Annotated in this window: 79 protein-coding genes, 1 pseudogene and 2 riboswitches (1 of these 82 running past the window's edge); of the genes and pseudogenes, 21 read left to right on the forward strand and 59 right to left on the reverse strand. The window is 37.0% G+C overall.

All coding sequences use genetic code 11. The features are described from left to right. Positions 1-391 precede the first annotated feature (391 nt). Together GGQ92_RS07760 and GGQ92_RS07765 are read right to left on the reverse strand one after the other, a co-directional pair. Complete coding sequence (locus GGQ92_RS07760; RefSeq protein ID WP_184246698.1) at positions 392-6,367, reverse strand: pullulanase; 5,976 nt, start codon at positions 6,365-6,367, stop codon at positions 392-394. Positions 6,368-6,593: 226 nt separating this feature from the next. Further along, a complete protein-coding gene (locus tag GGQ92_RS07765) occupies positions 6,594-7,562 on the reverse strand; it encodes an NAD(P)H-quinone oxidoreductase (RefSeq protein ID WP_184246700.1) in 969 nt (322 codons plus the stop codon). Between the two features lie 274 nt (positions 7,563-7,836). Beyond that, a riboswitch (SAM riboswitch) is annotated at positions 7,837-7,944 on the forward strand. A 76-nt stretch (positions 7,945-8,020) separates the two neighbouring features. Then, a riboswitch (SAM riboswitch) is annotated at positions 8,021-8,126 on the forward strand. A gap of 127 nt (positions 8,127-8,253) precedes the next feature. Between GGQ92_RS07765 and GGQ92_RS07770 the strand changes: the two genes are divergently transcribed. The 7 genes and pseudogenes from GGQ92_RS07770 to GGQ92_RS16685 all read left to right on the forward strand — a co-directional run. Then, the gene (locus GGQ92_RS07770; RefSeq protein ID WP_184246703.1) at positions 8,254-9,408 is read left to right on the forward strand and encodes a thiolase family protein; all 1,155 of its coding nucleotides are present in this window, start codon (positions 8,254-8,256) and stop codon (positions 9,406-9,408) included. A gap of 179 nt (positions 9,409-9,587) precedes the next feature. After that, positions 9,588-11,519, forward strand: coding sequence for an acetoacetate--CoA ligase (locus GGQ92_RS07775; RefSeq protein WP_184246706.1), 1,932 nt, complete (start codon positions 9,588-9,590; stop codon positions 11,517-11,519). Continuing rightward, positions 11,520-12,692, forward strand: coding sequence for a thiolase family protein (locus GGQ92_RS07780; protein WP_184246709.1), 1,173 nt, complete (start codon positions 11,520-11,522; stop codon positions 12,690-12,692). Between the two features lie 4 nt (positions 12,693-12,696). Next, on the forward strand, positions 12,697-13,110 hold the full coding sequence (locus GGQ92_RS07785) for a Zn-ribbon domain-containing OB-fold protein (RefSeq protein WP_184246712.1): 414 nt from the start codon (positions 12,697-12,699) through the stop codon (positions 13,108-13,110). A gap of 98 nt (positions 13,111-13,208) precedes the next feature. Then, positions 13,209-14,708, forward strand: a complete 1,500-nt coding sequence (locus tag GGQ92_RS07790; RefSeq protein ID WP_184246715.1) for a sodium:solute symporter family protein — start codon at positions 13,209-13,211, stop codon at positions 14,706-14,708. Positions 14,709-14,887: 179 nt separating this feature from the next. Continuing rightward, positions 14,888-16,258: a LysM peptidoglycan-binding domain-containing protein gene (locus tag GGQ92_RS07795; protein ID WP_184246719.1), complete on the forward strand. Its 1,371-nt coding sequence runs from the start codon at positions 14,888-14,890 to the stop codon at positions 16,256-16,258. A gap of 21 nt (positions 16,259-16,279) precedes the next feature. Then, a pseudogene (locus GGQ92_RS16685) lies at positions 16,280-17,038 on the forward strand (LysM peptidoglycan-binding domain-containing protein); the annotation flags it as partial. Between the two features lie 69 nt (positions 17,039-17,107). Here the strand turns inward: GGQ92_RS16685 and GGQ92_RS07805 are convergent. From GGQ92_RS07805 to GGQ92_RS07820, 4 genes are all read right to left on the reverse strand, one after another. Then, entirely contained in the window at positions 17,108-17,347 is a 240-nt protein-coding gene (locus tag GGQ92_RS07805) for a hypothetical protein (RefSeq protein WP_184246726.1), read from the reverse strand. Positions 17,348-17,749: 402 nt separating this feature from the next. Further along, entirely contained in the window at positions 17,750-20,305 is a 2,556-nt protein-coding gene (locus tag GGQ92_RS07810; RefSeq protein ID WP_184246731.1) for a vitamin B12-dependent ribonucleotide reductase, read from the reverse strand. 166 nt (positions 20,306-20,471) lie between these two features. Next, positions 20,472-21,671, reverse strand: coding sequence for an MFS transporter (locus tag GGQ92_RS07815; RefSeq protein WP_246384211.1), 1,200 nt, complete (start codon positions 21,669-21,671; stop codon positions 20,472-20,474). Between the two features lie 84 nt (positions 21,672-21,755). After that, the gene (locus tag GGQ92_RS07820) at positions 21,756-23,027 is read right to left on the reverse strand and encodes a purine/pyrimidine permease (RefSeq protein WP_184246734.1); all 1,272 of its coding nucleotides are present in this window, start codon (positions 23,025-23,027) and stop codon (positions 21,756-21,758) included. 296 nt (positions 23,028-23,323) lie between these two features. Between GGQ92_RS07820 and GGQ92_RS16520 the strand changes: the two genes are divergently transcribed. Then, a complete protein-coding gene (locus tag GGQ92_RS16520; RefSeq protein WP_184246737.1) occupies positions 23,324-26,248 on the forward strand; it encodes a rhamnogalacturonan lyase family protein in 2,925 nt (974 codons plus the stop codon). A 69-nt stretch (positions 26,249-26,317) separates the two neighbouring features. Here the strand turns inward: GGQ92_RS16520 and GGQ92_RS07830 are convergent, their stop codons facing one another. The 4 genes from GGQ92_RS07830 to GGQ92_RS07845 all read right to left on the reverse strand — a co-directional run bounded on the left by GGQ92_RS07830 (position 26,318) and on the right by GGQ92_RS07845 (position 29,515). Beyond that, entirely contained in the window at positions 26,318-26,554 is a 237-nt protein-coding gene (locus tag GGQ92_RS07830; RefSeq protein WP_184246740.1) for a TM2 domain-containing protein, read from the reverse strand. Between the two features lie 816 nt (positions 26,555-27,370). After that, a complete protein-coding gene (locus tag GGQ92_RS07835; RefSeq protein WP_184246743.1) occupies positions 27,371-28,189 on the reverse strand; it encodes an AAC(3) family N-acetyltransferase in 819 nt (272 codons plus the stop codon). Positions 28,190-28,398: 209 nt separating this feature from the next. After that, positions 28,399-28,557, reverse strand: a complete 159-nt coding sequence (locus tag GGQ92_RS07840) for an aspartyl-phosphate phosphatase Spo0E family protein (RefSeq protein WP_184246745.1) — start codon at positions 28,555-28,557, stop codon at positions 28,399-28,401. Positions 28,558-28,831: 274 nt separating this feature from the next. Continuing rightward, positions 28,832-29,515 carry a copper homeostasis protein CutC gene (locus tag GGQ92_RS07845; protein WP_184246748.1) on the reverse strand — a complete coding sequence of 228 codons (684 nt, stop codon included), beginning with the start codon at positions 29,513-29,515 and terminating at the stop codon, positions 28,832-28,834. A 207-nt stretch (positions 29,516-29,722) separates the two neighbouring features. Between GGQ92_RS07845 and GGQ92_RS07850 the strand changes: the two genes are divergently transcribed. Then, on the forward strand, positions 29,723-30,454 hold the full coding sequence (locus tag GGQ92_RS07850) for a glucose 1-dehydrogenase (protein ID WP_184246752.1): 732 nt from the start codon (positions 29,723-29,725) through the stop codon (positions 30,452-30,454). Positions 30,455-30,535: 81 nt separating this feature from the next. Here the strand turns inward: GGQ92_RS07850 and GGQ92_RS07855 are convergent, their stop codons facing one another. From GGQ92_RS07855 to GGQ92_RS07895, 9 genes are all read right to left on the reverse strand, one after another. Further along, positions 30,536-31,363: a carbohydrate ABC transporter permease gene (locus tag GGQ92_RS07855; RefSeq protein ID WP_184246754.1), complete on the reverse strand. Its 828-nt coding sequence runs from the start codon at positions 31,361-31,363 to the stop codon at positions 30,536-30,538. Then, positions 31,360-32,238 carry a carbohydrate ABC transporter permease gene (locus GGQ92_RS07860; protein ID WP_246384244.1) on the reverse strand — a complete coding sequence of 293 codons (879 nt, stop codon included), beginning with the start codon at positions 32,236-32,238 and terminating at the stop codon, positions 31,360-31,362. The genes GGQ92_RS07855 and GGQ92_RS07860 overlap by 4 nt, the downstream gene beginning before the upstream one ends. Positions 32,239-32,370: 132 nt before the next feature. Further along, positions 32,371-33,666: an extracellular solute-binding protein gene (locus tag GGQ92_RS07865; protein WP_184246760.1), complete on the reverse strand. Its 1,296-nt coding sequence runs from the start codon at positions 33,664-33,666 to the stop codon at positions 32,371-32,373. Positions 33,667-33,846: 180 nt separating this feature from the next. After that, entirely contained in the window at positions 33,847-35,610 is a 1,764-nt protein-coding gene (locus tag GGQ92_RS07870) for a sensor histidine kinase (protein ID WP_184246764.1), read from the reverse strand. Further along, on the reverse strand, positions 35,607-37,115 hold the full coding sequence (locus tag GGQ92_RS07875; RefSeq protein WP_184246766.1) for a response regulator transcription factor: 1,509 nt from the start codon (positions 37,113-37,115) through the stop codon (positions 35,607-35,609). The genes GGQ92_RS07870 and GGQ92_RS07875 overlap by 4 nt, the downstream gene beginning before the upstream one ends. A gap of 771 nt (positions 37,116-37,886) precedes the next feature. Beyond that, on the reverse strand, positions 37,887-38,579 hold the full coding sequence (locus GGQ92_RS07880; protein ID WP_184246769.1) for an SDR family NAD(P)-dependent oxidoreductase: 693 nt from the start codon (positions 38,577-38,579) through the stop codon (positions 37,887-37,889). A 71-nt stretch (positions 38,580-38,650) separates the two neighbouring features. Continuing rightward, positions 38,651-39,106, reverse strand: coding sequence for a VOC family protein (locus tag GGQ92_RS07885; RefSeq protein ID WP_184246772.1), 456 nt, complete (start codon positions 39,104-39,106; stop codon positions 38,651-38,653). Between the two features lie 132 nt (positions 39,107-39,238). Beyond that, on the reverse strand, positions 39,239-40,252 hold the full coding sequence (locus tag GGQ92_RS07890; RefSeq protein ID WP_184246777.1) for a hypothetical protein: 1,014 nt from the start codon (positions 40,250-40,252) through the stop codon (positions 39,239-39,241). A gap of 88 nt (positions 40,253-40,340) precedes the next feature. Then, positions 40,341-42,191, reverse strand: coding sequence for a TcaA NTF2-like domain-containing protein (locus GGQ92_RS07895; RefSeq protein WP_184246780.1), 1,851 nt, complete (start codon positions 42,189-42,191; stop codon positions 40,341-40,343). A 309-nt stretch (positions 42,192-42,500) separates the two neighbouring features. On the opposite strand from GGQ92_RS07895, the gene GGQ92_RS07900 reads away from it, so the two are divergent. Then, positions 42,501-43,358: a zinc ribbon domain-containing protein gene (locus tag GGQ92_RS07900; protein ID WP_184246782.1), complete on the forward strand. Its 858-nt coding sequence runs from the start codon at positions 42,501-42,503 to the stop codon at positions 43,356-43,358. A gap of 72 nt (positions 43,359-43,430) precedes the next feature. Here the strand turns inward: GGQ92_RS07900 and GGQ92_RS07905 are convergent, their stop codons facing one another. From GGQ92_RS07905 to srtB, 8 genes are all read right to left on the reverse strand, one after another. Then, positions 43,431-44,276: an MBL fold metallo-hydrolase gene (locus GGQ92_RS07905; RefSeq protein ID WP_184246785.1), complete on the reverse strand. Its 846-nt coding sequence runs from the start codon at positions 44,274-44,276 to the stop codon at positions 43,431-43,433. A 69-nt stretch (positions 44,277-44,345) separates the two neighbouring features. Further along, positions 44,346-44,855 carry an RDD family protein gene (locus GGQ92_RS07910; protein ID WP_184246788.1) on the reverse strand — a complete coding sequence of 170 codons (510 nt, stop codon included), beginning with the start codon at positions 44,853-44,855 and terminating at the stop codon, positions 44,346-44,348. Positions 44,856-44,902: 47 nt separating this feature from the next. Then, complete coding sequence (locus GGQ92_RS07915; protein ID WP_343068791.1) at positions 44,903-45,520, reverse strand: DUF998 domain-containing protein; 618 nt, start codon at positions 45,518-45,520, stop codon at positions 44,903-44,905. 157 nt (positions 45,521-45,677) lie between these two features. After that, positions 45,678-46,238 (reverse strand): AAA family ATPase, encoded by a 561-nt coding sequence (locus GGQ92_RS07920; RefSeq protein ID WP_184246791.1) that lies wholly within the window; start codon positions 46,236-46,238, stop codon positions 45,678-45,680. Between the two features lie 140 nt (positions 46,239-46,378). After that, a complete protein-coding gene (locus GGQ92_RS07925; RefSeq protein WP_184246794.1) occupies positions 46,379-46,948 on the reverse strand; it encodes a hypothetical protein in 570 nt (189 codons plus the stop codon). A 133-nt stretch (positions 46,949-47,081) separates the two neighbouring features. Next, complete coding sequence (locus GGQ92_RS07930) at positions 47,082-47,780, reverse strand: hypothetical protein (protein ID WP_184246798.1); 699 nt, start codon at positions 47,778-47,780, stop codon at positions 47,082-47,084. Positions 47,781-47,940: 160 nt separating this feature from the next. Then, positions 47,941-51,822: a VWA domain-containing protein gene (locus GGQ92_RS07935; RefSeq protein WP_184246801.1), complete on the reverse strand. Its 3,882-nt coding sequence runs from the start codon at positions 51,820-51,822 to the stop codon at positions 47,941-47,943. A gap of 4 nt (positions 51,823-51,826) precedes the next feature. After that, positions 51,827-52,531: a class B sortase gene (srtB, locus tag GGQ92_RS07940; protein ID WP_184246805.1), complete on the reverse strand. Its 705-nt coding sequence runs from the start codon at positions 52,529-52,531 to the stop codon at positions 51,827-51,829. Between the two features lie 356 nt (positions 52,532-52,887). Here srtB and GGQ92_RS07945 point away from each other — a divergent pair, with 356 nt between their 5' ends. Beyond that, positions 52,888-53,412 (forward strand): CueP family metal-binding protein, encoded by a 525-nt coding sequence (locus GGQ92_RS07945; protein WP_184246808.1) that lies wholly within the window; start codon positions 52,888-52,890, stop codon positions 53,410-53,412. A gap of 901 nt (positions 53,413-54,313) precedes the next feature. Here the strand turns inward: GGQ92_RS07945 and GGQ92_RS07950 are convergent. The 19 genes from GGQ92_RS07950 to GGQ92_RS08040 form a co-directional block, all read right to left on the reverse strand. Further along, positions 54,314-55,882 (reverse strand): alpha-L-rhamnosidase-related protein, encoded by a 1,569-nt coding sequence (locus GGQ92_RS07950; RefSeq protein WP_184246811.1) that lies wholly within the window; start codon positions 55,880-55,882, stop codon positions 54,314-54,316. 7 nt (positions 55,883-55,889) lie between these two features. After that, entirely contained in the window at positions 55,890-57,920 is a 2,031-nt protein-coding gene (locus GGQ92_RS07955; RefSeq protein ID WP_184246814.1) for an alpha-L-rhamnosidase-related protein, read from the reverse strand. 88 nt (positions 57,921-58,008) lie between these two features. Further along, a complete protein-coding gene (locus tag GGQ92_RS07960) occupies positions 58,009-60,654 on the reverse strand; it encodes a glycoside hydrolase family 78 protein (RefSeq protein ID WP_184246817.1) in 2,646 nt (881 codons plus the stop codon). A 17-nt stretch (positions 60,655-60,671) separates the two neighbouring features. Next, a complete protein-coding gene (locus tag GGQ92_RS07965; RefSeq protein WP_246384216.1) occupies positions 60,672-61,556 on the reverse strand; it encodes a carbohydrate ABC transporter permease in 885 nt (294 codons plus the stop codon). Continuing rightward, entirely contained in the window at positions 61,553-62,413 is an 861-nt protein-coding gene (locus GGQ92_RS07970) for a carbohydrate ABC transporter permease (protein WP_184246820.1), read from the reverse strand. The genes GGQ92_RS07965 and GGQ92_RS07970 overlap by 4 nt, the downstream gene beginning before the upstream one ends. Positions 62,414-62,500: 87 nt before the next feature. Beyond that, on the reverse strand, positions 62,501-63,823 hold the full coding sequence (locus tag GGQ92_RS07975; protein ID WP_184246823.1) for an ABC transporter substrate-binding protein: 1,323 nt from the start codon (positions 63,821-63,823) through the stop codon (positions 62,501-62,503). Between the two features lie 117 nt (positions 63,824-63,940). Then, entirely contained in the window at positions 63,941-65,440 is a 1,500-nt protein-coding gene (locus GGQ92_RS07980) for a response regulator transcription factor (protein ID WP_184246826.1), read from the reverse strand. A gap of 16 nt (positions 65,441-65,456) precedes the next feature. Further along, positions 65,457-67,229 carry a sensor histidine kinase gene (locus GGQ92_RS07985; RefSeq protein WP_184246829.1) on the reverse strand — a complete coding sequence of 591 codons (1,773 nt, stop codon included), beginning with the start codon at positions 67,227-67,229 and terminating at the stop codon, positions 65,457-65,459. A gap of 576 nt (positions 67,230-67,805) precedes the next feature. Next, positions 67,806-68,201 carry a cupin domain-containing protein gene (locus GGQ92_RS07990; protein WP_184246832.1) on the reverse strand — a complete coding sequence of 132 codons (396 nt, stop codon included), beginning with the start codon at positions 68,199-68,201 and terminating at the stop codon, positions 67,806-67,808. Positions 68,202-68,247: 46 nt separating this feature from the next. Further along, positions 68,248-69,081: a carbohydrate ABC transporter permease gene (locus GGQ92_RS07995; protein ID WP_184246835.1), complete on the reverse strand. Its 834-nt coding sequence runs from the start codon at positions 69,079-69,081 to the stop codon at positions 68,248-68,250. 1 nt (position 69,082) lies between these two features. Then, a complete protein-coding gene (locus GGQ92_RS08000) occupies positions 69,083-69,958 on the reverse strand; it encodes a carbohydrate ABC transporter permease (RefSeq protein ID WP_184246838.1) in 876 nt (291 codons plus the stop codon). A 77-nt stretch (positions 69,959-70,035) separates the two neighbouring features. Then, positions 70,036-71,343 (reverse strand): ABC transporter substrate-binding protein, encoded by a 1,308-nt coding sequence (locus GGQ92_RS08005; protein WP_221437269.1) that lies wholly within the window; start codon positions 71,341-71,343, stop codon positions 70,036-70,038. 59 nt (positions 71,344-71,402) lie between these two features. Further along, complete coding sequence (locus tag GGQ92_RS08010) at positions 71,403-72,365, reverse strand: transketolase family protein (protein ID WP_184246844.1); 963 nt, start codon at positions 72,363-72,365, stop codon at positions 71,403-71,405. 68 nt (positions 72,366-72,433) lie between these two features. Beyond that, positions 72,434-73,276 carry a transketolase gene (locus GGQ92_RS08015; protein WP_184246847.1) on the reverse strand — a complete coding sequence of 281 codons (843 nt, stop codon included), beginning with the start codon at positions 73,274-73,276 and terminating at the stop codon, positions 72,434-72,436. A gap of 36 nt (positions 73,277-73,312) precedes the next feature. After that, complete coding sequence (locus tag GGQ92_RS08020) at positions 73,313-73,990, reverse strand: FadR/GntR family transcriptional regulator (RefSeq protein WP_184246850.1); 678 nt, start codon at positions 73,988-73,990, stop codon at positions 73,313-73,315. A gap of 1,179 nt (positions 73,991-75,169) precedes the next feature. Beyond that, a complete protein-coding gene (locus GGQ92_RS08025) occupies positions 75,170-75,841 on the reverse strand; it encodes a hypothetical protein (protein WP_184246853.1) in 672 nt (223 codons plus the stop codon). 38 nt (positions 75,842-75,879) lie between these two features. Continuing rightward, on the reverse strand, positions 75,880-76,866 hold the full coding sequence (locus tag GGQ92_RS08030; RefSeq protein ID WP_184246856.1) for a protein phosphatase 2C domain-containing protein: 987 nt from the start codon (positions 76,864-76,866) through the stop codon (positions 75,880-75,882). 1 nt (position 76,867) lies between these two features. Next, positions 76,868-77,635 (reverse strand): vWA domain-containing protein, encoded by a 768-nt coding sequence (locus GGQ92_RS08035; protein WP_184246859.1) that lies wholly within the window; start codon positions 77,633-77,635, stop codon positions 76,868-76,870. Positions 77,636-77,639: 4 nt separating this feature from the next. Further along, complete coding sequence (locus GGQ92_RS08040) at positions 77,640-80,207, reverse strand: CFI-box-CTERM domain-containing protein (RefSeq protein WP_184246862.1); 2,568 nt, start codon at positions 80,205-80,207, stop codon at positions 77,640-77,642. Between the two features lie 297 nt (positions 80,208-80,504). On the opposite strand from GGQ92_RS08040, the gene GGQ92_RS08045 reads away from it, so the two are divergent. Continuing rightward, positions 80,505-82,535, forward strand: coding sequence for a bifunctional diguanylate cyclase/phosphodiesterase (locus tag GGQ92_RS08045; protein ID WP_343068792.1), 2,031 nt, complete (start codon positions 80,505-80,507; stop codon positions 82,533-82,535). Between the two features lie 21 nt (positions 82,536-82,556). On the opposite strand, the gene GGQ92_RS08050 is transcribed toward GGQ92_RS08045, so the two are convergent. From GGQ92_RS08050 to GGQ92_RS08060, 3 genes are all read right to left on the reverse strand, one after another. Beyond that, positions 82,557-83,060, reverse strand: coding sequence for a sigma-70 family RNA polymerase sigma factor (locus GGQ92_RS08050; RefSeq protein WP_184246865.1), 504 nt, complete (start codon positions 83,058-83,060; stop codon positions 82,557-82,559). Positions 83,061-83,468: 408 nt separating this feature from the next. Then, on the reverse strand, positions 83,469-85,712 hold the full coding sequence (locus GGQ92_RS08055; protein WP_184246868.1) for an endo-1,4-beta-xylanase: 2,244 nt from the start codon (positions 85,710-85,712) through the stop codon (positions 83,469-83,471). Between the two features lie 275 nt (positions 85,713-85,987). Continuing rightward, positions 85,988-87,442: an OmpA family protein gene (locus GGQ92_RS08060; RefSeq protein ID WP_184246871.1), complete on the reverse strand. Its 1,455-nt coding sequence runs from the start codon at positions 87,440-87,442 to the stop codon at positions 85,988-85,990. A gap of 310 nt (positions 87,443-87,752) precedes the next feature. On the opposite strand from GGQ92_RS08060, the gene GGQ92_RS08065 reads away from it, so the two are divergent. Next, positions 87,753-88,388 (forward strand): hypothetical protein, encoded by a 636-nt coding sequence (locus tag GGQ92_RS08065; RefSeq protein ID WP_184246874.1) that lies wholly within the window; start codon positions 87,753-87,755, stop codon positions 88,386-88,388. 177 nt (positions 88,389-88,565) lie between these two features. After that, positions 88,566-91,688, forward strand: a complete 3,123-nt coding sequence (locus GGQ92_RS08070; RefSeq protein WP_246384219.1) for a hybrid sensor histidine kinase/response regulator — start codon at positions 88,566-88,568, stop codon at positions 91,686-91,688. Between the two features lie 187 nt (positions 91,689-91,875). Here GGQ92_RS08070 and GGQ92_RS08075 read toward each other — a convergent pair whose 3' ends face one another. From GGQ92_RS08075 to GGQ92_RS16405, 4 genes are all read right to left on the reverse strand, one after another. After that, positions 91,876-93,021 (reverse strand): response regulator, encoded by a 1,146-nt coding sequence (locus tag GGQ92_RS08075; RefSeq protein WP_184246880.1) that lies wholly within the window; start codon positions 93,019-93,021, stop codon positions 91,876-91,878. A gap of 290 nt (positions 93,022-93,311) precedes the next feature. Further along, a complete protein-coding gene (locus GGQ92_RS08080; RefSeq protein ID WP_184246883.1) occupies positions 93,312-101,066 on the reverse strand; it encodes a SpaA isopeptide-forming pilin-related protein in 7,755 nt (2,584 codons plus the stop codon). Between the two features lie 477 nt (positions 101,067-101,543). Continuing rightward, positions 101,544-101,924, reverse strand: coding sequence for a hypothetical protein (locus GGQ92_RS08085; RefSeq protein WP_246384222.1), 381 nt, complete (start codon positions 101,922-101,924; stop codon positions 101,544-101,546). Continuing rightward, on the reverse strand, positions 101,866-102,051 hold the full coding sequence (locus GGQ92_RS16405) for a hypothetical protein (protein ID WP_246384234.1): 186 nt from the start codon (positions 102,049-102,051) through the stop codon (positions 101,866-101,868). The genes GGQ92_RS08085 and GGQ92_RS16405 overlap by 59 nt, the downstream gene beginning before the upstream one ends. 455 nt (positions 102,052-102,506) lie before the next feature. Here GGQ92_RS16405 and GGQ92_RS08090 point away from each other — a divergent pair, with 455 nt between their 5' ends. The 6 genes from GGQ92_RS08090 to GGQ92_RS08115 all read left to right on the forward strand — a co-directional run bounded on the left by GGQ92_RS08090 (position 102,507) and on the right by GGQ92_RS08115 (position 110,306). Beyond that, positions 102,507-103,595, forward strand: coding sequence for a glycosyl hydrolase family 8 (locus GGQ92_RS08090; RefSeq protein WP_184246886.1), 1,089 nt, complete (start codon positions 102,507-102,509; stop codon positions 103,593-103,595). Then, positions 103,576-104,442 carry a diguanylate cyclase domain-containing protein gene (locus GGQ92_RS08095; RefSeq protein ID WP_184246889.1) on the forward strand — a complete coding sequence of 289 codons (867 nt, stop codon included), beginning with the start codon at positions 103,576-103,578 and terminating at the stop codon, positions 104,440-104,442. Before GGQ92_RS08090 ends, GGQ92_RS08095 begins: the two co-directional genes overlap by 20 nt. After that, positions 104,432-106,153 (forward strand): DUF2334 domain-containing protein, encoded by a 1,722-nt coding sequence (locus tag GGQ92_RS08100; protein WP_184246892.1) that lies wholly within the window; start codon positions 104,432-104,434, stop codon positions 106,151-106,153. Before GGQ92_RS08095 ends, GGQ92_RS08100 begins: the two co-directional genes overlap by 11 nt. Beyond that, positions 106,153-107,433, forward strand: a complete 1,281-nt coding sequence (locus GGQ92_RS08105; protein ID WP_184246895.1) for a glycosyltransferase family 2 protein — start codon at positions 106,153-106,155, stop codon at positions 107,431-107,433. Before GGQ92_RS08100 ends, GGQ92_RS08105 begins: the two co-directional genes overlap by 1 nt. Further along, entirely contained in the window at positions 107,430-109,514 is a 2,085-nt protein-coding gene (locus GGQ92_RS08110) for a cellulose biosynthesis cyclic di-GMP-binding regulatory protein BcsB (protein ID WP_184246897.1), read from the forward strand. Before GGQ92_RS08105 ends, GGQ92_RS08110 begins: the two co-directional genes overlap by 4 nt. A gap of 273 nt (positions 109,515-109,787) precedes the next feature. Then, positions 109,788-110,306 (forward strand): GGDEF domain-containing protein, encoded by a 519-nt coding sequence (locus GGQ92_RS08115; RefSeq protein WP_184246900.1) that lies wholly within the window; start codon positions 109,788-109,790, stop codon positions 110,304-110,306. 81 nt (positions 110,307-110,387) lie between these two features. Here the strand turns inward: GGQ92_RS08115 and GGQ92_RS08120 are convergent, their stop codons facing one another. Continuing rightward, entirely contained in the window at positions 110,388-111,128 is a 741-nt protein-coding gene (locus GGQ92_RS08120; protein ID WP_184246903.1) for a nucleotidyltransferase family protein, read from the reverse strand. Between the two features lie 68 nt (positions 111,129-111,196). On the opposite strand from GGQ92_RS08120, the gene GGQ92_RS08125 reads away from it, so the two are divergent. Continuing rightward, positions 111,197-111,511: an LPXTG cell wall anchor domain-containing protein gene (locus GGQ92_RS08125; RefSeq protein ID WP_184246907.1), complete on the forward strand. Its 315-nt coding sequence runs from the start codon at positions 111,197-111,199 to the stop codon at positions 111,509-111,511. Here GGQ92_RS08125 and GGQ92_RS08130 read toward each other — a convergent pair. The 5 genes from GGQ92_RS08130 to rfbD all read right to left on the reverse strand — a co-directional run. Continuing rightward, positions 111,498-111,659, reverse strand: coding sequence for a hypothetical protein (locus GGQ92_RS08130; protein WP_184246910.1), 162 nt, complete (start codon positions 111,657-111,659; stop codon positions 111,498-111,500). The genes GGQ92_RS08125 and GGQ92_RS08130 overlap by 14 nt on opposite strands. Further along, the gene (locus GGQ92_RS08135) at positions 111,659-112,825 is read right to left on the reverse strand and encodes a nucleotide sugar dehydrogenase (RefSeq protein ID WP_184246913.1); all 1,167 of its coding nucleotides are present in this window, start codon (positions 112,823-112,825) and stop codon (positions 111,659-111,661) included. Before GGQ92_RS08135 ends, GGQ92_RS08130 begins: the two co-directional genes overlap by 1 nt. A gap of 22 nt (positions 112,826-112,847) precedes the next feature. Then, positions 112,848-113,882: a GDP-mannose 4,6-dehydratase gene (locus tag GGQ92_RS08140; protein WP_184246916.1), complete on the reverse strand. Its 1,035-nt coding sequence runs from the start codon at positions 113,880-113,882 to the stop codon at positions 112,848-112,850. A gap of 79 nt (positions 113,883-113,961) precedes the next feature. Further along, on the reverse strand, positions 113,962-114,996 hold the full coding sequence (gene rfbB / locus GGQ92_RS08145; RefSeq protein WP_184246919.1) for a dTDP-glucose 4,6-dehydratase: 1,035 nt from the start codon (positions 114,994-114,996) through the stop codon (positions 113,962-113,964). Position 114,997: 1 nt separating this feature from the next. Next, positions 114,998-115,343, reverse strand: partial view of a dTDP-4-dehydrorhamnose reductase gene (gene rfbD, locus GGQ92_RS08150; RefSeq protein ID WP_184246922.1) — the 3' end only. Its footprint extends 506 nt past the window's final position; the window shows 346 of its 852 coding nt (coding positions 507-852); its start codon lies beyond the right edge, outside the window — the gene reads right to left on this strand; it ends in the stop codon at positions 114,998-115,000.

Below are 115,343 nucleotides of genomic sequence, written 5' to 3' on the forward strand. Positions count from 1 at the left end.
TTTCTCTTTTGGCCATAATTAATTCTCTCCCGACTTTTTATGAATCAAGTTTATATGACCTTAACGAATCTGTCCAATCAAGTGTAACCTATCCATAAAGGTGTTCTCTTCTAGTAAAAGAGCACAATCTTAATGTTTTTCAGTTACCTCATATTCATTCGAGTTATCTGATTTTGAGCTCCAGCTATCTAATGTTCGCTCGACTTATCTAATTTTGAATTCCAGTTATCTAATGTTCGCTCAACTTATCTGATTTTGAGCTTCAGTTATCTAATGTTCGCTCGACTTATCCGATTTTCCCCATCATGAATCTAATTTTAAACCCGCTCTAAAAAATAGAAAGCGTGAGTTCTCCATGTAAATAGAGAATCTCACGCTTTTTTAGTTCCTTTTACACAACTTTCTTTCTAAATGCGAATAGGATACCTGCGAAGGCTAGAGATAGACATCCTAATAATAGGAGAAGGAAAGTATTCGTTGCTGTTTTCGGTAATTTGTTTTCTTCCGCGTCCTCCGTTTCTGACTCTTCATTTGACTTTTGATTACTATCTGGTTGACCTTCTTCATTTTGCTCATTTTGATTACTATCTGGTTGATTTTCTTCGTTTTGTTCATTTTTTTCACTGTCTGCTTCATTAGAAGGATTAGATGGAACATCCTCATTTGGTGACGAGTCATTATCTTCTCTATCTGATCCGGTTCCACCATCATCCTTATCCACCTCTTCGTTGCCCGAAACTCGAACCACAACAGAAGATAAGGCAGCTATTTCTATAGATGATGAGGTAAGTGTTACTCCATTAGGTTCATCGATTTTCTCAATACCCGCTTGGTCGCCAGCAACGATAATATCCCCATCATAAATATCATCTGATAATGATAAATTCCTTGCTTTATTATCGGCGTTGACGAATACATAATAGTGATCCTCTGTATCTGGATCGGTAGCCTGATAAGCAACAACCAAATCTTCTTCTTCAATTTCAGGTATGTTTAATCTTTTAACATACTGATCAATTTCTTCTCTCGTATCTAAACTGAAAGCACTCGTAGATCGGCGTAACTCAATCAAACCTTTTGTAAAAGCTCTTGTTGTCGTATGAATTGGATATTGCTCACTGTTTGTTGCTTTCTCCCACTCAAATTTATTAATTGCATCCGTGGAATCATATGAATCATGGATAAAGTAAGGATATTCAAAGGGATTACCATCTGCATCTGTCATATAAGTAGATTTGTAAGGAGCCTCAGCTACTGGTCCCTTATAATCTTCATGGCGGAATTGCTTTGTTCTACCGTACTCTTGGCCCGCATGAATAAAAGGTGTCCCTTGAGCAGTCAACACAATTAGGTTTCCTAATCTAATTCGTTGATGAATCTCTTGCGAATGGTCTTTCGGATCTTTTTTGATCGATTGCGCAATAACATCGTGTAAAGTTAAATTGTCGTGAGCTGCAATATATTGTACAACATCTCCTGGATCGTCCGCTTTAAAATTACCAGGATTCGCAATAATATTTTGATAGATATTTTCTACGTTTCTAGCTCCTCCTGTAAGAAAACGAGGTTGACCTTCACTGCCAAATCCTGATTTTAGTTCGTTTCGAATTTCATCAGAAAATACTCCTACAGTATCTGTATGTTGCATCCAACTTTGATCGGCTGGCTGTACATTCGGGTAATTTTCATCTCCTGCATAGGTTACCCATCCTTCACCGATCATAAGGATGTTCGGATTCAGCTCTTTAGCTTTGTTAAATGCAATTTCAATAGTTTCTGCATCATGATCTCCCATCATATCGAAACGGAAACCATCTACTTTAAATTCTTCTGTCCAATACGTGATTGAATCTACTAAAATACGCTGAGCCATTTTATGTGTTGTACCTAGACGTCCCCCACCAAAGCTTTCTCTAGGAGTACCATCTGCATTCATGAAATGATAATAATTCGGCTCTAAGTCTTCGAAAATATGAACTCTTGCCGTATGATTGTAGACAACATCTAGAATGACACCCATATCACGCTTGTGAATTTCATCAATTAGAAGCTTTAATTCTTCAATCCGTTTTTCCGGATTCATAGGATTTTCTGAATACATACCTGTTATCGAGAAATAACTATGTGGATCATATCCCCAATTATAATTATTACCTGTCGATGAGTAGTCTAACAATCTTTGATCATTCTCAAATTCATTTGAAAAATAGTAACTCATTATCGGTAACAGTTGAATATGTGTAACACCTAAATCTTGAATATAATCCAATCTCTCTACAAAAGCAGCAAACGTTCCGAAGCGAGCAGTTAACTCCTCATCAATCGATGGATCAGAAGTCATATCGCGTACATGCGCTTCATAAATAATCGCGTCTTCTCGTTTTTCAAAGCCATCTATTTTTGCATAATCTAGTTCAGGACCAATCTCACTTGGATTCACGATAGCAGCTTTTCCTACATAACTATCATCTGCTTCACTATTCCATGCAGCCATTGATTTAGCATACGGATCTAGGGCAATAACTTCCTCACCATCACGTTCAATGTTGTAATGATAGAAATAGCCAGTTACATCTGTTAACCCCGTATTATCTTTGTTGAGTTGAACACTCCATACACCTTTATTAGAACGAGACATAGCTATTCCATCTTTTACTATACTTTCTGGATTATCTTTATCATATAAAATTATCGATACTTGATCTGCACTTGGGGACCATACTTTAATATCCGCGGTTCCATCCGCATGCAACATCGCTCCTAGGTCTCCGTCGTAACCGTACATCTCATCTTTTAATCGCCAACCTACCATCGCTGTTGCCTCTCTTCCGTTATGTGTAATTGTATAAGGTGCTTTTGATAGCTCAATGTTTCCTATTATTTCGACAACACCGTTTTCTTCATTAATGACTACATCTTCTATTACGAATCTATCACCATTTTTATCTGTTACGTCCAATTCATTTAGAAGATCTTCTACAACTAAGCCTTCTATAGAATCGTACGTAAGTTCAATTTTGTCAGAAAGTACTTCTGCGAAGAGCAATCCTTCTTCTTTAACAAAATATGGGTTCGTATACACCTGGTCTTCTCCCATTCGTATAAAAATCTGGGAATGTTCGTCTAAATCTTGGAAACTCATATCTGCTGTCTGCCATTCTGTATTTTTATTTAGTACTAAGAAATTAATAGATTGTGCGTCCGATTTTAATTCTAAATCTACATATGAACCTTTCAATCCGATTTGATCATCAGAGAAGAAATGCGCTCCATTCGGCCAGTCTTCTGTAGGATTTAATACATCTCCCCAAGTCCATAGACCAAAATTCTCGTAAGAGTCTTCTTTTTGTAAGAAATTAACTCGAATCTTGTTATCTTCAGATGGAAGTGGCTCATATAAATAAACATTGTAATCTTCTGTTAACCAAATTTCATTCATTTCAGGAGAAACAATGTCGACAAATTTATCTCCTGACAAGTTTGCTCCCTGGCTATCATTGATAAGAAATCCTATTTTCTTCGCGTTTTTGGCCAATTTAATATCGACATAAGGCCCATAATCAGTTCGCTTATCGTTTGTAATAGTTGTGGCACCATTTGGCCATGAGCCATTTTGTTCCGATGGTGTTTCGACATCTTCCCAAATCCATAATCCTAAATCGGTAAAATTGTCGTTATTTCCCGGGAAATGAACTCGTAAATATCCATCTTGAATAGCTGGGGTCTCTTCTTCCTCTACACCACTTTCATTACTGGACTCTCCTAAAATGCTCCCATTAGCAGCCGACAACAATACTGTCCCACCATTATCCATACTTGGTATTTCAACAGTAATTGTTACAGATCCGTCTTCTTGCTTTGTCGTATCGAACTGTCGATTTGCGTACTCATCGGTAACAATTGTTTCTTCATCACTAACCGTTAAAGTGACTATTTTCTCCTTGTTCGATGTATTCAATCCTACATATACCTTTTCGTTATCGAAGCTTCGTTCAAATAGCAGATATTCGTCTTCATTTGAACCTGCAATTTTCGCGCGGTTACCTTTCGCCAAAATATCCGAATGATTATTTCGGAATTGTAATAACTTCTGATAATGCTCCAAGATATCATTATTTTCAACATTATCCCACGCCAAGTCATAACGATTATCGTACTCTGGCCAATTATTTTTCCCTGTTTGACCTAATTCTTCACCATAATAGATGACTGGTTGACCCTTTGCTGTAATTTGTAATGAAGCAGCAAGTTTCAACTTACCTTCATCTCCATTCAAACTATATAAAAATCCGTCTTCGTCATGACTTCCTAAAAACTGTCCTAGTAGTGCTTGATTCGATATTTTCCCATTTCGAGCTATTAATGATTCGTTAGCTTGTTCTAATTGCCCATTCACAAAGTTTCTAGCGATGGTTTTAAATTCAAAGTCTAATAAGGAGTCCATTGTTCCTGTTTCCAAGTAACCTTGATTATTGTTAGCACCTGCTCCCCACGCTTCACCGATTAATTGAAATGCTGGATCCTTTTTCGTTAGTTCATTACGAAAATGCTGCCATGTCGTTCTATCAACATGCTTAACGGTATCTACACGGAAGTATGATATCGAATTCCCATTAGCTGTCGTGGATTTATCTAGCCAAGCAGTTTGCCAATCAACAATTTGATTTCTTACTGCTTCATCCTCAGTTTTAAAATCAGGCAATCCGGATAACTCCATCTTTTCATCCCCAGAACCTGATTTTTCTCGAATCATATCTTTGAATCGTTCTCTCTCTTCATTTGTTGGATAACCCGCTGGAGGTTCACCCTCAATGGAAGCATCTGATTCTTTTAATCCATAGCCTGTATGATTCAATACAACATCCACCATAATATGTATGTCTCTCTTTGCTGCTTCATCAATTAATTGGTGGAACTCTTCTAATGTACCGAAATGAGGATTTAATGCTTCAAAGTTATTTGCCCAATATCCATGATAAGCAAAATAAGCACCCTCTTCAGCGTTATAATTTACATCATATCCTACATTTTCTACAATAGGTGAAATCCATATTGTATTAATTCCTAACTCATCCAGATAATCTAATTTTTTAATAATCCCTTTAAAGTCTCCACCTTGATAGACGCCTCTTTGATTTTCGTAGCTATCATAACCAATACCATAAGGATCATTATTGGCCTGATTTCCATCATAGAATCGATCCGTAAGCATAAAGTATATAATCGACTCATCCCAATCCATATTTTCTGCTGATATATCTCTCGCCTCTACAATAGCAGTAGCTTCTGCATGGTAGGCGCCGTTGTCCGCATCTACTACTGTAATTGGAATTGTCTTTTCTCCTGCTACAATATCATGGGTAACAGACAATGTTACTTGTTGTAATTCAGGGGATATTTCTAATTTACTACTCCCTCCTAAAGAAGAAGTATCTGCGTAAATGGATGTTATTTCTATATCTGAAGGGTTACTTATATTAACTGTGAGCAGAGAATGCTCATTATAGGTGAAGGTATCACTGACTTCTGCAGTTACTTCGATATCATGCTCTCCTTCTCCCACTTCGACAGGCGCTTCTTCCTTTTCCTCTGTTGAAACATAATAAGGATTGGTGAATAATTCATCCGTACCTTCCTTGATAAATAGCTGACGATGAGTGGACAAATCTTCAAAGGTCATATCCCCTGTTTTATTTGCTGCCTCATCTCTTGTTACAAGTAATAAGCCTAATGATTCTGCAGACTCTTTCAACGGAATATCAACATATGCTCCATAAGGTCCCATTTGCTCGTTGGAAAACGGGACAGCATCCATCGACCATGCTTGTGAAGGATTTAGAACATCTCCCCATGTCCACACTCCCCATGGCTCATATTCTTGATTGTCTTTCCAGTAATGAATGCGCACCATATTTTCATCGATTTCAGATGGATTATAATAATAGACATTTCCTTCTTTCGTAATCCATACTTCCTCTATTTGAGATGAGATCATTTCCACCGTAATATCATCTGTTATCTCTTCACCAACTCGATTGTTTATTTTTAAGCCGATATTTTTTGCTTCTTCTTTTAATTCTACGTCAACATATGGACCATAGTTGGTTACCTGTTCATCTGTAAACCAGGTTCCATTTGGCCATTCCCCCTGTTCCTCTGATGGAGCTGCAACATCTCCCCATAACCACACACCTAAATCTGTAACGTTTTCTACATCCGTTTCATAATGGATGCGTAGTGTTTGATTATTCATTTTCTCTTCAGCTTTGATAATAGGCATGTTTGAATGTGAAAATGTACTAATAAGTAAAAGAATTATTAGTGCAATCGACCATGCTTTCTGAAAGTGCTTTTTCCTTCGTTTCATTTTATACCTCCTTTTTATGCAAACGTTTGCATTATTGAGTAAAAAAATAGAAAGAGATCATCATGAGCAAACGCTTTCTTTGGAAATTATACAATATCCGTTTTGAAAACGCAATCATTTTTTATAACTATGAACCTATTTCCCTATAAATTAGTTATAAAAACAGAAAAACACTCCATATTAGTGCAATCGATACCCTATTGAATGAAGTGTTTTAACTTTTTATTTATTTTACTTTTAAAATGATTTTACCTGTATTTTTATTTGCCTCCATATACTGATGAGAAGCATCAGCTTCTTCTATCGGAAACACAGTGTCCACTACAGGTTTTAACATTCCAGATTTAAATAAATCGAATGTTCGTTCAATAAATGCCTTCGAAAGTTGCGACTTGTAAACGTCACTTCTTTGCGTTAGCAATGTACCGGTTAATTGAATACGCTTCTGCATTAGCTTCATTAAGTTTATATTTTCTACCGTCATGCCACCTAATACACCAATGAGCACCCATCTACCATCTATAGCCATACTATCGTAATTCTTTTCCCAGTAGCTTGCACCAACAAAGTCCAAGATGACATTCACACCAGTTTTATTCGTAATTCGATGAACTTCATTTGCAAAGTTTTCGGTTTTATAATTAATCAAATGATCCGCACCCAAGTCTTTACATACAGATAGTTTTTCTTGCGTTCCTGCCGTAACAAAAATTTCCGCATCGCTTAATTGCCTAGCCAATTGAATTGCTGCTGTACCAACACCACTTCCCCCAGCATGAACGAGAACTTTTTCCTTTTGTTGAAGTTCACCAATCCAATAAAGAGTTTGATATGCAGTCAAAAATACTTCTGGTATAGCTGCAGCTTGTTCAAAGGATAAATTTTCAGGTATTTTCATTACTCTGTCCGCAGGCATAGCCACCCTCTCTGCATAACCTCCGCCATTTACAAGACCCATTACACGAGCGCCTTTGTTAAGATGCGGATGTCCATTAGGGTCTTTTATCACACCTGCCACTTCCACTCCTAATACAGGGTTTTCTACATACGAGCTGTGATTCTTCCGTTGAATTAAATCCAGTCGATTCACGGCAGAAGCATATACGTCAATTAACACTTCCTGGTCACTCAGCCTTACATCTTCTACATCTGTATAAATAAGTTCACCACTTTGATTTGTTGTGACACCTTTCAATTACATATCTCCTTTCTTCACTCAAAACGTTTCTACTCCTATTGTATAAGTAAACTATTTTCCTCTAAAGGAATTTGTTTGATAATAGCAAGTGGATGAATGATTTGAAACTTTATTAGAAAAAGTAATTATCTTGACTGTCTTCTTATTAACAGACATAGATTTTAGATTAAAGAGAGACTGTTAGTGATGATCACAGGAACTTCCTCCTATTAATCTATTGACAGTAGTTATATACCATGCTAAAGTAAGAATTATCTAAATAATTAAACACATCTTATCAAGAGTGGTGGAGGGACTGGCCCTATGAAACCCGGCAACCTTTAAGCAACAGCTTAAGTTGGTGCCAATTCCAGCCTGATTGTATCAGGGGAGATAAGAGAGCATAGGAATATCCTCCCTCTCTATCTCAAGATAGAGAGGTTTTTCATTTTAATAAACAATTGAATACATATTTTTTCTTATCTAGAGTGGTGGAGGGACTGGCCCTATGAAACCCGGCAACCTTTAAGTAAATACTTAAGAGGTGCTAATTCCAGCAGGTAACATCCTGACAGATAAGAAGGGCACTATAACTACAGTTCTCTTCTATCCAAGGGAACTGTTTTTTATGTTTCATAGCTAACTAATCTAATAACTACTTATATATAAAATACTTATTTTAATCAGACAGCTAAGGGAGAAATGCAAAATGACGATTGTAATTTTAGACGGGACACGAACACCATTCGCTAAATGGAAAAGCAACTTAGCATCTTACTCTTCTAAGCAGCTTGGTGCTCATGCATTAAAAAGCTTAGTAGAGAAACACCCTGACATAAAACATGCAGATGGAGTCCTATTAGCTCAAGTCATTCAAGGTGGTGCAGGACAAAATGTTGCTAGACAGGTAGCAATCGAGGCCGGTATATCTCCTAGCACTCCTGCTATTACGTTGAACAATGTTTGTCTCGGTGGAATTGCTTCTATTGCCGACGCAACTAGAAGAATTTTACTAGAGGAAGGTGAGCTTTACATCGTTGGTGGAATGGATTCTATGACCAACGCACCATTCACCCTAAATATACGAGCAGGTCATTCGTATGGGAATGCAACACTCGTCGATTCGCTTGAAACGGATGGTTTATCTTGTGCTATAAGCGAACAATCAATGGGAGCCATTACAGATACGTATAATGACAAATTTTCTATTAGTAGACGCGAACAAGATGAGTGGGCTTACGTCTCCCACCAACGTGCGAAGGCTGCACAGGACGCTGGTCGATTACAGAGTGAGATTACTCCAATTCCTGGCGTATTAAATGAAGATAATGGTATTCGTCCAAATACAAGCATCGAAAAATTAGCATCACTAAAAACTGTCTTTCGTCCAGATGGAACGATTACTGCAGGAAACGCTTCTCAAATGACAGATGGAGCAAGTATCGGAATTATCACAACAGCGGAAAAAGCAAAACAGTTGAATGTACAACCTTTAGCAACTGTTATCGATTGGGCTGAAACTGCCGGACCAGATTTAAGCTTACAGACTAAACCGGCTGATGCCATTAAAAAAATCCTTAAAAAACAACAACTGTCAGTAGAAGACATCGACCTCTTCGAAATCAACGAAGCTTTCGCTAGTGTTGTTATCGCTAGTATAAACGATCTTCAACTTGATCCGGAAAAAGTAAATGTGAACGGTGGTGCTATTGCGCTTGGACACCCGCTTGGCGGAACAGGATTTCGTTTAGTTCTTACCTTAGCACATGAATTAAAACGTCGAGGCGGTGGCAAGGGAATCGCTACACTCTGTGGTGGTGGCGGACAAGGAATGGCCATATTAATAGAAGTGCCAAAACAATAAGACAACACAAGCTAATCACCACGGGGTCTAAGTATTAAGCTTTAATGTATCGCCAGGTGCCTTAGACCTCGTTGGAAACAGCTCGAAAACTTGTCAATACATCGATTAAAAATAACACGAAACGAGTATATAGATAAAAATTATCATCGGTACGAATTACGAGAGGGGAAACGACAATAATGAGTATCCAATTACAATCAAATCAATCACCCTATTTATGGGAACCGTCAGACGAGACAATTAAACAATCACATCTTCAAAAATTTTCAGAATTTTCTAATCAAGAACTATTTCCATATGACAGATTGCATCGCTGGTCTATTTCCAATATTGATGAATTTTGGTCAAATGTTTGGGATTATGCCAACATTATTGGAGAAAAAGGCAACATCATTCTCAAGGAAAATAACTCGATGATCGATGCAGAATTTTTCCCAGAAGCTAAGCTAAACTTCACAGAAAATCTACTTAAAGGTTCCAGCGACCGTATTGCTGCTTATGAGGCTGGCGAGAATGGAACAACTCGCAAAATATCTATCGCAGAATTACGTGAGCTTGTCGCTAAATTGCAATATAGCTTAAAGAAGGTTGGAGTTCGCAAAGGCGATCGAGTAGCAGGTGTTACAACCAACTCGATTGAAACGCTGGCCGCTTTACTTGCTACTGCATCTATTGGAGCAGTTTGGACGTCTTGTTCCCCCGACTTTGGAACAAAAGGAATCACGGACAGAATCGGTCAAGTAAAGCCTAAGGTATTATTTACCACGATAAATTATCAATATAAGTTGAAGCAATTCGATATAACTGATAAAATTGTCGAGGTCGTAAATTCTATCCCTAGCATTTCTACCTTAATTACTATCGATGGGGAAATTCCAGGACATTCTACATGGGAGCAATTTATCACGAATAATGAAACAGAACCAGTTTATGAATATGCATCTTTTCGTGATCCGCTCTACATTTTATATACATCAGGAACTACAGGTTTGCCAAAAGCAATCGTTCATTCTGCAGGTGGAACACTTCTGCAACACGTAAAAGAACATCAATTACATGCTGATTTAAAAGAAAATGACGTGTTGTTTTGGTATTCCAATACAGCTTGGATGATGTATCCATGGCTTGTATCTGGTCTCGCTAGTGGCGCAAGTCTACTATTGTACGACGGCGCTCCTTTGTTAGCAGATAATCCAACTCTATTATGGGACATCGCAGAGGAAACAGGCGTTACTCATTTTGGTACAAGTCCAAAATATTTAGATACTCTTATGAAAGAAAAAGTTGTATTAAGCGAGACACACAATCTTTCTAATTTGAGATCGATTCTATCTTGCGGTGCGCCTTTAGTTGCTGAGCAATATGATTGGGTGTATCAAACAATAAAGAAAGACCTTATTCTACAATCTATTTCTGGTGGTACAGAAATCATTGGTTGCTTTGTGATGGGCTCTCCTATCCATCCTGTAAAAAGAGGCGAAATTAGCTGTAAAGCATTAGGTATGGCTGTTGATGTATTTGATGAAAGAGGCGCTTCGACTTATGGAAGAAAAGGAGATCTCGTTTGTACTGCACCTTTCCCAAGTATGCCTATTACTTTTTATGGTGATAACGGCGATCAACGCTATTATGATAATTACTTTAGTGTTCGTTCTGACATTTGGACACATGGTGATTTCGCAGAACAGACGATTGATAATACATTGATTATCTATGGTCGAGCAGATACGGTTTTAAACCCTGGTGGTGTCCGTATAGGTACGGCAGAAATTTATCGTGTTGTCGAACAAATTCAAGAAATAGAAGATTCCATTGTATTTGGTCTTCCTTGTGGGAATGACGAAGAAATTGTTTTATGTGTCGTAACAGAGGATTTAACCGATGAGCTTGCTGCGTCTATACGTAAAGAAATCCGCTCAAAGGCTTCACCAAGACACGTACCAAGAAGAATTTATCAAGTTGATCATATTCCATATACAAATAATGGAAAAAAGGTAGAAGGTGCGGTAAAAACACAAGCAATTGGGGAAGAAGTAAAAAACAAAGCCTCTATCCGCAACCCTGAATGTCTGGGAGAATTTACTAACATCAAGGAAAAGGAGTGCTTTTAAATGGGGAAACGTCCTAAAGGAGCTATCATCGGGATCGGCGAGCTCAAGCCGGTACGTTACTCGGAAGGAAAAACTACGTTATCGCTTATAGCTGAAGCAACACAGCTCGCTTTACTAGATGCCGGTTTAACGAAGAACGACATTGACGGCTTATTAGTTGGCCCCCAAGTTGGAGAAACTCCACAGCATGTGCCAGCAACAATCTCTGAATATCTAGGCTTAGAGCCATCCATGTCTAACACGGTTGATTTAGGTGGTGCAACCGGTGCTGGAATGGTATGGCGTGCCGCTGCAGCTATTGAAGCAGGCATGTGCGAAACAGTACTATGTGTACTTGGAAACAAAAATGAAAAAGGCTCGGTACCGCGTTCACCTAATCGAAACCCGATTCGTGAATTTGATGTTCCATTTGGTGCCTCTGGTGCGAATACATCCTATGCGTTGTTGAAACGTCAACATATGGAGGAATATGGTTCCAAGCAAGAAGATTTTGCTTTACTTGCCTATTGGTCAAGACAAAATGCTTTAAAAAATCCAAATGCGATCTTTTATAATAAACCTGTTTCAGTAGATGACATATTAGCATCTCCAATAATTGCTGATCCTCTCCATCTACTGGAAATTGTCATGCCTTGTGCAGGTGCTAGTGCGGTTATCGTAACTTCAGTAGAAAACGCAAAAAAGACTAAAAACAAACCGGTTTATTTAAGAGGCGCAGGGGAAAAGATTACCCATCGCGCGGTCAGTCAAGCTCCTTCCTTGGAGCAACTACCTTTTCAATACTCGATTCCACATGCACTAAAACAAGCGGGAATAGATGCAGAACAATTAGATTTGTTGTCTCTCTATGACTGCTATACGAGTGTGGTTGCAGTACAAATTGAAAGTACCGGTCTATGTAAACCTGGTGAATTTGGTGATTGGGTAAGAAACCATACGCTTGGCCATGATGGGGATTTTCCTCTTAATACGCATGGTGGTCAGCTAGGATTTGGACAAGCTGATTTAGCTGGTGGAATGTCGCATGTTGTGGAAGCAGTTCTGCAATTACGTGGTGAGGCCCATCAGAGACAAATAAATAACGCAAAATATGCACTTGTGACAGGAAATGGTGCAACACTAAGTGAGACGACCGCATTAGTTTTAGCTAGCGATGAACAGGGAGGAAACTAACAGAATGAAAAATATATCTTTTCCAGAACCTACAGTGAACCCTATAACAAAGCCATTTTGGGATGAGGTTGCAAATCATCGCTTTACTATACAACAGTGTGAAGATTGTAAAGAGTGGATTTTTTATCCGCGTGCTCACTGCCCTCATTGCTTTGGGTCTAATCTCGCTTGGAAGAAAGCTTCCGGCAAAGGGTATTTAAAATCTTGGAGTATCGTTCATCGAGCAGGTCATCCAGCTTGGCAAACGAAGGCACCATATGTCGTTGGCGTTGTAGAGTTAGAAGAAGGTCCTTCTCTCTTATCACACATTCTTGTATCAAGTGAAGAACTAACGTATCGAATGCCGTTACACGTTTCTTATGAACAAATCGGTACGTATACACTGCCATTTTTCAAAAAACAGGAGGCACAATCATGATTGCACTATATGCAGTATTACTTCTTGCATGTACAATTGTAGGATTAATAATTTGGAAATTTTATTACAAAAGCTAGACATAAAGGAGAAATTCATCTATGTTATCAGAATCTAACTCGGTTTTATTTTGGATGGTTGCCATCCTATTAGTCGCTTATTTTTGCCTAGTAGTTTTTATAGGTAAGAAAGGTAATTCACACAGTAATTCCATGTCTGGCTTTGCTACAGCTCGTGGAAAAGTAAGTCCTTGGTTAGTTGGTGCTAGCTTTGCTGCTTCTTATTCAAGTGCCAACCTTTTTATCGGGGTTCCAGGTCTTGCTTATGAATACGGAACATCAGTATTATGGTATACGTTAGGTTGTTTTGGCGTATCTTGGATTGGTTTACTCTTATTTGCAAAGACCTTTTGGCGTTACGGAAAAAAATTTGGTCATGTATCTACTCTTCCAGAATGGCTCGGAAAGAGATACAATTCCAAAGCATTGCAAGTCATTGTGACAATCTTAATTCTATTTAATATCTTTTATATCGTAGGACAAAACGCAGGCTTAGCGACGATTTTTGAAACGATTATTGGGATTCCTTATGAATGGGGAATTGTTATTGGTGTAACAATTACAGTTCTTTATATCGGCCTTGGTGGTGCCTACGCCCAAATGGTGACAGATGGTATTCAAGGATTTTTAATGGCGATAACTTCCATTCTCTTGCTCGTTTCATTGTTTTGGACAATTGGTGGTGGATTTAATGTATTTACAGAGTTAACTAACAAGCTCCATGCAATCGATCCTGTCTTAACGGCAGCCGTGAATGAAGCTGGTCCATATAATAGTGCTCTTGCTATTGCAGCTGTACAATTTATGCTCTTTAGCTTTATTTTGATGCCACATTTATTAAATAAAATTTTATCGATTGAAACGGAAGAAGAGCTAGCGCCATTTACATTTTCCGCTGGTCTCGTATTGTTCTTTATTTCTGCCTTAACCGTACTTGCTGGATTAGGCGCTCGAGTGCTGTTCCCGGCATTAGATAGTGCAGACTCTGCAATTCCAGTTTATATCATCGAATCATTTCCGACAATAATAGCTGCGATCATGATTGTTGGGATTATTTCTGCTATCCTTTCAAGTACAGACAGCTTGTACCTTGGAGTTACAACGAGTATTGGTAATGACTTTTATCGTGTGTTAGCTCCTATATTCAATAAAAATCTGGATAGCGAAACGTTAGACAGAAGATCTGTAAATGTCGCAAAAATCTCTCTTATTTTTGTCGGTTTATTATCACTTTGGATTTCACTAGATCGACCTGATTCTTTATCGATATTAATCCAATTTAGTTTCTCAGCCATCATCTCTGGCTTACTTGCACCGATTACACTAGGATACTTTTGGAACAAAGCAACCAACTATGGAGCTATTGTTGGTGTGATTGCTGGTGCTGGTTTATATGTAGTATTTACCCAATTTAATGTAATAGAAAACATTTATATTGCAATGTTCTTTGCCTCCCTATCGTCCTTTGTTGCGATGGGAATCGTGAGCTTACTAACTGCGAATGAAAGTCACAAAGAATTAGTTTTAAAGAAAACGACTTAATGTAGTTGGTACTATCATTTCTTTTTGTTAAAAACGATCAAATCCTTCCCCCCAATTTGGATTTGGTCGTTTTTTTATTGTATAAATTCTCTCCCCTTCTTTTATAAATCCATAGACGAATCTGGTATGAAGATCTAAGTAAAAGGAAAGCTATACAGACAATTTCTGGGACCAACCAAATGGACTATATAGTTGCCGGGACTGCTACGCCAAACAGTACATTGAACATTCAACTATCTGATGGGAGTACAACGATTAATCGTACAGTCACAACAGATGGCGATGGTCATTTTAGCATCCCAATTAACGTCAGTTCTTTATCAGACGGGACCATTGACTTAAATATACAAGCTATCTCTCCATTCGGAAATAAAGGTCAAATGGATAAACATACGATCCTTAAAGATACTGTAGCACCCCATTTATTAGAAGTGAAAATAGATTCTTACATCAATAAGCATAATATGGAGTCCTTCCTTATTGAAGGGACTACGGAAGATGGACGCGTGCATACTATAATCGAATTTTCGGATGGAGAAAACACTATAACAACCGATACATTGGCTGAAAACGGGAGCTTTCATGTAAATGTAGACTTATCATCCTTGAAAGATGGACCAATAGCAATGACTCTCATTCAAACCGACGAAGCTGGGAATAAACGTACAACAGAAATGAAAACAATTGAAAAAGACACAGCTATCTCTAATCCAGTCGTAAATCGAAGCGGCTATGCATTTTCAAGCGGCGCAATCGTTTATAATCTTGTAGGTACTGGAGAGCCCTTCTCTATCATCACCGTACACTTGGTAGATGAAAATGGAAATGTTATAAAAGAAATAAATCACGAAGTCGGTCTTAATGGGGTCTACCATATCGATATTCCAATGGACGAAGCTTACTCTGTTAGCATTATACAAACCGATCATGCTGGTAATGAGAGTGAAATAATTAGTCCTGTTACTTTATCACATACCGTAGAGTCAGGCGAAAATTTATCACTTATAGCGAAACATTATAATACTACCGTAGAAGCGATAAAACGTCTAAATCGACTAAACGGAGATACCATTTACCCAAATCAGCAATTGTATCTTCCAGTCTCTGCAAGTGCGACGGTCAATTTAGGCTATATGTATTTTGGTGATGTGAAATCTTTTACGAATCAAGTCTTACGTACCGAACGATCTTTTAATATTGTTTCTCCTAGCTATTTTGACTTAAATCAAGATGGATCACTGCGATTAACACATTTAGTTGACGCACAATTTGTAGAAAACATGCATCAACAAGGTATTCGTGTTGTGCCTTTTCTAAGTAATCATTGGGACCGGGAAGTTGGGCGGGCCATGCTTAATAATTACGAAGCAACAGCTCAACAAATCGCAGATGCTGTGATGAAGTATAATCTCGATGGTGTAAATGTCGACATTGAAAATATTACACACGACGACCGAGAACAGTTTACAGCCTTCGTGAAGTTACTCCGCGAATTGCTACCTACTTCAAAGGAAGTGTCTGTCGCAGTTGCCGCTAATCCGAATGGTTAGGATGTCGGATGGCATGGCGCTTATGATTACTACGAGCTTTCTCAGCATGCTGACTACCTAATGATGATGACCTATGATGAAAGCTATTACGGGTCAGATCCAGGGCCAGTTGCAAGTTTACCGTGGGTGGAGAGATCCATTCAGTATGCATTAAATGAAGGAGTAGAAGCTGATAAGATTGTATTTGGATTGGCTCATTACGGCCGTTATTGGTTAGAGGGTCAACAAGTTGGTGGACATGGTCTTTCCAATACACAAGTAAAGGAAATGCTCTCTAAATATGAACATACGATCACTTTTGATGAAGCAAGCCAAAGTGCCAGAGCAGTCATTACTATCCGTGAAGGTGATCCATCCACATACGTAACTGGAAAACCATTAAAAGCAGGGACGTATACAGTATGGTTTGAAAATGAGCAATCGTATCAAGCAAAGCTTTCGCTTGTAAATGAATATGGTATACGTGGGGTTGGGCATTGGAGTATTGGTCAGGAAGATTCATCTATATGGAATGCCTATCCTACTTGGTATGGAACAAAAGATCAGGCTTTAGAAGTCGATGGAAAAAATCAACCGGCCACTGAAGTGAATAAAAACACCGAAGATAATCCGATTGTAGACAATGAACCGGAATACAACCACTATACAGTTGTATCAGGTGATAGTTTATATCGAATAGCACAAAGAAATAATACAACCATTGATCAAATTCGTGAGGCAAACAATATAACAGGAGATATGATTTACGTAGGGCAAGTTTTGAAAATCCCGACTAATTGAAAGTTTAGAATTCAGAATTACCTCAACATATTAATGAATTTATAATATGTTGAGGAATCTTTTGTTTAATTACGTCTCACTTACCTTTTTACCTTCATCCATCATTCTATTTAGTAAGTAGAGTGATAAACAAGAATGAATTGCAAAGTAGGCTAATGACACTGTAAAAATCTGATTATTTACATGAACATCTAATACCTCTTTACCGTAGATAAGTATGAAAAAGAAAAATAGTATGTATGGATAGAGTAGTAAGCTATATAATTTCCGATTATGTCGCTTATAAAACTGCCAAGTTAAAAACATCATAATAGTAGCCAACAGTAACAATAGCAAAATTATAAATGCAAATATCTTTACCCCTCCTCACACCACTATTATACAACAAATAATGGGAAATAACCCATTTATTTATGAATCTAATAGAACACAGCAATAACTAGGGGATAATAATTTCGTTCCTCATAATTTTCCCATGACCAATATAAATAAGGATTAGGCAAAACACATAGTAATCTACAGAATAAGCACAAGTCAAGGGATTACAAGGAGGTATAGGAATCACCATGCAAGTATTCTTTGCACAGAGTTATACCCTATGGGTAAAAGCGAAGTGTTTTAGCGAAGTAATTAAAAAAGCGTAAATACCGAACGAATTCTAACAATTCGTTCGGTATTTACTATGAAATATACTTCTTGTCCTAGGCTTATTTAAACACCACATCTTAATTGTGTATTACAGTTTGTACACGTATTACAGCCACCGATTTCTTCTACTACACCTTTTCGACAGATAGGACAAGTGTCACCTATTTCAGATCCATAAGTCACTGTATCAACTTCTACTTCGACTTCTGTTGCTACTGCAGTAGCTGTCGAACTCGCACTACTATCTTTAAAAATATCCATTTGTTCGCTTCGGTCTTCTTTTGTTAAGGAAAGAACTTGCGTGTCACGGCTTCCATCGACATATACCGTTCCACCCTTCGCTCCACCTTTCCATAATCGTTCGTAAACTGCTTGTACTTCTTCCACGGAATACCCTTTTGGCGCATTAACGGTCTTAGATAATGAACTATCTACCCAACGCTGGATGACACACTGTGTATCTGCATGCGCTTCTGGAGCTAATTCCATCGCACTTACGAAATAATCAGGTAACGAGTCAGACGTATACTCTGGGAAGTTTGCTAGGAATTCATCAACGATATTAGCGTTCACTTCGATAAATTGACCTAGTCGACCACTTCGGTAATATTTGAATGCAAAGTATGGCTCTAATCCCGTACTTACACCTACAAATGTACCTGTACTTCCTGTTGGAGCTACAGTTAGTAAATGACTGTTACGGATACCATGCTCTAGGATACTTTGACGGATTTCCTCATCCATTTCCTTCATATAACCTGTATCAATAAACTTCTGACGGTTTTCAAGCTCTTCTTGTTTATTCGCACCTTTTAAGAATGGGAACGAACCTTTTTCTTTCGCTAACTCGACTGAAGTTTTATATGCTGTTTCAGCAATGATCTGGAACACTTGATCGACTATTTTTTGTCCCTCGTCACTACCATATTTCACACCCATTTTAATTAACAAGTCATGTAGACCCATAACTCCTAGTCCAACACGTCGCTCGCCTAAAGCTTGCTTTGTGTTTTCTTCTAAGAAGAATGGTGTTGCAGAAATAACGTTATCCTGCATTCTAACACCAATCTCAACAGTTTCCACAAGCTTGTCTACATCTAACTCACGGTTTTCAAAAGAAGACATATTTGCTAAGTTAACCGCTGCAAGGTTACATACACTATATGGCGCTAGTGGTTGCTCTCCACATGGGTTCGTAGCAACAACTTTTTGACCATAAGCTTTCGCGTTTGTTTTGTCGTTCGCATTATCGATAAAGAAAATACCTGGCTCTGCAGAATATGTCGCACAAATATTAATTAAATCCCACAGATCTTTTGCCTTAATATTGCGGTATGATTTTACTCGCATGTTGTGTTCTGTTTCCCACTCACGAACGTCGCCACACTCGTCCCAATTCTCATTATAATAAGCCATTTCTTCCTCATTATAAGAAGCTACATCAGGGAAACGAAGTGTGTATTCCCCATCATTTTCTACAGCTTCCATGAATTCATGGGTTAAACATACAGATATATTCGCACCGCTTAAGAAGTCAGGTTGGTGTACCGAATAATGGCCACCCTCGCTTAAGATTTTAACTGCTTCATCATAAGCGTCTTGTTCTTCTGTTAAAATTTCGATATTATTTCTCTGTTTTTCAGCTACTAAATCGCGAACCATCTCTAATTGTTTTCTTTCTAATACAGATAGTGGTTCAAACTTTAACTTTTCTTTCGCTAGTGTTTTAATTTGCTCATCGTTTGTCGTGTCAATAATAAAACGAAGAATATATGGATTTTGCATTTTAGATATAATAAATTCAATAATATCAGGGTGCCAATCAGCAAGCATAATCATTTGTGCACCACGACGGCTTCCACCTTGCTGTACAAGATTCGTCAGCTCAGCTAAATCATTCAACCAAGATACAGCACCAGAACTTTTTCCGTTTACACCACGAGCTAGTTCGTTTCTTGGACGCAATGTACTTCCGTTCGTTCCAACTCCACCACCACGGCTCATTATTTCCATAACTTTACCACGATGTTCTGCAATTCCTTCTCGACTGTCCTTCATATACGGCATAACAAAACAGTTAAAGTACGTTACGTCAATATTTGCTCCTGCTCCATACATAACTCGACCAGCTGGAACAAAGTTCATTGTCGATAATTCGTTATAAAATTTGTTGAACCACTCTTGTTGTTTTTCTTCCGTCTCTTCTACCTCAGCTAATCCCCAAGCATTACGCTTCGCAACTTGCTCGTAATAGACCTCTAACGGTTTCTCAATTTGGCTAAAGAAACGCGTAACGATACCGTTCTCCTCTTCTGTCCCTGCAAGAGGTCCACGCCATTCTTCATCAACTTCAATAACTACTTTTTTCTCATTGTAGTCAATGCTTTTTACAATACCTAAGCCTCTAGCTGGGAATTGTGGGTCTTCCTTTACTGTTAACGTTACTTCATCTCCAACAGATAAAGTCTTTAATTCAATGTCTTTAAACGCATAACGATCTTTCCATACAAGCTTAGATACGCCACTCTGGGTTATGTACATATCCTTCGTTACAGGAAAAACTTGCGGAAATTGTTCGATATCTTTATTTAATTTATCTATATATTTTTCAGTATACATCTTTTCGACTTCCCCTCATGAGCAAATAATCATCTTTAACTATCATAAAACTCTACCCAATAAAAATCAACCTAAAACACCATATATTGATGAAATCATACCTTTTGTCACAACATATTGTGTACTTATAGGGTTTTCACCGTTATATATAGGATGCCTCATTCTTTTAAATTATCGTACCTTTTTTACGATTAAAAATTAACAGGAATATATATAATAACATAGCAATCAAGACAGAAACAGCAGATGCTAAATAAATTTCTTTATATCCAAACATAGAGGCAACTAGTCCAAACAGTAACGCTCCTGCTCCTACCCCTAGATCAAAAAAGGAAAAAAAGGTAGCATTAGCCATTCCCTTACGTTTGATTGACGCTTTGTCAACTGCCCATGCCTGTAATGCAGGCTGAACTGCACCAAAACCTAACCCATACATGCTCGCCGCAATAAACAATACCGTGGCGCTCGGAAGCCACATAAGTAGCAGCATGGCACCAAAAACAAACATAGTTCCTGGTAAAAAGACTGCTATATGGCCGTGCCTATCATAGAGCTTTCCTGCAAAGGCACGAGATATCATCAGAAATAAAGCATAGAGTAAGAAATATCCCTCTATCCCACCTATTTGCTCTTGCTCTGTGTAAACAGGCAAAAATGTCGCAATCCCTCCAAAGGTTATCGTAATAAAAAATAGAAGGATTGATGGCTGAATCGCTGACTTTTCAAATAGGTCCCACTTCTTTTTGGCAGTTGTTTTCACTATCTCTGATTTTTCGACCTCTTTATATGTAATAAAATGAGATAAAATAAAAGCGATAAGCCCTAACGTTGCTGCAATAATAAAGAGCCATGTAAAAGAAATCTTTCCATATAACGCCAGGCCTAATGATGGTCCAAATGCTAGTGCAAAGTTTCCTGACAAACCGAAATAACCGATACCTTCACCTCGACGGCGGGCTGGTATTAAATCTGTAGCAATGGTCCCTGTTGCAGTCGTCGAATATCCCCAACCTACTCCTTGAACCACGCGCATAATAAGTAAGAACACGATACTCGTAATAAAAGCAAACGAGCCAACGGAAAGTACAAAAATAATCAAACCAATTAAGTAAACAAATTTTCTCCCTTTCGTTTCTAGTAGATGACCCGCATTTGGCCGAACGAGAAGGGCTGAAAAAGTAAAAAAACCAACTATTAGACCAATCATTTGGTCACTACCACCTAATTCCTTCACAAAAAGTGGTAGAGTTGGTAATGTCATCTGAAATCCTAAAAAAATAAAAAAGTTTGCAACACAAATAATAGTGAAATCTTTTGTCCAAATCTTGGTGTTCTCAGAGGCTTTACTTACCAAAGACTCTTCCAATGACAAGACTCCTTTTTAGTTAAATTTAATGTTTGCGCATGAACTATTATAATATGATTCAACGATGACAGGAAATTATCTGTCTCATTCTTTCCATAATTGTTCTAGTATAATGACAAGGCCTGTTCCGACAAGCAATCCGTTTCCTAAAACATTTTGCACAATAGAAGGTAATCCAGCAAAAACTTCGGCAGGTAAAAATAAAGATCCCATTCCGATTAAGTAAGCAATACCTACGATTATTATTTTTCTTTGATCCAATTTTTCCATCGTCACATTCTTCAACGCTAAGCCGACTAACTGAATAAAGGACGCCATTAAAGCTGCATTCGCAATTGGTGAAGGAATGCTTGAGATAAAGGAAACTAATGGAGGAAATAGGGAAACAACCATTAATAATAAAGCCGCATATAAAAATGGTGCTTTTCGTTTTTGTCCTGTTAAACCGATGAAACCTGCAGATGTTGATAAAGAGACATTTGCAACAGCTGCAAATAATCCTGCTAAACCATGATTAATACCAGCGACCATCGTACCTTTACTTACTTGCTTCGAGTAATCCTTTGTATCATTACCGAGGGTTTGATCAATGGCAATAATAGATGCAACAAGATTAGAAATTAATATGATTGCTGTAATAAACGCAATAACAACCGCACTCCAGTCAAAAGTAGGTGTTCCAAAAGCAAAGATTTCCGGTAGAGCAAATAAGGAGAACTCTCCTCTATCTTGTCCGCCTATGAAAAGTGTGTAGGCAATCCATCCAATTATAATTCCGATTAGAATCGAATAATTTTTCAACCAACCTTTACCAAACGTAGAGAGCCCTAACACAATGAAAAAGGTTAGAAAAGCTAATCCTGCTTGCTTTAACTGAATCGTACTTCCACTTCCCTGTAAACCGAGCATCCCCTGGAGAAACGTACCACTTAATTGTACCGTCAATAATAAAAAGAAGGTCCCTGTAACAAGTGGTGTAAAAATAAACAACAATTTTTGCGCTAAGCGAAAGAGACCGAATAAAAATAAAAAGATACCTGTCAAAATCATAATCGCTTCTAATAAACGTAACGAATCCGTATATGTATTTCCACCTTGTACACCTGTTACGGCCATTACCGAGAAGATACTAATCCAAATACCTGCGGGTCCTTCCATAATCGGAAGTCGATGGCCTATTAATCCTTGTAACAAAGAGGTCAACCCGACAATAAAAAATGTCCGTTGCATAAGTCCAGACAACTCTACAAAATTCAATTCATATAAGCTAGCGATAATTATTGGGATTGCTACCGTGCTAGCTAGTAGAAATACAAACCACTGAATCGTTTCCATGACCGAATTTGTCCGTAACATCTTCCCATCTCCATCTCTATATAACTAAAAAAATATTCTACCGACTGTCTTTTTATAAATACCCTTTTATAGAAATGTTACGACGAATATAATGTAATGTAAAATAGTACCACTTCAACGGCATATAAAATTCAGAGGTCTTTCATTAAAAATCAGTGATTTTATTGACTTTTCGTCAATCAATATTTAAACTATTCGTTAACTATGTATCCGGGTACATAATGAGAGGAGCTCATCCGCTTCTTAAATTTTTCTAGCCAATTGTAAGCGCTATCAAAATATGAAGGAGTGTTATTTTGAGAAAATCTCTAATTATTTCTCTAATCGTCGTGCTCGTTTTTAGTCTGTTCCCGCCTAACACATCTAATGTTCATGCACAAAGCAACACTTCCTATTTATTTGATTTTGGTTCGCCAACTAGTCCAGTGGCAGACGGCTATACCCAAGTGCACAATCAGCTAGTCTATGACGAGGAAAAGGGATATGGTCTAAGTAAAGAAATTGATAATCGAGATAGGGGTAACCCAGATGATCTAAGAAGAGATTTTGTTATTGGATCTGACTACTCGTTTACACTTGATTTAGAAAATGGCGATTATTTTGTCCGCATTATTGCTGGAGATGATATTGCTTTTAACCGTTCGAGCTTTGTGATTAACGGGGAGGATTATGGCAATATAACATCTGGTGGTGGTGACTATGCAGAATTATTGGCTAATGTCACGATAGCGGATGGAAAGCTTGTCATTGACATTGGCGAAAATGGTCGTATTAATGGTCTTGAAATTATGCCAGCAACAAAGGTAGAAAATCTCATGGTTGATTCTGTAACGATTGATAGCGAAAGTGCTGTTACCCTGTCTTGGGATTCGAATGACTCAGCGGAGTATTATAACATTTACCGCAAACAAGGAGAACAGGATTTCCGAAAAATCGGTCAAGCTGATGAATCTTTATACGAAGATACAGATGTTGCCTTAGGGGAGGAATATACGTATGCCGTTACGCTTGTTCATACATCGGGAATCGAAACCGAAAAAAGTAATGAAGTAACTGCATTATTACGTGATGAAAATCAACAACCACCTCAAGCACCAACAAACGTTCAAGTAGCAGACGCACAACTTAATTCTGTTAGCTTGACGTGGCAAGAAGCAAATGATGCTTTGGCTTATCATGTCTATCGTGCAAAATATAATCCAGCCGATTATCCAGACGGTGCTGTGAAGTTTGAACAAATCGCAACAGTTACTGACACCACATATACAGACGAAGATATTTTGACCCATTACAACCATTATTATCAGGTACGTGCGGTTAATAGCGGTGGTACATCCGAGCCTTCCGCTATAGCAGAATCACCAGTTACTGAAGTGTTATATCGACAAATGGAAAAATTAGATCGCGCTTTAGTAGCTGTACCTTCTGATGGTGGTGTTTACGTAGGGTGGAAAATGCTTGGCACAGATCCGAAAGATGTTAAATTCCACTTATTTAGAGACGGAAAGAAAGTAAACAAACAACCGATTCAAAACAGTACGAACTATTTTGATGAGAATGGTACGGTAGATTCCACTTATCAAGTGAAAGTAATCAAAGGTAGTGGCGATAAAGTAACAAAAGAAGTCGGAGTCTGGTCTCAAGAATATTTAGATATTCCATTAGATAAACCTGAAGGTGGCACTACACCAGATGGCGTGGATTTTACTTATAGCGCTAATGATGCAAGCGTCGGTGATCTAGATGGCGATGGCGAGTATGAAATCATTCTTAAATGGGATCCGTCGAATTCTAAGGATAATTCCCACTCAGGATATACTGGTAATGTATATTTGGACGCCTATAAATTGGACGGAACAAAGCTGTGGAGGCTCGATTTAGGACAAAATATCCGTGCAGGAGCTCATTACACCCAATTCCTCGTCTATGATTTTGACGGTGATGGGAAATCTGAAGTCGTTCTCAAAACTGCAGATGGAACGATTGACGGACAAGGTAATGTGATTGGCGATGCGAACTCAGACTGGCGTAATAGTAATGGATACATTTTAGACGGTCCTGAATTTCTAACTGTTTTTGAAGGAGAAACTGGGAAAGAACTTGCAACAACAGACTATATTCCTCCAAGAGGCAATGTAAACGATTGGGGAGACGGATATGGAAATCGCGTCGATCGTTTCTTAGCAGGTGTGGCTTACCTTGATGGAGAACGACCTAGCATTGTAATGGCACGAGGTTATTATACACGGTCTGTTCTTGCTGCATTTAATTATCGGGATGGCCAGTTAACAGAGGAATGGGTGTTTGACAGTGATGAAGAAGGTAATGAAGCCTACGCTGGACAAGGAAACCACAGTTTATCAGTAGCGGACGTGGACCGTGATGGAAAAGATGAAATCATTTATGGTGCCGCAGTTATTGATCATGACGGTACAGGTCTTCACTCTACTGGATGGGGACATGGCGATGCACAACATGTGAGTGACCTAGATCCAAATCGTCCGGGATTAGAAATTTTCCAAGTACATGAGAATGCCTCCATTCCAATTGGTTATGGTATTCGTGACGCAGAGTCTGGCGAGAAAATATTCGGTGTTGATTTAGCAAGAGACGTTGGACGTGGACTCGCGGCGGATATAGATCCTCGTTATGATGGAGCGGAATTTTGGTCCTCTGTTGCTTGGGATGGAAATAGCGGCAATGGATTACATGCTGTTACAGGCGAATTGATTACTACAAAAACACCTAGATCGGCAAACCACGCAATTTGGTGGGATGGAGATTTAGGCCGTGAATTACTCGATCATACCTTTAACCCTGATACGGATCCACACGGTGTCGGAAAAATTGATAAATGGGATTGGGAAAAAGAAGAGTTAGTGAATCTATTAACTGCAGACGGAACGCGAAGTAACAACTGGACAAAAGGTAACCCTTCCCTACAAGCAGATATTTTAGGTGATTGGCGTGAAGAAGTAATTTGGCCGACAGCAGATAGTGAGGCACTGCGGATATATACAACGACAGATATAACAGAAGAAAAGATCCATACGCTAATGCATGATCCTGTGTACAGATTATCGGTTGCGTGGCAAAATGTTGCTTATAATCAACCACCACATACCGGATTTTTCTTAGGATTTGGTATGGATGAGGTAGAGCGACCAAACATTTATACAGGTGATAAACTATTCGGTCCAGATAAAAAGAGACATAAGTAATCAGAAGAAGAGGCTCTCTGAGTGGAGAGCCTCTTCTAAATGAATATGTAATAATTTAAATAAATACTATTAACGCGGGTTTCTACATAGACCAGGGATTAAGAAAATATCTATGAAAAGCCAAATCCCTACAATAGGAAGGATAAACCAACCGATGATTAGGAATGTCGTTGCCCAACCAAAAAGACTTAATAGTAATTGAACAATTCCAGTTCCAGTTCTTCCCGTATAAAATCGGTGAATTCCTAACATTCCAAAAAAGAACCATAAAATGTAAGCAACAGCTATGCTCTTCTGATTTACCATGATGTTTTGCACCCCCTACTTACAACAATCTTTATTATTATTTCACATAAAAAATATTAAGGAAAGTGCATTAAAGTCATAACAGTTATTACCATTAGGCTAAAATAAACGTTACATTCCTTTTTCTGAGTGAATTAACCTACTTTAGAAACGAATCATGCACGACATTGGACAATAGTGCGTTTCACTCCTGATAGAGCACCCTCCACTCCGGATAGAACTCGAGCACTCGCGATAGAGCATACTTCACTCCGATTAGAACTGAATTACTCGCGATAGAGCACACTTCACTCTAGATAGAATTGAAACACTCATGATAGAGCACTCTCCACTCCGGATAGAACTGAAGCACTCGCGATAGAGTACCCTCCACTCTGGATAGAACTCGAGCACTCGCGATAGAGCATACTTCACTCTGGATAGAACTAAATTACTCGCGATAGAGCACCCTCCACTCCGGATAGAACTGCAACACTCGCGATAGAGCACTCTAGACACATATCTCATAAGGTTTTAGTATTTAATAGTCACGTATTGAGACGCTTGAATCTCATATTAAACTGAGTTATCCGATATTGACACGCTCGAATCTGATATTAAACTGAGTTATCTAATTTTGACACGCTCGAATCTGATATTAAACTGAGTTATCTGATTTTGACATGCTCGAATCTGATATTAAACTGAGTTATCCGATATTGACACCCTCGAAAACTGTATCATTCCTACACAAAAAAATAAACTGGATACCTACCATAATAGATATCCAGATGTATAATACCTTATCTAATTTTTACAAATCGTCTCTTATTAATTTTATAAACTTCTTGTTGTTTCACGCTTTGACCATTTTTCATCAAATGCTAGCTTGAATTCGCTCGTTAATGGCTCATTATCCGTAAATAGTTCTGGATCTACCTCTAGCATTTCAGTAATAACCTCTGTCGTTTTCACCGTATCACATACACGAACCTCTGCATCACCAAACTTACCGATATGCATTGCTCCCAGTTCCACTAAATAATCATCGACCTTCCAGAAATGCTCTGACCAAGGTGTGCTCGTATGTCTTCTGGATGGTACAGAGATTTTTGTTCCGTCCTCTAAAACAGTATATAAAGATTCATGGGTATCCGTAAGTCTTCCCGGTATATCCACCCATTCTTCAATTCCATGGATAAACGTATTTCTACGTAAATCTACTCCTAATAACATAATTTGTGCTTTACGATCTAATAATTTACCCCAAGCAGATCCTCTCGCACATGGTGTATCAAACTTCTCGTCACCCTTCGTAAACTCAGCAGCATCTTTTCCTAACGCTGCTACCGAATGTGTTGGATGCCACGAACGGATAACTCCTTCTCTCTTGCGAAACCGTTCTGTTAAATGACCAACACAGGTTGGAGATTCATCCACATAGAATATTGGGTTTTTATGATTAATATAAGACCAAGTATGTGTTGGTAAAACAAGCAACCCATCTTCCATATATTCTGATAAACTATCTAACACAGTATCAGGTCCGCCATCAACGTCGCCAATACTTTTATACGAAGAGTGCACCAATAAAGTACCATCTTTTTTAATTCCTAATTCTTCTAAATGTTTTTTAAAGTCTGTTTTTGTATACATTCTCTTGTCCCCCTCTAGTTACAGTCCTATATGATTATAGAGTATCCACCCAACTTACGCCAACAAATAGAACGTTTTCAACTAAGTGAACAAAGTCACATAAAATTCATTATTTCATAGGCGAATCACTGCATTATTAGAAAGGATGTCCTTTAAAGGATAGCAAATAAAAAGGCAAGGATACATCATATCCCTACCTTTTGAACTTACTATTTAGGCGAAAATTTCTTCTGATATAATAAAATGTGTTCATCTAATTTTTCACTTAATTGAACCGTCTGGTCTGCAGTTAACCCTTGCTTTTCAGCCGATAAAAGCATCTCGCTCCTAGTTCGTTCAATTTCATTCCTTAGTTGTTCTTTATTCATATGAACAAATCCTTTCACCTAAAACCTATATTCTCTACCTGAATCATCTTTAAGCTGTGATGGTGTTAAACGAATGAGGTAGGTAAATACGTTTCATATTATCTACACCTACGAATAACTTGCAAGAATAATTGTAGTAGATTACTGGATAAACTTCTTTTCTTTGTTTATTATTCCCATATCAAAACAAGCTTAAACGGAATTTTATCTCGTTCATGTCCTTCCTTACATATCGACATATGCTGATATTAGTTGAGTTAATTTCTTAATCCTCTTATTTTTTCCAATCTGTTAAACGTTGCATTACCTCTTGAGAAAAGCCTTTTTGAAAAGATGCATTATGTCGAACTGCTTTTCCAAAATGGTACTCCTCCGATTGGACATGCTCATGTATTTCAGTAATGTTATCTGCTGTTAATCCTGCTCCAGGCATAATAGATGGGCCATCCATTTCTTTCGATAATTGTACTAATTCTCTAAGTTTATCCTTACCCTCTACACAATTCTCAGCACCACCAGAAGTAAGAATACGGCGAATCGGATAATTCATTAATGTCTTATACGCCTCAATCAGATCAAAAGTTTCATCAAAGGCACGATGAAATGTTATATCTATAGAGGGAAATGTCTTCAACAAGTTTTGCAAAATTGTCTCGTCCACCTTATTCTCTTTTGTTAACGCGCCGAAGACAATGCCTTTTCCACCTAAATCTAAAACAGCTTGTATATCCTCCTGAATTACCTTCCATTCCGCATCTGTATATTGATAAAGATAACTATGGGGGCGTATCATCACTTGAACAGGGATAGAGACTTGAGAGAGAACCGTTTTTATCGTTCCATAACTAGGTGTTAATCCACCTTCACTTATCGCTGAGACAAGCTCTAAACGGTCTGCCCCTAATCGTTCCGCTTGCTTTGCTTCTTCTGCATTTTGGACAATCACTTCTATTCTCATATATTGCACTCCTTATATCATAACTATCGTTAGCATACCCTTTTTTGAATTTCAATTTAAAAAATCTCAACTTACATTTTCAAGTCCACTTAGTTTACACAATAAAGCACAGTGATATTATATAAGTAAGTGGATTATTTCCACTCCGTGTACATATTGATTGTATACAAATCGAAAGGCAAGAATATAAACTAGGAGGGCGAATGAATGGGTAAATTAGATGGTAAAGTAGCCATCATTACTGGTGGTGCCCGTGGGATGGGTGCAGCACATGCACGATTATTTATTCAAGAAGGGGCAAAAGTAGTTATTGCAGATATTCTACAAGATGAAGGACAAGCATTAGCGGAAGAGCTAGGAGATAATGCTGCCTTTGCAGGTCTCGATGTTACCGATGCAGAAAATTGGTCAACCGTGATAGAACTAACGGAAAATACATTTGGACCAATTAATATTCTGGTGAACAATGCGGGCATAACAATGGCCAAGTCTATTGAAGAAATGACAGAAGAAGAATATCGTAGAATCGTCGACATCAATCAAGTGTCTGTGTTCTTAGGTATGAAAGCCGTCGTTCCATCTATGAAGAAAACAGACAATGGTTCGATTGTAAACATCTCCTCAATCAACGGACTAGTTGGCGGTGCTATTGGATATACAGATACAAAATTTGCGGTCCGTGGTATGACAAAAGCGGCTGCTCTAAATCTGAGCCATTACGGAATCCGCGTTAATTCCGTGCACCCTGGTGTCATCGATACACCAATGATTCATGGCGATGCGAAAGCACAGATAGAAGAGTTTGCAAAACATATACCTGCTCGTCGTATCGCTCAACCTGAAGAGATTTCAAATCTTGTACTTTATCTTGCTTCCGACGACTCTAGTTATAGTACCGGTTCGGAGTTTGTAGTAGACGGAGGCATCACTGCACAATAAAAGTGAAAGAATCCTTCTGCTTTCAACTGTAAAGAAGAGGAGACTCACTCCTAGATTGAGTGACGTCTCCCAGCTCATTAATCATCCTTTTACCGATCCCATCATACCTGCGACAAAATGTTTCTGCATAAGGAAAAACACAAGCGCTGTTGGTAATGTTGCAATGACGATAGCAGTCATAATAACCCCAAAATCTGGTGAGTATCCTGAGCCAAGATTTGAGATCAATAGCGGAATCGTTTGATTTCTAGGTGATTGTAATACCACTAATGGCCATAGATAATTGTTCCAACTATTCATAAAAGCAATGATAGCCGCAGCAGCATATGTTGTTTTCATTGTAGGGACATAAATTTTGAAAAATATCCCTAATTCACTCAAACCATCCATCCTGCCAGCCTCTACTAAATCACGAGCAAATAACTTCGTATTCTGACGGAAGAAGAAGATAAAGAATGCCGTAATGACAGTAGGCATTATAACAGCTGCCAACGTATCAATACCGAATGCAGGCGCAACACTAGAAACTTGACCAAAGAAGCGATAAAGTGGAATCATAATCGCAGCAAAAGGTATCATCATTGATAAAATAAGAATACTGAAAACAACATCCTTCCTCTTCGTGCGATAAATTTCAAAGCCATAGCCAGCCAGCGATCCAATTAATAATGTCAATATTGTTGTAATAATCGCGACAATAAACGAGTTTGTTAAAGCTGTCCCAATATTTTGGGTTTCAAAAAGGGTCGTTATATTCTCGATAAAATGTGTTCCCGGTAACAATCTTCCTCTCGTGACATCCACCGACTTATTCGTCATGCTTATAACCATCCATATAAACGGAAAGATAGAGATAAAAGCAGCCACACTTAGAAACAAGTACGTTGCAATTCTTTTTATTAGTCTCATTTTTGATCATCACCCGCCACTTTAAATTGTAAAAATGAGAATACAACAACTAATAGTAGCACCATATAAGAAACTGTGGCAGCATATCCGAAGTCAGGCGTATATTCAAACGACAGGTTATAAATATACATTGATATGGTAACCGTCGCATCACCCGGACCCCCACCTGTAATATTCATCACTTCATCGAATAATTGTAGTGTGCCAATGGTTGAGACAATCGATGTAAATAAAATAATTGGCTTTAATAACGGGATTGTAATATAGAAAAATTGTTGAATCGTAGAGGCTCCATCAATTCGAGCAGCTTCATAAATAGCTTTATCTACATTTTGTAACGCAGATAAATAAAAAATCATGTTGTACCCTGTCCATCTCCACGTGATTGCCAAAATTATCGTTATTTTTGCTAATACAGGATCAGATATCCAGTTTAATGGCTGTGTAATAAGATTTAATTGTAACAACAATTCATTTACAAGCCCATCAGGACTGAATAAATATTTAAACACGACCGCATAGGCTACAAGTGAAGTAACCGCTGGTAAAAATATCGCAGTTCTAAAAAATCCTCTAAATTTTAATGTCGGATCATTTAATAGAACAGAAAATACTAATGCCAATAAAATCATGAGAGGAACCTGTACAAGTAAATAGATCATCGTATTACTTAGAGCCGTCAAAAATGCTGGATCATTTAGTAGTCTTACATAATTAGCAAAACCAACGTATTCATGGTTCGCTCCCATCCCTGATTGTAAAGATAGTAGAAAAGCTTGAACCATTGGATAAAAGTAAAATAACCCGATTCCGATTATGGAAAGTATGATAAATAGCCAGCCAATTGTTTGCTTTTTAAACCGAAGAGTGGTCATTGATTGTCTATTCCTAGGTTTAGCCTTATAGCTTGATGATGTATTCATTCCTATCCCTCCTCAAAAGGTGATAATAATGTTGAAATAATCTGCCTCCAGTAACGATAACTAGAGGCAGAATTCTCTCTTTCATTATTTGAATTGATTCTCCGCTTGTGTTTGAGTATCTGCTAATACATCATCTAAACTTTTTCCGTTCAAATAATTTTGAACTTCAGCCGCTAAAATATCCTCAATTCCATAGGTGTTTAAGCCATAATCCACTTCAGGAATATCTTCCATCCATTGTGAGAATTCATAAATGATTTGTTGCCCATTAAAGTACTCGTTTTCGAATGTATAAGCATCTCCTTCTGAAGCCGGCTTGTATGTTCCAATCGCTCCAACTTCCTCAACTAAATCTTGATAAAAATCTACATTCGATCCAAAAGTCTTTCCTAAAAACTCTGCAGCTGCTTCTTTACCATCAATATTTAACACATACCATGAACTTCCACCTAAGTTAGAAGCATTCACAGCTCCAGCCGCTTCTAGCCGAGGAATCGGCGCTAATTTCCATAAACCATTTTGTGAATCTTCCGCAGAAATACTAGGCGCTATCCAATTCCCACTCGGTACAGAAGCAACTTCACCATTATTAAAGGATGCTAAAAACGTGCTCCAATCCGATACAATTTTCACCGAATCGTTATCCAATAACGTTTTGTAATGCTCTAACGCTTCACGTAATGCATCATTGTTGGCAATCGTTATCTCACCCTCTGGATTCGTATACCAGCTTCCAACTGTTTGCATCATAACTCGCAATATCCCTAGATCATTTGGGTCTAACGAAATCATCGCTACTCCTGTTTTATCCGTGACATCCTTCGCGATTTCCGTGAATTCACCCCACGTAATATCTACTAAATCATCATGCGTATAACCCGCTTCTTCAATTAAATCCGTACGATAAAATAAGCCGGTAACACCTGTATCAAATGGAAGTCCATATTGCTTCCCGTCATAGCTCGTTGGTGCTATTTTATAATCTGCAAAATCATCTGTACTAAAATAATCATCGATTGGATAAAAAGCGTCAGGGTACGATTGTAAAAAGCTTTGGGCCCGTTGATCTTCAATCAGTACAATGTTAGGCATTCCTTTCATAGTTCCAGAACTAAGACCAGTATTTAACCTTTGCACAATATCATCTTGCGCGTTTTCGATAATTTCCAAATTAAAGTTCTCATCCTCATAATGCTCCAATGCGACATTTAGTGCTGCAATGTTGAAGTGCTGATCCCATGCCCAAGCAATAATTTCTCCATCACTCGATGCGTTTGTATCATTTTCTTCCTCATTTCCCGCTGCATTTTCTTCACCTGAACAAGCTGCCATAAAAAATAGTAAACCAAACAGCAGAAGGAACAAACTTGTTTTTTTCATTGGAAGAACCCCCTATAATTTTATCCGCATGTATGAATGCGCTTTCAGAAATGTAACAAAATTATAGCAAAAGGTTGGATCCCTGCTCTTGGAGGATTATTAGCTGTTTCTATGACTTTCTTTTGATAGTAGAGAAGAGAAAATCACATTTTGGTATTCTTTTTATATTTGGTACATTCTTTAGGTTTTCTTCTTTTCAATAGGCAAACGTATTTCTACTTTTGTCCCTTTTCCAGGCTCACTCGAAATATCAACACCATAACGCAAACCATATAAAAGTTGGATTCGCTCATGCACGTTCCTCACGCCAATACCACTAAATAATTGATTTTTCTTGCTTGGTGCGTGTTTTTGAGTAGCAGATTGCTTCATCCCATCTCCATCGTCAATCATTTCACATATTAGAAAATTGTCTTTCTCCGCAACTAAAATGTGGATATGTCCCGCTTTTTTATGAGTGAAGGCATGAAAGAATGCATTCTCTATAAATGGCTGTAAAATAAGCTTAGGTACATACAACTCCAAACTTGTAGGCGAAACAAAATAATGAACGTTAATCCTATCGCTATATCGTGTCTGCATAATTTGTACATAGTTTTTTAGATTCTCTATTTCTTGTTCTACTGTAATGATTTCATCGAGATTGCTGATTGTATTTTGAAGCAACACAATAAACGATTCGATTGTTTGGCTTGCTTCCTCCTTCTTCCCTTGGTTCATCATGAATTTAATAGATGTTAGTGTATTGTAGATAAAATGCGGATTGATTTGATGTTGTAGTGCTTTTAACTCTGATTTCCTTTGTTTTTCTTGCGTGCTAATTAGGAGTTTCACATAGTCCTGGAGTTCATTCAGCATATAATTAAACGCCTCTGCTGTTTTTCTCGTTTCATAACCACCTCGCACTTCTAGCGGCTTGTTAAATTGATACCTTGCCATATCGGATATTTGATACACTAAATCAGACATGGAGGATGTCATTTTTCTTACGATAATAAAGGCCAAAATAAGTGCAATAATGGCAACAGTGACACTAATAATGATTGTTTGATTTGTATCGATTAAATTTTGTGCCAATAAATCTTGGTCAATCAAATTCACAATATAAATATGTAAACTCGGAACATATTCAGCTAAAATTGTATAATTTTGTCCAAACACTTGAATGCTCTTATATTCTTGTATATCCTGCTCATAATCTAATACATGCTGAAGTAGCTCATCCGAATCCTCGCCAATTTTATCTCGTAAATTACTAGAGATGATTTTGCCACTTGGAGTGAGTAAAAGAATGTTATTTCCCTCTGACGTATACTCTTGGTAGAAATTCCGTAAATTTCTCTCCCTGATGGCGGTAAAGAAATAACCATATGTAGACTGGGTGGATCGCTCTTTTAACGCTTTACCAACAAGTATCATCGGTTGATTGTTCGTTAGTTCTGAATTTTCATAGAAAAATTGTACCTTATTCTGGCTCTGATCGATTTGTCTTTTTATGTTACTGTTTGCTAGGATTCTAGCATCTACATCCCACACACCAAAATTCGTATTAAATGTTTCATTATTGTTCGTTAATAATACGATGGTCGCTTCATCGTTTATATGTGCTTGTAGCTTATCCATTTCTTGTCCAATCGTATAAAAATATTCATGGTTTTCTAGTGAACTATTATATTCCTCTTGAAGTTGTTGTTTGATAACACCATTATTCTCCATTGCCATCGAAGCAGAAATGATGGAGTTACTAAATGTATAGAAGCGTTCATTTATTTGAGTCATAACTTTCGTATTCGTAATACTGAACGTATCCATAAACAACTGACTCGACATCCGCATACTGCTATAAACAGTCAAAACAGTTACACTCAAAATACTTACTAACAACACAAGGAAAATCTTTAGAACCAAACTATTTTGATAAAGAATAGCACGTATTTTTTTCATTTTGCATCTACCACTTTCCTGCGGTACTGTCTCGGGGAGATACCTTCCATCTTTTTAAATACTTTTGTAAAATAACTTGGATCGGAGTACCCGATTTTTTCACTTATTGACGAGATCGAAATTTCATGTTTTTTTAGTAGATTTTTTGCTTGTTCAATACGTGTCTTATGAAGATATTCATTAAAGCCTTGATTCATTTGCTTACTGAAATAACTAGATAAATACGATGGATTGAAATGAAAATGATTGGCTAAATCCTCAAGAGTGAGTGGCTCTTGATAGTTTTCGTCGATATATTGTAATAATTGCTCAATCATAGGTGGTGAAGCTACGTTTGTTAGTAACAGCTCTTTTACTTCTGCAATCAACTCTTGATATACCGTTACTGCTTCTTGAACATCAAATGCATCATTGACTTTTTTTAAATAGTTGTATTTATTTTCTTCTAATTTTTCAGTATTCAAATCCATATTGTCGACAAGAACTATCATGTTAAAGCAGATGTTCCCCAACCAAGATTGAAACTCATGAACTTCCATTGCATACGTTTCCGTTATATTTTCTATGTATTCGTTAATGTAAGAATAAGCTTGCTCGATTTGGCGATGCTTAACTAAATGTGTAAAGTGATTAAAATCAAATAGGAAAGTGGGGTCTGTTGCGTTAGGTAGATGATTTGTATACAATATTCGTTTGTCAGGCAAAAAGAAATGAAATCGCTTTGTTCTCTCTATTGCTTCATAGATTTCTTTCATTTTACTAGTTTCTGAAAAGGGCTCGCCAATTGTCATTTTGAACGTACCTGATATTTTTTCTATTGCTTTCTGAGCTTCTATCATACTATTTTGTTCTTTTGTATACAGGAGAAATAGTTTACTGTAATTTTCAATAGAAATCTCGTTGACTGAAATTGGGAGGTTCATTCGCTCGAAAAGCGCACACAATTTTCTCTTAGATAAATGCAGCTCTGTGTCAGGTTTCGTAAACACCTCTATAAGTGAAATTGTCTTCTCTTGAAGGACGTCACGAAGATAATTGAATTCTCTAATCGTTTGATATCCGTGTATGAGTTTTCGTACGACATCATCCATAGATATGCTGACTTCTTCTTGTTGGAGATTAGTGCGTTTCGATATTAGCTTATCCAATGTCGTTAGTATTTCTTTCTCATTTAACTTTGGTTTTAATATGTAATCCGCCACTCCTAATTGGAAGGTTTTACGCACATAATCAAATTCCTCATAGCTACTTAAAACGATAATTTCCATGGCGGGATAATGTTTTTTTACAAATTGAATGAGTTCGATCCCATCCATGCTTGGCATAACAATATCTGTGAGTAATATTTGTGGTTCGAGCTGTTCTATTTTTTTAATTGCTTCTTTTCCATTAGCTGCCTCGCCAACTATTTGATAGCCATTAGTCTCCCAATCGACATAATGAATAATTCCCTGACGAATTAACATCTCATCATCAACTACAAGGACGGTATAAAAGTTATTCATCTTCATTCCTCCCTCGTTGTTACTTTGAATAAATTTTCAGATTTAGAGTTAACATTAGATAACTCTGTTTAAAATCGGATTGTGTACGGTTAACATTAGATTCAGTGCGCTCAACATCAGATTCTGACGTTTAACATTAGATTCAGTGCGCTCAACATCAGATTTGGACATTTAACATTAGATAATTCGATTTAATATCGGATTAGGAATAGGTAACATTTGATACAGTATGTCCCATACAAGATTTCACTAAGATATTACTTAGTAGATTCGTTCTATCGCGAGTCGTAGGTGCTCTATCTGGAGTCGATTTGTTCTATCGCGCGTCGTGGCTGCTCTATCTGGAGTCGATTCCTTCTATCGCGCGTCGTGAGTGCTCTATCTGGAGTCGATTTCTTCTATCGCGCGTCGAGGGTGCTCTATCTGGAGTCGATTTCTTCTATCGCGCGTCGAGGGTGCTCTATCTGGAGTCGATTTATTCTATCTACCGTCGCGCACCATCTATGGACCGTGAGACTTGCTCTATGAACCGTCACTTCTCTCTATCTACCGTGGCGCACTCTCTATGAACCGTCACTCTGCTCTATCTACCGTCGCGCACTCTCTATGAACCGTCACTCTGCTCTATCTACCGTCGCGCACTCTCTATGAACCGTCACTCTGCTCTATCTACCGTCACGCATCCTCTGTAGACCGTCGCACATGTTTTCATTACGAAGAAAAAATGCACAAGAACCTCTTTTGGTCTTGTGCAACGTAACGAAACACCATTTAAATATCCATAGGATTCCCGTCTGTATCCATATAGGTGAATTTTGATTGATTTCTATTTTTTTGTAATGTTAAGTCTAATATTTTTTCTGCTGACTCTGCTGGATTGAGTGCAGCAGCCTCGCCTCCCATATCCGTTCTCATCCAGCCTGGGTGAATCGAAAGAATCTGAACGCCATCCTCTTTTAAGTAGGCTTGTAACTTCTCCGAAAACATATTAAGAGCCGCCTTTGAAATGCCATACGGATAATCTCCCGCATAAGCATTCGTTAGGCTACCTGAATCGGAAGATATATTAACAATAGAGGCTGTATCTCGCTTTTCTATTAATGGAAGGAAATGCTTCACAACACGCAACGGACCAAGCACATTAATATCTAAAGCACGTGCACTTTTTTCAATATCTAGCTCCTCAATTGTTTTTTCTCTCTCATTTAAAATTGCCGCGTTATTAACGATTACATCTAGCTTTACGTTCTCCTGCTTGAGTTGTTCTGCAACTTGTTTAATCGCTTCCTCATTTTGAACGTCAAACGTCACGATCGTTAATTGATCACTATATTTCTCTTGAAGCTGAGTCAACTGTCCCTCATCTGAACGTTTCGTCGCGAATACTTGATGGCCTTGTTTTAATGCAGCTTCCGCCAAATAATATCCTAATCCCCGATTCGCACCCGTAATTAAATAGTTCACTTTTCCCCACTCCTTATTTTATGTGTGTACTTACCTGTACGCGATTGATTTTGAAAAAAGAACTGCGTCCATCAATCGTTTTCCAATAATTCCAACATAAGCTTTAGTTCATCGAAGGTATCCATATACGCATATCTACCACCTTCGTATTCACCTTTCTGAACTAACGGCATATTTTTACTCTCCATATCAGCAATAATTTGTTTTAACCCATTTACTACTAACGCTATATGATGGAAGCCTTCTCCATGCGTATCCAAGTGATTTCTCCAGGTACTATTAGGGTTTTCATCAGGTTGAATCAATTCTATTTCTAAGTTGCCAATTTTAAAGAAACAATGTAGCGCTCTAGACTCCACTGGCTCCCCATGGTATTCTGCTTGAGATTGTTCATAAGGTGGTGTCCATTGCGCATCCGGGATACCCACTCCAAAAAATTTGGCATATGCATCGGATGTTTTCTTTATATCCTTTACCACTAGTGCAATATGTACAACGATATCTGTTCCAAGAATTGTGTTACTCATTATTTTTCTCCCCCTACCAACCATTTTAAGTAAACGCTTGCAAGCATACTATTATGATTTTGATTTTTTGTCAAATCATAGTTCTTTCTAATATAAAAAAGGAAGTGCGACAAATACACTCCCTCACTTAACTTATTCTACTTTTTCAAGAGACCAATCTGTATTTCTGTTTCTATCCGAGACAGATACACGGCCTTGCATTTCACCTTGCAAGAAATAGTCCTCATATAAATCATCCTCATCTACACCAAGTGAAATAGGATAAAAATGTATACCATGAAGCTTAAAATCGCGCTCTGGCGCAGGTGTATGATCCATTACCTCAAAATCAATTGTGCCGAATGTATTTCCTAATCCTTTTATATGATTGCCAGAAAGCTCGATATCGACAGTTACAGGATGCCAGCCAGAATAACTGACTGTAGATGGATTCATATACAATTTAGCTGTCGCAGTAAAAGGTGTAACAATTTTTTCTTCACCGTCATCGTTCTTAATTTCTGTTTCACCTAGTTCCGATACGGTCATTTCAAATGCTTGCTGTGGAGCAATCGCAGTTCCTTTCCATGTTCCCAAAATCGCCTGTGCCTCTTCTTTCGCAATAACAAGCTCTTCTTGTTTCGCTTCCTCTATTTCAGCTTCTCTCTCCGCTTCTTCCCTTGCTCTTTCTTCTTCCAAATTAACACCGTCAACAATCAAGAAAATTTCATCAGTACTGAAATCTTCTCCTTCTACAATATAATAATTACCATCAATTTCTTGTACAATCCAAGCGTATATGTACGAGTCTCCTAACTCAACATAAACAAAATTCCAGTTATCCGAAAATGTTGCGTCTAACCCTTCACGAATTTCTCGTTGCATCTCATCCTCTTTTAAAAGGATTGGCTTGATGCTATCTGTTCCGCCTAAATCATATGCTTGATCTTTTAATTCTTCGATAATATACGCTTCATTGCCATCATAATGAGAAAAGTACGTTAGAATCTCATCCAGTTGCTGTTGATTGTTCTCGACAGCTGACTTATACATATTGTGTACCACTATCTCTGGGCTACTACTAACTTTTAAATCACCACAGGCGACTAAAGTTATGATACTTATAACGATTAAAATAAATGCAAATTCTTTTTTCTTCATCTTCATGTTAGTTCCCTTCTTGTTCGTTGGTTTTCAAAAAAAATTGGCCAACACCATGCCATACATCAATGGTGCTAGCCTAGTTTATTTCTCATTATTCAATATTGGACAATTTATAGTTTCCATCATCTTCTACAACTGTATACGTCCAAGTGTAGTCCTTAGTTTCTTCTTTACCACTCTCATAGGTAATTTTTATCGTCTCTGACGTTTTAACTTTCCAAGCGTCGCCGTCTTTTTCTGTGCTCGTCACTTCTTTACTTACGACTTCTTGGGTAGTCCCATTTTCATATAATCGATTGACTAAATCTTGTTGCATTCCTTCTAAAGCACTCCCGCTCTGAATCGTCGAAGACACCTTTGAATAATCACCTGCATTAATCGCTTCTACTAGAGCATCAATGTAGCTTAATGTTGCCTTTTCTACTGCTTCATCAGCATCGTTGCCTGCTGCCTCATCAGATTCTTCTTTGTCCGTTTCAGTGCTTGTTTTCTGACCATGTAAAACCTTTGCTGGTTCCCCTTCATAAGGAAACATTGTATATTCTTTATCATCAGCCCAGTTTCCGAAGTACGCATCTTTCACTAACCATTTGTCGTCTTTATAGAAGAAATATACAGAATTGTAGTTATTTCTATAGTATGGATCATCAATTACCGTGTCGTAAAATTGCGTTTCAATTGCACTTTCTTCTAACATCGAAGTGTATGCATGATACGTTTTATCTTCTTGATTGTAGTAGATCTCTATTGGCTCGTTAGCAAAACCGTATTGTTTCACATCACGGAAATGAATGTAGTCTTCATTTTCTTCAGCATAATCATGAACTCTTCCGATGTCGTAAGAGTAATCATCCAGTAATTGCTCCTCTAGGTAACCAATAGAGTCTAAATTATTCGAACGATATGCTTCAAATAAGTCATCATAAAAAGTAATAATCCCTTGCTTTAAGCCTTCCATTAGTGTCTCACTAATTTCAAACTTTTGTTCAAAATAACGATCAACTTCTCGTTCCCCTGTAGTTAGCTCACCCCATGGAAACGTTGCTTTTATTTCCAATGTATAATCCTGTTCCGGATCGATTGGGCCGATTTCATCTCCCTCTTCACCTGAAAGAATCATTGTCTCGTCTAGCTCTTTACCATTTAACAAGAATGTTCGCTCAATTGGCAGTTCGTTGCCTTCAATTACTATGGATTCAAAATAAAAACCTACTCTCCAAGACTGGTCTGCTTCATATATATAAACAGGTTCTTCCTCATGAAATTGAACAAATTCATTTTCGTAAGTTGCTTCTAAATCATAAGACCCGTATACAAACGGACCTATCTCCTGCTCTTCCTCAGCATTCTCAATAACTGAGACTGTTTCACCATCTAGAATGATTTCCGTATTATTTAAATTAGAGCTAGCATTCAAATAGTATGTAGCTGCTGTAATTTCATAGCAATCGAAAAATAAGAAGCATCCTTCTTTTTGTAGATTAACAACTCCGCCTTTACTTGAAGTAAGCTGCTTATGTTGATCATCAAAATGCGCCATCAATTCTCCGAGTCTATCCTGTTCATCAATCATATCCGCTAATACTTCCGCATGACGTTCACCTATTTTTTCATCTGTTTCATCAAAAACAACTAAGTCCCCTAGTGCTTCATAGTTATCCTCCATCACAGCTGCATGAAACTTTTTAACGATTCTCTCAGAAGACGTCATGTAGTTAACGACTGATGCAAAAATAATAAATAATAATAAAATTCCAGAAATAATAGAAATCGTTAGTTTATGCGCTTTTGGTAGCGATTGAAACTTTGAAACAAGAGACTGTTGCTTCTCTTTGGGTTGCTTTTTCTCTTTTGGTGTCTCACTATTCACGGGCTTTCCGCAGTTTTCACAAAATTGTTCCCCGTCTTTTAGCTCTTTCCCGCACTCCTTACAAAACTTCATTTTCTCTCTCCTCTATGCCTTAAATATTTTGTCCCCTAGTACTATTATAATGAAGCACATTGAAAAAAGGAAGATGATTAGTTATAATTTATTAGTATATAAGACTCACTTAACTATATATAACGGAATAGATTTCTTTTCGTAGATATATATGATTAGTAAATTAGGAATAAATTACTAATAAATGTGACGGTCTTTTGTTATGAATTACATGTTTTATAGGGGATGTCAGGAATTATCTACATAAGCAAACGATGTATAGGGAGCACCAGGCTTATTTAGCCACAACTTAGATGGGGGAGAGTTAGAATGATCGTATGTTCAAATTGCGGGAAGGAACAAGAACCCGGTAATTTTTGTGAAGCTTGTGGACAATCACTAAAAAAAGAGGACGTTCAACAAGCAACTGTCACACCAGTCGAAACGAGTGTCTCTACAGAAGAAACCACTCAGAAAGCTACAACAGAAGAAGAAGGTAGTGCTACATCTACAGGAGAAAATGTCACTTTAGAGAAAGTTAAAGAAGAATCTACAGCTTATTGGAATTACTTTCTCAATCGTGTTAAAAACCCTGATACTGCCTTAAAAAATGATAGCTCTTTAATCAGTTCCATTGTAACAGGAATACTTTTACCATTTGCTATATCGTTATTCTTTTATGGTCTTATTAACACTACATTTAAAGATATGGTTGGAAATATATTCAGCTCAGGGGTAGAGAGCTTACCGTTTTTCACTCTTACGTCTCGAATTTTCATTGTTATTCTTTTATTATATCTATCCGGATTTGTTGCTAATTTAATTACATTAAAGCTAGCAAAAAATCCAATTTCCGCTCAAACGTTACTAGCAAAATATACCGGAATATCGGTACCATTTGTAGCTCTTTTTGTAGTTTTAGCGCTTCTTTCATTATTAGGTGCTTTTACTATTTCTGAAGACAGTTTAGCATTTAGCCTATTATTTAGCATTTTATTTTCAATTATTATTTTAATTAATCCAGTAATAGTCGTTTTCCATGAACTATCGAAGCAAAAACATCGCTTCACCTATTATTTTAGTATCATCGCATTAGTTATAAATGGAATTATTTTAGCAATTATTACAAAATTATTTGTAGAAAGACTTCTAGCTCTATTAGAAGACGCTGCTTATTACTTATTCTAGAAACCATACCCTATAAACATGCGAAAACACAACAACAGGCCTCCTCTATAGGAAGCCTGTTGTTTATTTATATTAATTCACGTATTTCCCATAATCAGGTTTTGCCATATCATCAAACTTATCCGCTAACATTTTCAAATTATTCTGTAATGCTTCCCCAACCATTGGTACGCCATGTCCTGTAATCGCAACAGTCGGATTTAGTTGTTGGAGTGTTTGAACGGATTGCTTTGCTGCTACCCAGTCTGTTGTTAAATATCGTGGTGGGCCACTAATTTCCTGTTCCTGTGTCAATACTTCATACAAGTATTCTTGTCTAACTGTTACAAACGCATCCCCAGCAATTAACGCACCATCTTTTTCCCTAAATAAGGAGACATGCCCTGGTGAATGTCCAGGTGTGTGGATCCAGCGAAACTCAGGTAGATGGGGAACACTGCCATCCTCAGGTAAAGTATGAACATTTTCACCGAGTTGGACGGGCTCATTTGGGAACAGCTTTGACATTTTTGCAACCATTCCACCTTCAACAGTAGTGTCAGGCTCTGGGTAACTCATTTCACCTTTTAAATAAGGGAGTTCTGCTGGATGAGCATAAACCGGTACTTGCCATCTCTCAATCAATTCGATAATAGCACCTACATGATCAAAATGCCCATGCGTTAAAATAATTGCTTTAGGTTTACTTCCTTCGCCAAATCGACTTTCTACAACACCGATAATATCCTCTGCAGACTCCGGCATTCCAGCATCTATTAAGACAAAGTCTCCCGTATTTGGATCCCCAGCCAAAACGATGTTAACAATTTGGACTGTATAACAATAGAGATCTGGCAAAACTTCAATTCCTTGACCACTATTGATTGATGAAGCTGGTATCATTTTATAATCATCGCCATAATTCATATTCTTATCCATTAGTTTCACTCCTTTCAATTACTCGTGATAGTATTCCCTCGATGTCAGAAATTAAGCACAATAAACAGACTATGCTTTCACTACCTGAGTTTTCGTTAGTATATCGTAAATAGACTGTTTTCTTTTCGTGAAAATTGCAGAAAGAATGTACCCAAACATTAGTGCATAAATGAGTATTCCTATCAAATAATAGATAAATGGAACTTCACCCTCACCAATATGAATCAAGCGGAAAGCAAGAAAATGAGATAATTCCCACGGCAAAAATTTAAGCAGCGTTCTAAAAGCCATTCGGAGAATTGAGGTTGCTTCACCATTGTTTGTTACGACTCGGATACCTACTTTCTTTTTACCGATCGACTGTTTACCAACATACGAGTCACTTATTATGAAATACAGGGAGACAGGTAAAGTTACTAATAAGAACCCTGTCAATTGAGCTATTATTACGGATCCATTAAAAAGGTTTTGCATGGATGGGAAAAGAAAACCTGTTAATAATATGAAGATTAAATAGATGAAAATAATGATGTAATCAATAAGAAAAGCATAGAAACGAAGCCAAAATGAAGCATTCAATGATAGAACCTCCCCCGAGAGCGGTGAACAAATTTTATTACAGACTTCTATTTGTTGATTCTCATTTGAAGGACAATCGCAGTAACTATCATCCAAACAAAAATTGATCCGTATAAGATACGCTGCAGTAGACCTCCAGGCAGACTTGTGATAAAGGCTTGTAGACAAAGTAATACTATCGTAGAGGAGTTAACAATGAGGATAAACAATGTCCATTTGTAGAATTTCGGCATAGTAAATTTTATACTTTGAGCGATAAAAAACAGTGCTGGGATTTGTACAACCATCCCTGGTAATGCGCTAATTGTATGAGCGGTAAAACTTATATCAGCCGGGATAATTCCAGATATAGCAAAACTAATTCCATAAATAGCAAATAAGACCGTCGCAATCCTGATACGTCTTAATTTAGGCAATAGGGGCTGTAATAAAATGGCACCGACAAAGATAGCTACACCTATAAGAGTAAAGGTGATGTTCATCAGAGGATGATAAGGAGAACAAATTTCATAAGTAGCAAGTACGTAAGTATCATTTCCACATGCAGTCACACCAAGATCACTCATTGGTTGCTTTAGTATACTATAAGGAGTGATCGTTTCACGAATCACTATATATTCAAAAAGAAAATAGGTACTTAAAAAAATCCAAGCAGCCCTCCCCACAAAAATTCCCAGTCGATTCGTTTTCTTAAGTAGGAAGGTTAAAAAAATCAACAGCAGTGAAAATAGAGTCAGCACAATTGACAGTGTAATAAGCTACACCTCTTTGCATTTATTTTTTACTTTTCTTAATACCGTAGCAGCCATATTTAATATGTTTTTATAGATGGAATTTTTCTTTAATTTTTTGTGCTACTTCCTCCGCACTTAAGGTGGTATTATTTATTTTCAAATAGTTTGGATAGTTAATTTCACCCTCTAAAGAATTCAATCTATATTTTTCCATTGAATTTTTTAAATCTTCTTCAGACCATTTAATATTCCTCTTTGATGGCTTATGTTCGAGTCTGTTAGAACTTTTATTTCGTTCAAGGCGTTCTTCCAAATCCGCTTCAAGCTCTACAAAATATACATAACCTCCTCTGGATTCAAACAAACTAGAAACTTTATTAACATAATCCCAGTCTTCTTGCATATTAAAGGCCCAAACATACGTAAAGATTAATCCGTATAAATCACTCTTTGATACTTCTTCAAATATTTCTTGACGAAACAAATTGACAAGTCTCGTTCCTGTTTTCGAACCGTAGTTAAAGAAGTTAGTTACCAAATCAATCGTCATATGATTATGGAAAAGTTTTAGATCCGTTATTTCTGCCAATTCCTGTCCAACTGTCATTTTACCAACCGCTTGAGGTCCAAATATTAAAATAAATTTCATCAACTCACACCTCTCTATTTAATACCTTTTCGTAAGTTTAACATACACTTGTTTATAATCTTATTATATAGTTGTTAAAATTAATAAAAGACCAAATTCATATAGAATCTGATCTTTAAAAAATAGTGTTAGTGAATTACTTATTTCTCAAGTTTCTCTAGAGCTTCTAAATCCACCGTAAAGGAATTCTCTGGATGCTTTATGATGTTTCCTTCTTCCAATTTATAATAGCTTTGTATTGGGTTGAGTAGCGAGGCAGGCGAATCTTCATATGTCTCTAAAAATAGAATATATTCTTCACCTTTCTCTAAAAAAGTAACATGTTCGTCTGTCATAATTGTATTATCTAATTCTCCTCCGAACTGTTTAATTTCGATCGTTTTCCCCGCTTCTCCCTTATAAATATAATCAATTTTAACCGTATGTACCGTCCATATATCTGTATTAGGTTCTATTTCGCCACCAGGATTAACCTTTTCATCATCTGAATCGTCTGGTTCCATCGCAGTATTCAACCATTTTGGTGTTGACTCTGTAACAGTCCCTTTTATGATTAGATCAGCGGAAGTCGTCAAACTTTCGATATCATCATAAAATTTAAATTGACTAATCGTATTAATAATTTCCTTGTTGGAAGCATTGTTTTCGCCACATGCAGTTATTAAGACGGAAGTGAAAATTAAGAAGACAATGAGCATTACTTTTCTCATTATGATTCCCTCTCTCATTTACAATAAGATAACATCTGTTAATTTCATCTTAACAAATATCCTAGTTTTTCCACTTAAATAACTATATAGAAAACTTTAAAAAGGAAAGGGTTATTTGCTTGGTTATTAATTCTTAACGATCCTCGTATTCTGCTAAACTCGGAAAATAAAACCCATTCTCCGTTGGCAAAACTAAATAATTTGTAGCACTACCATTTTGCACCACATATAGGATTCTGCCATTATGTGTAATCCAATCGATATTCTCTAATGGATTCTCGGCTAAAAACATTTCCTCTACTTCACGTTTCGTGTATCGACTGTCTATCGTATCTGTTTCCCAATCAACGATGATATAATCTTGTTCATTGACGAAATAGACTTGTAAGTAACTATCTTGTCCGTCTCCCTCTCTTCCTTCTATGATGTGATTCACTTTATGATAATCTTTTTCATACAACTGTTTTACAGAAATAAAATTCCCCGTTTGGTTCGCATATTGTGGTAGCCCTATTAATGTTTGGTAATGAGTTTTATTATAATAATCTTGAAGAATATAACCGTATTTTGTGCTTATCCAATTGGAACTTACAAAAAGTAGAATTACTGCTAGAATAGCAACAATTGTCGAAAGCGGCCATTTGAACAGAAACAGTTTCTTTGCATAAATAAAAGATAAAACAAAGGTGATTACTACGATGATGGAAAAAGGAATAGAAGGTAGAAATGGAGTACTCCCAGAATATTTTTCTTGAGAAAAAAAGATGTAATAAATTCCACATAAAAGAATACTTAAAGAAAAGATAATAAGTCCATGGTAAAAATATTTCATACAGATAGTCTCCCTTCAAAGGAATAGATAGACTTAGTATAACATTAGATTGTTATTTAGTTAGTAGTTAGTAGGCAGTGGTTGAAGAAAAACGTAAAATCTTAAAAAATAAGAGCTAGCGACCAACCTTGTTCTGGTTCAATCGCTAGCTAGTAAATTCTTAATTCAAATAATCAATCACTTGATTAATTGCCTCCGTACGTTTCGGAACCTGTCCATGCAAGTGGAAGGCTGCATTTTGTCCAAACATCGTATCAATAATCATAGAATAACCATTAGCTTGGATATGGTTTCCATTACCGAAATCTTTATACGTTACTCCAAGCTGGCTCTGATTATTAACAACATTGTCTCCCCCGCTCTTCGTAAATGTAAAATTCACTGAATCTTCGTAGCCGTATTTTGCATAAAATCCATTTGCGATACTTTGTCTAAACTCTTCAAAGCTATTTGGATTTGGATTCACATCAAATAGGAATGTCCTACCACGTAATTCCTTACTGAGTAAATAAGGCGCAAAATCATCATACGCTCCAATCAAATAATATGCAGTTGTTCCTTTATTACGAGTTAATGAAGGTGTTTGATAACTGCTCACATAATTTGACTTTGCCTCATCCCGAAAATAAGTCATCTTCTTTGTTTCGCCACCGAACTGTAAACTTTTTGGCCTTAAATCAACATCTATAGGTCCTTTATGAAGTATCTTCGTATTAGAGCTAGTTGTTGCTAATCCACTTCCCCAATGAGGTGTGTTCAGTGTAATAAGCTTATCAACATAATGACTACCATCTAAATTTTCTATATAGTAACGTGACACCAATCCACCATTACTATGCCCTACTAGATGGACAGATAAGTCTCTTGCATCAAAGCTTTGATGAGTTGGATATACCTCTTTTGTCTCACCTAGATTTTCTTCAACGAACCATTTTAATAAATCTGCATTCTTCCACGTGAATTCTTCATTTGGATAGTTAACCACAAACAGGTTCTTATTTGTTTCATATCCTTCATCTTCTAATGCTTTCCCTAAATATTTTGGTGTTCTATTCTCTCCTGTATGACTATAGAGATCTGTTATCTCATGTGTTGCAGCATCATAATACAAATAGGAACCATTGAGTGTAACAGATTTTGCTCGATTTACAACACCGTAACTCTCCACGTTCGTCATAATAAAATGGTCGTTATACGTGTTGTTAGCATCACCTAATGGAGTTTCTATACCAAATAATTTAGCACTATTATCGCCTCGTCCATGTAATAAAACGACAGGAATCTTATATTCTACTTGAGGCTCAATGTCTTCTTTATCATTATAGGAATCCCCATCGGTATCCGGATTAGCCGGATTACTACGAGGCCATTCTTTTAATACTACCTTCGTTTTAGCTTCGTTAACTATAAGGTTATCTTGTGCCGCTTCAAATGAGTCTGGATTAGAGATTGGAGCTAGTTCCTCCATATCTGTTAATCCATCACTATCAGTATCTTTTTTCGTGGAATCAGAGATATAACCTGTATTACCTAGTGATCCTTCGACAATATAACCGTTTGTGGCTTCGGATAACTTTTCAACCCAGTCTGGTAAACAGTCACCGTCAGTATCAAGCCCTTGAGCGACATCTCGTGCTTTAGCAAATAAATCAACTAACTCAGCTGCGTCTAACGTCTGATAGAAATCGCCACCTGTTTCATTCGCAATTTGTCTCAATAAGTCAGCATCGATGCTTTCACCTAAACCAACAGTGAAAATTTTTATCCCCGATTCGATTGCTCGGTTGGTAAGTGTTTGCGAATAGGATCCCTGTCCATCCGTTAAAAGCAAGATTGTCTGAATCGAATCTTCCCGACCATTATTATCTAATTCATTTAATGCAACACGAACACCATTACTAATACTTGTCCCACCAAATGAATCAATTTCACTTATTGCATCCTTTAGCGCATCTTTATCTTCTGTTAATTCCTGCAATAGAACAGCCCAGAAATCAAAATCGACCACCGCACCTCTATCCGGACCAATTACACTTAATTGATCACCTGATTGCAAAGAGTCTACGACTTGTTGTGCAGCTGTTAAACGGTAGTCATCTGGATCGTTGTCCACCATACTCCCTGAACTATCAATTACCATAACAAGGTCCAATGGAAGGTTTTGTACTTCCTCCTCGTCATCCATAAGCCTACATGATCGTTCAACCTCTTCCGCTTCCTCAGCTGGAATAAAGGTATTTTCCCATCTAGCTACATCTGCTAAGACATACGTAGAGAAGTGTGGAAGTGTAGCTGTTACCGTATTATTCTGAGTATCAATTTGTTGTTCCTCTACTAACTCCAATTTCCAGCTGTCTGGATTGAAGTAGAAGATACGTAAATCTTCTTCCGCAATATCTCCTAGCTCCTCTTCCTGATAGCTATACGTGATGGTCGCTTCGTCAAATTCTGAATCTGTCGTTATGTCAATAGGATCAATTGCCATTCCATCTTCACCAAGCAATCCAAGAGCAAATTCGTCTACATGTGTAGAAGTTTGCTTACTTGCATCCCCTGTTGCTGCGAATGAAATAGTAAGATTGTGTTCCTCCACTTCAATACGTTGATCATACTTTTCATCGCCATCTAAAATACCATTCCCATTCGTGTCTGGGTTATTTGGATCTGTACCGAATTTAATTTCACTATCATCATCTAAACCATCATCATCGGTATCTTTTTCCGTTGGATCTGTCCCATACGTATGAACCTCGTCTCCATCAGAAAGGTTATCCCCATCGGTATCCTCTGCAAGTGGGTTCGTACTTAATTCAAATTCTTCTAGATTAGTCAAACCATCCTCATCAAAATCTTCATCTGCATCACTTATTCCGTTACCGTCTGTATCAACTTTGTTTGGATCAGTAAAAGTTACAAATACCTCAAATCCATCTGGCAATCCATCACCATCGGTATCAGGATTATTAATGTCTGTACCATAGAAATGTTCCATTGCATCAATAATACCATCGCCGTCGGTATCCGCAGTGACATCTGTCATAATAATATTCGATTTTTCTTCATGTTCACCAACTAAAGCTGAAACATAATAATGTGTTTCTCCATCTTGATGATATTCCAAATCTTCAAAAGTATTGGTTTCTATTTGAGCCACTTGTTCAAATTTTTTCGAATCCTCGACCGTACTACGGTATACGCGATAGGAATTCGCAGTGGAGTTCTCCTCCCATGTTAGGTTCCATGTTAACTGGTCGTCTTCTTCATTGTAATGCCATTCTCCTGACAATTCGAAGGTCGCTTCATTTTTCTCCTCACCCGCATCCTTCTGCTTAATGGATGTTATCCATTCATATTTTTCTCCATCTAATGTGATTGCATGTGATTTCGAAACAAGGATACGGAATTCCTCCGCTTCAACCACTAGCATATTTGTACCGATTAATCCTGTAACAATTAATAGAGCGGCACCTTTTTTCCAATGTGCTTTCAATTTGATCCATGCAAAAACGAAAATACCAAGAGAAACAATAAGAATAATTATGTATGATAAATAGGAAGTGCTATCGCCTGTTTGGGGAGACTTTTCAGCTATTGTCTCAGTAGCTGTTTCGGTTGTTGTTTCAGTACCTGTTTCAGTTGTTGTGCTCTCCTCAATAGGAGTTTCTTTTGATTCTTCTATCCCCGGGGTAATTACTGGAGCGGAATCTTCAATAGCTGTAGAATTAATGGTATATTCAATCGATTCTCCAGCCTCAATTGTTGGTATATTCCAAGTGAGCTGATTATCACTTTGAACAGCATCTCCAATATCCGTTGCCTGTAATCCTTCAGGTATGGTTGTTTCTAAAATAAGATCTGATAATGAGTCATTACTTGTATTTGTAACTGTAATAAAATATTCGATTTCTTCGCCTTGTTCATAACTTTCCTTATCAGTTGTTACTTCTAATTCTAGTGGTTGCTCAGCTTGCAAAAATGGATTAGGTAACAAGATAAAGAACAATAGAGCAATTAAGCCAATAATTGTTCTTTTTTTCAACATTACTTCACACTTCCTTTTCTACTAATTTCGCATGTATAACTACTCTTTCTTCGTCATTTCTGCTTGTACATGTTGCGAGTGTTAATACGTGTGCTTCTTCATTAACTTCTATAGTTGGAGTAATGACCGAAGATTCTTTCGCATCTTCTACATAATGGATAAACTCTTCTGTGTTCTGAAAGTCTATTTGTAACCAATCTGTTCTCGTAGTTTCATATGCAGCAAAGATCTCCCAGGTATATGTCTCTTCTAAATAATCAAGTTGAATAAAAGAATTCTTTTCATAAAATTCAGAGTCCAAAAATTGGCTTAAGTTACCGAACATACTTCCATTTTTCATGTTATGTCCATAAATAATTGTATTTTTATCTAACTGCTTATTACCAGATTGTCGATAATCCATAAATATAGCTCCAGCAAAGTCCTCTTCTCGATAAAAGTTATGTGTTAAATAAAAATCATTATCTTCTCCTAAAACTACCGGATAGTCTACATCTACGCCTTCCATGTGAATCCATCCCACATAATCCTCGTTGATATGTGACAATGAACGATTTTCTTTCTGATAGTGTTCCTCTAATTCTCCATATTTACTTGCAGAAACTTTATACTGATTAGAAGTCTCATAGATTTTTAAACTTGCGAACACTATTCCCATGGCACTAATGAGAAGTAATAAGATTAATAGAAGCCTTTTTACTTTAGCCACCCCCTTTTTAGTTATGAAATATTTTCCAATTGGAATGATACTAATAAACTAGCATATTGTCCATAGGATTTAAGTTTCACAATACAAAACTACTAGTTTTTTCTCATCGTGCTTTGTCCTCACATAATAGAGTATACCTGATAACATCCCTAATAAGTGGAGATTAGTCCCGTTAAAGTTTATGATTATATACTGAGTTAATAAATAGATCTTTCAGTCTAGTGATTATGACTTTTTATAATATTGTTCACTATTTCACAACTTCTTTTTGACAATTTTAAAACATTGATGTCACGGTGATTGACGAATGTTTACTAAAGATATAGATTGAATGAAAAAGATATCGTTTAAAGGAGATGACTTTTTTGAAAAACAGCGTTGCTATTCTAATAAGCATAATTTGTGTAATCTTACTCGGCGCCTGCAGTAATGACTCAGTCCATGAACCAGATGAAATAAAAAAATTGGTTCAAAAATATAGTATCGGTGAATTTGAGAATCTATCTGCTTCTATCACATCAACTGAATTAGTCGTTTCTAGTGAAAATAACAATCAAAAAGTATACAAATTGCCTTCTGATGAATTTTTCGTCTCAATTGCTCCTTTTATCAATACAACACATGAGTGCGCCATTCATAGCCTAACTGGATGTCAAGGTGAGCTAGTTGAACAAGAATTCCACGTATCGATTAAAGATGAAGAAGGAAATACTGTCTTGGATCAAGAGATGAAATCACTCAATAATGGTTTTATTGATTTATGGCTACCCCGTAATCAGACGTTTCTAGTTGAAATAGAGTATAAGGGAAGGATAGCGAAATCGGAAATCTCAACATTTGAGGGAGATAATACCTGTATCACCACGATGCAATTAATTTAATATAGGTAAAGCTGTGCCTTTTAGTTTGGCACAGCTTTTTTCTGATTGGAACATTGCATTTTAGGGGGTCAATGCAGGATATCTCGTTTTAACATTAGATTCTAGTGTGTCAATATCGGATATCTCGGTTAAACATTAGATTCTTCCCTCCGAACATTAGATTGTCACATTTAACATTAGATATAGGCCGTTCAACATTGGATACTCACATTTAAAGCGATGAAAAACAACATGACAGGGTCTTTATTTTATTACATGCCTTATTTTTCTGAAGTCGAATGGTCTCTAGCTCGAGTGAATCCTATCTATCGCGAGTCGCACACCCTCTATCAGCAGTGAAATCATTCTATCACGAGTCGAGCACCTTCTATCAGCAGTGAAATCATTCTATCGCGAGTCGCACACCTCTATCAGCAGTGAATCCATCCTATCACGAGTCAATCACCTTCTATCCGTAGTGGAATCATCCTATCTCGAGTCTAGCACTCTCTATCAGCAGTGAAATCATCCTATCGACCGTGAACCCCTCTATCTACCGTCACTCGTCCTCTATGGACCGTGAAACCAGCCTATGGACCGTCACGCATCCTCTATGAACCGTGAAACCACTCTATCTACCGTCACTCGTCCTCTATGGACCGTGAAACCAGCCTATGGACCGTCACGCATCCTCTATGAACCGTGAAACCAGCCTATGGACCGTCACTCATCCTCTATGGACCGTGAAACCAGCCTATGGACCGTCACGCATCCTCTATGGACCGTGAAACCAGCCTATCTACCGTCACTCACCCTCTATGGACCGTGAATTCAGCCTATCTACCGTCACTCACCCTCTATGAACCGTGAAACCCCTCTATCTACCGTCACTCACCCTCTATGAACCGTCGCATGACCAACCTTATAAATATTTCCTCAATAAATATGTCGGTGTACAGCTCCATGCATGGCAGTAGCTATTGATGATATGATCTCCATATGGTGAAAATTCTTTGTCCTCCGGGTTATATAACTCCCAGAAAGTATCCGCACCGTCACGAACCATGCCACCCCAATACATTTTAATCCAGTCAAGTGCCTCTTTCTTCAGATCTGAAATAAATAAAGCCTCAACGAGATGATGGTGCATGTAAGGTGTATTCATTCCAACCGCTTCTTTATCTTTCAATAAACGTTTTAACAGTTGCTGATTATCTTCCTTTTCCAGTACCCCTGCTAATACCATCCAGACTTGGCTTGCCCAAGAAACCTGACGATCCGAACCACTTATAAAAAACCCTTGCTCTTCATCCCATAAATGCTCAACAGTAGCTTGCGTGATTCTTTCTAATGCTTCTGCTAGCTTTTCCTGCTCTGCTTTCTTTTCTAATGCTTCTGCAAGAGCGATTGCTTTTCTTAAAACAAATAGTAAGATAGCTTGGGATGGAGCTTGTTTATTTAAATCCCCTTGCCAATCAATAAAGGACCACCATGTTTCATCATCTATGACAATATTGTTTTCATCTAATCGTTCTATACCTAATTCAACTTGTCGTAATGCAGTTGGCCATAAATCTACTAACGTTTCCTTATCTCCTGTCGCCTCATAATAATCATGTAAAGTTGAGGTGAATAATAAAGAATAATCATATAAAAATGTATCATCAGGAATTAAGGTTGGTGCGATAAACAAGTTAGCAGATACTTGTCCATGCTGATTTGGCACTGCTGCAAATTGGTAAAGGTTTCGTTTTACTAAGTCATTATTTTGAAAACTAACATAATTCGCTTGTGCTTGTAAATGTAAGTCTCCTAACCAAAGTCTTCTGTCACGTTTCGGACCATCTTCAAACACATCCTGCATACAATCAAGCAATGTTTTATTACTGATGCGCTCAATTTCTGCTAATTCGTTATCTTTATATTCAGCTGGAACAAGCTTCTCTTTATCCGCCGAAGTAACAGTCTCTACGACCGCTTTGGTGAAGGATACTTTGTATTTTGGTGAAGTATCCAGCACTTCTAGCTTTAAGTAACGGAAGCTATAACGACGAGAAAACTCTAATACTTGTGGTAAAACATCGACATGAATGATTTCCTCTTGTAACCAAGAACTGCTTAATCGTCCCTTATAATTGGAAAAAGGTTCTGCAACCTCTACAGGCATTTCACCGAACGTTAGCTTTAAATGGAGAGGTGCATCTGGTGGACTTCCGACAGGCTTCACATCAAGCTTCAAGTAACCAACTAGATGGTCGTTAAAGTCTAAAATGATACTGTCACCTTTTCCAAGCACCTTATCTTCTAACGCCGCACCGCTATCAATTTCCCTTACTCCCCAACCGTGTATTTTCCCCTCATCCTTTTCTACCTCTACTAGACGAGCTACTTCTACATTTTCGCGATGCAAAGTCGGTTTTAATTGATCTGCTACCTTTTCAAATCTTTCATTTCTTACAATCTCATGATCTAAATTTTGTTGAAATTCCATTATCCGGTCACCCCTCTATGTCTATTAAAAGCTCTGTACCGTCAGCCGGGATTTCCTTCTCATAGGAAACATCCCCATTGTAAGAGCGTAAAATCCCCCCAGATTTCGTTGCTTTTACTCGTATCTGTTGTTTATCCATATAAACCTCAACTTCTCCATCTGCAACAGGCATTGTCCCTTCCATCCACTCTAGACCTCCCAGTTGAGGTTCCACAATGAATGTTTCATAGCCTGGCGACAAAGGCTTCACACCGAGAAAATATTTACCTAATAAATAAATCGGACTCGCTCCCCATGCATGGCAAAGACTCTTACCATATGGAATTCCGTACATTTCGTAATGCTCAGCATCCTTTTGCTTCGGATCGTATGCCTCCCAAAACGATGTCGCACCTAGGTCTAGCATTCCACCCCAATAATCTAGTATTTCATCTAAAACTTTTTCTTGCTCGTTCACTTCACATAATGCTGCGAGTTCAAAAAAGCGCATGTATGGCGTAGTAATTTTCTGAACATCATCATTCAATAGGACTTGCTTCTTGACCTTTAGCCTATCAGCATCATCAAGCGTATCGTACAATAGCGCAAACATATTCGGGTATTTCGTTACTTTTTCATCCAGCTGTCCATCTAATCGTCGATGAACGAAACCACCTTTATCTTCTACCCAAAAATACTCTTTAATTCGTAACTGAAGTTCTTCTGCTAATTCCAAATAGTACTCCGACTCTTTTTCCTTACCAATAATCTTTGCTAGTTTACCGAGCGAATCCAAACTCTTGTAAAGTAAGATTTGAATCGTACTAACTTCACCTTTATTGTCTATATCCGCCCAATCTACGAATACCCAGTCCGCTTCTATCCCTTCCATCATGCCTTTTTCATTCCGACGGTCTAGGCAAAATTTCATCAAGCTAACCATATTATCGTATTGCGATTCGATAAATTCCTTATCCGCCGTATGAACATAGTAATCGTACATACTAATAAACCAATATAAACTATAATCTAATATTGTATTAATATGCGCATGAACAGGGTCTTTTCCTCGTAAAGCAATCAACGTACGCTTCACTACATCCTGATCAAAAAAGCTATAGTAGTTCATTAAAAACGATTGATACGAATCCCCTGACCATACCCAGCGATCTCGTTTAATCCCATCAAAAATAAATTCTCTCGTATTAAGATGAAAAGTGTAAACGGATGTATCCCATATTTGATTGAGTTGCTCATTCGAGCTGCGGAATTTACCTCGATAGCTAACAGGCAAATACTCATACAACATCGATACATCACCGATATGGAAATCTTTCTCTTTCGGAACAATCGAAACATAACGAAACGCACGAGATTGTGGGAATGTATAACTTTCCCCAAGAGAACTATCTAACTTCTCATGATCAACCAATATACAATGCTCAAAATCCTCTGCTTCTTCCTTTGATTCCCCGTAATAAACCGCAATTTCACTTTGACCTTTTATCCCAATCAACTGTAAGAAGCCGAATGTTTCCTTTCCAAAATCTACGAAGTAACCATTACCTCTTTTTTCAATCTCGATAGGCTGCTCTAGTTTTGTTTCTAATTGATAACGTGATGGAATCGTTTCTGGCGAATGAAAAACTTCTTTCCAGCTACCTGGTTTCTTCCACTGATTATCGTAGCAAGAGACCTTCCATTCATCATTGGTGAAAATCGTCTTCCCCTTTGCATAAATTGAGGGTACACGTTCATTGTTATACACGGAAACTCTCAATATATGTTTTCCTGCAGGTAGTGTAATCCTTTCGTCATTAAAACGTCCGTTATCTAGATCATCAATATAAACAGAAAAATCTCCATCTGCTTTAAAGAAAACTTCTTCTGGCTCGTCTAATTCATATTCATAGATAAATTGAACCGAAATATAATGATAATCCATTCGCCAATAAGGCGGGAACATTACTTGACGCATCTCTCTCTTTACCGAAACATGCTGATGTAACCAAACCTCCCAATCACCTGGGTACCAAATCCAATATGCCTCTTTTTTCAACTACATCCCTCTCTCTATCAAACATGATGATGTGAGAAATGGCTAGCCAATTCCTCTTAATGAGAAATATAACTAGCCACCATTCTGTTTAATACGTAAATCGATACGTACCTGAACCGATTAATATATCAATACTGTCCCCTGGATCTGCAAAAGATAGAATTCCACTTGCTTGAGATAATGGAGTATTATTCTCTTTTACATTCTCTATTTTAGCGCCCAATAATTTCACTTGAGCTGTCGTATTTACTGGTACAATCACTTCTAATTCCATACCTCCTGCTTCCGTCTTTCTCCATGCACTTTTTATTTCTCCGTACATCGATTCATAAGTTGCTTCTACCCAATCCAATCCTTCACCAATGTGTGGTTGAATTGTAAATTGTTTAAAGGCAGGAACCTCTTCGTCCAATTCAATTCCAGCAACTTTACGATATAACCAATCACCAATCGCACCATATGCATAGTGGTTAAACGAGTTCATATCCGTACTCCAGAAGCTTCCGTCCTCTTTAATTCCATCCCAATGCTCCCAGATAGTCGTTGCGCCTTTCGTAATTTGGTACAACCAAGAAGGGTAATCTTTCTGGAATAATAGTGTGTATGCTGCATCATTTAACCCATTCTCTGTCAGCACATGGTTTAGATAAGGTGTCCCTACAAAGCCTGTCGTTAAATGATAATCCGTTTCTTGTAGAAGCTTATCTAATTCTTTCACAACTCTGCTCTTTGCTTGCGTATCGACTAAATCGAACATGAGAGCAAGTACGTGTGCAGTTTGTGTTGGAACTGCTAAATTTCCACTTGGAGTCACATATTCATCTTGAAATGCGTTGACAATGTTATCTTCTAGCTCCGCATAGTACTGATAATCTTCTTCTTTTCCTAATATTTCTGCCGTCTTTTTCACAATCGATGTAGAATATGCGAAGAAAGCAGTAGCAATATAAGCGCGGTCCGTCGCTCCTACATAGCTGTCTGGTTTGGAATCGAGTGCAAGCCAGTCACCAAAATGGAAGCCTGTATTCCACAGATACGGATTGTCTCCTTGTGCCTTAATATAGGAAACCCATGCTTTCATACTGTCGTATTGCTCTTGTAAAATACGTTTGTCCCCGTAAGCAATATAAAGTGTCCATGGATTAATGACTGCTGCGTCTCCCCAAGCGGCTGACCCGAATGAATTATGGTCATCATCACTTTCCGGATCGTCAATTTGTGAAAGAACATTCGGTACAACAAATGGTACAGAACCATCTTCTCTCTGATCCGCTTCTACATCACGAAGCCACTTCGTAAAGAATGGAGCAACGTTCGCCAAATAACTCGCCGTACGGATAAACATTTGTGCATCACCTGTCCAACCTAAACGCTCATCTCGCTGTGGACAGTCTGTTGGCACATCAAGGAAGTTCCCTTTTAATCCCCAAACGATATTATGCTGTAACTGGTTAATCATATCATCCGAGCTCTTGAAGTCACCTGTCATTTCCATATCCGAGTGCAACACCATACCATGGAAATTGTCTAACTGGAGTTGATCTTCTTCGAATCCGATTAACTGAACATAACGGAAGCCTTGGAAACTGAAACGTGGCGCAAATGTTTCTTTCCCTTCTCCACTTAAAATATACTGGTTTGTCTGTTTTGCTGTTCTCAAGTTAGCTGTATAGAAATTGCCGTCGCCATCTAATATTTCAGCATGCTTGATTTCAACCGTTTGACCAGGTTTACCTTCAATATCAAATTCAACCCAACCAACCATATTTTGTCCAAAGTCAATTACAATTTCGCCGTTCGGTGTGCGAATCAACTCTTTAGCAGAAAGGGAATGGATTTTTCTTACTAGTTCATTTTCCTGCGCCACAAGCTTATACTTCGATTCAGACAGAATGTCGACAGCCTGCCAATTGTCCGATACGAATTGTGCATCTACCGTTTCACCATGATAAAGCTCTGACTCACGAATCGCACTTTCGGTTACTTGCCATGATTCATCTGTCACAATGACTTCTGTCTTACCATCTTCATATTCCACATGTAATTCAGCTAGTAATCCAAGACGATTTCCGTAAATTTCTTTTTGATTTTCCCAGCCGAGATTACCTCGATACCATCCATTTCCTAACAATGCCGTCCATTCGTTATTTCCTTCCACCAATTGTCTCGTCACATCATACGTTTGATACTGTAATCTTGTATGGTAACTCGTCCAACCTGGTGTGAAATAATCCTCTCCAACTCGTTCGCCATTAAGATGTAGCTCATAAAGACCAAGTGCTGTTGCATAAATACGAGCCTTTTTCACTTTACCTTTTGCTTCGAAAGCTACTTTAAATTGTGGACTTGGTTTCTTATCCATACTTTCTGGAGTACTGATCCACTTCGCTTGCCATTCCTTAGGCTGCATCAATCCCATTTCAAAATAGGTCGTTTCTGACCAATCGGTTTCGTTCCCATGCTGATCCGCTACTCGGACACGGACATAATAACGTGTTTTGGAAATTGGATTTAACCCATCCAAGCTAATGTGAAGACTTTCGTCGGAAGAAACTTCACCAGAATCCCAAACAACAGTATCAAAACTGTCTTCCGTTGCAACTTGTAGATGATACATGCCTTGTCGCACGTTTCTTCCTTCTGCTTGAATCTTCCAACTTACTCTTGGCTTTGTTACATCAATTCCGATTGGATTCTTTTGATACTCAATTCGAACGTCATAAACTGAAAGCATTTCTTACCCTCCTGTATTTATCCTTTTACAGCTCCTGCTGCCATACCTGATACAATCTTTTCACTGAAGAATAGGAACAGAATAAATGGTGGTATCGTAATTAACAATACGTTTGCAAATAATAGGTTCCAATCCGTGTTGAACATACTCATAAAGTTATACAGTGTTAATTGTACTGTGGCATTTTCAGAACCTGGAAAGAAGTATAATGGGTGAACGAAGTCGTTGAAAATCGTTACCGCGTTTAAAATAATAACGGTAGAGTGTACCGGTTTTAACATCGGGAAAATGATTTTTGTAAATAGCTGCAATCCACCAGTACCATCGATAATAGCAGCTTCGTCAATTTCTTTAGGTATTGCTGCAATAAACCCTGTGTATAGAAGGATTGTAAATGGTATTTGAATAGCAGCCTCTACAAGGATGATCCCTGTAAAAGATTTAAAGATTCCGAACTGCTCTAATACCCATATAGTCGGAACAACTGCTGGTGGAATCATTAATCCAGCAAGGAATAATCCACTTAGCGTTTTTGATAATTTACTAACACGACGGTGCAATACAAACGCCGCCATTGAACCAACGAAGATTAAGATTACAATAGATACTACCGTAATTACGGTACTGTTGAAAAATGCTGTTAATAGCATATAGTCTCGTGCTTGAATAACTTCAACTATATTTTCCCAAATTCTAAATTCCGTCGGCCACGCAATCGAAAGCTGTGCGGCATCTGCACTATTTTTCATAGCATTCACAATGATGAAATAGAATGGAACTAAGAAAAAGATCGAACAAACAATAACAGCAAAGATTTCAATTATGAGCTGAATTGCGTTCTTCTTTTGCTTTTCTTTGCTATTTACTTGATTAGATTGAGTCATGCTGTGTGTCTGGCTCATAAGTCCACCTCTTTCCTATTCAGGAATCTAAAGATTGGATATACGATGATAGCAACTATCAAGAATAGAAGTACGTTACCAGCAGTAGATAAACCATAGAATCCTGCTTGGTATTGCTTATAAATAATAGATGCGATTAAGTCAGAACTAAATCCAGGTCCTCCACCAGTCATTGCCCAAACGAGGTCAAATGTACGGAGACCACCGATAAGTGCTAACATAACAACCGTATTAATGGCTGGTCTAGAAAGTGGTAAAGTAATATGAACAAATGCATTCCACTTGTTTCCACCGTCAATTTGGATTGCCTCATAATAATCATTTGGAATGGACATCATACCCGCGATAAGGATTACGGTTGCAATACCAAGTCCCTTCCAAACATCTACTAATGCAACCGAATAAATAGCTAGATTAGGATTTCCTAACCAATCCGGTCCATCGATACCAATCATTCCTAATACGACGTTTATTAACCCTTCAGAAGGGTGCATTAGAACACTGAATGTAATACCGACTGCAATCGTACTAACAAGCACCGGGAAGAATATTGTGGAGCGAACGAATCGCTTTGTTTTCAATTTGGATGTTAAAATAACCGCCAAGAATATCCCTACAACTACTTTTAACCCTGCTGTTAAAAAGGCAAAGATAAACGTATTCTTGAATCCAATCATTAAGGAAGGCTCCTCGAAGAACATTCTAAAGTTCTCGAATCCAATCCATTCCCATTCTGTTAATGTCCAACGAGTAAATCCGAAGAAAAAGGACACAACAGTAGGATAAAGGAAAAGTAGCGCGTAAATTAATAAGGCGGGTAACAATAACCAGTAGCTATATATCTTGTTTGACTTCATCTCCCTGTCACCCCTATCAAAATTGTTTGGAAAAGCCCTGTTATGCTACTACGTTATAACAGGGCTTTTTTCTTCTCTATAGATGGTTTACCATCCTTCAATTTGTAACTGCTTCGCTTGACGTTCTACGTCACGATCGTACTTATCTGCACCTTCTTCAGGTGGTACCATTCCTAATCCAACCTCTACAGTAATCTGCTCTAGGTTTGGACCTTTAAGTGGAGACAAGAATTCAAGTGCTGGAGCTGTTTTACCTGCATCTTGATACTCCATCATATCTTTAACTGCTGTATACGCATCATCTGGTAATTCTACGTCATGCAATGCGTATGGACCATATGCTTTCATATTAGCCATATACGTCTCTTGACCTTCCTCAGAAACAAAGTATTCTAACCATTGTTTCGCTGCATCAGCATTTTCGGAATTAGCATTTACTGCAAGAGTAGCTGGAATCCAAATCGTTGCACCATGATTGTCTGGATCATCACTTGGTTGGCCAAAGAAACCAATGTCATTTACTTGATCAGGGAAACGATCATTGATTGCTTGCAATGTCGTCGTTAGCATTGGATAGTGTGCTGCTTCACCAGTTGCTAACATTTCGATTGCGTCCTCATAGCTAGTAGCTGTTTCTTCGTCATTGTAATGACCATGATCTTGTAAATCTTGTAATTTTTCAAATCCTGCTAAAGCAATTGGAGTAGAAGCAAATTTCGCCTCATTGTTTGTAAATTTATCCGCAAATTCTGGATCAACGGAATGTACGTTATAATAGTCACCTAGTAAGATAACTTGTGATGTCCAAGTATCTTTAAAAGAAGCAATTACAGGGACCTTTCCTGCTTCTTTAATTTTGTCATTATTCGCAAGTAGTTCATCCCAAGTAGTCGGAACTTCTAATCCTAATTCTTCATAAACTTTAACGTTATACATCCATCCACCAGCAAAAGTAGATTCACCAGGAACACCATATACTCCTTCACCTACTGTAACAGCTTCTTTAAAGTCATCTGTTACTCGGTCCATGAAAGCTTCACCAGATAAATCTAGGAAATGCTCTTCTGGATTCAATGCTTGGAATAAGGAACCTGAGTTATACCACATGATATCTGTCATTTCGTCGGTAGCCAATCTTGTCTTTACAATATTGTCTCCCTCTGTACCACCTGGTCGTAATTCAAATTCTGTTTGGATATTAAATTTTTCCTCAATATCCTCTGCTACAGCTTCTAAACCATCTGTTACCGTTTGGTTGTCAATCAAGAAGCTAAGTGTAATCGGGTCTTCACTATCACCTGATGTTTCGTTACTATCTGAGTCACTATCACCACTACCACAAGCTGCTAGAAGTAAAAGTAACAATGCTGCAAAAATTGCGATTAGTGCTTTTCTACTAAAAAGTTTCATTTGAATTTACCCCCTTGTTAATAACTTAAGTACACTTATAGTATAAAACGCTTCCACACCCTCGAAATACCTATTTATTTAACAAATAAGGGGGGTGATTTTTACTAATCGAAAAAATCACCCCTCCTCCTTAATTGATTCTTTATATTCAGTCGGTGTTAAACCCGTCATTTTTTTAAATACATTGCGAAAATGCTTCACATCATGATAGCCAACTAACTCCGCTACTACTACTGTTCTGTCTACTCCCTCTTGAAAGAACGCTTTTGCTTGATTGATTCGCACTTTCACTAAATATTCGGAGAAAGTCAAGCCTGTTTGTTCTTTAAATTCTCGTGATAAATAACTAAGACTGACATGATGTTCATCTGCAAACTGTTGAAAAGTAATCGACTGTTGATACGATTCTTCTATCCACTGTTTTACTTTTGGAATTAAATGTTTTGGAGCAACTTGCTGATCAGATTGAGTAGTTTCTGTTAGTTTATAAACTAAACCATGCAACCAATCTTCTAATTCTTCATAGCTAACTAATCGATTTAATTTATCAAAATAGTCGTCCATTTCATCCAATTGCATAACGGGTCGCGTTGATTGCTGTAAATTATACTGAAGCGCATAATACATATCCATTAAGAATCGAAATAATTGTCGTTGTGTAAGTGGATAAGCTATTAATTGCTTGTATAGTTCTCCTATTTGCTCATCCACATTGGCAAATTCTCGGTTTACCAATTTGTGCTCGATGACTCGAACTTTATCCCATAAGTGGCTGATTTCAGGTTCAATTATAGGTGTAAGCTCTGTTACTGCGGTTGGCCGGCCAAACAATTTACCTTTTTCAAGCTGGAGCGTTGCATTTTGAAAGATTTCATTTAATGGAATATTCTCATTTTTAACAAGTGTAAACGTGTGTGCTTGTCCGAATTGTTGGTGGTAGCGATGAATCTCCTGCAAAGGGAAGCTTTCCAGTTTCTCCTTGGGCTTTAATTCGATAAGCAACACTTTTTGCCTCCCGGATATCGGTAGTGACCAGCAGGCTCGATCATCCCCGACAATTTCCTTAATCGTCTGGACCTCTATCTTCTCCATATCAATAATCGGTGCTAGCCAATTTCCAAATAACGTATACATAAATAAAAATCGTTGACTATCTAGCTCTTGAATATCATAATTTTTCTGTTGAATTGAATCAATTAACATTTTATTAATCGACCAATGCTGTCGGTCCTTCTCTTCACGCTTTTTCTTGCGAATCTCTGTTATCATTCGATCAACTGTTTTATATAATTCTTCTTTTTTCACCGGCTTCAATAGATAATCTGCAACACCTAATTGAATACCTCGTTGTGCATAACTAAACGTATCATGTACCGTTAGTAAGATACATTCAACGGACGGATTTACTGCTTTTGTTTTCTTAATAAGCTGAAGTCCATCCATTAATGGCATCGTAATATCCGTAATAAGCAAGTCTGGAGTCACGTTTTTAAAGTATTGGAATGCTTCCTCTCCATTTGGAAAATAATATAGGTTATGCTCGTCCTCATACTTTTTCAAAAGAGCTTTCAATTCTTCTAATGCCCAATATTCATCTTCTGCAATAAAGATATTCATCCGTATTCCTCCCCAGTTAGTCTAATGGTAATGATATTCGAATTAATGAGCCTTTTTCCCATTCACTATCTATCGTCAGCTCATATCGATATCCGTACATGAGTCGTAGCCTTTGCGAAACATTATTTAAACCAATCCCGGTCGTCTCATCAATGATTTTTTTCCGTTTACTTTCTTCTCTCACTCTTTCTAATGTCTGCTCGTCCATTCCTACACCATTGTCTCGAACCTCGATGATTAATTGTTCGTTCTCCGTCCAAGCATGGAGTAGAATCTCTCCGTCGCTATCCATGTTCTTTAATCCATGATTTACTGCGTTTTCTATTAATGGCTGAATAAGAAGCTTCGGTATTTTAGCATCCATTGCTTCATCGGTAATTTGTTTTTTGAATATGAAGCGATCACGGAATCGATGTTGTAGGATGCGAATGTAATTATCAATATGCTCTACTTCAGCTCGAAGACTTACAGGTACATCCAATCCTTTCATACTATATTTAAATAGATCGGATAACGATTCTGATATTTCCGCTACCTCTTCCACACCTTTAATTCTGCTAATAGATTTCATCACATTTAACGTGTTATAAAGAAAGTGTGGGTTTATTTGCGACTGAAGCGCAGAAATTTTAGCATTCTTCTCTGTAATACTCGATTCATAGACTTCCGTAATTAGCTTATTAATACTGTCTAACATACTATTGTAAACTCGTGTTAGTACGTCCATTTCAGGATTGCCACTCGGCTTCATTCTATTCGTAAAATCCCCATCTTCTACTTTTCTCATCTTATCTACAATCGTATTTAGCGGTTTTGTAATCGTAAAGGATACAAAATAAGATATTAATCCAATTATAGCGATTACGATTGCTCCACTAATAACAATAAATAAGAGAACTTGGTTCCGTTCATATTCCAAAAACTGATTATCAATTAACACTAACGCATGCCATCCTGTATACTCCGAATAATTATTAGCATAGAGGTACGTTTGATTGTTCCAAATTAAATTTCCTTCCGTTTTCGGTTCTGAATTTATCTTAGTTAAATTTACATTTGCATCTTGGCCAATTAACTCTCTCTTTTGATCAAAGATTACGGTTTCCTGGTTATCGAGAATTAGAAATCTCACATACTCCTCTAAGCCTTCCATATTCTCCGTTTCTAACAATTGCAAAAAAACGTCGATATTGACATCTATTTTCATTGTTCCAATTTGCTCTCTTCGTGGAATACTATAAATATTCCGAACAAATGAAACGACTTTTAATTGTTCTCCATGTGAATTCGTTTTTTCAGAAGGTGGTAAAAATAAGATGGAATTTTTCTTAAGCTCGTCAAGCTCCTCCATCCATTTATCTTTTGTCGGATTGAACTTCAACTCAAGATTACCATTTCTCGTATAATCAAAAATAGTCCCATCCTTACTATAAATCGTAATTCCTTCTACACTTGACTGTGGATAAATATGATTGAGTAAACGTAGAAACACTTCATTTCGTACCGACATATCATCACGAATCGATTCCTCTCGGGTCAACACATCCTGAATCGTCGAATCCGTAAATATTGCCAATGATAGCCTTTCTATCTCTTCAAAATATAAATCGACCGTTCTAACAAACTGACCTGATAGTACATTTGAAAGTGACTGTGTCTGATTTTTCATCTCGTTAACGTTGTTCCAATATATAAATGTAGCAATTATAGTAATGAATAAAACGAAACCGCTTGCAAATGTAAGGAAAATTTTATTCCTTATCGGTAATGATCGATAATATCTTTTCATCCTTATCCCCACACTTTTTAGGTAATATATTTAAAATAACACATTTTGTCGAATTATGGCTAAATAAAAAATTGGATTGGTCATTATTCTTTGTAGACTTAGGTGGATTTATGTAGGAGTGCTCTAACATTAGATTCTTAGGTGTGAAGATTGGATAACTCGGTGGAACATGGGATATTGGAGGTGGAACATGGGATTTACACATTTAACATGAGATTCTAGAGGGTCAATATCGGATATGGAGGTGTGAAGATTAGATTCTGGTGGTTGATTATGGATTTACACATTTAATGAGATTCTGGCAGATCAATAACGGATATGGGGGTGTGCAGATTAGATGATTTTTCACATTTACTACTTTAAAAAATTCAGGTTGTCGAATTTTAACTAAGGAAAAATTGGAAGGTTTTTTTTGGGGTTTTATGGTTCACATCTAAGACTATTAACGCACGAGTATAGAGGTTGGTATATAAATAACATGGACATTCAAGCAGTTGACTAAAATAATCTTAAAAAATTAATAAGTGGAGAAAAGAAAATACCCCTTCCCCACTCATATACATATTACATCAACTTTTAGAGAATCGATTGAATTTCATTAATTTGATCTCGTGACAATTCTACTATTTCACTATTATCCATACTTGTATCAGAAGCTTCCATTAATACTAGTTTCGTATCTTTCTCGGTGATAGTGTTATGCCATAGTCCTTTTGGGATGTTGTAAAGCTTGTTTTTCACCATTTTAACACGACCAAAGTGAAATTGACCATTTTCTTCCGTTCCATAAACAAGAGTACACTCGCCTTCTAGTAGCACAAACAGTTCATCTGTTTCATTATGTCTTTCTAAATTAGTAAAGCCATTACGGTCATTTTCCGGTTTCCAATTTTTAATACCTAGCATCCATTCATCGTTTACATATACCTTTGACATACCTTCACCGTCATAATGATATTGTTTTATTTGCATGATTAGCCCCCCCTAATGTTGTGCTTATTTTTATGCTATTTTTGAATTACCCTTTCACAGAACCAGCAGTTAATCCTTCTATAAGTTGTTTTTGAGCGAAAAAGAATAGAACACATACAGGGATTATCGTAATTATTCCTCCAGCAGTTAATAAATCCCATTGAACGCCTAACTGACCTATTAAATTATTTAATGTAACAGGGATAGTCCTAGTTGCTTCATTCGTGAATAAAACGGCAAATGTATATTCATTCCACGACTGAATAAATATATACACACCTGTTGCAATTATAGATGGCATTAAAACCGGTAGAACAACATTGAAAAATGCTTTTACTCTATTCGCTCCATCAATCATGGCTGCTTCCTCTAGAGAGTTTGGCAAATCTTTCAAATATCCTGTCAACATCCAAACAGAAAATGGAATAGTGAATGTAGCATATGCAACAACTAATGATAACGGTGTATATAGTAAATTCACACTACGCATAATTGCAAATAAAGGTATAAGCAGTAATACGTTGGGGAACATATTATTCGTTAAGAAAAGACTCATAAAAATTCTTTTTCCCTTAAAATCAAACCTTGTAAAAGCATAAGCTGCTGATGTCGAAACAGTAAGTGTAACAACTGTAGTAATAGTCGCTACAAGTAAACTATTAAACATAGGTAGTAAGAAATTAAATTCGCCAAAAAGCTTTTGATATGACGCAAAAGTTAAATCTTTAGGCCAATACGTAACTGTTGCTCCATATAGTTCATGTTCTGGCTTAATCGACGTAACAAATGTCCAATAGAATGGGAATATTAAAAAAGTCAAAATCAAACCTAATGGAAGATATAATGTAAAACATTTATTAGCAAAGCTTTTCTTGGACATTTCACGCTCCCTCCTTAAAGGATTTTCTAATATAAGGAATCGCTACAGTAGCTAGCATAAACATTAATAATAATGCCATTCCTGAAGAATATCCTAAATCAAGAACTGTTGCCTTATTAAATATATATACACTTAATGTCTGTGTTGAATAAGATGGTCCTCCGCCAGTCATACTGTATATAATATCGACAGAGTTTGATACCCAAATGATTCGTAAAATAATTGTAATAAAAATCACGTTTTTTAAAGAAGGTATTGTAATTCTAAATAACTTTTGTAACTTTGTTGCTCCGTCAATATCTGCAGCTTCATACATTTCGTGGGAAATACTTTGCAAGCCTGCCAATATCATAATTGCAAAGAAAGGAATACCTTGCCAAATGATTGTTACTATCACCGAACTAAAAGCAGTAGATGTTTGTGATAGAAACATGATCGGTTGATCTATGATATTTAATTTCATTAATAGGTCGTTTAAAACACCATAATTTCCATCATAAATCCATTTCCACATTAAACCAATAAGTACCCCTGGTGTTGCCCACGGAATTAAACTAACAGCTCTTACTATTCCTCTACCTTTAAATTGTTGATTTAATAATAATGCAAGAATAAAACCAAAAATGAATTGTAAACCTACCCCGAGAATTACCCAAATCAAAGTATTTTTAACTGCTGTCCAAAATATCTCATCTTGAAACATTTCAATGTAATTCTTTAACCCAATAAAAGATATCTTGTCAGGTCTTCTTAAATCATAATTCTGGAAGCTCATAAAAATGGCCTCTATAATTGGATAAAACACCACAAATGCTACAATTAGAAGTGCTGGTGATATTAATATGTAAGGCCAAATATTGAACTTTTTCTTTTTCATCTGTTTCACCTCTTTTTATACAATGGAGTGGCAGTTATCCAACAACTGCCACCCTGTATTAAAGAATCCTGACAAAATTATTCTTCATGCAATCCTTCGTGTAAAATTTCCATAGCTTCATCTGCTGATCTTTCACCTAAGAGTGCAGAAGCTATAGTATTTGGCCAAATGGTATTAATCCATTCAGTTGTCGTATCTTTAATTGGAACAATGCCAGCATAGGACATTCCATCAATAGAAGCTTTCATAAATTCATTTTCTTGGAAGAAATCAAGTTCCTGAACTGTCTTGCTTACTGGTACGTTTCCAGTTGCTACTGTCCAATCTTCTTGTCCTTTTTCCGCTGCTAAGTATGAAACCCATTCAAAAGCAGCATCTTTATGTTCTGAAGATTCAAAAATAACATTCTCTGTATCCCCCATTGATGTCCATTGACCTTCACCTGCAGGGAATGGGAACGCAGATACATCATCTCCAAAGGTTTCAACCATATCAGCAGAAGAACCTGTGTGATGAATTGTCATTGCTGTGTGTCCTGATTTAAAATTAGCTATAATTTCATTAAATCCGTCTGTTGTAGCTGTTTTCGGTACATAGCCATTTTCGTATATATCTATAAAATCCTGCATTCCTCGAATAGAAGCCTCACTAGTTAAATCATCAAAGCTCCCACCACGGGCATGGATAAAACTCCCCCAAGGTTCTTGCCCACCTGTAGCACCTCTCATTCCAAATCCATAAATATCAGTCTGTCCATCACCATCAGTATCCATTGTTGTCTTTTCGATTGCTGTAAGAAATTCTTCATAAGTGGTTGGAACTTCAACCCCTGCTTCCTCAAAGATGGATGGTCTATAATACACATAGAGCACTTGAGTATTCCAAGGCATCAAATATATACTGTCCGTCCCACTAGCTGTTTTCATAATGTCATAGATATTTGGGTCAATGTCATCCTTTTTATCCCAATTTTCTATATAATCATCTAAATTAGCTAGCAAATCATTGGCTGTGAATAACGGAGTAGACGTGAGTTTAAAAGTTGCAACATCAGGTGCCCCACCACCTACTGAAGCAGTAAATAATGTTTCCATAAATCCACCTCCATCCCATGGATACTCTTCTCCTACTACAGTTATACCTTTGTCGTTTGTCTCATTAAATTCTGTAATAATATTTTGCATTAGATCAGAATAATCAGAGTTATCGGCCCAATACCAATAAGTAAGCGTTGGGCCTTCTCCATCATCACTTTCAGAATTCGTATTTTTATTAGTGGAGCTATCAGTTTCATCTGTCGTGCTTGGAGAATTACTAGCTGCTGTACATCCAAATAAACCAACACTAAATAAAGCTACAAGAGTAATAACTAACAATCTTTTCATCATTTTCTCCCCTTTATACATTCTAAGCACTATAATCCTTTTTTCATTCTTGGTGATGATTACTTTGATGAAACAGCCATTACATTTTTCTTTTCTATTACTTCTTCTACTGCTTCAACAATTTTCTCCGCAGTTAAACCGTACTTAGTTAACAGTTCTTCTGGAGGTCCAGATTCCCCAAAAGTATCTTGAGTTCCTATCCTTTTTAAAGGGATAGGAAATTTCTCGGATAAAACTTCTGCCACAGCACCTCCTAATCCGCCAATTATTGAATGTTCTTCTGCAGTGACAACACACCCCGTTTTTTTCGCTGATTCTAGCACTGCGACTTCATCCAATGGCTTAATGGTGTGTATATTTATAATTTCAGCGTCAACACCCTTTTTTGCTAATATGTCATGAGCTTCAACGGCTCTTTCCACCATTATTCCGCATGCAAAAATCGTGACGTCTTTACCTTCCTTCATTTTGCGCGCTTTACCAATTTTAAATTCCCCTACACCGTTTGTAAGCTCTGAAACTGGCGTTCTACCAAGTCTCAAATATATTGGCCCTTGGTACTCAGCTGCTGCTTTTGTGGCTTCATAAGCTTCAGAAGCATCTGCCGGAACTAAAACTGTCATATTCGGCATAGCTCGCATTGAGGCAATGTCCTCTAAAGCTTGGTGTGTGGCACCATCTTCACCTGTTGTCAAACCCGCATGACTAACTGCTAGTTTTACATTTGAATTGTTATAGCAAACAGCCAATCGAATTTGTTCGTTCGCACGTTGTGCTGCAAATACAGCATAAGTTGTAGTAAATGGAATATATCCTGACAACGCCAACCCTGCTGCCGTTCCTATCATATCTTGTTCTGCAATTCCTATTTGAAAATAACGTTCTGGATAAGCTTCTGCAAAATAGTGCACTTTAACCGATTCAGCTAAATCCGCACCTAAAGCAACTACTTTTTCATTTTCTTCTCCCAATTCCATCATCGCTTGCCCAAATCCATCACGACCTGCTCTTTGTGCTGTCATTTCTTTTCCTCCTCAAGTAATCATTCGTTAGTTATTTAATCAATCAACACTAATTTAAACGCTTTCATTTAATTTAAAATTAAATCACTACCAAAATCAGTTTCTCCTATTTCTTGTAATGCTTGAAATGCCTGTTCTTTAGATGGCGCCTGTCCATGCCATACTGCTTTATTTTCCATATAGGAAATGCCATTTCCAAGTACTGTTTTAGCTATAATCGCAGTAGGAGATCCTTCATTTTTTTCAAATTGATCAAAAGCTTCCTTTACTTCAGATAAATTATGACCGTCTATATTTATAACGTTCCAACCAAATGATTTGAATTTTTCATCGATTGGTTCAATGTTCATAATATCTTTAACATGACCATCTATTTGAATATTATTCCAATTTACTATTAAAGCGACATTATCTAGTTTATGATGTGCGGATGTCATAAGAGCTTCCCATATTTGTCCCTCTTGCAACTCCCCATCTCCTACTAAACAATAAACATTTGCATCGCTCTTTTTTAATTTTTGTGCCATTGCTATTCCATTAGCTATAGAAACTCCTTGTCCTAAAGGCCCAGATGCTGTTTCGATACCTACCAAATCTTCTCTTGACGGATGTCCTTGTAATCTCGAATTAATTTTACGAAAAGTACGTAATTCTTCTACATCAAAGTAACCGGTCCTAGCAAGTGAAGAGTATAGCGCCAAACAAATATGTCCATTACTTAAGATGAATCTATCTCTATCTTCCCAATCTGGATTTTTGGGGTTATGACGGAGTCGACTAAAGTATAATTCCGCAAAAATTTCTGCAGCTCCAATAGCACCTCCTGGATGCCCAGTATTTGCGGCAGTTAGTTGAATAATGTCCCTTTTAATTCTTTTAGCAATTTTTTCGAGAGTCTCGACAGATTGCATTTTGTTTCCTCCTTTAGAGTTTTCTATTTTTATATTTCAAGACATAAAGTCCAATATACGTGACCTTATATCTTTGAAATGTAAATCAAGTAATTCTTCTGCTTTTTCAACATCTTGTATGACGATTGTTTCATACAGCTTTTTATGTAGTTCCGCAGCTTCTAATAATTTGGTGGATCTATGAAATTCACTCATTTCATCAAACAATTCCCAAAAAGCTGTGAGAAGTTGATCTAGTAAAATATTATTTGTCCTAGAGTATAAAGTTCTATGAAATAAATGGTCCTCTTCATTGAAAACCTCATCGTTTTTTGCCTTTTCTGTCATACGATTTACTAGATCTCGCATCATTTGTAAATCTTCTAGTTTTAATGACTGAATAACACTTGGTAAGAATCCTTTTTCTAAAACCCTTCTGACCTCTAATAATTCTAATAATGTATTCGGTCTTGCACGTAATAAGATATTCCATCCATTCATTATGGAACTGCTTACATCCGGAAGTTGCACTGTTCTACCCTTTCCTTGAGCAGCAACAATAATTCCACTTGTTTCAAATTCTGCCAACAATTCACGAAGGGTCGGTCTACTGACATCAAATCTTGCTTTTAATTCATTCTCAGATGGTAATTTCTCTCCGTTGGATAAACATTCAACAATAAGATCGATAATTTGTTTTTTTAGAGCTTTCCTTTTTTCAAGAGCTTCATTCATTAGTTACATCACCTACATTAGTTGTTAAACAGATAGTACAACATGTCTTACAAGTTGTCAACGATTTATTAGAATTCATTTAAAAGTATTTAAATAAGTTTTTTATAATATTACTATTTAGAGTGGTAAATTTAAATATCTAATACAGTTGATAATCACTTAATACATATGGCTTTATCATGCTTTTAAGATAGATATATTAATGTTAAAAATATAAATTAAAATTAATACTGAGTACTAATTACCTTATATTATATATATTAGTAATACCCTAGTTGTATGACAAGTTTAGAATATTTATTTATACTCCTAAAAACAACACTATAAATTTTGAAATAACACCTTCATAGAAGTGCATAGAGATACTTTGATGTCAAATAATTTTATGCAATAGCGCATCATCCTATTTAATGTCATATTATGGTAAATTGAATATGGCGGTGTGAAGATTAGATTCTGGCGGTGGAACATGGGATTCTCACATAATCAGATTTGAAAAAATCTCCAGTTTTTATTTTTCTTCCATCATCTCCCTTCTATCGCGAGTGAAACTGGTCTATCGTGAGTCGTGCACCTTCTAGCGCGAGTGAATCATTCCGATCGAGCGTGGAGTGGTGTCTAACTCGAGTGAAGCAGGTCTATCGCGAGTCGAGTGGTCTCTATCTGGAGTGAAACTGGTCTATCGCGAGTCGAGTGGTCTCTATCTGGAGTGAAACTGGTCTATCTCGAGTCGAGTGGTCTCTATCTGGAGTGACATTGGCCTATCGCGAGTCAGGTGGTCTCTATCTGGAGTGAGATTGGTCTATCTCGAGTGAAGTGGTCCCTATCCGGAGTGAAACTAGTCTATCGAGAGTCAGGTGGTCTCTATCTGGAGTGAAACTGGTATATCCCGTGTCTTGCACCCTCTATCTCGAGTAAACCTGGTATATCTACCGTCGCGCACCTTCTATGGACCGTGAAAATCTCCTATCTACCGTCGCACACCTTCTATGAACCGTGAAAATCCCCTATCTACCGTCACACACCTTCTATGGACCGTGAATCATTCCTATCTACCGTCGCGCACCATCTATGGACCGTGAATCCTCTTTATCCAGCGTCGCGCTTTCCCCAACCTACGTCCTCATCTTCTAATCCTAAAAGGAAAGGTGTCGTTCCCAGTAAGGACGACACCTTTCGTTATTTAGTCAAATAGGTCACTGCTTCATTCACTCTCTTAAATAGTTCCTCATTACCTAGTTCTGTATCGGGATGGGTGAGCCGCAACCACTCTCTTCCGCTCATTTTCAAATCCTTCTTCTCATATTTCTTCCTCGGATCAAGACCTAATAGAAGAAGAGATTTGGCACGGGCATTCACTACATAGGGAGAAAATCGAATTTGTGAAGACTCCAATAAATGAACAAAAAGTGTAGTGCATTTAAGCTGCTTCTCTAGCAGTTCTTGAAATTCTTCTTGTGTTCCTTCTCGTATAATCGTCCGAATACGCTCTACGGTTATTATAGAGATACAGAAGCGAAGGAACGTGTACAGTAAAAACACAGTCTCTTGCTGCTTCCAATAACTCTTTATCGATAGTGAATCTAATAAAGCAATCAAGTCTGCAAAAGTGGCTAGCTTTTCAAACGTAAACTCTTCCCCATCTAGTTGACAGAAGACTTGTTGAATTCTACCTGTGTCAGTAGAGAGTTCTAACCGAATTCTATCGTTACCCACTTTTAAATCCAGCGTAGGACTAATGATTTTATATGAATAAAGGTCGTTCCCTTTTAAAGAAAGCTTTACTAATTTCCCTCTCACTCGCAAACTTCTAAAAATCGGGTTGGTTAAATATTTACGGACTATCTTCATCGATATCCCCTATTCCCCTAAATTCTTACATTCAATACCTAATTCAAATGGTATTTCCCTTTTTGAAAGGTAATAACCCCTGCTTCCATTAACGCACACAAATTCGCTTTCACGTATGGCTTTTTCACCCGCATTGCCTTCGCAAGCTGTCCTAACGTTAACGGTTTTTCCAGTAACTCTATGATTCGATCCCACTTCTTAATCGAGCAATGCTTCGGACTTTGCAAAAATTGAGCTAATAACTCTTTATCTTGCGCCGTCATCTTTTGATAAGAGGGAGATTCACTCACTGCCGACATCATGACAAAGGAACAGTCATCTTGTGTTTTCTGTTTTACCGTATTTTCAAAACTCTCTTCTAATAAGCCATTTAACACGTTTTCTAGATGAATAGACGTCTGTTCTGCTAGCTTACTAATAATTGGAGAAAAATAATTGCCTTCCTTCGAATACAGACTCTCCGCAGTTCCGTCCGACATTAAGAAGAACGCAGAAAACGAAGAAGCATTCTTACTCTTAAATAACTTCAACTGACGCCAGGCATGCTGGGATGTCGTAAATATTGTAGCATTCGCATATTCTCCATTCTCCGAAGAAGAAACACTGATTACCTTACCATCCTTGATTGCACCAATTTCCCCATCGCCTAAATGTAATATAAGTGCTTGATTATTCTTCACTGCCACAGCCAACATTGTCGAGGCAAAAGCTTTAATAGGTTCCTGTTCCGCCTCCGCAAGCTGTTGAAGCTCATTCAAGATAGTATCCATCACCATTTGCTGAGCTTCTGTTACATCCGCCATTTCAAAAATGTCATCAAACGAATCGTCTAACAAAATACATATCGTTTCTACTACTCGTTCTGCACCATAATGAGAATGAGAAGCACTGCCTGCACCATCGGCCAGTGCAATGACAGTCACTTCTCCTTGCTTACTATAAACTTTGTCCTGTACGGGGATATTTTTCTTTTCATGCCCTCGACCTTGGACTGCTGTCCCTATAATACTCCACATTTGTTCCATCCTAGATTTCTCCCCAGCTCTTAATTCCATCAACATCTAGCTTGATTGTTTCTCCTGGCATCGAGTCGGACACCGTACTTACAGACTGACTTAACCATTCGAAGAATTCTTTAAAATTCATTCCTTTAAGACGTAGCGGCGCACGTTTTGGTGAAAACTTCGACAATACATCCATATCTGCTTCTGGTCCAATCCCAATTGGAAAAATGGTAAGCTTACGATTATTAATTAACTCATTCGTACGATTTATCGCGCGACGCAATTCGCTTTCTGCTCCATTTGGTTCCCCGTCTGTCATCAGAACAAGCCACGGCTGATAGTAATCTACACCCGCTTCTCGATATTCATTTTTACGTTCTTCTAACAAATCTAACGCTAGATTTACCCCTTCCCCCATGGAAGTCGTACCATCCGCCTTCAGCTTCGGCGGATCTGGCTGAATATCAATCGTCGAATAATCTACTAAAGTTTTTGCACTACTATCAAACGTAACGACACAAATTTCTGCACCATAGCGAGCAACCTCATCATCCGCAATCGCTTCGTAAAAATGGTTTACCCCGTCCTGTAATTCATTAAGGGCAGTAATCCCTCCCTCTACTATGTTCCATTCCTTTCCATCTTGAAACACAGTACGTCCTGTATTTACCGTCTCACCACCAACAATTCGAAGCATTGATGAGCTCGTATCTAAACAAAGGCAAATCGGAATTCTCGGTGTTGGATTATCTAGTAAATCTTCCATACGCATTAATTGATTTTTTTCCATACTATTATTCCCCCTGAATCGTCTGTTGTTTTAAATCGTTAAACATTTCTATATAGAGATGCTTGCATTGTTCATACTCTTTGTTTTCAATGAACTCAATACAAGGTTGAATATATTGGTGCATCATTGTTTCGCAAATCTCTCCATATCGTTCACTTTGTTTAATAAACGATACGATTGCCGGTGCTTCTTCATAATATTGTTCAATCAACGGCACACCATCTACTTCCGCTCGTAACCAATTGTCTCGGTAAACTCTCAACGTTTCCAGCTCATAGCAATCGTCTGGTAAACCGTAATATTCACAAGCTACCGTTGATAAGAAACACCAACGGCTACTTTTCTCCTTACGAGGAGGTGTTTCCGTATGCGTGTAATCACGCGTACGTTGTGTTGTTGTATGTGTTGTCTGTTTATTGGAACGGCGACAATCCAAGCAACGTTTCGGATAATTATAGCCACGCTTATCATAAAACTCCTTGTCACGATATGTAAGCGAAAAATGCGTACCACAATCGTTACAGTGAATATGTTTAAACGTACTATTGTAATGAGCGTTACAATCTTTACAATGCTCAAAACCTTTCTTCATGTTTTTCACATGCTTTTCAAAGTTTGTAAAGATCATTTCCTTTCCACATCGGGTACACCCATATTCCTCACCTTTATAAAGACAACTGCGACAAATCCCCTTCGTTAACTGCCACTTTTGGTGACTTTGCCCACAAATAGAACAGTCTTGCAAACTCTTTTTCGACTCACCAATCATCTTAAACCGGCTCGGAAAAATATCATTCGCTATCTCATCTTGTTTAATCAATCGCCCAGAATCAAGATCTCGATAATAACGATTCATTACCTGTATCCAATCCGCTGTACTTAGACGTTTCGCTTCGGTAGCATGTGGTTGTCCTTTTTGGAATGTCTGATAAAAGGCTTCCTTCACTTTATAAGGTAAATTACTCCAAATATAACGCCATTGTCCCTTCGGTGTGTTTTCTGCTCGTTCTTCCTGACCATATGTATACGGAAAATCCATCGACTTAATATTATCTGCATTCGTTTCTCCACCTGTTTGACTGTAAGGTGACTTACCAAGGAAGAGAATACTGAACAGCAACGTCGCCACCGCAAAATATTCGTTACCAAACGTTCGTAGAAATTGCGGAAAATTTTTTCCTTGTATTTCCGGAGCCGTGTAGTTATCCGTTCCAACTGGGCAAGGAAACCCTTCTACCTGATAACTATCCACGTCTACTAAATAGACCTCTTCTGGAGAAACTACTAATATATTAAATGGATTGATATCCCCTAGAATAATATTTCTCTTATGTAAGTAATCAACCTTGTCCAAAATAGTTAAACTCAGCTTAACAAGGTCTTTCCTCGTCCAATTCGGATGTCGATTTTCAAAGACTTTTTTCGGAATAAATAAAAAGTGCTTCAGTTCTTTCCCAGCAGCTTTCGGCATTGTGTAGCCAATAAACTCATCATTTTCATTATAAAGAATGTCAATTGGGTAACAAATTCCTTCTTTTCGAATTGGTTTGCTAACCATCAATTTCAATTTTTCATATTTCTCTACCGTTACTTTTTCTTTTTTATAAATTTTCGCGACTACTTGTTGATCATCTGTCGCATAAACATTTCCTTCTCCGCCACTGCCTAGCTCTTTCCGAAGATGTACCCTCTCGTTGCTGCCTGTTCGAACATAGTTTCCCTCTTCGGCTACCTTTGTTACACGCATCGACTGATTCGACACCGCAGTGATTTCTGTTGCTAACTTAAATTTATCTACTTTATATGTATCTTTCTTTTCGTGATGTTGAGGTGGCTGTTGATTTGGAACGGTTTCTCCTTCCGCTCTCACTCTTTGAAAAAATCCAAAGCGATCAACTTTTTGAACGAATGCTCTTTTGCCTCGTACCGACTTAGATTCATTCAATTGTAAAATATCCTGTCCAAGATTTATATCATTTGTAATCAGAAGGACTGCATGTGTCACTCTTAATCTGGTAATTTGCATCGTAAACACATTATCTGCAAAATTATCTAATGATTTATCACCAAAAATATCAAGATAACTATTTCTCTGTAATTTGACTAAATACTTTAGCGCCTTCTCTGCCAGCTTCGCTAAATCTGGATTTTTCTTATTGTTATAATGCTTATTCAACTCTTCATACACACGATACGGTAAAATGAGTTTCTTAGTATGTTTCTCTAAATAAAAGTTAAGACGTTTTAAAAACGCTTCACTACTTGGTTGAAGTAATGCACTAGTATCAATAAAAATTACTTCACTTTGACGGATAACAAAATCCATATATTCGAGTGACTTTTTATCTTTTTCGTTCAATTCTTCTTCGTATTGCTCTTTTTTAACGTGCTCTTCTTTCGGTGTTGTCGCTTTCTTTGTTTGCATCGCATGCTGAAACTGCGTTAACTCCTCTTCCGACAATTCCGTATCAGACTTCCATTCTTTCTGGATACCGGCACGGTTTAGTTGATGTATTAACTGATCCAAGGGAAGGTTAAGCTGTTCCGCAAGATATTGTACCGTAAGACTCATTCAAGCATCCCCTTATTTACTGATTGAAATAACCCTGTTTGGTTTGTATATAGGTATAAGAAACCAAGCATTAAGACTTAATACCTTTTATAATACCATAATCCATCCGTTATGTAGGGAGAAAAATACGTTTTTCGACATAAAAGCACAATCTCTCACTCTATTGATTTCCTAATATTCTCATTAGTAATATTTCGATTAGGTACTTTACACTAGGTTCAATCGAGGATATAGTTATAGTAATGAATCAAAAGTATTAGTATCACAAATTACATCTACTCCAATAGGAAAGCGGAAGTGAAAACATTGTATCTAGAAGGAAGTTATAATTATTATATTGTAGCACTCTCTTTTGTTATCGCCGTCTTGGCCTCATATATCGCATTAAATATGGCATCCAGGATTTCTTTTACATATGGAAACAATAAATACTTCTGGATACTTGCTGGTTCTGTTGTAATGGGAAGTGGAGTTTGGTCGATGCATTTTATCGGAATGCTCGCGTTTCATATCGATGCACCGATGGATTATAATGCGTGGCTTACCTTCGCGTCTCTACTTGCTAGTATTGGCGCATCCTTTATTGCATTTTTGGTAACGTTACCTAGAAAAACGAATAGGTATTCCATTATCGTTGGCGGATTTTTCATGGCGAGTGGGATTATTGCGATGCATTACATCGGTATGGAAGCAATGATTATGCCCGTAGAAGTGAGTTACGATAAATTTTTACTCATCCTATCTATCGTCATTGCATTCATCGCTTCTTATGCCGCTTTAATTTTATTTCTATATTTTCGTAATAAGACTACCTCTTCTTGGACCAAATGGTTGTCGGCTCTGTTGATGGGGTTAGCAGTTTGTGGTATGCATTACACTGGAATGAATGCCGCTAAATTTCGGTTAACGTCTGAAATTACCGACCAAAGCTTTCCCGTAGATTCCTTTCTATTATATGGCGTTACTATTTCCACCTTTATTATATTTTTTATCACTTGGATTGCCGTAAACTATGACCGGCAAATCCTCGAGAGAATGGCTTATGAAGATATTTTGACTGGATTACAGAACCGGAATGAAATGAATCGTTTCTTTAAAAAACAACCGAAACATTCAGAAATAGCAGTATTATATATTGACCTTGATCAATTCAAAGCGATTAATGATACATTAGGGCATCATGTAGGTGATAAACTCGTACAAGAAGTTGCACATCGCCTACGACCATTCATAAAGAAATCTCAGAAAGTTTATCGTATCGGTGGAGATGAGTTTCTCGTAATACAGGAACATGGTAAAGAAGAGGATGCTATTCAACTAGCTGAACAAATTCTTAAACAAATGAGGAAGCCTTTTTACATAGACGAGAATGAATTTTTTATTACAGCTAGTATAGGAATAAGTAACAACGAGGCAAATCAACAGCACTTCGCTCCTCTTAAGGCAGCCGATACAGCGATGTACAAAGCAAAAAACAAAGGAAAAAATCGTTACTGTGTGTACAATGAAGAAATGGACAAAGAAGAAATGCGTAAAATGGAATTAGAAAAAGATATACAGACCGCTCTTTATAAGGACGAACTATATCTTTTCTATCAACCAAAATGGTGTATGAAATCAAACAGCCTGTATGGATTGGAAGCATTACTTCGCTGGAAGCATCCTAAGCTAGGCAACATTCCACCAAGTGAATTTATACCGCTTGCAGAGGAAACAGGAGCAATTATCCCAATCACTCGCTGGGTAATGGAGCAAGCGTGTCTACTGTCAAAATCATGGCAGGCAAAAGGTAGAATTTACCCTACTTCTATTAATCTGTCGAAGCAGCTTTTCCATCTAGATAATCTTCCAGAACGTATAGAGCAGATGTTAGAAAGACTCGATTTCGATTCCAGTCTACTTGAGTTAGAAATTACGGAGTCAATGGTTTTACATGACGTTGATGATGTAATTGCTCAACTGGAAGACATACGTAAACTAGGTGTGAAAGTATCCATGGACGACTTTGGAACAGGATATTCCTCAATTGGATTACTTGATCTTATTCCGATTGATACATTGAAATTAGACAGGCTTTTCACAAATGATCTAGAAAAACCAACGAAACAAGCAATCATTAAATCAATTATTTTATTATCCGAAAGCCTAGAATTAGATGTGATTGCCGAAGGAATTGAGAGCCAGGAACAAGCAGACTTACTCGATAACTTAGGTTGTCATTTAATGCAGGGCTATTATTATGGTAAACCTATGAGCGAAGAACAACTAGAAGAATGGTATCAGCTTCACTGCAAACAACTAACAGAAATAAATGAGGCAACCCTTTAATAACGTTGGGTTGCCTTTTTATTATCTATGATTCAATTCTTCTGTGATGTTCCAATTCTTTTTCAGTTTCTTCCGTGCATCTCTTCCCCAGCATTTCACCGCATTCTCACTAACACCATACTTTTCCGCTATCTCTCGCGCACTGTAACCGCCTATTAAAAATTCATTCACCCATATCCATTGTTTCTCTGTTAACATTTTTCGAATCGTATGTAACCATTCATTTTCCACAGCATAATCATCATTCCTGACAAAATCTTCACGCTTTACTGTTTCTAAAAAGGCTTGCTGTTGAGCGATTCTTCTACTATTTGAGTCTAGTAAGCGTAGCATTTCACGTCGTACACATAAATAAGCATAGCTAGAAAAAGAAGCACGATCCTCATCCCAATTTTCCCAAGCTTGCCATAAACCAATCATCCCTAATTGAAAAAATTCACCCTCCAAATCTCGTATACCATATCTACGTATAAAGTAATAAATGTATGGCTTGTACTGATCAACAACTTCTTCAAATGTCTCCATGTTCGTCTCCTGGTGAGAAGACGTCTTCCCTTTGAATTCCGCGGTACTGTTATCGTATATAGAAAGAAAATAAATGTCATTTGCCTGAAGTTGTTTAGGGGGGTGTGATTTTTAACTATTTACACATGAAAACTCAAAATTCTGACGGGAAAAATTAACTTTCTTACCTTTCTTGAGAGTTTGATAAACTTTTTTCAATCTAATTGGGACAATATTGGATTGTGCTGGTCTAACATTAGATTCTAGTACCTGAATATCTGATTTTTTCATTTAACATTAGATTCTCACACCTCAACAACTGATTTTCTCATTTAACATTAGATTCTGACACCCCAACATTAGATTTACTCCCTTATATAAAAAAAGGATTACATTCTTATCAATCAAGAACGTAATCCCGTTATATTTTTATGATTTGCTATTTTTCATTCTAGTTCTCGTAAAAATAATTAACCCTATTAATAGTGACGCAAGCCCGATAAATAGGAGACTTCTTGCATCAATAAATGACCCTGTATTCGGTAGTATCTTGTCGCCAGATGCCACTACTTCATCGTCTGTTGTATCCTTATTTTCTGCCGAATTTTTACCTTCTGCCGGGTCTTCGCCTTCTGCTGGGTCTTCTCCTTCTACTGGGTCTTCACCTTCTGCTGGGTCTTCACCTTCTGCTGGATCCTCGCCTTCTGCTGGACCTTCGCCTTCTGCTGGGTTCTCGCCTTCTGCTGGACCTTCACCTTCTGCTGGACCTTCACCTTCTGCTGGGTCTTCACCTTCTGCTGGGTCTTCTCCTTCTGCTGGATCTTCACCTTCTGCTAGGTCTTCGCCTTCTGCTGGGTCTTCTCCCTCTATAGGATTTTCATCTTCTACAGGTTCCTCGTCATCAATTGGCTCTTCACTTTCCATTCCTTCCGGCCAATTTACGAGAAGTTCATCCGGCTCACCGTTCGCTCCAACTTTCTCTACCTTAATCCAATTAATTGAGAAGGCATTACCACCTCCACCCCCACGGATTGCAATATTACCAATAAGCCCGTCTGCAGGTTCGGAACCATCTAATGTAATTTCACTAGTTAACGTATAACTCCCCATATTCACCATACCACTGTTAAAATAAGCAGGAATTTGCGTAGCGACTTCATCAGCAGCATACGGGAAATCATTCACCAATGCTCCATCCGCACACGTATAACCACCATTAGAATTATCATGAATCCAACGGACACGAATAGAAGTTGTACCTTTTGCTGTGTAGTTAAAACTTAGACGGTATGTCGCATCTTTTTCAGGAATAAATGCTACCGTATCCTCTTCACCTGCTGTCGACCATGGCCATTCTGTGGCATCATTACCTAAAATTATATTTGCTCCAGACCAGCTATCGCCTTTACTTGTATCATAAACATAAACTCCATCGATTGGCGCTATTTCTTCCTCATCATCAGGATTCATATAATCATGTTCAGCTAAAAACTCTTCTGGATATAAAATACCTATTAACGCTTTTTTAGCATTTCCATCATAATCATAAGGCATGGCAAATTCGCCACCCTTCCAACCTGTCTCTACATCTCTCACGCCCGCCAGTTTAACAGCTTCAATTACCTTTGGATTATCCGTAGTATTCGCAGGACCGGCTGCATAATTTCGATAAACTTGGAACAATTCAGCATATTTCATACCTTGATTGTTTTCATTTTCCACGGTCAATTCACCTGGTGGTAATGCAATATCCATTTCTGTTATATGAATCTTCACCCCAGGCAAAGTTGCAAATAACTTTATATTTTCCTCCACATTTTTTACATCAGTGGCCAAATTGTAATGCCCTTGCATGCCAATTACTTCAATCAGAGGCTTGCCATTTGGACGAACACCTGCATAACGCTCATTAATATCTTTTACCATTTCATAGACAACTTGTGCCTTGCTAGGTGAATCGAGGCCAAAATCATTGTAAATAAGTTGAACATCCCATCCGTTACTGTCAACGACCTCGGCAGCTTTCAAGAAGGCTTGTTCCACCCATTCCCAACCAAGTGCCATATACCAACCTTCGCCTTTCGCTAAAGAAGCTCTCCAATCATTAGGATCAGCATTGCCTATTGCCTCATTAACCACATCAACACCTTGAATCTGGCTCCCATAATAGCCAAGCACATTTTCAATATGTGTATGAAGATTCTCGAGTGCAACTTCTCTATCGAATTCACCAGGCTGACCATATCTTGCTGGAGGAGCGTCCCACATCCAAGTTGGTGTTTGTGAATGCCATGCTAAAGTATGTCCATAAAAAAGGATATCTGGATTTCTATCTGAATATGTCTTCATAGCCTGGTCTGCACTGTCAAAAGTAAATATACCTTTTTCTCTTTGCGTATTCTCCGGTTTCATCTCGTTTCCTGGAGTGTAGGAAGCATAATTATAAATTAAACCGTCTATCTCCCCTCTTCCAAAAATACCGAAAGAAAAGTAATCTTTATAGACATCTTTTAATGCTGGATAATGTTCGTATGTTAGTCCTGTTGGAGGTAATTCATTGGAGGTAGCTTCGTCTGCTAGTATGATTGGATGATTAAATGTAGGTAAGAATAATAGAAGAACTATGGTAAACAATAAAGTAGCTTTTTTAAACTCAACTTGTATTTTATACATTAAAATTTTTCCTCCAAATTATTTATTTGATTATGAGCTGCTTACATCTTTTACCTAAGCGTCATTCATCTTACAAAAAATCACCTCCTACAATTAAGTGAAACGCTTACATTTTTTATTCTTATATAACTAGTATGTTAGTAATGGTGTGACTAGCAATCATTATATCTTTCGATTCTTTCCTAGTCAACGGGCCAAAATGCTCGAATTCCGTCTACTTTTAATTAATACTGTCTAAAAAAGGAGAAGCCACTATTTCAGCTTCTCCCTTCTAATCATTCCTCTACTTCAATTAATATCTCTACCCGACGGTTTCGTTCTCTTCCTTCATCCGTTTCATTCGTAGCAATTGGCTCACGTTTACCAAAGCCTTCTATTTCAAATTCATACAATGATTCGTCTGAAAAATGAGAACTCAGTGAGTTATAAACATTATTCGCTCGATCCTCTGATAATCCCTGGTTAAATTCATCTCCACCAACATTATCGGTATGTCCATATATTTTTATCATACCTTTATACTCTTTGCTTTCTAGCCATTCCGCTATCTCTTTAATAGAACTCTTCCCAGCACTTGTTAGCTCACTCTCACCGAATTCAAATAAAATATCATCCGGCATAATAAGCTTTACTTCATCCCCATCTCGAGTAATATCTACATTTTCTGGAGTATCTTCATATTCAGGATTCAGTGGAATTGTTAATTTTATCATCTGTTCTGTCTGATCTTCATAGCGTCTTTCCACAACATCCCCAGCAATATTTTCAAATTCTTCTCCATATGTATCAAGAATAGGTTTTCCCCGACGATGATTCCCACCAGCAATGGAATAGATCTCTAAGTACCCCTCATCTGTTAAGGATGTATATTCAACTGGCATTATGAATGTACCATCTTTCTCGATTTCAGAACAATATAAAAATGTATTTTGACCAAACCACGATTCCTCATCACTATATATATTCCCGAATAATAGTAAGCCTTCCATTAGGTTTGTTTTACCTTCTACATAAACGTAGCGATGATCGATTTCTGCTATTTCAGCTTCCATCCATACATCTGTTGCACCTTGATCAGTAGGAGGTTCCCCATACGTTTTCTCTTGGATGACGAACTCCTGACCAACTCTAGCTGGTTGTACGTCCTCTGCTAGTATTCGATATTGTGGCTCATCTCGGTATGCCATAAATTCTTCTATAACAAAAGGACCTTCCAAATGTTCTCCATACTCACCGAAAGTAGATCTTATTTCATCTCTTTTCTCATGAAGTGCTGTCACGCTTTCTGGTCGAAATAATAACTGCATTTGAACAGGCTCGTTCTGATCGGACTCAAAAAAGGTAGGATCAAATGGTACCGATTCTTGAATCACACCATTTTCACCAACTTTTACATTTTCACTTTCGATTGATTGACTAACAATATAACCACCATAAGGATGGGAATAGGCTGCAACCCTTACCTCTACTCCTTCTGGTAGATTGGTTTGAACGTCTACATCTATAGAATCTTCTTGCAATGTAATAATACCTTCCATTGTTATGTAAGGAGAAATTTCTTCTTCCGCTTCATTCTTCTCTTCTTCCTCTTGTTGTTCGTCTTGTTGCTCATTTTCAACTACATTTTCTTCTTGCTCAGTTTCTACAGCTTGCTGTTCTGTTTCCTTATTGCAAGCGGTTAAAAAAATCAATAATAAACAAAAAGTGTATAAGAACATACGGTTTCTCAAAGTACTTTCACTACCCTTCGTTGCCTGATTAAATCCTTAATTATCGTAGCATGTACAGCGAATAATACAATGGGGAATTGGAAAAATAGACCTTTTCACTCTATAGATTATGGTACTAACTTCCTTGTAATAGGATAAGAGACCTGTCGACATACCAAACGGAAAATGAACTTTTGGTAGCTATATTTCAATATTCATAGGGTGATAAGATTCATTTCTGCCAAACTTCCTTCTATCTCTTTATTTTCCTAACATATCCATTTATACTCAAGAGTTGTATGTAATTGAGAAGTTTTTGGAGGCTAAAAATATGAAACCTGGAATTGCACTTATATTGATGCTTCTGATTACCATGTTGAGTGGTTGCCAAATAGGGAAAGATGTTAAACCGTCGGAAATGGATCCTAAGGATTTACCTGACGAACGGGCATTTCAAGATGAGTTTACGAGAGAGTTTTTACAATCAGTAGAAGAAACTAAGCCAGGTTATTATCCGTTTTTATCAAAGACCGGAAAATATAAGATGGATTTTCCTGCTGGAGGCCTAATTGACAAGTTTGGTTATACAATTAATAAAACTTATTTTGAATTTCTAGATGTCGGTATCAAATATCCCGATCAAACAGGTGCTAATCTTACTATTTCTTATAATAGAGAAAATAAAATGGATAATATTGAGAATCATTTAAGATGGTTCCAAGGAAGGTTAGGTGAACCCTACGATTTAGAAAAATACGAGGAAAAGACATATAATTTTTATTACACAGGTTTTGAACGTAGTGGCTTTAGTTATCAAGTAGCATACATTCAAAATAAAAAAGTAGCTGGAGGCATTGAGTTAATTTATTTTACTGAGTGTCAGAAGAATAATTGTCAAGGTCAAAGTTTACTGAACAAACAAGACTTTTTTGATTGGATAAAAACAATACAATTTATTGATGATTGAAATGCATTTTTCTATCCTGTTGTTTTCATAGAACATAAACATTTACTCAAAATAATAAATAAAAACACTCTAAAATTCGATATAATAGACGTATATAATTGAAATTATAATTGCTTTCTACTCTCACAATCATCAACTAATAATTTCATATAAAAATAAAATGTAAGGTTGATGACATTGAAAAAACTCCAATCTAAAAACATGAAATGGACATTAATCATTCTTATTTTTCTCATTAGTGTAACAGCTATTCGGCTAACATGGATGAATTTCCTAACTACATTTGAATATCAAGAAAATCCGGAAGCACAACAAGGAATTCTTGACCTCCGAGGAATGAGTTTCTCGGATAAACAATCATTTCTATTAGATGGTGAATGGGAGTTTTATCCCTCTGCACTTATACCACCCGAAGAAATCAACGGAAATACATACGATAAAATAAATCTAGCTATACAAAAATCTTGGCAGGATGCTTTTACAGATGACAATAGTGATTCTACATTTCGCTATGGTACATATCGATTAAAAATACTACTAGATTCTAACATTGACAGTGACTTTCAACTGCGTATCAACGAAATTCGAAACGCCTCTGCGATTTATGCGAATGGTGAACTGGTTGCCAGTTCGGGACAAGTTGCTACAAATATAGAAGAACATGATGCGCGCTACGTTCCCTACTCTGCTACTGTTACACCAGTTAGTAATGAAATAGATTTGGTGATACACGTTTCAAGTCATGACAAAAAAGGTGGTATAACAGGGTCGGTTCGATTCGGGACGGAAAAAGCTGTAGAGAAACGAACAAACCTTATTATTGGATTACAATTATTACTTGCAGGTGTGCTATTATTTCACAGTATTTACGCCATCATTTTATATTTCCTAGGCGCAAAATCGAAGGTCTTGTATTTTTTCTCTTTATTAATTCTCAGTGCAATCGTGAGTGTATTAGTAACAGACGATAAAGTATTATATTCTTGGTTAACGGTTGAGCATGAATGGTCAGTAAAAATTCTGTACTTCTCTTATATAGGCGTAGCAGCTTTTTTACCGCACGTTATGAACAGCCTATTTCCGACCTATATTAGAAAAAGACGAATGCAAATTTTTTCAATTGGTTGTGCACTTTATGCTCTGTTCGTACTAGTATCACCATTTCAATACATCATAAATACAAGTCCTGTATTACTATCTACTGTGCTCATATTGTCTATTACTCTATCCCTTTACATTCTAGGTAAAGCAATTTTAGAAAAGGAAGACGTCATTTTTCTATTGCTTGCTTGTTTAGGTGTGATGGTGAATGTTTTATGGTCATTCATTCAACGACGACTTTCTATTGAAATTACTCATTACCCATTTGACCTAATTTTTGCAATACTCGCTTTTGCTGCCTTTTGGTTCCGTCGTTTCTTCCGTGCAACAGACGAGACAAAACGACTTGCTGAAAAATTGCTACTTGAAGATAAGCGGAAAGATACGTTTCTCGTTAACACATCTCATGAATTAAGGAATCCTTTGTATGGGATAAACAATTTGACCCAATCGATTCTTGATGATAAGTCAAACCCAATTAGTAACGAGCATAGAAGTCGATTACAAATTCTCATTCAAATTAGTAACCATATGTCTTTCATGTTGGATGATTTACTTGATCTATCCAGACTAAAAGAAAATAGGATTCGGTTACAACTAACGAGTGTAAATATCCAATCTGTAACATACGGTATATCCGATATTATTAAACTAATGCTGGATGGTAAGCCTATCAAATTGAATATCGACTTACCAGATTCGTTACCAGCTGTGTATGCAGACGAAAATAGATTGATGCAAATTTTATTCAATTTATTGCACAATGCTGCCAAATATACAGATGAAGGCACCATCACTGTACGCGCCGAAGCTCGAAACGGCATAATGTGCATTCATATAGAAGATACAGGAGTTGGAATTGAAGAAGACGTTTTGCAAACAATTATTCATCCCTACGAACAAGCTCACACCAATGATGTAAGAGCAAGTGGGGGATTTGGTTTAGGTCTGAGCATTTGCAAACAATTAGTTGAACTACACGGTGGAAAAATTAAAGTGCAGTCCAGAATTGGAATAGGTAGTCGTTTTACATTTTCTCTGCCTCTAGCAAAAAAGAGTTCGATACAAGCTGGGGAGACGTATCCAGTACTACAGGAATCTAAAAAAGTAATGGATGTTACACCAAATATAAGCAAACCTAATACAGAAGAAGAAACCGTGGCATGGAACATTAAACCGGAGATATTAGTTGTAGATGATGATAGTATAAATTTAAAAGCGATTCTGCATCTTTTGGAAGTGGAGAACTATAAAATAACAACAGTCACCAATGCGACTGAGGCTCTTTCACTACTTGAAAAGGACCGATTCGATCTCGTTATTTCAGATGTGATGATGCCTCATATTTCCGGTTATGAATTAACTAAACTTATACGAAAAAATTATACGATTTCTGAACTCCCTGTATTGCTCTTAACTGCACGTAGTCGTTCGGTTGATATTTTGGCTGGATTCCAGTCAGGTGCCAATGATTACGTAAAAAAACCAGTCGATGGAAAAGAGCTTAAAGCGAAAGTTCGGGCATTAATCGATTTAAAATTATCTATTGAAGAACGTATACGCATGGAAGGTGCCTGGCTACAATCTCAAATTCAGCCACATTTCTTATATAATACGTTGAATTCCATCGCCGCTCTTGGCGTAGAAGATCCAGCAAAAATGCAGGATTTACTAGAGGAATTCAGTAATTATTTACGGTTGAGTTTTGACTTTAGAAATGCGGATCCAGTTATTCCTCTCGATCAAGAACTAGCTCTTGTTCGCTCTTATTTACATATAGAATCGGTTAGATTTGGCGAACGTCTGGATATACATTGGGATATCGATTACGATGATCAGTTTTATTTACCACCCCTTTCTATACAACCACTTGTCGAAAATGCGATAAGACATGGGGTGATGCAGCAAACAGAAGGTGGAATGGTTTGCATTCGAATAAAGCAGCAAAATAATGATATAGAAATTGCTATCATCGACGATGGAAATGGTATGACGGAGCTAGAGGTTGAGAATATTTTCAAACGAGAAGCTTCTTCCAACAAACGACAAGGAATTGGTTTACCAAATATTGATCGTCGATTAAAACAACTTTATAGTAATGGATTATCGGTACAAAGCAGATTAGGGGAAGGAACCACTGTTTCTTTTCAAATCCCGATTAAAAAAGCAACCTATCCACTCTCAAAGGTTCAACAATAGAATGCAACATTCGATTTTCTGATTAAACATTGGATAACAGCGCTCAACATTGGATTTTCATACTTAACATCAGATTCACAGTGCCGAACATCAGATTCTGCACCCGTAACATCTGATTCCCAACACCGAACATCAGATTCCGCCATCGTAATATCCGATTCTATCAGAAATGTAAAAGGAATGGTCATTATGTCGACCATTCCTTATTTTTCTTCTTCCAGTCTTCATACCAACACGTAATCTCTGGTTGTGGCTCCTCTTGCAATTCTTTTTGCAACAGTTCCGTGATCTGTGCATAGGTTTGTTCAACCATCACTTTTTGATTTCTTCTAGCATAGGCCTTCATTAAAAATAAATACGCTTTCTCTTCTAATGGGAACCGTTGAATAATCTCTGTCGCTAGCTCAATTATTTTATCAGATTGTTTTTGCGTGTAGTAATAATTTAGTATCCAATAGACCGTTCTCATCCATAGCTGTTCTAAACGTTGTCTTTCACTTTCTATCCAAAAGTAATCATAGCCTTGCAAATAGTCGCCTTTATATAGGCTAATCGCATACTCAAATTCTTCAATAGTATCTTTTGAAATAGCTTGATCTTTCCGTACGATATTCTCAAACTCTTCAACATCTAGGGATACATCTTCTAGCGTAAGCATATAACCTATTGAAGTATTTGATAGGAGAAAATGCCCATCATAGTCCTCTATTGTTTTTCTAATATGATAAATGGAGGTATATAATTGAGAAAAAGCTTTTTTAAGATCGAAATCTGGCCACAACAGTTCAATTAATTCCGTTTTATCAACAACTTGTCCGCGCCGATGTAATAAGTAATAGAATAATTGTTCAACCTTAGATGTTCGCCAGTTTGGACTTCTTAATTGATTATTTGAATCGAGGATAGCTACTCTTTGAAATAAAGTCATTTTTAGTTGTTTCGCTAGCGGTTTTTTCTGGCTGAGAGTATCATACGCAACTTTCTCAGTAATCCTCTCTATTGTGTTGGATAACCTTTTAGCTGACACTGGCTTCATTACATAATCTAGCGCATTCAGTTCAAACGCTTGAATAGCATAATCATCATGTCCTGTAACAAAGACAATATGTAATCGTGGATTCCTTTCTAATATCTTTTCTGCTAATTCGATTCCATTTATTTCTGGAATGTGAATATCCAAAAAAACAACCTCTACGTTTTTCTCATCTATGTAGTCGAATGCTTTCCACGGATTACTGAACTTACCAACAACTTCAATTGAAGAAATTCGATTAATTTGATGCTCTAAAAAATCTAACGCTAGCTTCTCATCATCAATCAGTATAGCTTTCAAAGACATCCCCATGTTCCTTTCCTGAAATTATTAATAAAAGTAGTAGATAAGAATTTCCCCTTGACTATATATCTATTATTTATATATTCCATTATACCTTTAATCACAGGGGATTTCATCCATTATTCATACTTTATGCGTTTTTTATTTCCAATAATTTTCAGTTAAGGTAGAACCGTGGTACATCTACTCATAAAAATGTATGCGTCGCTTCTAATTAAAAAACGAATTCACTACAATAATAAAAGAAGAGACTATCCTCTCAAATCGAGAGAATAGCCGTCTATTTATTAGTTAAGTTTTCGTCGATATAAGAAGATTCCAACAAGTAATATCGCAATACCCGCCACTAAATAGTTAAATATACTTGTTGCTGTGTTAGGTAATGTACCTGTATCTTCTTGTTTCGATGCATTTACTGGTTGTGTTGGTTGATGTCCACTGCTAGTTTCTTGCTGTTCCTCAGTCGGTTCCTCTTGTTCCACTGTTTCCTCTAGCAATTGATTCTCTGCTGTTAACTGGATAGCGTCCGCTTGTCCTTTTACAATTTCAAAGAAAATTGGCGTATCATCTAACTGATATCCTTCTGGTGCGCCCGTTTCCACGAACTGATACGTACCAGGCTTCAAGTCATCTACAATCAACATGCCTGCACGATCCGTAGTCAATCCAGTCAATACTACATTTCCTTCATCATCACGGAGCTCAAACTCTGCACCTTCAAGCACAAGCTCATGATTATCACTGTCAACTTTCACCAATTCTACGGATCCTCTAATTAATTCATTCATAGCTGTTACGGTGAAAATCATTTCTTGGCCTTTTTCAATTGTAAAGGCAATCGGTGTTGCATCTAACTGATAATATTCTGGAGCTTGTGTTTCGACAAAATAATAGCTACCTGGCTTTAAGCCTTCGACTACTAATCTACCATTTTCGTCTGTAACTAAATCTGCTTGGAGGATTTCTCCGTCAGCATCTAGTAAATTAAAGACGGCTCCTTCTAATGGAATATCTTGTTGGTCTCTATCTACTTTTCTTAGTTCAACAGATCCAGTAGATAATTCATTCCCAACCTGCTTAATGACCGTTTCTACTTGTCCAATCTCAATGGTAAATTCGATTGGTGTTGTATCTAAGTCATAACCAAATGCTGCTTCTGTTTCAACGAATTGATAATTACCTGGCTTCAAATCAGAAACAACAATTCGGCCTTCTTCATCTGTAATTAAATCCGATTGAAGTACATTACCGTCCAGATCTTGAAGCTCAAATGTAACACCTTCAAGTGGAGCATTGTCATTGTCTACATCTACTTTAATCAGTTCTACGGATCCTGTTGATAATTCATTTTCAACTTCTAGCACAACTGTGGTCATGTCCGCTTCTGTTTTCGAGCGTTCGATGGCAAATCCTATTGGCGTAGCGTCTAAATCGTAACCAAATGCTGCTTCTGTCTCTACAAATTGATAGTTGCCTGGTTTTAAGTCAGAAACAACAATTCGACCTTCTTCATCAGTAGTCAAACCTGCTTGAAGCACGTTCCCGTCTCCATCTTGAAGCTCAAACATAACATCTGCAAGTGGTGCACGTTCATTATCACTGTCAACCTTCACCAATTCTACTGAGCCTGTAATTAGTTCATTCATAGCTCTTACGGTGAAAATCATTTCTTGACCTTTTTCAATTGTAAAGGCAATCGGTGTTGCATCTAACTGATAATATTCCGGAGCTTGTGTTTCGACAAAATAATAGCTACCTGGCTTTAAGCCATCCACTACTAATCTACCATTTTCGTCTGTTACTAAATCTGCTTGGAGGACTTCCCCGTCAGCATCTAGCAAGTTAAAGACGGCTCCTTCTAATGGAATATCTTGTTGGTCTCTATCTACTTTTCTAAGTTCAACAGATCCAGTAGATAGTTCATTTCCAACTTGTTTAATGACAGTTTCTACTTGACCAATCTCAATGGTAAATTCGATTGGTGTTGGATCTAAGTCATAACCAAACGCTGCCTCTGTCTCCACAAATTGATAGTTGCCTGGTTTTAAGTCAGAAACAACAATTCGACCTTCTTCATCAGTAGTCAAACCTGCTTGAAGCACGTTCCCATCTTCATCTTGAAGCTCAAATGTAACACTCTCAAGTGGAGCATTGTCATTGTCTACATCTACTTTAATCAGTTCTACGGATCCAGTAGATAATTCATTTTCTACCGATAGGGTTAAAATTTCTGCCTGCCCTTTTTCAATCGTAAATGTAACTGGTGTAGTATCTAAATCGTAACCAAACGCGGCTTCTGTCTCAACAAATTGATAATTACCAGGTTTCAGATTAGAAACGACAATTCGCCCATCTGCATCAGTTGTCAAGCCTGCCTGAAGTACGTTACCTGAACGATCTTGTAGCTCAAACGTAACACCTTCAAGTGGTGCGCGTTCATTATCTATGTCTACTTTCACTAATTCAACAGACCCTGTAGATAATTCATTCTCCGCTTCTACTTCAACCGTATAGACATCTGAAGTAGTTCTTGCTCGTTCAATCGTAAAAGGTATTGGTGTAGCATCTAAATCATAGCCAAATGGTGCTACCACTTCGATAAATTGATAGTTGCCCGGCTTTAACTCAGACACGTTAATTTTACCTTCTTCATCGGTAACTAACTCACTTTGAATCACGTTACCTTCTCCATCTTGCAATTCAAAAACTGCGTCGGAAAGTGGTGTATGATTGTTATCTATATCCATTTTCAGCAGTTCCACAGACCCTGCAATTAACTCATTCATTGCCTGTACTGTATGGATTGTCTCTTGTCCTTTTTCAATCGCAAACGGAATTCGTGTCTCATCTAGCTGATAAAAATCTGGAGCTTGGGTCTCGACAAAATAATAGTTTCCTGGTTTTAAATCACCTATTACCAATCTACCATCTTCGTCTGTTTCAAGACCTGCTTGAAGGATTTCCCCTTCTTCGTCAAGTAAATCAAAGACAGCTCCCTCTAATCGAATCTCTTGCTGATCACGATCTACTTTTATCAATTCTACAGATCCTGTAGAAAGTTCATTCCCAACTTGCTGAATGACTGTTCCTACTTGACCGATTTCAATCGTGAATAGAATCGGCGTCGTATCTAAGTCATAACCAAACGCGGCTTCTGTCTCCACAAATTGGTAGTTGCCTGGTTTCAAATCAGAAACAACAATTTTTCCTTCTTCATCTGTTGTTAAATCTGATTGAAGCACATTTCCATCTTGATCTTGAAGTTCAAACGTGACACCTTCAAGTGGAGCATTATTATTGTCTATATCGACTTTAATTAGTTCCACAGACTCTGTCGATAATTCATTTTCTGCTGTAATCGTTAATGTTTCTACTTGGCTTTTATCGATCGTAAATTCGATTGGAGTCGGATTTAAGTCATAACCGAAAGCAGCCTCTGTTTCCACTAACTGATAATTACCTGGTCGTAATTCAAGCTCAATTTTACCTTCTTCATCAGTAGTTAAGCCCGATTGGAGTACATCGCCTTCTTGATTCTGTAATTCAAAAACTACTCCTTCAAGTGGAGCATTCCCATTATCTATGTCCACTTTCAATAGCTCTACCGAACCAGGAATTAACGTATTCTCTACTCTAACAGGTGTCGGCTGTATATCCTCTAAAGTTGCTATTCTATCGATTGTAAATTCAACTGGTTGATTATTCGTTTGATAGTGCTCAGGAGCTGAGATTTCCACAAATGAATAATTTCCTGGCTTCAAGTCTGTTACGTGAATTTCACCAGTGTCATTTGTCACTAAATTGTCTGCAATTATTTCGCCTGCTTCATCAAGGAGCTGGAATGTTGCGCCTTCTAATCTAGTGGAATCATCTCCATCCACTTTCGTTAATAAAACTTCGCCTCTTATTAATTCATTTGTAGCCTCAACCTCAACTAACTGAGTAGCAGCTTCACCCGCTTCTATTTCAAATGGAATCGGTGTATCATCCAATTCAAAATATGTCGGTGCTACTTTCTCAATAAATTGATAGCTACCAGGATGAAGATTACCAACGAAAAGTTTCCCATCTTCATCTGTTTCTAGGCCGCTCCGAACGATGTCACCATCTTCTGTTAGTAAATCAAATTCAGCACCCGCTAAAACTTCGCTATGATTAGCTTGATTGAATTTCGTCAGTTCTACGGAACCTAGCTTCCAATTTGTAGCTGTTACTTGCTTTATTTCTGTTTGCTTTTCATCGATAGTAAATGTTATCGGCTCTGAGCCTTTCTGGTATCCATCAAGTGGTTCCTGCTCAACAAATCGATAGTCTCCAGGCTCTAGCTCATCTCGATAAATTTTACCCTGATTATTAGTTGTTAATTCCTCTATCGTGTTGTATTCGCCTTCCTCATTTCTATGTTGTAGTTCAAATACAACACCTTCAAGAGGATCGCCTGTACTTCCATCAACTTTTGTTAACTCAATCGCATGGATGATTTTCTTATTTTCAATCGTATATTCTGTAGGATCGTCGTTAACCTCCACAGCCATTACATTCTCTATTCCAGTAACATATCCTTCTGGAACTCCTGTTTCTTTTAATAAATAGTTTCCATACAGTAAATTCTTAAACGTGACGATGCCGTCTTCTCCAGTTGTATACGTACGTAAAGCCGTTTCTCCAGACTCATCATATAACGTAAACTCTGCACCAGCTAATGGCTCCTGACTTGCAGCATCGACTTTCAGCACTTGTAAGCTTCCAACTTCACCATCGATACCCCCACCGACACCTGCAAGCTCTACATATTGCGTCATGCTAGTATCTGTATCTATACCTTCTGTTTCGTCACCATTAAAGGTCGCATTGTTTCTTACATGACTATCGCCTTTATATAAAATGTACGTATCGTAATTCAGTATATAGGCGCGACTAATTTGCTCGTCGGTAAATTCTAGGATAAAGGTTTCGACCCCATCTTCATCCTCTATAAACTCGAGAGTATAATCCTCGCCTTCTTCCAATAGCTCTCCTTTTTCAATGGAGTTAGGAGAAACCTCTGTCGCAAACAATTGGAATGTATCTTTTAAAAACGTTTGATTTTCACTCGGTGTATCCGTAATCGTCACATTCGATACCGTTGATTGTGTTCGGTTGATATTAATACCCCAGTGAACAATCCTTGGGTTTGCGTTATCCTGACTTGCATTTTTATTCGTATATTCTCCACCATGTGTTGGTTCAACAGTATGAGTTAGCTCTATCTCATCCGCATGCTCGGTCTTTACGATTGCCGTATTCTCATACATATCTTCAATTAGCTTATTATTCAAGTCCGTTTCATACGTTATGAGATAAGGTGTTGTCACATCTGGGATTAAAACACGAAAACCTGCTTCACCATCATCGCTAGTGATTTCCTCTATCTCATATTCTCCATCTTCTAGCGAAAGCTGATCGCCACGCTGATAACCATCGCTACTACCTGTTAACTCCATATGATGTACTTGTACGGATTCGATATCAAATGCTTGATTCCCTAGAATAATGTCTTCAACCTCAATATCTCCCAATGTTGCTTTATTGTAATTAACCCCAATGCTCCATGTAATAATTTTATTAGCTAGGTTATACTCACCATGCTTAAAACCATTATTTTGCGTATACGTATCTGGGGCGAAGGTTGCTGTTCCCACTTTCGTTCCAGAACCGTTTTGCCCATTTACAATCCATGTGAGCCTCGCATGGTTAGTAAAGCTACCATTTGCAGCAGGTTCTGTTTCATCAAAATTGATGTCCGTATGATAAGTAATGACAACTTCTTTTGTTATCTCTTGATGAAACTCTATCGTTAATTCATTATTACTAAACGTAGTTGTAAATTCTGTCCCATTCGTCCAATCTTCATTACCATGACGAACCACTACATCTCGTGGCGTAAATCCTTTCGGAAGGGTGTCGAGAATCTCTACACCGTCCATCGTCTTTTCATCTGAGTTTAATCGCATTGTCCAGCTAGCGGATTTTTTGTCATAATTCATATCGTTATTAAACGATTTACGAAAAACTCCTTGATTAATCCACTGTGAGCTTGTTTTATTATTACCGAATTCATCTTCGATTCGATTAGAGATTGTTGCTCCCTCTTCTACCCGCTCATCAGCCGTTGTTTGATAGGTAATCTTGTAGGCATGTTCGATTTGCTCGTTAAAAGAGAGTTCGAAGCCATTCTCTGTTTCAATAACATCAAAGTTATCTACTTCTGTACTACTTATCTCATTACCAGTCTCTGGATTAATCTCTACCTGTTCTACGATAAATCCTTCTTTTGGTAAACGATCAAAAACTAGCAATTGATTGTCACCAAATGTATCTGTTAGTTTAGCTCTTCCAGCCTCTATTACCTTTTCATCATAGTTGTATTTTACTTCCCACGTAATCGTTTGGCTCTTAGAATCATAGTCTCCAGCTGATTTTTCTAATGGAGAACCACGTTTAACTGAAACAGTGGGTTCGGAAGAGACTGGTCCATAATCATCACCTGTTAACATTGCCTTATTTTTGTATGTTTCTCCTTCGGTATCATGAATTTCAGTTTCATACACAATACGGTAGGCAGAATTAATGTCTCCAAATAGGATAGAAAAATCATCCTCGAATTCGTAACCTGACAATTCCTCTGACTGTTCAGCTATACTTCCATCGGCATTCATCGTTAATTCATACACTTTCAAACTTTCAGGTATAATCGAATGGTCGCCTACTGTTAAATCATCTAGCAAAACTGCATTTTCAATAGACTGTAAATTTTTATTAATATCAACTGTCCATTGAATTCGTGTTGTATTATACGCCCGATCAGCTGGTACCCCTTTTTTATCTATAGCGGAAGCATTCGGTACGAACTTCACTGGGTATTCAACCGTCTGTTCACCTGAAATAGGAAATGTAATAACATTTTCTGCTGTCCCATTATAGTTCTCGTTAAATTCTGACCATAACTCAATATATCCACTAATGTCGGAATTTTTTTCAATTTCCTCATTAAATGTTATGACGATTTCCCGATTTCCCGTTACGATATACGTACCAAACAAGGTACCATCTGGTCTTCGTAATTCTTGTTCCTCCGGATTTGGTAGTACTTTGAAAAATTCTGGAACCTCAATCGTATACGTAGAACCAGCCCCATAGGAATGTCCATTTGGAAGTGCAAATGAATATTTAATATCCACTTTAAACTGATTATATGGTCTAGGTAGTTCGATTGGTTCGCCCGGCTCCAATAGTTTAGAATCTGATTCTCCATCCTCAAATCGTTGTGATAACTCTACCTTAGTAATAAGATTTTCCTCAATCTCTGCTGCTTGAGTTATTATTTTTTGACTAGAGGCTTCTAACTCTTGTACTACCTCCTCGTTTTGAGGAAGATTTTTGGGTTCACCTTCCAAAGACACCTTGGCAACGTTCTCTGAATCTATTTTTTCATCCGTTTCTCCATTTACCTCTTGTTTAACATTAGCTTCTACGTTTTCTTCTTGTAAGAAATAGACTGGGATAACCTTTATTCCTTCAATTAAATCAAACGGAATGCTTACAGAACTCTGGTCCCCTACTACTTCTTCATCAAAAGCTGCTTCTATTGATAGCTGCCCTCTCGCTTGCTCTCCAGCTACAAAGCGAAGAGTTACGCTACCATCTACCCCAACATGAAATGTTCCGACTTCTTTCCCCCCATTACTGAAGAGTGCGCCTTGCTGTTCTTCTTGAATCAACAATGGCGATGACAATACTTTTACATACGTCGATTCCTCTTCAGTAGTCTCTCCAGCTATCTGCCAATCATAAATAATCTGAACACCTGAATCTTTATGGATTGGGCTATCAGGATTACCTTCTACGTCGAAAAGGTTGCCTTCTTCATCCGACAATGTTACGTCTAATTCGATGTTGTTTTTTTCGACTGTATCAATAGCCGTAACGTGTAATCCCATACTAGCAGAGATAGTATGGAGAAGTATGACAAAAATAAATGTCATAATACTAAATTTTCTCACTCTCTCGTATTCCTCCCTTAATTATTTTAGTTCCCCAAAGAAAAAGACAACGAATTTTCATCATAATGCCTGAAAAAATCTAGCTGTCTACTTTTGGATGACGGTCTATTCTTTGACAAGAACGCTATGGGGTACATTACTATACAGACCTCTACAAATTCTATACAAAAATAACGTGTAAACCCTTACAAGGAAAGGGATAGAGACGATTTTGATTACTGAAATTATCGAGGGTTTTTAATTTAAAATACAAGCTTTTACTTATCTTCAGGTTTCTATTGTTTTTTTTGGAAGGTTTCAAATGGGAAAGGATAAAAACCAGCAGGAAAAATCCAGCTTATTTATCGAATGATCGAGCAATTCGGGAGGAATTTTATACAATGATAATGATCGAGAGACTGGGGAAAAAGAGAGCATTTTGCAGTGGATAAGGGGGTGTTAGATTTTTCGTAGGACAGTTATAACTCATCACAAAACTTAGGAACTCAATTGATAATACTTATTACATAACAAAAAATGATGTTGTTCATGTATTCCTAGTAGATCGATACTTTGAATTAAATTAGGGTGATTCGCTAACGGATCAACAAAACGGATATGACCTGCTATATCATCATCGATATTTTCAACTATCAATTTTAATAGTTTCGTTTCTTTATCCAATTCTGCCAACATAAACGGAGCTTTCATTGGCTTTTTATTTTTATCTTGATATGCTTCGTAAACATTTGCACTTCCGGTCAAATATGTCTTGTTCCTCTGTAACGCAGCAACTGGCTTGGTGATAAGTACATAAATCTTACTTAATCGACGAAACCATTTCATCATTAAATAAATATAGGTGGTAATATGTTTCACCCCATGACCACTTATTTTCTTTAGGACGCCCCCATTCTTGGCCTGAATATTTACCAAGCTCTTCTTCCTTTTCCTCTCGCTGTCTATATATCTTCTCAAAGTGTTCTTTCATATGGATACTTTTCAAAAATACATCTCTCCTTCTCTACTTCTATCACATTTTAAAATGAGACCTATACTCATTTTGTTATGGTTGCTTATAATAGTTCAAGCCATTCAATGCTTATTTCTATATTATATAAGGTTTTTTGTATCCTTTCTCCCCTATTCGGAACTAACCTTTTATGTCACGATTATATTTAGTTAGATGGACAGGTGATTTTTGTATTGTATAGTTTTTGTATAGGTATTTAGTTTATAATAAATAAGTTAATCAAATGAAAAATAAGGCAAATGGTATAGACATTATTAGCTTGACAGGGCGTTTCGTCCGGGTTACTTTGTCTTACCAGTAGAATACGCAGATAAAAGAATGTATATACAAAAGGTTGAGTTAGCAAACACCTAATAACTAGATGTAATAATTCCTGGTAAGAATATCACCCTTCATTAGACTTATCAGACAATCATGGAGTTGATAACTTGAAAAAGAAATTATTCATTTTTGTAGCTTTTATAATTATTTTAAGCATTATCTTTGCCATCATCTTAAAATCAAAGACCAATTCACCTGTAAAGAAAGGCGAATTAATGGCGGAACACTTTATTAAAAATCACCTAACCGAAGAAAATGGACTAATAAAAAACGATTTGCTAGAGGAATCCCACGTCTATTTATCTGAATCCATTGGTTTATGGATGACATATTTAGTAGAAAAGAAAGATAAAGCTGAGTTTGATCTTCAAGCTAATCTACTACAAGATTACTTTATGGAAGATAATTATTTAATTAGTTGGAGATTAATTAATACAGAAAAGGCTAGTTCTAACGCTCTAATAGATGATTTAAGGATTATATCGTCCTTAATAAAAGCATCTGAAACTTGGGGGGATTCCAAATATCACAAGCTAGCTATGTCAATCGCGAAAGATGTCTCTCAGTATAACATGGTTAATGATAATTTTATTAATCATGTAGATATTGAAACGAAATATCAAGGCGACTTTTTAACATTAAGCTATTTAGATCCAGAAGCAATTCGATTTTTACACGAAGAAAAATTAATTACAGAAGAACAATATCTAAAAAATCGCGAGATATTAATTCAGGCGCCGATATCTGAACATGGTTTCTTCCCATTAACTTATTATCCGGATAACGACGAGTATGAATTTGCTACAGAAGTTAATTTAATTGATCAATATTATGTTGGTTATTATCGAGCATTATGGGATGGAGATGTCTCATCTCTAGTACGTTTTACAGAAGAAACTTTAGAAAAGTACGACAATATCTTGTTCGGGAGATTTTCTGCTGATCATAAAAAGCCTACCGTGGACTATGAAGGTGCTTCGGTTTATGCTTTAGCTATTCTGATGTGTTTAGAAGTGGAAGAGTATGATTTGGTACATACCCTCATGGAGAGTATGAAAGGTTTACAAATCTCAGATTCGTACGATGAATACTATGGAGGCTATATAGACGTAATTAGTTTGGATACACACGCTTTCGATAATTTATTACCATTACTTGCTGAGAGGAAGGCACTAGATGAAGGAATTAATAAGTGAAGATAAAGTTTTCCTATCTAAAATGTTATTATTCATCCTTATTTATCTCTTCATGTTTTCCTCTCTATGGTCACATGATGAGGTTGGAAAATTATTATTTATTATGTTTGTTATTATTTCTAGTATTTCAATAATGTTTGGTATTTTACCTAGTTTGATTATTAGTTTACTTTTTCTATTTGTCATTGGTTCTGCACTCTTATATCTAACTTTACAATCAACAAACACAACCTTGCTGTCAACTAGTTTTATATCAATGCAAAACTTTGTTATTTATGGGATTGGATTACTTATTACAAATCTACTAGGTGGAACCATTCAACAACAAATAACAAAAATCATACTTGAAAGAAATCAGTTAAAACAAGAAGTGGAACAGTTCGTTGCTATTGACCCTGATACTTTTTTTGATAATGCAAAAAGGTTGGAAATGGAAGTACAGACTGAGATGAAACGTATCAACCGACATAATGGGCTTTTTTCTATATTATTTTTAGAGTTAGATTACTATAAAGAATTTCTTAAAGCATATGGTCATAAAGAAATGGAACATCTGCTTCGAACGATTGGAGAGAAGTCGAGTAATATTCTTCGTTTTTCCGATAAAAAGTTCAGATATACAGATAACAAATTCGCCTTCTTATTAATTGAAACGAGTGAAGATAAAGTGGAAATTGTTGCAGAAAAGCTAGCTAATAGTCTTCAAACACACACCTTACTAAATGGTAAAAAGGTAACATTAGAATTCCATATAAGTTATGAAGAATATAATAGCGAGATGAAAAACATCGATTACTTAGATTTTATTCAAAGTGTAGAAAGAGAGACTGTTTTTTATGATTTATAGAAAGCATCTTTGGTTACTCGTTATCATCATCTTTTTTCTACAACCGACAACTATTCTAAGTCTCGAATCAAATTTTTCAGACCAGCGAGACGAAAGAAAAGTTAGCCTTATTTATTACGGATTAGATCAGGAGACCGCAGCAAATGTTCATTTTCTAGATAGTATATTAAGCGGATTGTTTGAAGAGGTAGAGGTAATAGAATTGAAACAATTCGAATTGGGGCATTTAGATCATCAAGACATTGTTATCTATTACTCTGTGCATCAATTATCTCAACAGGCTGATATCCAAAAAATCCAAAACCTCCGTACATTCACGGGATTCGTTCTTGGTATTGGTCCGGGAGCAACTGATTTACCTCAATATGAACAATGGTCTTTTTTAAGTGAAAATAAGGTCCACAAAATAGAAGAAAAATACTTAGACTTTCCAGTTACTGTCTTAAACATAGACATTCCTAACGAGGCAGAGGTCATTGCATACGGGGAAAGTTTAGATATACAAGTTCCAATCATTATTAAGGATGGTAGGACAAGCTTTATTAACTTAGATAGCGTGCGAACAGAAGTGAAGTTTAGTGTTACGCGAAGTTTATATCAAATTTTCGACTTACCTACACCAGCTTTTCATCCTGCTTATTTACGATTGGAGGATATCTCACCAGTAGCCGATCCAGATTTAGTGTTAGAAACAGGCATGTTTTTAATTGAAAAAGGCATTCCTGTATATCTTGCAGTCATTCCAGTCTACTTGAATCCGGAAACAGGCGAAGAAATTACTATAGAGGATACACCAGAATTGAAGAAGGTGCTTGAGCATCTTGTAAATAATGGCGCTTATATTATTTCCCATGGATATACACACACGTACCGCTACTCTGAAACAGGGGAAGGTTTTGAGTTTTGGGATTCGGTTGCTAACCAGCCAATTACAACTTTAAATCAATACGATCCAGTAGAAGAGATTAAACAACCTAGTGAATTCGCTAACCTTCAAGAATATGAAACTTATATTCATTCATTAAAACAAGTAGAAACAGAATATACACAATTGAAATTAACAAATTCTATACACTCGCTTACCAAATGGGGATTCCCGCCGGTTGCTTTTGAAGCTCCACATTATACGATGAGCTCTAACGGTTATAAAATTACTTCCGAATACTTTTCTGCGTTATTTGGACAGCTACAAGTATCAGACCAAGATTGGCGTGTTATGATAAGTCCCTTGTTCATAAGTCAGCCTTCCATTTTGGATGGAATGACGTTATACCCTGAAACAATTGGTTTTGTAGATTTAGAATCTTCGAACCCAATCGAGGACATAGAGAACGCTATTCAAGATGTAACTAGTGTGCCTGGAGCAGTCATCGGAGGATTTTATCACCCATATTTAGGATTAGAGTATTTAGAGGAATTAGTCCATCTATTAGAACAGATTCCGAATTTACAATGGATAGAATTAAATCAAACTAAACAACACGTAGAAACTGAATTTGTTCAAATTTCATTACCTGGTGATGGTCAAATCCAAGTAATCGAAAATATACCTTGGCAAATTCAATGGAAAAATACTTGGAAGAATAACTCGTTTGAAGTCGTGCTTTGGGGAGTCGTAATACTTACTACTTTATTTGTACTGTTATTCACTCTCTATATCTTTACCATGCGATTTCATTATCGGAAACGGCTATTTAAGGAGAGACTATGATGGCTAATTATCTATTTTATACCTCACTCATCGTAATTTGGATTATGCTCTTATACCATATGTTTTTAGCACAAGGTGGATATCGACATTTCAGAAACTTCGACAAAGTAATCCCCTCATGGGAACGAGAAATGGCAAAAATTGATTTACCTACTGTCAATGTGTTTATCCCTGCACACAATGAAGAAGTTGTCATTAGACAAACATTGAAAGCGATGGCTAGATTACATTATCCAAAAGACAAATTACAAATCATTTTAATTTGTGATAACTGTAGTGACCGTACGAAAGAAATTGGCGATGAATTTGCTGCGAACTATCCTTTTATTCGTGTTATCGAAACTAAAGGAGTATATAAAGGTAAAGGTAAATCCAGTGCTTTAAACTATGCTTTAAAACAATCGAATGGTGAAGTTATTGCCGTTTATGATGCGGATAACACTCCTGAACGAAAAGCTGTCTGGCATTTAGTGATGGGCTTAGTCAATGATCAAAAGGCTGGAGCAATTGTAGGTAAATTTAGGGTCATCAATGCAGCAAGAACATGGTTAACAAAATTTATTAATATCGAGACTATTACTTTCCAATGGATGGCCCAAGCCGGGAGATTTCGTTGGTTTCGAATTACTACCATTCCCGGCACTAACTTCGCTATTAGAAGAAAGATTATGGAAAAGCTCGGTGGTTGGGATACCTCCGCTTTAACGGAAGATACAGAATTAACGATTCGTGTATATAGCCTCGGATATCATATCCGCTTCTTCCCTGCTGCTATTACATGGGAGCAAGAACCGGAGACTTTACATGTATGGTGGAGACAACGAACGAGATGGGCCCGCGGTAATCAATATGTGGTACTTAAATTTCTAGGAAGAATGTTTAGTCTAAGAAGTAAGAAAATGATGTTCGATATCATTTATTTCTTTTTTACTTACTTTCTCTTTTTCTTCGGTGTCATATTATCTAACATTCTCTTTATTGTTAATTTATTTTATGATTTAAATTTATCAATTGGTAATGTCGCCTTAATATTGTGGGCTATGGCATTCTTACTGTTCTTAACGGAGATTATGATTACTCTAAGTATTGAGAAGAACCAATTAACGATAAAAAATATGTTATACGTAGTGCTCATGTATTTTACTTATTCCCAAATGTGGATAGCTTTAGTCATTTATGCATTGATTCTAGAAACGAAAAGAATGATTAAAAAAGAAGAAAATGTGTGGTACAAAACGGAGCGTTTTTCAGTAAAAGAAAAAGGAGACAAAGTGTCTTGAAAAGAATCCATCTCTATTTTATCTCATTCATATTTATCATATTTGCTTTACCTAGCTTTATTTTATCAGCAGAAACAATCGAGTTAGAAGAAATCACCATCGAAACTACGAATACTAACAAACAACCCTTAACGACAACACCAATTGAAATGTATGGACCTACTGCAGAAGCTAATTTTTATTATGAGATTACTTCTGATATTTCAGACGGAGAATATTTTGTTGAATTCAGTATTACTAAGTCTTCTCTATTAATTGAGCCATCTTCCCTTACGATTGAAATCGATGGTATACCAGTAAGAACAGTCTCGTTAACTAATGATTCTGCCGAAAAAATTCGAGTTGATTTAAAAAACTCAGCTCTAGATATTGGTATTCATACCATAACAGCTAATTTTTCTGGATATGTGGTAGCCGGAGTTTGTACTCCTCAAAATACATCAGGAAATTGGATAACGATACAACCAAGTTCTTATATTCAGCTAGCAACTGCAACAGCTGAAGAATATAGTTTGGCAGATTATCCACAAGGCTTTACCGGTTCCGACATGAACGTTACAACTATCATTATTCCAAGCAATAGTACAACGTCTACGTTACAAAGTGCCCATATGGTAGCTAACTATTTATCTGCTCTATCTAGTGAAAATAGTATTCAAGTCTTGAACGAAGATGAAGTTAAGGCATTAAAAGGTAATGTAATAATCGTAGGTGCAATCGACGAATTTGATACGACTTGGACAAATGAAATACTTGCTCACACTAATCAAGAGAACTGGCAAGAAGGAACTTTAGATATTTCTCAACATACACTTACTCAAAACAAAAAGAATGTACGAGCTTTACTAGTAACGTCTCAAGAAGCAAATGCCATCTTAGATAAAATTAAAATTTTAACTCACCAAGCATTGATCGAACAACTATCTGGTGAATCCCTTCAAATCATAGAATTACCTGTATTACCTGATGGACAGGCGACTAATGAAATAAGTTTTCAAGATTTTGGTTTAGAAGATACTTTGTTAGATGGACAACAAGCAAAAACACAAACATATTATAGTTATTTACCCATCGACAAAAATAGATTAAGTCAACCGTCGATAGAGCTTTTATTAAAGCGTTCAGATCGAATCAAAAATGCTAGTCAAGATGATTTATCTGCCCTATCTGCCAATGTAGAATTTATTGTATATATTAACGAAGTTCCCCATGCAGTAGATATGCATGCAGTAGAAGAAGATACTGACGGAAATATAAGTGTTAAGATCCCATTGGATAAAGATACTCTGCAAGAAAATCGACTTGTTTCTATGCGACTAGAAACAAGCGGATTACGTACAGAAAACCCTTGTATTGCGACAGATCAAAACAATTGGATTTACGTGTATCAGGACAGTAAACTCGTATTACCCGCTAATCAAGAAGATGGAGAAATGGATTTTAATCACTTCCCTTTCCCATTCTCTGATGGAAATAACAATTTAATTATTGCGGTTCCAGAGGAAGGTATATCTAACCAAAACATACAAGAGTTATTTAATATATTTACGATAAATAATCAAATCCCTCCTATTCAATTACTCTCTTCCTCTGACTTAACTGAAGAGCATATGAAAAAAGGAAATATCGTTTTTATCGGATCGATTAAAGATCATGCAATTCTACGTGATGTAGAAAATGACTTAATCGTACGTTACGATGAATATAAGCCACTATTAGGAGAACATGGATTTATAGATAGCGAAGTAGATTATTATAGTTTTATACAAACTAACCCTTGGAATGAAGATTATATGATGGTAGTATTTGATTATTTGAAAGAATCCCAGAATTATGTCACTTCTGAATTTATGAATTTCTTGTTCAATACATCTACTCCAGCTTCCATTGCAGTACAAACAGGACCTAGCTCTTTCTATACGAATAGCTTACAGTTGGAATCAGTACAAGAAACTAATGATATCCAAGAAGAGGTCACTGCCAATAATGAATGGGTGATATGGGGAGTAGGATTTTTGCTTTTACTAGCTACGATAGCTATTTTAATTTTTGTAGTGGTGAGAAGGAAGAGAATTAATTAAACAATCCAATACCTCGATATATGGTGGATGAGATGGGTACCGTTGTTTAATTTCAAAAGGAGAAATGATTGTTTAGCCTATCATTTCTCTTTTTCATATTTATTTTGAATCTTTTCATAACTTTTTGATTTAAATATCCACAATAATCATTGTAGAGATTTTGTATAGTTTTGTGATGTATTGTTGTTTAGGTTGAGCTTTTTTATTTACCTTGCGCCTTTATTAGGTATTTAGTCCCGTTCTTAGAACCACTGAGGATAAGGAGAGATTTTTATGTATAAGATATATGACTTTACATATGAAGAACTACTCAAAATGGCTTTTACAGATGAATTAACACAACTTGCCAATTATCGTAAATTCAAATATTGTTTACAAGAGCACATTCATAGTTTTTATGAAACCCAAAAACCATTCGCCATTTTATTTATGGATATTAACCACTTTAAGCAAGTCAATGACAAACATGGTCACTCTACTGGCGATAAGCTATTAATAGAATGTTCTTCCATCCTAAAACGAATAGCAAATAGATATGATGAGCAGATATTCCGAAAATCAGGAGATGAGTTCTTACTTTTAGTACAGAACATCGAACATCTTTTTCACATGATTCATGATATCCAACATAAATTACAGAATCCTCTCCATATAAACGAGAAAATGATTCGTTGTCAAATGAGCATAGGTTATAGTATATACCCGATTCACGGCCAAACTGAAGAAGAGTTATTTGATTATGCGGATAAGAAGATGTATTTAAATAAGGAACAGTTGGAGACTATAAAATAGCAGTAGGATGAACTGAGTTCCTAAGAATCCATTATAAATTCTATGCTCTCACTTAAAAAGGAGAATTGATTGGTACATTTATCATTTCTCCTTATCATATACCTCCTTAATCTTTTCATAGCTTTCTAAGGTTCCAATATCATAACTCTTCCCATCAAATTTATATGCCTGTACTTGCCGATGTTTTATGAGCCATGGGATAAAATTACCCGGTGCATCAGGATTATTACCTTCTAGTAAATAATCATGAATGAGCGGTAACGTTTCTTGTTTATAAAGATAACAAGGTGGTACAGCTAAATTAGATTTCGGTTTCTCAGGCTTTTCCTCAAAGGACTGAATATTATTTTCTGCATCTACTGTTACCACACCAGTTTGTTGTAACTCCTCATAATCCTCAAGTTCAAATACTGCTATGCAATCCTTCTTCACTTGATCGAAAAAATCCACAAAGTCTGTTAATTCAAAATCAAAAAGATTATCCCCTGCAAGAACTAAAAGGTCATCTCTTATATCTGCATGTTTAATAACATATTGGATATCAGCAATGGCTCCAAGTCGGTTATCGTTAGTTGTTGTTTCATCATTAATAACAACCAGCTCTTTACTGCCAAAATAAGTAGATTTCCATTCGATAAAATGCGGATAAAATTTATCATTTGTGACAATGTAGATGCCATCTATCACTTGTACTTTCTCTATCTTTTCGATTAAATAATCTAATATTGTTGTGTCGCCAATAGACAGTAATGGCTTTGGTTTATTTTTCGTTAGTGGATATAATCTAGTGGCATAGCCTGCTGCTAAGATAATGGCTTTCATGATTTCACCTCAATGTTCTTTATAAGTAGAATTTAATTATCTACAGTATAGATAAAATTATAGCGCTAATGAAAGAATTATTAAAGAACAAGCAACAAGCTTCTATCCCGGCATCTAGTTTCGATAACTATGATGAACCTGTCACTATTGATATTAATGAAGTACCTAGCGAGACTGTAAAAGTATCAGAGGATAATTCACAAACAGATCAAAATGATACTGATCAACAAACTGCGACAAACAACGAGACACATACTAAAGATTCGAATGAACTACCGAATACGGCAACGAGCCTATATAACATTTTAACAATCGGTATTCTATTGATTGCAGCTGCGCTCACTCTATACATTTACAATAGAAGAAAAGTTAATAACCAATAAAACCTTTTATGATGAGAAGTCGTTCTTTAGCAATTTCTCCTTTTCCATTATTAATAACTACTTTAATCTCTGACTTCTTGCTCAGAACTTCACAAATTGATTGGCCGCTGAAGAAAGATACTCCATAATCAGAGTATCCCTCCTTCACTAATCCCTACTAAATATATCTCTCGTGTAGACTTTATCTTTTACATCTTTTAAATCATTAGAAAGCCTATTCGCAATAATAACATCAGACATCTCCTTAAACTCTTTGAATCCTTTAATTACTCTAGAGTTATAGAACAATTCCTCTTCTAATGCTGGCTCATAAATTACAACCTCAATACCTTTTGCTTTTATACGTTTCATAACACCTTGAATCGCTGATTGACGGAAGTTATCGGAATTAGTTTTCATTGTGAGACGATAAATCCCAACTACCTTAGGATTTTCCTTAATAATTTGATCTGCTACATGGTCTTTCCTCGTGCTATTCGCATCGACAATTGCTTTAATAATATTGTTCGGTACATCCTCATAATTCGCTAATAGCTGCTTTGTATCTTTTGGTAAGCAGTAACCACCATAACCAAATGATGGATTATTATAATGTGTCCCGATGCGTGGATCTAAGCCGACACCTTCGATAATCTGTTTTGTGTCTAATCCTCTGATTTCTGCATAGGAATCCAATTCATTGAAAAATGACACACGCATTGCTAAATATGTATTTGCAAATAGCTTAATAGCTTCCGCCTCTGTAGAATCAGTGAATAGAATTGGAATATCCTCTTTTACTGCTCCCTGCGCTAATAGACTAGCAAATACTTCCGCACGTTCTGATTTTTCACCAACAACAATACGAGATGGATATAAGTTATCATATAACGCTTGGCCCTCACGTAAAAATTCTGGAGAGAATATGACATTATCAGTATTATATTTTTCCCGTACTTCTTTTGTAAATCCAACAGGTATCGTAGATTTAATTACCATTACAGCATCTGGATTAAACTCTAAAACTTTCTTGATTACAGATTCTACAGAAGATGTATCGAAATAATTACGCTCTGAATCATAGTTTGTTGGAGTTGCTATTATAACATATTCTGCATATCTAAATGCCTTTTCGTTATCAGTTGTAGCCATTAAATTTAATTCTTTCGTTTCAAGAAATTGCTGAATTTCTTCATCTACTATTGGCGATTTTTTTGCGTTAATTAAATCTACTTTTTCTTGCAATATATCTAAGGCAGTTACATCATTATGTTGAGCAAGTAGAACTGCATTAGATAAGCCAACGTAACCAGTACCTGCTACGGTTATTTTCATTACTTTCACCCCTAGTCTCATTCTATTTATCTTTTAATTTATAATATCGTACATACCAATCCGCAAATTTCTGTAAGCCTACGTCTATCGGTGTTTTCGGTTTAAATCCTACTGCTTCTTGCAATAGTTTGGTAGATGCGTATGTTGCAGGAACATCTCCAGGCTTGATTGGCTCAAATTCCTTTTTGAATTCGACTTTCTTCCCTAGAGCATTGCTAAATGCCTTTTCCAATGTTTCTATAAACACCATTAGCTTTTCTGGATTGCTGTTTCCAATATTATAAACCTTGTGTTGGACATCTTCAGAATGAGGTGGGTTACTTAAAAGACGGACAATCCCCTCGACAATATCATCAATATAAGTGAAATCACGGTACAAATCATTTTCAAAATCACCATTATTAAATATCTTAATCGATTCATCATTAAAGTATTTGTTCGCAAATCCAAAATAAGCCATATCCGGCCTACCTATTGGTCCGTAAACCGTAAAGAAACGCAATCCTGTAGCAGGTATCTTATACAGATGACTATATGTATGAGCCATTAACTCATTGGATTTCTTCGTCGAAGCATATAAGGAAACTGGCGTATCAACAAAGTCAGATTCTTCAAATGGTACTTTTTTATTAGCTCCATATACCGAACTAGAGGAAGCATATACTAAATGGTCTACAGGAAAAGAGCGACACGCTTCCAAGATATTATAGAAGCCGATTATATTACTTTGAATGTACACATCTGGATTTTCGATTGAGTAACGAACCCCAGCTTGCGCAGCTAGATTAACAACATAGTTAGGTTTATGTTCTTCGAAGATTTTTTGAATAGCTTCTTTGTTCGCTATGTCATCTTTGATAAAAGTAAAATTTTCAAAAGGTTCAAGCATTTCTAAGCGCTTTTCTTTTAAGTTGATATCGTAATAGTCATTGATATTATCTAACCCGATAACTTGGCATCCTTCTTCAAGTAGTCGCTTAGATAAGAAACTACCGATAAAGCCAGCTGCACCGGTAATAAGGTAGGTTTTATTTTTTTCTAAAGGTTGGTAAGCCATTTGAGACACTCCTGAAATACAAAATTAACTAAAATAAAATTTTTTTAATGGTTAATGAAATCTGGCATATAAAAACATATTAATTTTTATTAACTATTGCTTGGTATTGTTTCGAAAAATAATCACGATAATCTCCAGAAATAATGTTATTCCACCAATCTTCATTTTCTATATACCATTTAATAGTCTGTTGAATACCAGTATCAAAATTATAAGCGGGTTTCCAACCTAATTGTTCAAGTTTTGTTGGGTTAATAGCATACCGTTTATCGTGACCTAAGCGGTCTTCAACAAATTCTATTAGATCTTCTGATTTATCTAACGATTTTATAATTGTTTTAACTACATCTAAATTTGTTTTTTCATTATGACCGCCAACATTGTAAACTTCGCCATTTAAGCCCTTATGTAGTACTAAATCTATTGCTGTGCAGTGATCATAGACATGTAACCAATCGCGAATGTTCTTACCATCACCATATACTGGTACCTTTTCATTATTTAACACTCTAGATATAGTTAAAGGAATTAATTTTTCAGGGAAATGATAAGGCCCATAATTATTTGAACACCGAGTAATATTTATCGGTAAATCGTATGTCTCATGATAAGCACGTACTAGAAAGTCTGATGAGGCCTTGCTAGCGCTATAAGGACTATTGGGTTGCAATGGAGTTTCCTCAGTGAAAAAAGTATTTGGGTCAAAGTCTAATTCACCATATACTTCATCTGTTGATACATGGACAAATTTTGAAACCGCAAATTCTTTTGAGGCATCCAATAATACTTGTGTACCGATAATATTCGTTTTTGTAAATATTTCTGGATCTGTTATGGAACGATCTACGTGACTTTCCGCAGCAAAATGAACAACATAGTCAAAGTTCTCTCTTTCAAAATGTGTAAAGATAGATTTTCTATCCGCTATATCACACTGAATGAAATGATAGTTTTGTTTATTTTCTATATCTTTATGTTTTGTTAAATCACCAGCATATGTTAGTAAATCTAAATTGTAAATGTCGTAATTCGGATAATTATTCACCAAGTAATGAACAAAGTTTCCGCCAATAAATCCAGCCCCGCCAGTAATTAGGATTTTCTTTTTTGTCATCTTATCCACCTCTATTGAATTCAATAATATATCTTTTAAGAGCACTTTCCCAATCGGGTAAAGGAGCAAAACCAGATTTAATTAATTTTGACTTTGATAATCTTGAGTTTTTGGGACGTAAAGCACGAGTAGGATACTCTTCTGTCGAAACAAGGTTAACTTTTACTTCTTTTTTTAACATTTTAAATGTTTCTAATGCTAATTCTGCCCAACTGCAATACCCCTCATTGGAAGCATGATAAGTTCCGTATTTTTCTGTATCAATCATATCAATTATTAGGTGTGCCAAATCATATGTATAAGTCGGTGATCCTATTTGATCATTTACAATATTTAATTCATTTTTC

Origin of the sequence: Gracilibacillus halotolerans (assembly GCF_014206945.1) — a bacterium.
GTDB lineage: Bacteria > Bacillota > Bacilli > Bacillales > Amphibacillaceae > Gracilibacillus > Gracilibacillus halotolerans.

Excerpts from the sequence above, each read along its gene's own strand:
- GGQ92_RS07760 (WP_184246698.1), bottom strand. The coding sequence starts at position 6,367 with ATGAAACGAAGGAAAAAGCACTTTCAGAAAGCATGGTCGATTGCACTA.
- GGQ92_RS07770 (WP_184246703.1), top strand. The coding sequence starts at position 8,254 with ATGACGATTGTAATTTTAGACGGGACACGAACACCATTCGCTAAATGG.
- GGQ92_RS07775 (WP_184246706.1), top strand. The coding sequence starts at position 9,588 with ATGAGTATCCAATTACAATCAAATCAATCACCCTATTTATGGGAACCG.
- GGQ92_RS07780 (WP_184246709.1), top strand. The coding sequence starts at position 11,520 with ATGGGGAAACGTCCTAAAGGAGCTATCATCGGGATCGGCGAGCTCAAG.
- GGQ92_RS07785 (WP_184246712.1), top strand. The coding sequence starts at position 12,697 with ATGAAAAATATATCTTTTCCAGAACCTACAGTGAACCCTATAACAAAG.
- GGQ92_RS07790 (WP_184246715.1), top strand. The coding sequence starts at position 13,209 with ATGTTATCAGAATCTAACTCGGTTTTATTTTGGATGGTTGCCATCCTA.
- GGQ92_RS07795 (WP_184246719.1), top strand. The coding sequence starts at position 14,888 with ATGGACTATATAGTTGCCGGGACTGCTACGCCAAACAGTACATTGAAC.
- GGQ92_RS07805 (WP_184246726.1), bottom strand. The coding sequence starts at position 17,347 with ATGATGTTTTTAACTTGGCAGTTTTATAAGCGACATAATCGGAAATTA.
- GGQ92_RS07810 (WP_184246731.1), bottom strand. The coding sequence starts at position 20,305 with ATGTATACTGAAAAATATATAGATAAATTAAATAAAGATATCGAACAA.
- GGQ92_RS07820 (WP_184246734.1), bottom strand. The coding sequence starts at position 23,027 with ATGTTACGGACAAATTCGGTCATGGAAACGATTCAGTGGTTTGTATTT.
- GGQ92_RS07830 (WP_184246740.1), bottom strand. The coding sequence starts at position 26,554 with ATGGTAAATCAGAAGAGCATAGCTGTTGCTTACATTTTATGGTTCTTT.
- GGQ92_RS07835 (WP_184246743.1), bottom strand. The coding sequence starts at position 28,189 with ATGTATACAAAAACAGACTTTAAAAAACATTTAGAAGAATTAGGAATT.
- GGQ92_RS07840 (WP_184246745.1), bottom strand. The coding sequence starts at position 28,557 with ATGAATAAAGAACAACTAAGGAATGAAATTGAACGAACTAGGAGCGAG.
- GGQ92_RS07845 (WP_184246748.1), bottom strand. The coding sequence starts at position 29,515 with ATGAGAATAGAAGTGATTGTCCAAAATGCAGAAGAAGCAAAGCAAGCG.
- GGQ92_RS07850 (WP_184246752.1), top strand. The coding sequence starts at position 29,723 with ATGGGTAAATTAGATGGTAAAGTAGCCATCATTACTGGTGGTGCCCGT.
- GGQ92_RS07855 (WP_184246754.1), bottom strand. The coding sequence starts at position 31,363 with ATGAGACTAATAAAAAGAATTGCAACGTACTTGTTTCTAAGTGTGGCT.
- GGQ92_RS07860 (WP_246384244.1), bottom strand. The coding sequence starts at position 32,238 with ATGACCACTCTTCGGTTTAAAAAGCAAACAATTGGCTGGCTATTTATC.
- GGQ92_RS07865 (WP_184246760.1), bottom strand. The coding sequence starts at position 33,666 with ATGAAAAAAACAAGTTTGTTCCTTCTGCTGTTTGGTTTACTATTTTTT.
- GGQ92_RS07870 (WP_184246764.1), bottom strand. The coding sequence starts at position 35,610 with ATGAAAAAAATACGTGCTATTCTTTATCAAAATAGTTTGGTTCTAAAG.
- GGQ92_RS07875 (WP_184246766.1), bottom strand. The coding sequence starts at position 37,115 with ATGAATAACTTTTATACCGTCCTTGTAGTTGATGATGAGATGTTAATT.
- GGQ92_RS07885 (WP_184246772.1), bottom strand. The coding sequence starts at position 39,106 with ATGAGTAACACAATTCTTGGAACAGATATCGTTGTACATATTGCACTA.
- GGQ92_RS07890 (WP_184246777.1), bottom strand. The coding sequence starts at position 40,252 with ATGAAGATGAAGAAAAAAGAATTTGCATTTATTTTAATCGTTATAAGT.
- GGQ92_RS07895 (WP_184246780.1), bottom strand. The coding sequence starts at position 42,191 with ATGAAGTTTTGTAAGGAGTGCGGGAAAGAGCTAAAAGACGGGGAACAA.
- GGQ92_RS07900 (WP_184246782.1), top strand. The coding sequence starts at position 42,501 with ATGATCGTATGTTCAAATTGCGGGAAGGAACAAGAACCCGGTAATTTT.
- GGQ92_RS07905 (WP_184246785.1), bottom strand. The coding sequence starts at position 44,276 with ATGGATAAGAATATGAATTATGGCGATGATTATAAAATGATACCAGCT.
- GGQ92_RS07920 (WP_184246791.1), bottom strand. The coding sequence starts at position 46,238 with ATGAAATTTATTTTAATATTTGGACCTCAAGCGGTTGGTAAAATGACA.
- GGQ92_RS07925 (WP_184246794.1), bottom strand. The coding sequence starts at position 46,948 with ATGAGAAAAGTAATGCTCATTGTCTTCTTAATTTTCACTTCCGTCTTA.
- GGQ92_RS07930 (WP_184246798.1), bottom strand. The coding sequence starts at position 47,780 with ATGAAATATTTTTACCATGGACTTATTATCTTTTCTTTAAGTATTCTT.
- GGQ92_RS07935 (WP_184246801.1), bottom strand. The coding sequence starts at position 51,822 with ATGTTGAAAAAAAGAACAATTATTGGCTTAATTGCTCTATTGTTCTTT.
- GGQ92_RS07945 (WP_184246808.1), top strand. The coding sequence starts at position 52,888 with ATGACTTTTTTGAAAAACAGCGTTGCTATTCTAATAAGCATAATTTGT.
- GGQ92_RS07950 (WP_184246811.1), bottom strand. The coding sequence starts at position 55,882 with ATGGAATTTCAACAAAATTTAGATCATGAGATTGTAAGAAATGAAAGA.
- GGQ92_RS07960 (WP_184246817.1), bottom strand. The coding sequence starts at position 60,654 with ATGCTTTCAGTTTATGACGTTCGAATTGAGTATCAAAAGAATCCAATC.
- GGQ92_RS07965 (WP_246384216.1), bottom strand. The coding sequence starts at position 61,556 with ATGAGCCAGACACACAGCATGACTCAATCTAATCAAGTAAATAGCAAA.
- GGQ92_RS07970 (WP_184246820.1), bottom strand. The coding sequence starts at position 62,413 with ATGAAGTCAAACAAGATATATAGCTACTGGTTATTGTTACCCGCCTTA.
- GGQ92_RS07975 (WP_184246823.1), bottom strand. The coding sequence starts at position 63,823 with ATGAAACTTTTTAGTAGAAAAGCACTAATCGCAATTTTTGCAGCATTG.
- GGQ92_RS07980 (WP_184246826.1), bottom strand. The coding sequence starts at position 65,440 with ATGAATATCTTTATTGCAGAAGATGAATATTGGGCATTAGAAGAATTG.
- GGQ92_RS07985 (WP_184246829.1), bottom strand. The coding sequence starts at position 67,229 with ATGAAAAGATATTATCGATCATTACCGATAAGGAATAAAATTTTCCTT.
- GGQ92_RS07990 (WP_184246832.1), bottom strand. The coding sequence starts at position 68,201 with ATGCAAATAAAACAATATCATTATGACGGTGAAGGTATGTCAAAGGTA.
- GGQ92_RS07995 (WP_184246835.1), bottom strand. The coding sequence starts at position 69,081 with ATGTCCAAGAAAAGCTTTGCTAATAAATGTTTTACATTATATCTTCCA.
- GGQ92_RS08000 (WP_184246838.1), bottom strand. The coding sequence starts at position 69,958 with ATGAAAAAGAAAAAGTTCAATATTTGGCCTTACATATTAATATCACCA.
- GGQ92_RS08005 (WP_221437269.1), bottom strand. The coding sequence starts at position 71,343 with ATGAAAAGATTGTTAGTTATTACTCTTGTAGCTTTATTTAGTGTTGGT.
- GGQ92_RS08010 (WP_184246844.1), bottom strand. The coding sequence starts at position 72,365 with ATGACAGCACAAAGAGCAGGTCGTGATGGATTTGGGCAAGCGATGATG.
- GGQ92_RS08015 (WP_184246847.1), bottom strand. The coding sequence starts at position 73,276 with ATGCAATCTGTCGAGACTCTCGAAAAAATTGCTAAAAGAATTAAAAGG.
- GGQ92_RS08020 (WP_184246850.1), bottom strand. The coding sequence starts at position 73,990 with ATGAATGAAGCTCTTGAAAAAAGGAAAGCTCTAAAAAAACAAATTATC.
- GGQ92_RS08025 (WP_184246853.1), bottom strand. The coding sequence starts at position 75,841 with ATGAAGATAGTCCGTAAATATTTAACCAACCCGATTTTTAGAAGTTTG.
- GGQ92_RS08030 (WP_184246856.1), bottom strand. The coding sequence starts at position 76,866 with ATGGAACAAATGTGGAGTATTATAGGGACAGCAGTCCAAGGTCGAGGG.
- GGQ92_RS08035 (WP_184246859.1), bottom strand. The coding sequence starts at position 77,635 with ATGGAAAAAAATCAATTAATGCGTATGGAAGATTTACTAGATAATCCA.
- GGQ92_RS08040 (WP_184246862.1), bottom strand. The coding sequence starts at position 80,207 with ATGAGTCTTACGGTACAATATCTTGCGGAACAGCTTAACCTTCCCTTG.
- GGQ92_RS08050 (WP_184246865.1), bottom strand. The coding sequence starts at position 83,060 with ATGGAGACATTTGAAGAAGTTGTTGATCAGTACAAGCCATACATTTAT.
- GGQ92_RS08055 (WP_184246868.1), bottom strand. The coding sequence starts at position 85,712 with ATGTATAAAATACAAGTTGAGTTTAAAAAAGCTACTTTATTGTTTACC.
- GGQ92_RS08065 (WP_184246874.1), top strand. The coding sequence starts at position 87,753 with ATGAAACCTGGAATTGCACTTATATTGATGCTTCTGATTACCATGTTG.
- GGQ92_RS08095 (WP_184246889.1), top strand. The coding sequence starts at position 103,576 with ATGAAGGAATTAATAAGTGAAGATAAAGTTTTCCTATCTAAAATGTTA.
- GGQ92_RS08100 (WP_184246892.1), top strand. The coding sequence starts at position 104,432 with ATGATTTATAGAAAGCATCTTTGGTTACTCGTTATCATCATCTTTTTT.
- GGQ92_RS08105 (WP_184246895.1), top strand. The coding sequence starts at position 106,153 with ATGGCTAATTATCTATTTTATACCTCACTCATCGTAATTTGGATTATG.
- GGQ92_RS08115 (WP_184246900.1), top strand. The coding sequence starts at position 109,788 with ATGTATAAGATATATGACTTTACATATGAAGAACTACTCAAAATGGCT.
- GGQ92_RS08120 (WP_184246903.1), bottom strand. The coding sequence starts at position 111,128 with ATGAAAGCCATTATCTTAGCAGCAGGCTATGCCACTAGATTATATCCA.
- GGQ92_RS08125 (WP_184246907.1), top strand. The coding sequence starts at position 111,197 with ATGAAAGAATTATTAAAGAACAAGCAACAAGCTTCTATCCCGGCATCT.
- GGQ92_RS08135 (WP_184246913.1), bottom strand. The coding sequence starts at position 112,825 with ATGAAAATAACCGTAGCAGGTACTGGTTACGTTGGCTTATCTAATGCA.
- GGQ92_RS08140 (WP_184246916.1), bottom strand. The coding sequence starts at position 113,882 with ATGGCTTACCAACCTTTAGAAAAAAATAAAACCTACCTTATTACCGGT.
- rfbB (WP_184246919.1), bottom strand. The coding sequence starts at position 114,996 with ATGACAAAAAAGAAAATCCTAATTACTGGCGGGGCTGGATTTATTGGC.